The sequence below is a fragment of the Variovorax sp. GW458-11-26-14-LB1 genome (assembly GCF_059423965.1).
This window is the reverse complement of sequence record NZ_JBWKYW010000003.1, coordinates 1-112,110: the sequence shown is the minus strand read 5'-3', so window position 1 is coordinate 112,110 and position 112,110 is coordinate 1. Positions and strand designations below refer to the sequence as shown.

The window sequence follows — 112,110 nt, the reverse complement described above, 5'->3', positions numbered from 1 at the left end:
ACAACCTCGATGCGGACGACCCCGAGCAGGTCTTTTTCTGGCCGTGCAAGCGCTGAGCAGCGCCTGCCGCTACAGCCCCAGCCGCTGGATCGCGCCGCGCGCCGCAGCCGCCCCGCTGGCCATCGCCGCAGTGAGCAGGTAGCCGCCGGTCGGCGCTTCCCAGTCGAGCATCTCCCCGGCCGCGAACACGCCGGGCAGCGCCGTCGCCATCAGAGCCGGATCGAGCGCATCGAAGCGCACGCCGCCCGCCGTGCTGATCGCCTCGTTGACCGGCCGCGTCGCGACCAGCTTCAGCGGCACCGCCTTGATGGTGGCCGCCAGCTGCGCCGGGTCCTGCATCGCTTCCTTGCTCAGCGCCTCGTGCAGCACGCCCGCCTTGATGCCCTCGATGCCGAGACGGCTCTTGAGGTGGCTGCTCAGCGAACGCGCGCCGCGCGGATGCTTCACCGCGGCGAGCACCTGTTCGGCGCTGCGGTCGGGCAGCAGGTCGAGCAGCAGCGTCGCACTGCCGTTCGCGGCAATCTCGTCGCGCAGCAGCGCCGACGCCGCGTAGACCAGGCTGCCTTCGATGCCGGTGGCCGTAGCAACGAACTCGCCCTTGCGCCCGAAGTGCCGCCCCTGGCTGTCGGTGAAAGCGATCGCGACCGACTTGAAGGGCTGCCCTGCAAAGCGGCTTGAAAAATGCTCGCTCCAGCCTGCGCCATCGAAGCCGCAATTGGCCGGCAGCAACGGCGCCACCGCCACGCCTTGTGCCTGCAGCCACGGCGCCCATGCGCCGTCGGAGCCCAGGCGCGCCCAGCTCGCGCCGCCCAGGGCCAGCACCACGGCATCGGCCTTGGCGGTGACCTCGCCCGCCGGCGTTGCGAAGCGCAGCGCGTTCGCATCGAAGGCCCCATCACCCACCCAGCGATGACGCATGTGGAATTGCACGCCCGCGGCGCGCAGGCGATGCAGCCAGGCGCGCAGCAAGGGCGCGGCTTTCATGTCGGTCGGGAACACGCGACCCGAGGTGCCGACGAAGGTCTCGATGCCCAGTCCGGCCGCCCACTCGCGGGCCTGTTGCGGACCGAAGGCCGCGAGCAGCGGCTCGAGCTGCGCGCGGCGCTCGCCGAAGCGGGTCACGAACACATCGAAGGGCTCCGAGTGCGTGAGGTTGAGGCCGCCGCGGCCGGCCAGCAAGAACTTGCGGCCCACCGAGGGCATCGCGTCGTACACATGCACCTGCGCGCCGGACGCGCTCAGTACTTCGGCCGCCATCAGGCCGGCAGGTCCGCCGCCGATGACGGCGACGGTAGAAGAAACAGTCATTCGAGATTCACCAGTTCGCCCTGCCCGGTCAGGAACGCGGCGCGCACCGTGGCACCGGGGTAGGCATGTTGCACGGCAGCGCGGTAGCGCTGCATCTGTGCGATCAGGGCCGCGTCCCGTTCGGGGCGCGCGGCCGATTTGTAGTCGAGGATCCACCATGCGCCGGTGGAGCGCTCGCGCACCAGCCGGTCGATGCGCAAGGTATCGCCCTCGTGGACCAGCGTGACTTCGTTGCCATGCCAGTCGATGCTGCGATCGTCCCACACCCAGGCACCGGCGCCCGCGCGGATGCGCTGGGCCAGCGCCGCGGCGCCGCGCGCCTGCTGCGGATCGAGCATGAATTCGCGCGCAGCCGCCCGCACATGGGCCGGTGGCAAGGCTTCGCCGGGCACCGCCCATTCGAGCAGCCGGTGCATGGCCTGGCCGAACGCGGCGGCGCGCGCGTCGACCGTAGCGTCCTGCGCCTTTTTCCTTTCGGGCGGCGTACCAATTGCAGCCACTAGCGGCGCGGGCAGGCGCTTCATCGCGAAGGTGCCCACCCCGCTCTCGCCGGCAGCAGAGGCTTCGACCAGCGGCTCGTCGTCCTCGGTCGGCTCGCACAGCAGCTCCAGCCGCGCCCACCAGCTGCCCTCGTTGGCGCGCGACGGCTTCACCGACGACAGCACCAGCCGCTCGCGGGCCCGCGTGGTCGCCACGTAGAGCCCGTTAAGTTCTTCGCGGTGACGCGCGCACTGCTCCTCTTCGAGCAGCGCGGCGGCGCAGGCCGGCGGGGTCTTCTCGCTGGCCAGGAACACGAAGCGCGTCGGCGCGCTGTCACTGCCCTTCCACTCGACCAGCACGCCCATGGTCTGCGCGCGCGGCGGTGGCGCGTCGCAGTCGAGCATCAGCACCGTGTCGGCCTCCAAGCCCTTGGCGCCGTGCACGGTCAGCAACTGCACCGCCTCGGGCGCGGCCACGGTGGGCGCACGCACGCCGCCCGCGCGCAAGGCCCGCACCAGGGCATAAGGCGTCGCGAAGCGCGCACCATCAATATCGAGCGAGGCGGCGACCAGCCCGCGCAGGTTGGCCAATGCGCTCTGGCGCAAGGCCGCCGGAACCGCGGCGCCGAACTTCGCGAGCACGTCGCCGTCGTGAAAGATCGCGTCCAGCGCGTCGTGCGGCGGCATCGCCATCAGCCAGCGCTGCCAGCGGCGCAGCTGCACGCCCGCCTCGGTCAGCACGGGCGGCAGGCCTTCGCCCTTCTGGATCAGAGAGAACCAGCTGGCCACCGGCGTCTCGCGTTGGCAGCGCGCCAGCTGCACCAGCGTGTCGTCGTCGATGCCGAACAGCGGCGACTTGAGCGCACGCGCCAGCGACAGGTCGTGCGCGGGCGACACCAGCGCGTCGAGCAGCGCGACCACGTCCTGCACTTCGGGGGCGTCGTTCAGGTCGTTCTTCTCGGGCTGCTGCACGGGGATGTGGCGGCGGCGCAGCGCGTCCTGCATGGCCGACAGCCGGCTGCGTCGGCGCGCCAGCACCATGATCTGGCGCGGCGGCGTGCCGTCGGCGATGCGCTGCGCGACCCAGCGCGCGGCCTGTTCGCACTCCTTCTGCAGCAGCTGTTCTTCGGGCAGCACGCGCGGCGTGACGAGGCTGTCGCGCCAGTGCAGCATGCCGTCGTCGGCCGGCGCGGCGGCCACGGCGGTGTCGAGCGCGTCGCGGTCGATGGCGGGCAGCTTCAGCAGTTCGCCGTCGTCGCCACGCTCGGTGGTGTGGGCGCGGTAGCCGTCGAACTCGCCGGCCGCCTGCGCGGCCAGCATCGCGCTGTTGACGAGGCCGACCACGGCGCGCGCGTTGCGGTGCGTGTGGTCGCAGTTGAGCAGTTCGCCGCCGAGCCCTTCGCGCACGAATTTCTTGGCGGCGATGAACACCTGCGGCTCGGCGCGGCGGAAGCGGTAGATGCTCTGCTTGGGGTCGCCCACGATGAACACGCGCGGCGCGCTGCCGCCCGCGCCCGTGTAGGCGCTGAGCCAGCCGTAGAGCGCCTGCCACTGCAGCGGGTTGGTGTCCTGGAACTCGTCGATCAGCAGGTGCGCGACGCGCGCGTCGAGCCGCTCCTGCACCCAGCCCGACAACGCCGACTGGCCCAGGAGCAGCTGCGCGGCCTGCTCGACGTCGTTCATGTCGACCCAACCGTGGGCGCGCTTGACCTCGCCGAAGGCGGTGATCAGCAGGCGCGTGAGCCGCGTCATGCGCTGCTGGTACAGCCAGGCCGCGTGCTGCGCCTGTGCCGCGCACAGCAGCTGCAGTTCGGTCTCGGCCTCTTGCGCCGCGGGGAATTTCTGCAGGTTCTTGGTGAGCCGGTCTTCGCTGGCGACGAAGAAGGTCTTGCGCAGCACGGCGAGCGCGTCGGTCAGCGCCTCGGGCGCGGGCTCGCCGGTGCCGAACACGTCGATGATGGCTTCGGCCGCCTTCTGCGGTGTCTTGTTGGCTTCGCGGCCGAGGACGGCGGCACGGTCGAGCCAGCGGCGGCGCACGGCCTCGCCGCGCAGCGCGTCGGTCGGCACCTCCAGCCCCTGCAGGGCCGGGTACAGCACGTCGAACGGTGTCACCGCATCCTGGGGGTCGGACAGCGAGAACTCGACCCGCTTCGACAGCGCCTCGCCCAGCGCCTTCGCCGTCTGCGAGCGGCCGTGGGTGGCGACGACGGCGTAGTAGTCGGCCAGCGCGCGCGCATCGCCGGTCACGGCCTCGAAGAACGGACGCCACGTGTGGTTGCGCGCCTCGGCATCGTCTTCGAGCAGCTCGTAGTTCGCCGGCAGGCCCAGTTCACGCAGCACGGCGAGCGGCGCGTTGCGCAGCAGGCCCGCGAACCACGCGTGGAAGGTGCGGAACTGCACCGGGCGCCCGCCTTCGAGCAGGCGCCGGTAGAGCCCCTGCAGGCGCGGCACGGCCGCCTGCGCGGCCTCGGGCGTCATGCCGCGCATCACGAGTTCGCGCTGCGACGCGGCCGGATCGAGTTCGGCGAACAGCGCGAGCCACTGGTCGAGCCGCTCGCGCATTTCGCCGGCGGCCTTCTTGGTGAAGGTGATGGCCAGGATCTCGTGCGGCTCGCAGGCGGAATCGCCCTCTTCGAGCAGCGCGCGCACGATGCGCGAGACCAGCATCCAGGTCTTGCCGGCGCCCGCGCAGGCCTCGACCGCGACCGAGCGCCGCGGATCGCAGGCGACGGTGTAGAAGGCCTCGCGCGCGACGTGCCGGCCGTTGTGTTCGTAGGCAGCGCCGTTCATGGCGTGACCTCCCAGAAATCCTTGCGGCACAGGCCGCGTGCGGCGCAGAAATCGCAGACGCTGTCCTCGCCCAGTGGCGGCAGCGGCGCGCCCTGCGCGATGCGCGCGAAGTCGTCGATGATGCCGGCGACCAGCGCATCGCGCGCCTCGACCACGGCGGGCTGCTCGACGGTCTGCGTGCCGGACGATTTCTCGCCCACGTTGACGTAGGCCGCGCGCAGTGTGTCGTCGGCCACCAGCGCGGCGTAGAAGGCGAGCTGCGTGTCCTCGGTCGGATCCTTCACGCGCTCCTTGGTGACGGAGGCGGTTTCGGTCTTGTAGTCGATCACGAAGGGCTGTCCGTCGGCCGTGCGGTCGACGCGGTCGAGCCGGCCGACCAGCCGCAGGGTGCCCAGGGGCTGCTCCTTCCACGGCTCGGCCTCGACGAAGACCGCCCCGTCGGCTTCATGTTTCGCGAGCCAGTCGAGGTAGCCGTCGCGCACTGCCGGCCACGCGGCGGCGAAGGGCAGGAACTCGGCGTCGGAGTAGCCGAGCGTCTGCGTGACATCGCGTGCGGTGCCGGCCAGCAGCGCGGCGCGCGCCTGCGCATCGCTGATCGGCGCGTCGCGCAAGGTCTCGTGGAACTGGCCGAGCACCGCGTGCAGCCAGTTGCCGAAGTCGCGCTTATCGACCTCGGCATCGAGCTCGTCGGCGGTGCGCAGGCCCAGCTGGCGCAGCGCGAAGAAGCGATAGGGACAGCGCCGCAGGTCTTCGTAGACGCTGGTCGACACATTGGTGAGCGGCAGCAGCGCGCCCGAGGGCGTGGGCCGCAGGGTCGGCGTGACGGCGACGTCGCGCGGCGTGCGCGGATCGACGCCCGGCTGCAGTGCATGGGCGAGCTGCAGGGCCTGCACCAGCGGGCTCGGCCGCACGGGCTCGCCGCTGGCGTCGGAATGGCGCCAGACCAGGTCGCAGTTCGGGTTGCGCGTGGCCATGGCCCAGGCCGCGCGCTGCGCGGCCTCCAGTACCTCGCGCGAGGCCAGTCCCAGGTCGAGGCGCTGCGCCGCACTCCAGTTGCCCGGCGGCTCGGGCGACGCGGGCATGCGGCGGTCATCGCAGCCGGGAATGACGACGGCGCCGAAGACGCGACCCAGCAGCTGGTACATCGGCAGCACGGACACCTTGGGCGCCTCGTCGCCGGCGGGCGGCACGAAGCTGGCGTCTTCGAGCACGTCACGCGCCCAGGCCGTGAACTCGGCCAGGCTGTGGCGTCCGCCGGGGAACTCGTCTTCCTCGCCGTGCGCGTCGGCATCGAGCCAGAGGGCGGCGATCACCTTGGCGCCCGCGAAGTCGGCGGCAAGCGCGTCCCACTGCTCGCCGACCGTCAACAGCTCGCGCAGCGCGCGATGCCACTCCGCCAGGGAGCGCGCGCGCGCCATCGGGGCGCGGCAGGTTTCGATGGTGGCGGTGAACGTGCGCAGGCCTTCGTCCTGCGGCTTGTCGCTGCGCGCGATCAACGCGCACCAGGCCTGCCAGTCGCGCACGCCCTCGCGCCGCAGGCGCATTTCGAGCGACTGCACGGCGAACACATCGACCTCGGCGCCGCTCTTGAGCCATTCGAGCACCTGGTCGGTGGCCGCGTCGTGCGCGCAAGCGCGCAAGGCACTCATCAGCGTGGCGGCGGCGCGCGTGGTGGACAGCTTCCAGCCGGTTTCGTCGTGCGTGACGATGCCCTGCGTGCTCAGCTGGGCGCTGATGCGGCGGGTGAGCGCGCGATCGGTGGCGACGAGCGCGACGGGCGCGCGGCCCTCGGCCAAGTGCTGCAGCACGCAGGCGGCGGCCAGCTGGGCCTCGTCCTCGGGGTCGAGCGCCACGTGCGCGTGGGCCGCAGACGGCGGGGCATCGGCGGGCACGAGCGGAATGCGGATCGCGCGATCGCCCCACAGCGCGCACAGGGCCTGCGTGAGCGGATCGGTCTGGAAGCCTTCGAGCACGATCAGCGCGTCGACCTGCGTGCGCGCCGCGTCGCGCAGCAGCACGTCGGTCGCGTAGCCCGAGTTAGCGGCCCAGGCCACGGCGACGCGGATCAGCGCGCTCTCGATGCGGAACCACTCCGACTCGCTGCCGGCATCGGCCACCTTGGCTGCGCCCTGTGCCCAGTCGCTGCCGCGCACGTCAGGCGCCACGGCGGATGCCAGCGGCGCCAGCTGATAGGCCAGCTCGACCACGCGCCCCGCGAGCGCGAAGCGTTCGGCCTGGAAGCCCGACTGTGCGAGCAGGCCCTGCGCCGTGACCAGGTCGCGCGCCATGTCGAAGGCAATGTCGTAGCCGGACGGCAGGAAACCTCCCGCGCTGCGCGCCCAGTTGTGCGTGGTCTCGAAGCGCGGCACGAAGCCCGGGCTGCCGCAGCGCGCCCACATGCCGCGCGCGACCGCCATCAGCTGCGCATACGGCACCAGCACCACGGTGCGCGCCGCATGCAGCTGGCGCTCGCCGAGCGCGCGCACGATCCGCGCGACGACGCCGTCGGCGGGATCGCACCACAGGGCCTGGACGGGGTGGCCTTCGTTCATGTTCTATCGAGGGGGTTGAGGGGGTCGGCGGCAGGGCCGCAAAGGGCTTTGGCTATCGCCGCCATAGCCGGGCCGCATGGCACGTCGCCCCTTGGTTTCTGTCACAATGACCCGCACTTTAGCTGCACCGAAACTCTCTCTGCGCACAAGGACACATCACATGGCCAGCGAACTGATCAAACACATCTCCGATTCTTCCTTCGAGGCCGACGTGCTCAAGTCCAGCCAGCCGGTTCTGGTCGACTACTGGGCCGAATGGTGCGGTCCCTGCAAGATGATCGCCCCGATCCTGGACGAAGTCTCGGCCACCTACGAAGGCAAGCTGCAGATCGCCAAGCTCAACGTCGACGAGAACCGCGACATCCCCGCCAAGTTCGGCATTCGCGGCATCCCCACGCTGATGCTGTTCAAGGACGGCCAGCTGGCCGCCACCAAGGTCGGCGCCATGAGCAAGGCGCAACTCACGGCCTTCATCGACCAGCAACTCGCCTGATGCATTTCTTCCGGCCAGCGCGCAATGCGTTGGCCGGGGCGATTTTCCTGTCATAATCGCCCTCAGTTCACCGGGCCTTTCATCAGGCAACCGGTTCGAGTTCCCCGGTTCGTGAGGCAGTTCTTGCCCCACATCAAACCTCCCCCCGTTCCCGATTCGATTACCCCTCCAGGGGTCGTTCCATGCACTTAAACGAACTCAAGGCACTCCACGTGTCTGAAGTCTTCAAGCAGGCTGAGGCGCTTGAGATCGAAAACATCGGCCGCATGCGCAAGCAAGAGCTGATGTTCGCGATCATCAAGAAGCGCGCCAAGGCCGGCGAACAGGTCTTCGCCGACGGTGTGCTCGAAATCCTGCCCGACGGCTTCGGCTTCCTGCGCAGCCCCGACACCAGCTTCACGGCCAGCACCGACGACATCTACATCTCGCCCAGCCAGGTGCGGCGCTTCAACCTGCACACCGGCGACATGATCGAAGGTGAAGTGCGCACGCCCAAGGACGGCGAGCGCTACTTCGCACTGACCAAGCTGGACAAGGTCAACGACGGCGCACCCGAAGCCAACAAGCACAAGGTGATGTTCGAGAACCTGACGCCGCTGTTCCCCAAGGAACAGATGAAGCTGGAACGCGAAGGCGTCAAGGGCGAAGAGAACCTCACCGGCCGCATCATCGACATCATCGCCCCCATCGGCAAAGGCCAGCGCGCCCTGCTCGTGGCGCCGCCCAAGAGCGGCAAGACGGTGATGATGCAGCACATCGCCCACGCGATCAGCGCCAACTACCCCGACGTGCACATGATGGTGCTGCTCGTGGACGAGCGCCCTGAAGAAGTGACCGAAATGCAGCGCACGGTGAAGGGCGAAGTCATTGCTTCGACCTTCGACGAGCCCGCAGCGCGCCACGTGCACGTCGCCGAAATGGTGATCGAGCGCGCCAAGCGCCTGGTCGAACTCAAGAAGGACGTGGTGATCCTGCTGGACTCGATCACCCGCTTGGCCCGCGCCTATAACAACGTCGTACCCTCGTCGGGCAAGGTGCTGACCGGCGGTGTGGACTCCAACGCGCTGCAGCGTCCCAAGCGCTTCCTGGGCGCCGCGCGCAACGTGGAAGAAGGCGGCTCGCTGACCATCATCGGCACCGCGCTGATCGACACCGGCAGCCGCATGGACGAAGTGATCTTCGAAGAGTTCAAGGGCACCGGCAACTCCGAAATCCACCTGGACCGCCGCCTGTACGAAAAGCGCGTGTTCCCCTCGATCCAGCTCAACCGCAGCGGCACGCGCCGCGAAGAACTGCTGCTGGCCCCCGAGATCCTGCAGAAGACCCGCATCCTGCGTCAGCTCATGTACAACATGGACGAGATCGAGTCGATGGAGCTGATGCTCAAGAACATGAAGGCGACCAAGACCAATGTCGAGTTCTTCGACATGATGCGTCGCGGCGGCTGAGCTTCAGGCTCTTCCGCAAAAGCGGGTTGACCCCCGGGTTAAACGCGCTTTTTTCATGGGCGCTCGATGCGGATGGCGCGGCCTTCGGCTGCGCTCTGGCGGCCGATGTCGAGCAGCTCCATCAGCGCGACGGCCTGCGCGGGTGGCACGGGATTGGGCCCCTTGCCGAGGATCGCATCGCGGACCGCCGCGTAGTAGGCGACGTAGTTGCCGGCCTGCGTCGGCACCGCGCGAAAGTGCGGCGCGCCGTCGCTGCCGACCAGCGTGAGTTCGCCATCGAGCGGATCGGCGCCCCACCCTTCGGCTGGCGGTCGCTGGCCGGCGCGCAGCGCGTCTTCCTGCGGATCGACGCCATGCTTGACGTAGCTGCCGCGCGTGCCGTGCACGATGTAGCGCGGCGCGGCATGGGCCGCGAGCGTGGTGGCGTGCAGCACCACGCGCAGCGGTGCATGGGGACCGCTTTCGTAGCGCAGCACGGCGTGGAAGTAGTCCTCGACCCGAGCGCCATCGCGCAAGGCGGCCGTGTCGAGCTGCAGCGTGTCGGGCCGGCCGAAAAGCTGCACGGCCTGGTCGAGCAGGTGCGCGCCCAGGTCCACCCACAGGCCCGCGCCGGGTACGGGCTGCTCCCGCCAGCGCTCGCGGACCTCGGGACGGAACCGGTCGAAATGCGATTCCAGATACACCGGGCGCCCCAGATCGCCAGACCCCAGGACCTGCTGGAGCGTCAGGAAATCGGCGTCGAAACGCCGGTTCTGATAGGCCGAGAGCACGCGATTGTTGCGCGCAGACAACAATTCGAGATCCCGCGCTTCGGCCACATCGAGCGTGAACGGCTTGTCGACGACCACGTGCTTGCCCGCCTCCAGCGCCGCCTTGGCGACCGGATGATGCTGGGCATTGGGCGTCGCCACCACCACGAGGTCAATGTCCGCCCGGGCCACCAGCGCCGCCACGTCGGGCACCACGGCCACGCCGGGCCAGTCGGCGTGCACCTTGTGCGGCTGCGAGCTCGCCACGGCCGCCAGTTCGAGTCCCGGAACGGCCGAGAGCACCGGCGCGTGGAAGGTCTGGCCGGCGAAACCGTAGCCGACAAGGCCGGCGCGAAGGGGTGTAGAAGTCATGGGAGGGCCCGGTTTGCTCGCAATTGGGGCAGTATGCGATAATCATGGGCTCCGCGAAAAGTGCGGCTGGGCACGTCGCCCGGCTTCCTTGGCCCTCACACTTCACGTCAAAGGCCTCAGGGCGGCGCGCCAGATTGCTGGCACGCTGGTGGCTCTCGCATCGACCGCGCATTGATTCCAACAGCGCAAAAGGAAACACCATGGCAAAAGAAGGCATCCACCCGAATTACCGCGAAGTTCTGTTCGTCGACATGTCGAACGGCTTCAAGTTCGTGACCCGTTCGTGCGCAAACACCAAGGAAATGGGCAAGACCGACGACGGCCGCGAGCTGCCCCTGTTCAAGCTCGACACCACGAGCGAATCGCACCCCTTCTACACCGGCACGCAAAAGTCGGTGGACAACATGGGTGGTCGCGTCGAGAAGTTCCGCAACCGCTTCGGCAAGACCGCTGCCAAGTAATCAGGCACGCGCTCTGGCGTCGAGGGCAGCCCGGTTTACCGCGCTGCCCTTTTTCTTTCCAATCACCCCTTCGCCTCTTCCGCCTCGCCCTTGAACCAGCCGACCCCCGCGATCGTTGCCCAGAATGCCGTACGCCGGCTGCCGCGCGTCGCGTTGCTGCTGCTGTGCGCGGCCTACCTGCTGCCGGGCCTGCTCGGCCGGGGCCCCTGGAAGAGCGCCGACATCACGGCCTTCGGCTACATGGCCGAGCTGGCCCGCAGCACCGAAGGCATCGCCCGCTGGTTCGATCCGCTGCTGCTGGGCATGCGACCCGAGCCCCCCGCGCTGATCCCCTACTGGATCGGCGCCTGGGCGATCCAGCTCGCCCCGTCGTGGGTCAACCCCGACCTGGCCGTGCGCTTCGTGTTCGCGCTGATGCTGTGGGGCACCTTCACCGCGACCTGGTACGCCGTCTACTACCTGGCCCGCACCCCGCGCGCCCAGCCCGTGGCCTTTGCCTTCGGCGGCGAGGCACGCCCCACCGACTACGCCCGCGCCATTGCCGACGGCGGCCTGCTGGCGCTGATCGCTTCGCTGGGCCTGGCGCAGCTGGGGCATGAAACCACGCCCGCGCTGGCGCAGCTGTACTTCGCCTCGCATCTGTTCTACGGCGTGGCCGCACTGCCCTACCGCCGCGTCGGCCCGGTGATCGCGCTCGTGGTCGGCACCCTCGGCATGACGCTGAGCGGCGGTCCGACGGTCGGCCTCGCGCTGGCGATCGGCAGCGCCGTGTACATGGCCTACGAGCGCCATCAGCGCGCCGCCCGTGCAGCAGAAGGCTACAGCGACGACGAGAGCCCCGGTTTCACGCTGGGCGCGCTGCTGACGATGGTCGGCATCACCGTGCTGGCCGCCGCGCTGGTCTTCGGCCTGGGCCTGGCGCAATGGAAGATCACGCTGGGCCACTCGCTGCTGTCCGACGTGCGCAGCCAGGCCAAGCTGCTGCTGTGGTTCACCTGGCCGGTCTGGCCGCTCGCCATCTGGACGCTCTGGCGCTGGCGCCGCCAGTGGCTCGAGCGCCACGTCGCGCTGCCGCTGTGGTTCGCGCTGGTGCCGCTGGCCGCCACCTGGACCACCGACTTCTCCGACCGCTCCCTGCTGCTGGCCCTGCCCGCCTTCGCCACGCTGGCGGCCTTCGCGCTGCCGACCTTCCGGCGCAGCGCGGCAGCGCTGATCGACTGGTTCAACGTGCTGTTCTTCAGCGGCCTGGCCGTGCTCGGCTGGATGTACTGGATCGCCATGCTGACCGGCGCGCCGCGCAAGCCGGCCGCCAGCGTGGCGCGGCTGGTGCCGGGCTTCGTGGCCGAGTTCTCGCCGGTCGCCTTCGTGCTCGCCCTGGCCGCCACGCTGGCCTGGTGCTGGCTGGTGCGCTGGCGCACCGGGCGCCATCGCGCCGCGCTCTGGAAGACGCTGGTGCTGCCGGCCGGCGGCACCGCGCTGTGCTGGATGCTGCTGATGACGCTGTGGCTACCGTCCATCGACTACGCGCGCAGCTACGTCCCGCAGGTGCGCGCCGTGACCGAGCGCATCGGCCACCCGCGCTGCGTCGCCGAGCTGGCGCTGAGCCGGCCGCACGTCGCGGCGCTGCGCCACCACGGCAACCTCAACCTGCAGCCGCTGCTGCTGGGCAACGACTGCCCGTGGCTGCTCGTGAGCCCCGACACCATCGAGCGGCTGCACACCATCATCCCGCTGGAACAGTGGCGCTTCAGCGGCACTCTGCGCCGTCCCAGCAGCCCCGCGGACGACCTGCTGCTCTACGAAAAGATCGTGCGCTGACCCGTGAGCAGCAGCACGCACGGGAACGAACGCGGACTCATCGCACGGCACGCCGGCACGGTGCTGATCGGCCAGCTGGCCGTGATGGCCTTCGGCGTGGCCGACACCATCATCGCGGGCCGTTATTCCGAAGGCGCGCTGGCCGCGCTGTCGGTGGGCGCCGCCATCTTTGTCAGCGTGTATGTCTCGCTGATGGGCGTGCTGCAGGCGCTGCTGCCGGTGTGGGCCGAACTGCACGGCGCCAACCGGGGCAGCGAGATCGGCCGCTCGGTGCGCCAGTCGCTCTACCTCGCAGCCATCGCCGTCGTGGTCGGCATGACCGTGCTGCTGCTGCCCGGCGCCGCGCTGCGCTGGACGCAGGTGCCCGCCGACATGCGCGGCGAGGTCGAGGCCTACCTCGCGGTGCTGGCCTTTGCGCTGGCGCCCGCCCTGCTCTTTCGCCTCTTCAGCACGCTGAACCAGAGCCTGGGCAAGCCCAAGCTCGTGACCTGGCTGCAGCTGGCCTCGCTGCTCGTGAAGCTGCCGCTGTCGGTCTGGTTCACCTTCGGCGGCGCCGGCCTGCCGGCGATGGGACTGGTGGGCTGCGCCTGGGCCACGCTGTGCGTGAACTGGGCCATGCTCGGCTGCGCGGTCTGGCTGCTGCGCCACGGCGCGTTCTACCGCGGCTACCAGCTGTGGGAACGCATCGAGGCGCCCGACTGGCGCCAGATCCGCCTGTTCGCGCGGCTGGGCGTGCCCGGCGGCCTCGCGGTGCTGGTGGAAGTGACGTCGTTCACGCTGATGGCACTCTTCATCGCGCGCCTGGGCACCGCGGCAGCGGCCGCGCACCAGATCGCCTCGAACCTGCTGGCCGTGGCCTACATGACGCCGCTGTCGCTCGCCATCGCGACCAGCGCGCGCGTGAGCTTCTGGCTCGGTGCCGGCGACAGCGCCCGGGCGCGCCATGCCTGCCGGCTGGGCTTTGAGCTCACCGCCCTGTTTGCCCTGCTCTATGCCGGCGCGATGGCCGTGTTCCGCACGCAGCTCGCCAACGTGTACTCCGACAACCCGGCCGTGATCGCGATGGCAGCGGCGCTGCTGACCACGGTGGCGCTGTATCACATCGCCGATGCGTTCCAGACGCTGTGCGTCTTCGTGCTCCGCTGCTACCGCGTGACGCTGGCACCGCTGGTCATCTACTGCGCGATGCTCTGGGGCATGGGCCTGGGCGGCAGCTACCTGCTGGCCTACCGCGGCCTGGGGCCGTGGCCGGCCATGCAGTCGCCGCTGGCCTTCTGGCTGATGAGCGCCGCGGCGCTGGCGCTCACGGCGCTGTTGTTCGTCGCGCTGCTGCGCTGGACGATGAAGGCGCGGGCCCGCTGAGGGCCACGCGGCCTGCTTACTTGGTCATCACGCGCGCTTCGCGCACCCGCGTCGCCGGGAACAGCAGCGCAAAACGGCTGCCCTTGCCCACCGTGCTCTCGATGCGCAGTTCGGTGCCGTGGCGCTGCGCAATGTGCTTCACGATCGCCAGCCCGAGCCCGGTGCCACCGGTCTCGCGCGAGCGGCTGCGGTCGATGCGATAGAAGCGCTCGGTGAGCCGCGGAATGTGCTCGGCGGCAATGCCCGGGCCCGTGTCGCGCACGGCGTATTCACCGCGCCCGTCGGGCAGCACCCGCCAGGTCACCACCACCTCACCGCCGCCGGGCGTGTAGCGGATGGCGTTGCTCACGAGGTTCGACATCGCGCTCTGCAGTTCGGTCGGCGCGCCCGACAGCTCGGACTCGGCCTCGGACGTGAACGTGAGCCGGTGTCCCTGCGGCGTGAGCCGGCCCGACAGGCCGCGCCCTTCGTCTTCGCACTGCGCAAGCAGCGCGCGCATGCGCACCCACTGGTTGCCCGATGGCGCCGCGCTGCCTTCGAGGCGCGACAGCGTCAGCAGGTCGTTCACCAGCGTTTCCATGCGATGCGACTGCTGCCCCATCAGCGACAGATAGCGTGTGCGTTCATCCGCATCGAGCGGCAGGTTCTGCAGCGTCTCGACAAAGCCCGCCAGCACCGTGAGCGGCGTGCGGATCTCGTGCGACACGTTGGCCACGAAATCGCGCCGCATCGCCTCGGCCTGCTCCAGCGCCGTGATGTCGCGCGTGAGCAGCATGCGCCGGTTGCCGGCGTAGGGATGCACCTGTACCGACAGCCGCACCGGATGGCCGCGATGCTGTGCATGCACGAGACCGGGCGCGTCGATGACGACGTCGCGGCTGTAGTTCCACGAGGCCAGGTAGGCCACGAACGCCGGGTCGCGCACGAGGTTCGCCAGGTGCTGCAGCAGGTCGCGCTCGGCATCGATGCCGAACTGCCCCGCCGCCGTCTGGTTGCACCACTCGATGCGGCCCTGCTCGTCGAGCAGCACCACGCCGTTGGGCGACGCCTGGATGGCGGCCAGGAACTCCTGCAGCCGGTCTTCGGCCTGTCGGGTCTGCTGTTCACGCTCGCGCAGCAGCTTGCGGATGCGCTCCGAGAGCTCGCCCCACACGCCCGGTCCGCGCGACGGCAGCCCGGCCGCGTCGTTGCGCAGCACGCGCAGCAGGCGTTCGGCGCGCCAGGCATCGAAGCCCAGCCAGAGCACCGCGCCCAGCCAGGCGCCCAGCCAGCCGTACTTCCAGCCAAAAAGGCCGACAGCGCCCGCCGCAATTGCGAGGGACGCTATTAAAAAAGTAGCAATACGGAAAGGCATGGCGGGCGATTATCCGCGCCCGCCGCCGAGGCTCACGGCGCTGCTCACACCGTGACTTGGGCCGTCAGCCGGTAACCCGCTCCACGAACGGTTTCCACCATCGGCGCGGCCACGCCCAGCGACTCGCGCAGGCGCTTGACATGCACGTCGACCGTGCGTTCCTCGATATAGACGTGGTCGCCCCACACCTTGTCCAGCAGCTGCGCGCGGCTGTGCACGCGCTCGGCATGCTGCATCAGGTAGGCCAGCAGCTTGAACTCGGTCGGGCCGACCTTCAGTGCTCCGCCCTGCCACGTCACGCGGTGGGTGGAGGTGTCGAGGGCCAGTTCGCCGATCTCGACGCGCTCGGTCACCACCTCGGGCGCGCGGCGGCGCAGCACAGCGCGGATGCGCGCCAGCATTTCCTGCGTGGAGAACGGCTTGGTGATGTAGTCGTCGGCCCCGGCATCGAGGCCGGCGACCTTGTCGGGCTCGTCGCCGCGCGCCGTCAGCATCAGGATCGGGATGGCCTTGGTGCGCGGGTCTTTGCGCCACTGGCGCGCGAGCTGCAGGCCGCTCTGGCCCGGCAGCATCCAATCGAGCAGGATCAGGTCCGGCAGGAAGGCGTCGATTTCACGCTGGGCGGCGGCACCGTCTTCGGACCAGATCGGCTCGAAGCCGTTGTGGCGCAGGTTGACGGCGATCAGCTCGGCGATCGAGGATTCGTCTTCGACGATCAGGACTCTTGGTTTCTTCATGCGTTATGGGGAGTCTTTGCGGCGACGGTCGTCACTGCAATGCCGACTCGATTTCCTCCATCGAAGTGTGCCGCACATCGGCGCCCTTGACGATGTAGATGATGAACTCGGCGATGTTCTTGGCGTGGTCGCCGATGCGTTCGATGGCCTTGGCCAGGAACAGCAGGTCCAGGCTGGCGGAGATGGTGCGCGGGTCTTCCATCATGTAGGTGACCAGCTTGCGCACGAAGCCGTCGAACTCCTTGTCGATGAGGTCGTCGTCCTTGAGGATCGACAGCGCGGCGGCCGTGTCCAGGCGCGCGAAGGCGTCCAGCGCGGTGCGCAGCAGGTTCGAGGCCAGGTCGGCGGCAATGCGCAGCTCGGTGGTGGGCAGCTGGCGGGCCGATCCGCTCTCGATGATCGACTTGACCATGCGCGCGATCTTGTTGGCCTCGTCGCCCACGCGCTCCAGGTTGGCGGTGGTCTTGCTGATGGCGATCAAGAGGCGCAGGTCGCGTGCCGTGGGCTGGCGACGCGCAATGATCGACGACAGCTCGCGGTCGATCTCGATCTCCATCGCGTTGACGCGATGCTCGGTCTCCATCACGCGGTCGGCGGCTTCGGCGTCGAACTGCAGCAGGGCGTACACGGCCTGGTGGATCTGCGACTCGACCATGCCGCCGAGCTCCATCACGCGCGACGAGACGCCGTTGAGTTCGCTGTCGAACTGGCTGGAAAGGTGTTTCTCGGTCATGGTGTTTCCTTTGACTTCAACCGAAGCGGCCGGTGATGTAGTCCTCGGTCTCCTTGCGCTGCGGCTTGAAGAACATCTGTTCGGTGGCACCGAACTCGATCAGGTCGCCGAGGTACATGTAGGCGGTGTAGTCGCTGCAGCGGGCGGCCTGCTGCATGTTGTGGGTCACGATGACCACGGTGTACTCGTTTTTCAGCTCGGCGATCAACTCTTCGATCTTGGCGGTCGAGATCGGGTCGAGTGCGGAGCAGGGTTCATCGAGCAGCAGCACTTCGGGCTTGATCGCGATACCGCGCGCAATGCACAGGCGTTGCTGCTGGCCACCTGAGAGGCCCGAGCCGCTTTGCTGCAGCTTGTCGCGCACTTCGGTCCACAGCGCGGCCTTCTTCAGGGCCCACTCGACGCGGTCGTCCATTTCGCTGGCCGACAGATTTTCGAACAGCTTCACGCCGAAGGCGATGTTGTCGTAGATCGACATCGGGAACGGCGTGGGCTTCTGGAACACCATGCCGACCTTGGCGCGGATCAGCGCCACATCCTGCTTGGACGTGAGCAGGTTCTCGCCGTCCAGCGCAATGGTGCCTTCGGCACGCTGCTCGGGGTACAGCTCGAACATGCGGTTGAAGGTGCGCAGCAGGGTCGACTTGCCGCAGCCCGACGGGCCGATGAAGGCCGTGACCTTGTTCTCGGGGATCTCGAGGTTGATGCCCTTGAGCGCGTGGAACTTGCCGTAGTAGAAGTTCAGGTCCTTGACCGAGATCTTCGAGCGCGACGGTTGTTGTTGTGCGACGGTGTTTGGCATGTTGGCGCCTTCTTGATTTAGTGTTTGTTGCGCGTCAGCACGCGCGCCAGGATGTTGAGGGCAAGCACGGCGACGGTGATCAGGAACACGCCGGCCCAGGCCAGTTGTTGCCAGTTCTCGTACGGGCTCATGGCGAACTTGAAGATCGTGACCGGCAGGCTGGCCATCGGCTGGCTCACGTCGGCGGTCCAGAACTGGTTGTTCAGCGCGGTGAAGAGCAGCGGCGCGGTTTCGCCGGCGATGCGGGCCACGGCCAGCAGCACGCCCGTGACCACACCCGCGCGCGCGGCGCGCAGCGTGATGCTCAGGATGACCTTCCACTTCGGCGTGCCCAGTGCGTAGGCCGCTTCACGCAGGCCCGGCGGCACCAGCTGCAGCATGTTCTCGGTGGTGCGGATCACCACCGGAATCACGATGAGCGCCAGCGACAGCGCGCCGGCCAGGCCCGAGAAGGTCTTGAAGTAGGCCACCACCACGGCGTAGACGAACAGCCCGATCACGATCGAGGGCGCCGACAGCAGGATGTCGTTGACGAAGCGCGTGATCGAGGCCAGCAGGCCCTTGGGGTTGTACTCGGCCAGGTAGATGCCGGCCATGATGCCGATGGGCGTGCCCACGAAGGTCGCCAGCATCACCATCACGAACGAACCGAAGATGGCGTTGGCGATGCCGCCCGCCTCGTTCGGCGGCGGCGTCATCTCGGTGAAGGTGGCCAGCGCCAGGCCGCCCACGCCCTGGCGCAGCGTTTCCCAGAGGATCCACACGAGCCAGAACACGCCGAACGCCATCGCGGCGAGCGACAGCGTGAGGGCGATCTTGTTGACGCGGTTGCGCGCGGCGAACTTCGCCTGGCGCGTCTCTGCCAGGGTCTTGGCGTTGATCAGGTTTTGCGCGGTGCTCACGACTTGGTTCCTTCGCTCTTCTTCATCTGGGCCAGCAGCATCTTCGAGAGCGACAGCACGACGAAGGTGATGAAGAACAGCACGAGGCCGAGGTACATCAGCGCGGCCTGGTGCAGGCCCGCGCCAGCTTCGGCGAATTCATTGGCCAGTGCCGAGGTGATGCTGTTGGCAGCCTCGAACACCGACAGGGAGTTGAGCTGGTTCATGTTGCCGATCACGAAGGTGACGGCCATGGTCTCGCCCAGTGCGCGGCCGAGGCCGAGCATGATGCCGCCGATCACGCCGGCCTTGGTGTAGGGCAGCACGACCTTGGAGACGACTTCCCAGGTGGTGGAGCCCAGGCCGTAGGCCGACTCCTTGAGCAGCGCGGGCGTCACTTCGAACACGTCGCGCATCACCGAGGCGATGAACGGAATGATCATGATCGCCAGGATGATGCCGGCCGACAGGATGCCGATGCCCACGGGCGGGCCGGACACCAGGGCACCGAGGTACGGCACGCCAGCCAGCAGCTTTTGCAGCGGCTGCTGCACCCAGGTGGAAAGAATGGGGCCGAAGACCAGCAGGCCCCACATGCCGTACACGATGGACGGCACGGCAGCCAGCAGCTCGATGGCGGTGCCCAGCGGGCGCTTGAGCCAGTTGGGCGAGAGTTCGGTCAGGAACAGCGCGATGCCGAAGCTCACCGGCACGGCGATCACCAGCGCGATGAACGAGGTGGCCAGCGTGCCGTAGATCATCACCAGGCCGCCGTACTCGTCCTTCACCGGGTCCCACACGCTGCTCGTGAGGAAGCCGAGGCCGTACTTCGAAATGGCGGGCCAGGCGCCGGCAACCAGCGACAGCAGGATGCCGATCAGCATCGCGAGCGTCAGCAGCGCGGCGCCCTTGGCGGCCCAGCCGAAGAGGCGGTCGGCCATGGGGCCGGAACGGGCCGCCTTGACGGGCGGCGGAGGAGCGGCGGAGGTGCGCGCGCGCTCGGCCGCGAGGTCGAGGGAGGCGGCAGCAGCGGGGAAGGTGGATGACACGGGTCGCTCCGGCAAAGACGAAAGCGGCGCGTCCTGGAGCGAAGAGTTGCTCATGGGCGCGCCGTCCTGGAGGGTGGATGAAGGGTTGCTTCTTACTTGAACGCGACCGGCTTGCCCGATGCGTCCTTCACTTCACCCCATGCCTTGGCAATGGTGGCCTTCACGGCGTCGGGCATCGGCACGTAGTCCAGCTCGTCGGCCGTCTTGTCGCCGCCCTTGTAGGCCCAGTCGAAGAACTTCAGCACGGTGGTGGCGCTGGCGGGCTTGTCCTGCACCTTGTGCATCAGGATGAAGGTGGCGCCGGTGATGGGCCACGAATCCTTGCCGGCCTGGTTGGTCAGCACCTGGTAGAAGCTCTTGTTCCAGTCGGCACCGGCGGCAGCGGCCTTGAAGGCGCTGTCGTCGGGCGAGACGAACGTGCCCGCTGCGTTCTGCAGCTGCGCGTAGGTCATCTTGTTCTGCTTGACGTAGGCGTACTCGACGTAGCCGATCGAGTTGGGCAGGCGGTTCACGAAAGCGGCGACGCCTTCGTTGCCCTTGCCACCCGCGCCGGTGGGCCAGTTCACGGCCGTGCCTTCGCCGACCTTGCTCTTCCACTCGGCGTTGACCTTGCTCAGGTAGTTGGTGAACAGGAAGCTGGTGCCCGAACCGTCGGCGCGGCGAACCGGGGCGATGGCGGCGTCAGGCAGGGCCAGCGACGCGTTCAGAGCCTTGATGGCGGGGTCGTTCCACTTGGTGATCTTGCCCAGGTAGATGTCGCCCAGCACCTGGCCGTTGAGCTTCAGCTCGCCCGGCTTGATGCCGGGGATGTTCACCACGGGGATCACGCCGCCGATGACGGTGGGGAACTGCATCAGGCCCTTGGCTTGCAGTTCGTCGTCCTTCAGGGGAGCGTCCGAAGCGCCGAAATCGACGGTCTTGGCTTCGATCTGCTTCAGGCCGGCACCCGAGCCGACCGACTGGTAGTTGATCTTGACGCCGGTGGCCTTGTTGAAATCGGAAGCCCACTTGGCGTACAGCGGTGCGGGGAAGCTGGCGCCGGCGCCGGTCACGTCTTGTGCGAAGGCGGAAATGGAGAACAGCGCGGTCACGAGGCCGGCGGTTGCAAATTTGAACGTCGTTTTCATAAAGCTTCCTTGAGAAGTAAGAAGTAGTCCCTTTGGGGGCTCGAACGGACTCTAAAAAGCTTTTGTGACATCGATGTGACACCCCTTCTGTCGAGGGAAAATGCCGCTGCGCCACCCCTGCTGTGTGTGACGCTGTCACACAACCGTCATTCACCCCGCCTAACCTCCAGCCCTCGCCGTGACGTGACTTGGGAGGCGGCGCCTGCTGTCACGGCGCTACGATCAGAGAACCGCCCTCTTCACTACAACATGCAAAACGGCACCCGCCTCGCAGCGGTCGATCTCGGCTCGAACAGCTTCAGGCTGGAAATCGGCCAGGTCGACCACGGACAGATCCACCGCACCGAGTACCTCAAGGAAACCGTGCGCCAGGGCAATGGCCTGGACAGCGCCCGCAACCTCACGACCGAAGCCATGCAGCGCGGCTGGGACGCCCTCGCCCGCTTCGGCGAGCGGCTGGCCGGCTTCAAGCGCTCGCAGGTGCGCGCCGTGGCCACGCAGACCTTGCGCGAAGCGCGCAACCGCGAAGAGTTCCTGTTGCGCGCGCGCACCATCCTGGGCTTCGGCATCGACGTGATCCCCGGCCGGGAAGAAGCCCGCCTGATCTACCAGGGCGTGGCACACCACCTGCCGCACACCGACGCCTCCGACCAGGAACGCCGCCTCGTCATCGACATCGGCGGGCGCTCCACCGAAATGATCATCGGCCACGCCCTCGAGGCCGAGCGCATGGAGTCGTACCGCGTGGGCAGCGTCGCCTGGTCGATGAAGCATTTCGGCGAAGGCCAGTTCACCGCCCCCGCCTTCCGCGCCGCCGAAGTCGCGGCCAAGGCCGTGCTGGACGACGCGCTCTCCAGCTACACGCGCGACCAGTGGGACGTCGCCTACGGCGCCTCCGGCACCATCGGCGCGGTGGGCGACGTGCTCGCTGCCGCCGGCGGCGAGGCTGGCCTCGTCACGCGCGAGGGCCTCGACTGGCTGCTCGACCGCCTGCTCAAGGCCGGCAGCATCGACAAGCTGCGCATCGACGGCATGCGCGAAGACCGCAAGGCCGTGATCGGCGGCGGCCTGAGCGTGCTGCGCGCGGTGTTCGACCTGCTCGACATCCAGGAAATGAAGGTCGCCCAGGGCGCCCTGCGCCACGGCGTGCTCTACGAGTTGCTCGAACGCGACGAGAGCGTGGCCGACATGCGCAGCGCCACGGTGACCCGGCTCGCCACCCGCTTCGCGGTCGATCCGGCCCAGGCCAAGCGCGTGAGCGACACCGCCGCCGCGCTGTTCGTGCAGCTGGCTCCCGCCGCGCGCGGCGGCAGCACCTCGAGCCGCGCCGGCCGCGCATTGCGCAAGCTCGGCTGGGCCGCGCAGTTGCACGAGATCGGCGCGCTGGTCTCGCACAGCGACTACCACAAGCACGGCGCCTACATCCTCGACAACACCGACGCGCCGGGCTTCGCGGTGAACGAACTGCATGCCCTCGGCCAGCTGGTGCTGGGCCAGCGCGGCAAGCTGCGCAAGCTCGAAGCCTCGCTGGACGACGAGACCTTCGTGATGCAGCTTCTGGCGCTGCGCCTGGCGGTGATCCTGTGCCACGCGCGCCGCGACCCCGAGCCGCAGGCGCTGAACCTCGCGGCACTCGGTGCCAGGGCCTTCACGATCGCCTGCGCGCCCGACTGGGCCGAGATGTACCCGCAGTCGGCGCACCTCCTGCGCGAGGAAGTGCTGGCCTGGCAAAAGACCGGCAACTGGCGCGTGGAACTCAGCGGCGCCTGAGCCGTTTCACTTCGTGTCGATGCCGGCCGTCTGCGTGACTGCCGCAGCGCCGGCCTTGCGCGGCTCGTCTTCCCCGAACAGGCTGACATAGGCCGGCTGCACGATCTGGTCGAGCCCGCGCTTCAACCCTTCGCGAGCGCCTGCGGTGTCCTTGAGCAGGCCGTCGTACAGGAGATAGGTCGGCTCGCTCACGTCGGCGACCTGCAACGTCTGGCCCACGACGGACTGCTTCTCGTCCCTGAGCAACTGCTCCACCCAGACGTACGGCTTGAAGCTCGACGTCGCATCGGCCGCGCCATAGGACGTCGTGATCCGCAAGATCAGTGTGCTGTAGCCGGGCGTCGGCTGGAGTTCCTGCACCTGCATCTGCGCGTGCTCTCCGGTCGCGCGGAAGAAAGGCGTCAGCTTCACCTCGCGGCCACTGTCCCGCAGGCGCGCCGCCAGTCGCTCCGCGAACTGCCTGTTCAGCCCCATGGTCACTCCGCTGTTCTTCACTGCGGCCGTGAACTCCTTGCTGCGCTGGTCGGTCCGGGCGGCCATCGTCAGTCGGCTGTTGGTATCGACGGAGATGGCCACCAGTGCAGCGAGGGGTCCCAGAAACCCTGCGAAGCCCGTCAGCCCCGACCCGCCGCCATCCGTGACGATCAGTTGGTCTTCCTGGTTGTAGATGAGCTCGACCTTCTCGATCGACCGGGCGACATCGTGACGGGTCGGCGCCACAGGCGCGGCGGTGTTCGTCGCGCACCCCGACAGCAGGGCTGCGGCAACAAGCAGAAAAAACAGCGCCTTCAACCGCACGTCCGCGTCTGCACGCAGCATGTTCATGAAGCTTCCTGGCAGTGTGTTGAGCGGTTTCATGCGTCTTCCCCAGTGATGTGGTCGACCGGCACCGCTTCTTTCCCGCATCGGCGTCAAAAGCACGCTGCCGTGGAGTCACACTGTAGAAATTGCGCCGCGCGCGCGCATGAGTGCTTCGCCCCTTTTTCCGGGAGACAAGCGCCCTGCCAGCTCTGCCCGCAACCGTGACAAAGCGCCTGTCCGCAAGCGCCAGGCAGGGGTATTCGCAGCGGAGGACCGCTGTAGCAGCTAGAGAAGCTCGGGCGCCTGCACCGTCACCACGACGGTCTGCACGTCGCCGTCGCGCTCGCGGGTGCGGATCCACCACAGCGAGCCCTTGCGCACCGGGCAGCTGTCCTGCTTCAGGCCGAGCAGCATCGAGATGGCCTGGCCCAGCGAGGGCTGGTGACCGATCACCAGCACCACCGACTTGCCGTTGGGCCAGCCCGTGGCGGCCAGCAGTGCGTCGGGGGTGGTGTCGGGCGACAGCTCGGAGCGCAGCTTGTACTTGCGGCCCAGCGCGAGCGCGGTCTGCTCGCAGCGGCGCGCCGGGCTGCACACGATGCGCGTGCCGTCGGGCAGCTGCCGGTCGAGCCAGGTGGCCATGCGCTTGGCTTGCTTTTCGCCGCGCGGGGTGAGCGAGCGCTGCATGTCGTCACACCCTTCGGTCCAGTCCTCGGCTTCGGCGTGACGCCAGAAGATCAAGTCCATGCTCATCGTCTTTCGAACTTCTTCTTCAATTTCAATTGCCGGACGCATCACGGTGGTTTCCTCGTGATGCATAGCGGCCCATCAAGGCGGCCTGGGCGCCATGCGCTTCGATCGCGGGGGACGCACCCGCCTCGCCGGGGTGCGTGTCATGGTCGACACGCCGGTAGATGCCGTCGCCGCCCAGGTCCCAGGCGTCGCGCCCATCGTGCAGGTAAGCCACCAGGCACTCGTCGATGAGGCGCTGGCGCAGGTTGGGGTCGGTCACGGGCCAGGCCAGCTCGATGCGCCGCATCATGTTGCGGTTCATCCAGTCGGCGCTCGACAGGTACAGCGACTCGTCTTCGCCATGGCGGAAATAGAACACCCGCGAATGCTCGAGGAAACGCCCGATCACCGAGCGCACGCGCACGTTGTCGGTGAGCCCCGGCACCTGCGCCGGCAGCGTGCAGGCGCCGCGCACGATGAGGTCGATCTTCACGCCCTTCTGCCCCGCGCGGATGAGCGCGCCGATGATCTCCTCGTCGGTCAACGCGTTCATCTTGGCGACGATGCGCGTGGGCTCGCCGCTGGCGGCGGCCTGTCCGAGCGCATCGATGCGCGCGACCAGGTTCTTGTGCAGGTCGAAGGGCGCGAGCCACATGCGGTTGAGCTTGGGCAGGCGGCTCTGGCTGGCCATGTGCACGAACACGGCCTCCATGTCGGCCGTGAGCGCCGGGTCGGCCGTGAGGTGGCTGATGTCGGTGTACAGCCGCGCCGTGCGCGGGTTGTAGTTGCCGGTGGACAGGTGGCCGTAGCGGCGCAGCTGCTTGCCCTCGCGGCGCGTCACCAGCAGCATCTTGGCGTGGGTCTTCAGGCCCACCACGCCGTACACCACCTGCGCGCCGATCGACTCGAGCATCTCGGCCCAGTTGATGTTGGCCTCTTCGTCGAAGCGCGCCTTCAGCTCGACCACCACCGTCACTTCCTTGCCGCGGCGCACGGCTTCGCGCAGCAGGTCCATGAGCTCGGAGTCGGCGCCGGTGCGGTAGATGGTCTGCTTGATCGCCAGCACCTGCGGGTCGAGCACCGACTCGCGCAGGAACGCGAGCACGCCGTCGAAGCTCTCGAAGGGCTGGTGGATCAGCACGTCGCCGCGCTGCAGCCGCTCGAAGAACGACTGGGCGGGCGACAGCGTGACGGGGAACGACGGCGCGTACGGAGGAAAGCGCAGCTGCGGCTCGCCGATCAGGTCGATGAGCTGCGTGAGCCGCGCCAGGTTCACTGGGCCGTGCACGCGGTACAGCGCCTGCGGCGGCAGGTTGAACTGCGCCAGCAGGAAGCTCGCGAGCGATTCGGCGCAGCTGGCCGACACCTCCAGCCGCACGGCCTGGCCGTAGTGGCGGTGCTGCAGGCCCTGGCGCAGCGCGGTGCGCAGGTTCTTGACGTCTTCCTCGTCGACCGCGAGGTCGGAGTGGCGCGTGACGCGGAACTGCGAGAAGTCGCCCACCTCGCGGCCCGGGAACATGCTGGCCAGGTGCGCGCGCACCACGCTCGACAGCGCCACGAACAGCGTCTTGCCGTCCGACACCTTGGCCGGCATCTTGATCAGGCGCGGCAGCACGCGCGGCAGCTTGACGATCTGGATCGGGTTCTCGCGGCCGAAGGCGTCCTTGCCGCCCAGGCGCACGATGAAGTTCAGCGACTTGTTCGCCACCTGCGGGAACGGGTGCGCCGGGTCGAGCCCCACGGGGATCAGCAGCGGGCGCACTTCGCGCTCGAAATACTCGCTGACCCACTTGCGCTGGGCCGGGTTGCGTTCGCCGTGCGACACGATATGGATGCCGTGTGTGGCAAAGGTCGGCATCAGCTCGTCGTTGTACAGCGCGTACTGGCGCGCCACGAGCGCATGGGCCGCTTCGGACAGGCGTTCGAAAGACTCGACCGTGTAGGTGCCCTTGCGATCACCGGCGCTGCCCGCGCTCAGGTGCGGCGCGGCACGGACTTCGAAGAACTCGTCGAGGTTCGACGACACGATGCACAGGTAGCGCAGCCGTTCGATCAGCGGCACTTCGGGCCGGTGGGCCCAGTCGAGCACGCGCTCGTTGAACGAGAGGATGCTGTGGTCGCGGTCCAGCAACGCGAACGAAGGCGCTTCGCCGGCACGCGACGGGTCAGCGGAGAGGGAGGGCATGGGCACGGATTCTGGAGCAAGCGGCACGGGAGAACACGACGGCTGAAATATGACAGTGTCAACTTCGTCCGTGACAGTTCCATGACATTCGCGTGACGCACCCTGTCCCACAGAGAGCGAACCTGACACATTCGGCGACAGCGAAGCAGCGTGCGGCCCGGCGTCGGGCCGGATGGCCGCCGGCTTCATGCGCCGAGGAAGTGCTTGCGGTAGCGCGCCGGCAGGTCGTCGATGCGCATCAGCATCGGCAGGTCGGCGGTGTTGAAGTCGGGGTCCCAGGCCGGTGCGCCGAGCACCTTGGCGCCCAGGCGCAGGTAACCCTTGATGAGCGCAGGCGGTTCCACGTCGAGCGCGCTGTCGAGCCGTTCGACCGGCAGCGGCAGGCGCGGCTGCACCTGGTATTGAATGGGCGCGAGGTGGCTGGCCGAGAGCTGGCGCCAGATGCTGGCCGCCGCGTCGCCGCTGGTCACGCCGTTGTGCGACATCGGGATGCTCGCGCAACCGATCATGGTGTCGAGCTTGTTGCGGTGCATGAAGCCGGCCAGCGCGCCCCACAGCGCGAGGATCACGCCGCCCTGGCGGTGTTCGGCGTGCACGCAGCTCCGGCCCAGCTCGACCATGCGCTCGCGCAGGTCGCGCAGGCGGGTCAGGTCGAATTCGGTGTCGCTGTAGGTGCTGCCGACGCGGCGCGCCTGCGCGGGGGTCAGCACGCGGTAGGTGCCGATGACCTGGCCGGTGAGTTCGTCGCGCACCAGCAGGTGTTCGCAGAAGTCGTCGAACAGATCGATGTCGTGGCCGGCCAGCGGCGTGGTCAGGCGCGCGCCCATCTCGCCGACGAACACGTCGTGACGCAGGCGTTGCGCGGCGCGCACGTCATCCAGATGACGCGCCCAGCTCACCGTGATGCCCGGCTTGGCTTCGACGACCGGCGGCACGATGACGGCCAGCGGCGCCTCGGGCACCGCCGTGCGGGTGGCCAGTGCGGCGACGGTGGCGGCAGCGGCGGCAACGGCGGGGGTTCCGGCCGCGGGTGCGGGCCACAAGGCTGCGCGCAGTCCGAGCTGCGAGAGCGGAAACGTCGGGTTCGGCAGTTCTTTCATGGGAAATCCCTTTCTGCTGACCGAGTCTGGACACGCGCAATGAAACCGGCATGTCAGCGGCGTGGCAGACACATGACGTTGTTACATCGCGCGTCAGCGTCGCTTTGGCGCCGCTTCGGCGTCTAATGCGGGGCATTCGCGACACGGAGTTCGACCCCATGGCCACCGACGCACCAGGCGCCAACAGCCGCCTGCACCAGACTTTCCCCGTCCTCAGTGACGCCGAGATGGCACGCATCGCCAGCTTCGGCAGCGTGCAGCGCTTTGCGCGCGGCGAGCGCCTGTTCACCGCCGGCGAGACCGGCGCCGGCATGTTCGTGCTGCTCAAGGGCGTGGTCGCCGTCACGCAGCGCGACGGCCTCGGCCATGTGGTGCCGATCGCACGCCAGGGGCCGGGCGAATTCCTTGCCGAGGTCGGCCAGCTGAGCGGGCGCCCTGCCCTGGTCGACGGGCATGCCGACGAAGAAGTCGAGGCGCTGGTCGTGCCGCCGGACCGCCTGCGCGCGCTGCTGGTGGCCGAGGCCGACCTGGGCGAGCGCATCACCCGCGCGCTGATCCTGCGGCGCGTGGCGCTGATCGAATCGGGCGCGGCCGGGCCGGTGCTGATCGGGCGGCCCGACTCGCCCGAAATGGCGCGGCTGGAGAACTTCCTGCGCCGCAACGGCCATCCCTATCACTTGGTCGATGCAGCCGCCGACGCCGATGCCGCCGCCCTGCTCGCCCAATACGGTCCCGACAAATTACTGGCTGTCTGCCCCGACGGCTCGGTGCTGGTCAACCCGAGCGACGAAGGCCTTGCGCGCTGCCTCGGCATGGTCGACACCGCGGCGCGCGACGAGCTCTACGACGTGGCCGTGGTCGGCGCCGGGCCGGCTGGCCTCGCGACCGCCGTGTATGCGGCCTCCGAAGGGCTGCGCGTGATCGTGCTCGACTGCCGTGCCTTCGGCGGACAGGCCGGCGCCAGCGCGCGCATCGAGAACTACCTGGGTTTTCCGACCGGCATCTCGGGGCAGGCCCTGGCGGGCCGCGCGTTCGTGCAGGCGCAGAAGTTCGGCGTCGAGATGCTGATCCCGGCGCAGGTCGCGGCGCTCGACTGCTCGCGCGAGAACGCGCGGGACAGCCTCGCGCTGAAACTCACCGATGGCCGCACGATCAGCGCGCGCACGGTGGTCATCGCGAGCGGCGCGCGCTACCGCCGCCCCGGCGTGCCGCGCTTGGCCGAGTTCGAAGGCCGCGGCATCTGGTACTGGGCCTCGGCCATCGAAGCCAAGATCTGCGCGCAGCAGGAAGTGGCGCTGGTGGGCGGCGGCAACTCGGCCGGCCAGGCGGCGGTGTTCCTGTCGCGCCATGCGGCCAAGGTCAACGTGCTGGTGCGCGGGCCGTCGCTGGCGGCCAGCATGTCGCGCTACCTCATCGACCGCATCGAGGCCACGCCCAACATCTCGCTGCAACCGCACACCGAGCTCGTGCGGCTGCATGGCGCGCCCGAAGAAGGCCTGACCGGCGCCACGTGGCGCTGCCACACCTCGGGCCAGGAGCACGACTGCCCCGCACGCAACATCTTCCTGTTCGTCGGCGCGGAGCCCGAGACCTCATGGCTCGACGGCTGCGGCGTGTCGGTCGACAAGCACGGCTTCGTGCTGACCGGCGCGGCGGCGAGCAGCGGCTTTCCGGCGCGCCCCGCCACGGCCCTCGAATCGAGCGTGTCGGGCGTGTTCGCGGTGGGCGATGTGCGCTCGGGCTCGGTCAAGCGCGTGGGCGGCGCGATCGGCGAAGGCGCCGCGGTGGTGGCGCTCATTCACCAGCACCTGTCGTCGGCCTCGGCCGTGGCTTGAATCTTTCTTCTTGTCCTGAGACATCCATGCCCATCCAAGCCTGCGAACACGTTCCCGCCGACCTCGCGCAGCCGCACACGCCCCGCGGCTGCGAAGACTGCCTGAAGACCGGCGACAGCTGGGTGCACCTGCGCCTGTGCGTGCACTGCGGCCATGTGGGCTGCTGCGACTCGTCGAAGAACCGCCACGCCACGAAACATGCGCGGGCCGAAGGGCATCCGGTGATCCAGTCGATCGAGCCCGGCGAGCATTGGATGTGGTGCAACGCGCACGAGCGGCAGGTGGGGTGACCAGCGGCTGAACGGCCAATGCCCGCACCCGCACGCGTCCGGATGCGCGTGTATATGCTGCCGTTCTCCCGTCACAACCCTCTCACTCCGGAGCCCGCGACATGCCCGCATCGCCCATCGAGGTCTATTCCTGGCCCACGCCGAACGGCCACAAGATTCACATCATGCTCGAGGAGTGCGGCCTGCCGTACCACGCGCACCCGGTGAACATCGGCACCGGCGACCAGTTCGCCCCCGAGTTCCTGAAGATCAGCCCGAACAACAAGATCCCCGCCATCACCGATCCCGACGGACCGGACGGCCAGCCGATCTCGCTGTTCGAATCGGGCGCCATCCTCGTGTACCTCGCGGGCAAGACCGGCAAGTTCCTGCCCACGGGCGACCGCGAGCGCTACGACGTGCTGCAGTGGCTCATGTTCCAGATGGGCGGCGTCGGTCCGATGCTCGGCCAGGCGCACCACTTCCGCATCTACGCGCCCGAGAAGATCGCCTATGCCGTCGACCGCTACACCAACGAGGCCCGGCGCCTGTACGGCGTGATCGACCGGCAGCTGTCCAAGCACAAGTTCATCGCCGGCACGAGCTATTCGATTGCCGACATCGCCATCTTCCCGTGGCTGCGCAGCTGGGAAAACCAGGGCATCACCCTCACCGACTACCCGCACCTGAAGGCCTGGTTCGACGGCATCGCCGCGCGCCCCGCCGTGCAGCGCGGCGTGAAAGTGCTGGCCGACCTGCGCCGCCCGATCACCGATGACAAGGCGCGCGAGATCCTTTTTGGCAAGACACAGTACGAGAAGCGCTGAGCGGCCTCTTATTCGGGCTAGAATGGAAGGCTTGGCGGGGTGTAGCGCAGCCTGGTAGCGCATCTGGTTTGGGACCAGAGGGTCGAAGGTTCGAATCCTTTCGCCCCGACCAAAAGAAAAGTGAAAGCCTGCAACGATGAAAGTCGTTGCAGGCTTTTTTCTTTTCCGGGCCGGTCGCGATCGCCGCGAATCTCACGCCCCTTTAGACGTTTCGTAGCACGACCCACGGCTTTCCGTACATCAGGCAACGCCGCTGCCTTGTTGTTACACCGTCAAGACAACCTTTTTCTTAAGGAACTACCCGCGAGGCCCTCGGCGCTCACGCAGAATCAAGCCAATCGTGATCGTGTTTACAAAGTATGCGGAATCGCGTTTACAAAGCCGAAGAGCTGAGTCAGGGATGGACGTCGCAACAGAACCCTCACCCCTGGACCCTTTTCCGATGCTGAATTACTTTTCCCGCTGTTCTTGCGGCCTCAGGCATCTCGCACGCATCGAGCGCCGGCCATGGATGCGACTCTTTTCGAGCCTGCGCTTCTACCAATGCAGCGCCTGCGGAAAGAAGCAACTGGCGTCCGAACGCGCGGTGAACGACGCGGTCTGGAAGTACCGCTCGGAAAACGTCTGACGCCCCTTCGGCCCCAGCGATCCACAGAGGCATCGGACGGTCGAAACGCCGTCCTTAGCAATCTGTTGCGCGTGCAGCCCTTTCGCTGCATGCCCTGCGCCCCCACAGAATCGAACGCGGGTGCTTCACGGTTGCGCAAACCGCGAAGCAGCGTCGGGGAAAGAGTGTCGACACCTTCCCGGTTTGAACTCTTCTGTGATGCTGCTGAATCTGTTTCTCCGATGTTCCTGCGGCCTGGCCGGCCTTCGCCGCATCGAGCGGCGAACCTGGATGAGGATGCTGCCGGCCCTCAGGTTCTACCGGTGCAGCACCTGCGGCAAGAAGCAGCTCGTGTCGAAGCAGGCCGCCGAGACCGCCAGGGTGTCGTCCCGCGCCGACCCCGCCCTTTCGCCCTCTCAACGACCGCCGCCGAAGGCGTCGTGCATGGAGGGATGTAGGTAGAATCCGCGCTTCCCCGGTCAGAGGCAGAAGCGTCCAGACCGTTGATTTTTCGGGTCTGTTGCCGCCTCGCCGGCGGCCCGAGGACCGAAGGCTCCGGCCCTCGCTTCTCGACCGGAATCTGCCCGTAGCTCAGTTGGATAGAGCACCTGCCTTCTAAGCAGGTTGTCGGGGGTTCGATCCCCTCCGGGCAGGCCATTTGCGTCTCCAACCGCAACGGGTTTCTCCAACTTTTGCGCCGTTGCTCCGCCGGAAGGACGACGCACAGAGCACGCATGCGCGAGCTACCGCCAAGTCGACGCGCTTGCTGCCCACGGATGCGGCAGTAGGTTCAACCCGCCCGTCGCCTGCTCGCTCCCTCGCGGTACACCCCTCCTCCGATCTCTCCCAAGACTGCCCAGTCATCCTCCGAGACGTGATCGCTGCCGTGCTACCGGTATCCGTTGACTCCCACAAATGCGGTATTTGGTTTGCAAAATGGCATGGATAGATTCGGGTCTTCCACCACGAGGAGACGTCGATGAATTACAAGAGCCCGCTATTGGCATTCGGTCTTTTTCTGTACGCCGCCCTTGCGAGCGCCAATGAAGCGCAGCGCGCATGCGGGGACTTCGACAGCGCCGTCATGACAACGCGCGCGCAATGCCAGCGCGAGCGAACACAGGACGACAGAGATTACTGCGCAGCCACCAGGCTCAAGCGCGCCCAAGACGCGCACGCCACGTGCCTTGTTCGATTCAACACCCGGGGAGCGGGGTCCGTTCAAGAAGCCAGGGAGCGCTCAAATCGGATCCGGCGCGAACCCTGAGGTGAGCCATTTTTGCAATTCATGATTGATTCAACGGGGTTTTATAGGAGTTCATATGATTCGATTTTCTCTCGCTATCTTGCTGGCATTCGTCTCCTCTCATGCACTCGCCAGCAATTGGACGACATCCATGGACAACAAAAGAAAATGTGAAACTGCCGCTCATGAGGCTGAGAAGAATCGCCGACCGATGGCGGCCAACCATTACAAGCAATGCGCCAAGGACTTTCAGACTGCTGCCCAATATTTTCGGGAGAATGACCAGGCGTACAACGGGAAAACGGCTTTTCAGCGTGGGCTTGACCAATACAACCGGGGGAACATGCAATAGCCAATATGCCTCGGTGCGCTGATCGAGAAGATCGGCCACCAGGCTGAGTTCAGTGGCCCAATTTTTCTCTCCTCAGGACCACCCTTGCCCGCCGTCGTGCGGGCTTTTTCTTGGCCAGCGCAGTCCCAGCCCACTGGTTTCCGTGGACTCCCACAAAAGAGGTATTTCGCTTGCAAATCGAGCGACTAGATTCGACTGGTCTCACATCGAGGGGATGACGCCATGACGATAAAGACCACCGCGCAAGAACCTAACGCCACCTCCAACCGCCGAGGTCGGCATGGCCCCTTGCACGCGATCCAGATCCCCACCCACTTCCTGTCGGTGCTCGTCCTCTCGGCCTGTGTACTGGCTGTTCCTGCGGACGCTCGGGCTCAAGTCAATCCCGAGATCGCCAACTGCACCGAGCTCAAGGACGAGGCCACAGTCACCCAGGCCGATCTCTGCGCCGCGCATGTCGGCTGCCGCTTCGTGCTGAACGTGCAAAAGACCTGCGCACGCGCCAAGAGCTACCTGGAGCGGCTGCAGGCTGCCATTGGCGAAGGCACGCGCACGCTGCTGTTCGGCTATCGCAAGGAAGTCACACCCGATGCCATCTTCACGGCAGAGCTGAACAGCGAGGAGCGCAGCAACGAGCGTGCGCTGGGCGCCCGGCCCGACGTCCAGCCCCGTGCACAGGACATCGGCAACCGCGTGCGCGATGCGGGCACCGGCGATACCCTGAGCGGCAATGGCAAGAACGGCACCACCTGGGTCTACTACGGCCAGACCCGGGACGGCCAGGAAGAAGGCACCGGCACGACGATCTTCTCCAGCGGCGAGATCCAGCGCGGCCAGTACCGGCAAGGCGAGAGGCAGGGGGCATTCGACGTCCTGCACCCCACCGGCGACCGGTTCGTGGGCGAGTATGTGAACGGCAAGCGTGTCGGCGCGGGCGCGTACGGCTTCAAGAACGGCGCCACCCTGGTCGGCCGCTGGACCGACACAGGCGCCGTGCAGGGCACCTTCACGCGCGCCGACGGCTCCCGCTTCGAGGGCCTGCGCGTGGACGGCAAGTCCGCCCAGGGCCACGAGTACCGCGCCGACGGGTCGCTATCCGAGGAAGGCCGCTACGACAAGGGCGTGCTGTCGGTAGGCGCGCGCATCGACACCGAAGGCAACCGGATCGACGTCAACCTGCCGCGCGACCGCGAGGCCGCCGCACGCGCCGAAGCAGAAAAGAACCGGCTCGCGGCCGAAGCCGAACAGCAGCGCAAACGCGAGCAGGCGGCCCAGGCCGAACAGCAATTCCGAACCAGCCTGCAGACGATGAACCCAGGCCAGCTGTTCGCCCGCGCCGACGAGCTGAACGCCCAGGGCGACCGCGCCCGCGCGCGCGAAGTGCAGCGCACCTTGATGAGCCGCTTCCCCGACCATCCGCTGGCGGCCACGACGGCGCGGCAGATGACGGGTGAGTCGGGTGGCAGCACGGCCGCGGGTGGAGGCTCGTCGTCCGCGGGCACGGCCAACGCGGCCAGCCGCCCTGCCGGGACGCGCCTTTCCAGCCAGACCTGCGAAGCCATGAAGCAGTCGGTCATCGCGACGAAGGTCGCACCCAATGCCTCGATCACCGCCAGCCAGGAAACGGTGATGTTCATGACGAAGACCGTGCTGGACATGATCGCCGCCAACTGCCCCACCGAGCCCGGCGTGACACCCGCCCAGATCGCCGCGGAACGCCAGACGCGCCAGCAGCAATACGCTGCCGCCGAGAACGCCTGCAATGCCGTGCAATCCGGGGGGCGTCGGTGCGTTGCGCAGAATCATTTCGGCCCCGGCCGTTGACGCCTGCGAGCGCAGGCCTCACGGCCTCACGCGCAGCCGCTTTTCGCGGGCCTCAGCACCTTGCCCTGAACTGCTGATCCCGGGCCTCCTTGCGTTGCTCCGCAATCCAGGATTGCGTCGCGCCACTCTGCGGTTGCCGCGCCAAACGGTCGTAGTGGGCCACCCGCTCGTTGAAGTGCGCACAGCGCGACGTGTCGCCACTGGTGCCCGTCACGCCCGGTGACGTCGCACCGCGTTGTTGCGCGGCCTGTTGCTGGACCGCATAGCCCTGCCGGGTTTGCCGGTCGGCCATCTCCACCTGCTGCTCCCACGGCAATCCTGCCGGGACCGGCTCGATGCGCTCGACCAGCGCGCCCCGCTCGCGGCAGTGATTCGGCGACCAGAAACGCCCTCCGCTGTTGCTGACGCAGAGAAACACCTGGGACGCACCTGCGGCCTCGAGATTGCGCACCGGCGGCGACACGTCGACCACGCGGCCACCGCTGCCGCCACACGGCTCACCGCTGTACTGGTTGCCGCATCGATAGACCTGCTGGGCATGGGCCATGCCGCTGGCGATCAGGAGAAGGCTGGCGAGGAAGGTGAGGCGCATGGACGCGATGGTAGTAGCGATGCCTCGCAGTGCACAGGTCATCGACGCCGGCCGCGCCGATGCACCGCGCGCCCCCGTCACACGCCGGCCTTGGCGCCCGCTGGACGCAACGCCTCTCGCGCACGGGCGGAGAGCGGCACGCGCTCGGGCAGCAGCGCCAGCGCCTGCGCCCCGCGCGCCGCAGTGCCCAAATTGGCCACGAAGGTCCGCCGCGCGTCGTGGAACTCGAAGATCAGGTTGAAGGTGCCATAGGCCTCGCGCACGTCGACCTGGCGGATGTCCGCGAAAGGCCGCTCGCGCTGGCGCAGCACGCGGTACACGAGTTGCTCGCTTTCGATGCGCAAGACAGGGTTCAGGCTGTTGGTCGCCAGCGCCACCCACGGCAGTCCGCGCAGGCCAGTGAAGGTGGCCACGACGGGCACCGCGCCGCCCTTGATCGCGAGGGGCGCAGCGCCCGCCCGGGGCGCCTTGGGCGTGCGAAGCTTCTTCCAGAGCCAGTAGAGAAACCAGAACGACAGCCCTTGAAGGACGATCACTCCGACGGTCCCCAGGACGGTCATCCAATCCATCTGCACGTCGCCTTCCTCTGTGACACAGCCTGGGCCCTCCCCCGGCAAGGCGCCATTAAAGCAGAGGGATCCACGCGCCAGATGCGCGCCGTCTGTCATTTGAATTCTGGATTCAATACTGTACATTTAAACAGTATTCTCAAGGAATCCACATGCCGAAGAACGCATCCCAGTCCAACGCGTGGGTGAACCATGACCCAAGCTGAACTCTTCTTCCCCCGGCCGGCAGCGCCGCCCTCGCCCCTCTTCAACTTCCACGAGCCCGCCGCCGCTGCGGCCGCGCTCGAAGACACCGAGGACGAGCCGCGCGACGCCTTTTCCGCCAAGCTGATCGACTACCCCCATTCGTCGGCCGACGCGGTCAGGGTCGCGGAGCAACGCTTCCGGCGCGAACTCGAAAAGCAGCTGGGCGCCGACGTGCTGCCGGCGATGCGCGCCTTCCAGAACGCCAGCGAGTCGAGCGACACCGACCTCACCAAGCGCGAGATCGCGCTGGCCGCGCGCTGGGTCAAGGCCTACGACGCTGCGCGCACGGCGGGCTTTCGCGACCTGGGCGACACCGACGAAGCCTACTTCGAGGTCAAGGCGATCTAGCACCCCGGCGAGGGCTCGTACCAGTTTTCGGTGATGGCTCCCTCGAGGGCAAAAAGACACACTTCGACGCGTTTGTCTTGTTTGCTTTCACAGGGGAAGAGTCCATGCCGATCCACGTCCACATCCACGGTGTCCATGGACAACCGCCGCGCGTCCGCGCCCTTCGGCACTTGGCCGCCGTGGCCTTGCTGGTTGCCGGCAGTGTCCATGCGGCCGGCCTGGTCCACGGCAACGTGGGCAATGCGGGCGCGTGGGATTCGGGTGCATCCGGCGGTGTCGGCGGAAGTGCCGCCTCGGCCTCTGGCGACGGTGCCACAGCGCTGGGTGCGGGCGGCGATGGCGGTGTGGGAACGTCCGGCGGAGCCGGCGGCACGGGAGGGTCCGGCGCCAGCACCACCGCAAGCGGCACGACGGCCATCGGAGGCGGAGGCACCGGTGGAGAGGGCAGCGCAGGCGGCACAGGCGGCACCGGAGGACGTGGCGCCCAGGCATCGGCCAGCGGGGCGATCGCGCTCGGCGCGGGAGGCACCGGCGGTAACGGTTGCTGCGGCTTTGGCGGCCAACCGGGCGGCGGCGGCGCACGGGCATCGGGCGACGCCGCCGTCGCCATCGGCAGCGCCTTGGGCACCCAACAGGGCGCCCAGGCCTCCGGCAACGGCAGCACCGCCATCGGCGGCGCGAGCGACACCGCCTCGGGTGCGGCGGCGCAGGCCACGGGCAGCGTGGCGATCGGCTCCGGCAGCCGGGTCGCGAACGGTGCGAACGGCGGCGTGGCCATCGGCGCGAACTCGGTCGCCACATCGGCCAACACCGTGTCTTTCGGCAGCACGGGACAGACGCGTGCCTTGGTCAACGTCAGCGCCGGCGCGGTGAACGCCACCAGCACCGATGCCGTCAACGGCGGCCAGCTGTACACCGTGCGGCAGGCCGCGGACACCGCACAGGCCGCGGCCTCCGCGGCCAATGGCACGGCCGTCCTCGCGAGGGACGCCGCGAGCGCGGCGCAAGGTACCGCCAACACCGCTCTGGGCGCCGCGCAAACCGCGCAGGCCGCGGCGGTGGCCGCCCAGGGCACGGCCAACACCGCGACCACAGCCGCAGCCACGGCCCAGGGCACCGCCAACACGGCCCAGGGCACCGCCAACACGGCCCAGGGCACCGCCAACACGGCCCTCGGCGCGGCGCAAGGTGCGCAAGCCAGCGCCACGGATGCCAAGGCCACCGCCGTCGCTGCGCAAGGCACGGCCAACACCGCACTGGGCGTGGCGAACAACTCCGTGCAGTACGGCGCGGGCGGTGCCCAGGTCGCGCTGAACGCCAACGGCGGCGCCGGCACCACGCTGAGCAACGTGCGCGCGGGCGTCGCCGCCACCGACGCTGCCAACGTCGGCCAGCTGCAGCAGGTGCAGCAAGGCGCGCTGACCACGGCCAACACCTTCACGATGCAGCAGATCGCCGCCTTGCAGGGCGTCATGAACCAGGCGCTGTCCAACGGCCTGTGCAGCTTCAGCGGCGGCAACGTGACCTGCGGCACCGGCACGCAGGCCACGGGCACGGGCGCCACGGCGCTGGGCACCAACGCCACGGCCCAGGGCGACAACACCACGGCGATCGGCAACGGGGCGCAGGCGCGCTACGCAGGCTCGGTGGCGATCGGCGCGGGCGCGAAGGCGCTGGCCGATCCGACGACCGCCGTCGGCAACGACGCCATCGCCACGGGCAACAACGCGGTGGCACTGGGCGCCAACACGCTGGCCGCGGGATCGAACTCGGTCGCCCTCGGCCAGGGCTCGGTGGCCACGCGCGACAACTCGGTGTCGGTGGGCAATGCCGCCACCGGCCAGACGCGCAGCATCGCCAACGTGGCGCCCGGCGTGCTGCCCACCGACGCGGTCAATCTGCAGCAGGCGCAGCAGCTGACGGCGGCCGCGGTGTCCGAGGCGCGCAGCTTCGCGGCCAAGGGCGTGGCCGCGGCGATGGCGATGGGCGATGCGCCGATGCCGTCCGCACCGGGCAAGACCAGTTGGGCCGCGCAGCTGGCGAACTACAAGGGCCACTCCGCGATGGGTGCCAGCGTCGTGCACCGCCTCGCGACGGACATGCCGCTGGCGCTCTCCGCCGGGGTCAGCGGCTCGAGCGGATCGGTGGGCGTGCGCGTGGGGCTGAAGGGCGAGTTCTGACGCGAGGGCGCAGCTCACCCGCCGCGCATAAGAAAACACGAAAAGCGTATTTCCCAGCGACGGCCTGGCACGGGCACAGTCGCACGCCTGTATCGCTCTTTTCCGGCGCGCCCTCGGGGCCGCCCGGCTCTCCATGGCATCCATCCACGACACGCCGACGCGCCCCGCCGCGCCCACGGCTCCCGCCCGCTCTTCCACCCTCGCACCTTCGTCTCAGCAACTCGCCGAGCGCTTCCGCCCCGTCTTCGCACGCATCGCCGAACACGCGGCACAGCGCGAGAACGACCGCGAACTGGCCTACGCGCCGGTGGCCTGGCTCAAGGCCGCCCGCTTCGGCGCACTGCGCGTGCCGCTCGCGCACGGCGGCCTGGGCGCATCGGTCGAGCAGCTGTACGACCTGCTGATCGAACTCGGCGAGGCCGACTCCAACCTGCCGCAGATCCTTCGCGCGCACTTCGGCTTCATCGAGCGCCTGTTCGCCGAGATCGACCCCGTGCTGCACGGCCCGTGGATGCGCCTGGCGGCCGACGGCGTGATCTTCGGCAACGCCACCACCGAGCTCGGCGAAGGCGCGCTCGGCGCGCTGCAGACCACGCTCACGCGCGACGCGCAGAGCGCCGACACATGGCGCCTGGACGGCGACAAGTTCTACAGCACCGGCACGCTCTACGCCGACTGGATCTCGGTCGCGGCCCAGCGCCTGAACGACGACGGCAGCAGCGACCGCGTGATCGCGCTCGTGCCGGCGGAGGCCGCGGGTGTCGAGCGTGTCGACGACTGGCGCGGCTTCGGCCAGCGCCTGAGTGCCTCGGGCACGACGCGCTTTCGCCAGGTGCGCGTGAAGCCCGAGCACGTGCTGCTGTACGTGCGCGACCAGCCCACGCCGCTCACCGCGCATTTCCAGCTCACGCACCTGGCGACGCTGGCGGGCATCGCACGCGCCATCGTGCGCGATGCCGTGGCCTTCGTGCAGCCGCGCAAGCGCGTCTACAGCCACGGCAGCGGCGCCACGCCGCGCGAAGACCCGCTGGTGCAGCAGGTGATCGGCCAGCTCGCGAGCACGGCCTTCGTGGCGGCGTCGACGGTGCAGGCGGTAGCACGCGGCCTGGGCGAGGTCGACCGCCACCTGCAGCGCGGCGAGGCCGTGCCCGAGCAGCTGCTGTTCGAGGTGGAGCTGAACACCGCCAAGGCGCAGGCCGGCATCGTCGATGCGGTGCTGCAGGCGGGCACGCGGCTGTTCGACATCGGCGGCGCCTCTGCGCTGCAGGAAGACCGGCGGCTCGACCGACACTGGCGCAATGCGCGCACGCTGGCGTCGCACAACCCGACGATCTACAAGGGACGCGTGGTGGGCGACCACCTGCTCAACGGTGCGCGGCCGACCTTCTACTGGGCGGTCGGCGCCATCGCGAGCTGAGACGGAAAGAAAGAAGGAAGAAGCCGCGAGGCGGTGTTCAGACCCGCGGCAGCGCCGCGAGAAAGGTCGACACCACGATGGCAGCCGCGCGATCGAGCTGCAGGATGTCGGCGACGTCGAAGGCGTTCGGCGCCGTGTGGCCGCTGGTGCCGAGCGGCTTGCGGATTTCGACCAGCACTTCGGCGGCGAGTTCGCGATCGCTGCGCGGACGGCCGTCAGGGTGCATCACCCACTCGTCGACCTGCTCGATGGGGATGCTGCGAAACACCCCCACGATCGGGACGTACTTGTAGCGGTCCTCGCCCACGAGGATGGGCACGCTGAGATTGCAAAAAAACGTATTCGTCGACATGCGGAACGCCGTCGCTAGCCAAAGCAAAAGTTGATTAATTGTTTTCGAGTGTGACTCCGATAGTCATTTTCCCGACCGAGGGCATACGGCAAGACGTGACCTTCTGCACACAAAGTGCGGTCAATTCCGCCGAATTACTCGGGAAAACAACTACTTAATTCTTACACAAAGACACGGATGGCGCGCTTTGTGTACGATTTTTGGCATACGAAATGTTGCGACCGCCACCTCGGCCGGCCGAAACGGGCGCGCAAACAGCTGCGCCTCGCGGTGTCCGCACCGCGAGGAACGCAGGAAAAAACGAGAAGAAAAAAGCTCAGGCCGGCGCGCTGAACTGCGGCGCCCGCCGCTCGATGTTGGCCTTCACGGCCTCGAGCTGGTTGGGGCTGCCGATCAGCGCCTGCTGCTCGACCGACTCGGCGATCAGCAGCTCGGCGGCGCTGTGCGCGAGCGACGCGTTCAGCAGCCGCTTGCCGGCGCGGATCGCGTCGGGGCTCTTGGCGGCGATCTCGTGCGCCATCTGCAGCGCCTCGGCCAGCGGGTCGGCGGCCACGCGCGTGGCCAGGCCCAGGCGCACGGCCTCCTCGCCCGAGAAGATGCGGCCGGTGAAGGTGAGTTCGCGCACGACGTCGGTGCGCGCCAGTTCGCGCATCAGCACCATGCCCGCCATGTCGGGCACGAGGCCCCACTTGATCTCCATCACCGACAGCTTGGTGTCGGCCGCCACGAGCCGGATGTCGGCGCCCAGCGCCACCTGCAGCCCGCCGCCGAAGGCCACGCCGTGCACGGCCGCGATGACCGGCACCGGCACTTCGCGCCACACCATCGCCACCTGCTGCGCGGCATTCGAGAGGCCGTGCGTGCGCGCGACCAGGTCGGTGCCGCCGGCCGCGGCGCCCAGCACGTCGCTGGCGGCGCCCTGCCCCATGCGTTCGAACGACGCCATGTCCAGCCCCGCGCAGAAGGCCTTGCCGCGGCCCGCGATGACCACGGCGCGCACGCTCTTGTCGCCCCGCAGCGTCTCGCCCGCCTGGACCAGCGCGTCGAACATCGCGGGGTCGAGCGCGTTCATCTTGTCGGCGCGCGCCAGCTGCAGTTCCACCACGCCGTCGGCGTGGCGGGTCCATTCGATACGGTCGCTCATTGCATGTCTCCTGTCGGTGTCCGGGTATCGGCTCAGTATCGCGCGACCGGGCCGCTGGGCGATGATGCGCACTGTCGCCGACCCAACACCTCCGCCGCCTCGCCATGCCTCTGGACCGCCGTCACTTTCTCCTGCAATCGGGCGCCACCGCCGCCGTCGTCGCGCTGTTCGGCCAGGGCTGCGCGCGCTCGCAGTTGCCGCCTTCCACGGGGGTGACGAACCCGTCGGGCTTCTTCACCAGCGTGCCCATTTCGCAACGCGATGCGGTGGTGGTGCCGCCGGAATACGAGTGGCAGATGCTCTACCCCTGGGGCGCGCCCACGGGCGTTGCGGGCCGCATGCCGGCCTTCGCGCCCGACGCCGGCAACAGCGCCGACGAGCAGGCCCTGCAGGCGGGCATGCACCACGACGGCATGCACTTCTTCGCGCTCGATGCGCGCGGCGAACGCGGCCTGCTGGTGATGAACCACGAATACACCGACGAGCAGCTGCTGCACACCGACGGCGTGAAGGCCTGGAACGCCGACAAGGTCCGCAAGTCGCTGCATGCGATGGGCGTGTCGGTGATCGAAGTCCGCCGCACGCAAGAGGGCTGGCGCCAGGTGCTGCCCTCGACCTACGCGCGCCGCGTGCACGGCCGCACGCCGATGCGCATCGCCGGCCCCGCCGCGGGCACGCCATTGATGCGCACCGCCGCCGACCCGGCGGGCACCACCGTCTTCGGCACCTTCGCCAACTGCGCCATGGGCGTCACGCCCTGGGGCACCTACCTGACCTGCGAGGAGAACTTTCATGGCTACTTCGGCGGCCCGAAGGAGGCAGCCAAGAATGCGACACCCGCGCAGCGCCGCTACGGCACGGTGCCGGGCGCGCAGTGGGTGGAGTACTGGCGCTTCGACGAACGCTTCGACCTGAGCCGCCACCCGAACGAGCCGCACCGCTTCGGCTGGGTGGTCGAGATCGATCCCTTCGACCCCGAGTCGGTGCCCGTCAAGCGCACCGCGCTCGGCCGCAAGCGCCAGGAAAGCGCGACCTGCACCGTCACCAAGGACGGCCGCGTGGTGGTCTACATGGGCGACGACGCGCGCTTCGAATACATCTACAAGTTCGTGAGCCGCGACCCCGTGCGCCCCGGCACCGATGCCGCCGCGCGCGCCGCCAACCGGCACCTGCTCGACGAGGGCACGCTGCATGTCGCGCGCTTCGACGCCGATGGGCGCGGGCGCTGGCTTGAACTCGTGCACGGGCGCCACGGCATCGACGCCGCCAGCGGCTTCGCCAACCAAGCCGAAGTGCTGATCCACGCGCGGCTGGCGGGTGACATCGTCGGCGGCACGAAGATGGACCGCCCTGAATGGATCGCCGTGCATCCGCACAGCGGCGAGGTGTACGTCACGCTCACCAACAACTCGCAGCGCGGCGACCTCGGCAAGCCCGGCGCCGATGCCGCCAACCCGCGCGCGCCCAACTTCTTCGGCGGCATCCTGCGCTGGCGCGAGGACGGCGGCGACGCGGCCAGCACCACCTTCGCCTGGGACCACTACGCACTCGCAGGCGACCCCGCGCAGCCCGGCGCCGGCACCCGCTACCCCGGCGACCACGCCGACGCGTTCGGCTGCCCCGACGGGCTGCACTTCGACAGCGGCGGGCTGCTGTGGATCCAGACCGACATGAGCGGACAGTCCATGGGCAAGCCGCCCTATGCCGCGCTCGGCAACAACCAGATGCTGTGCGCCGACCCGGCCACGGGCCGCATCCAGCGCTTCCTCACGGGGCCCAACGGCTGCGAGATCACGGGCTGCGTGGTCACGCCCGACCGGCGCACGCTGTTCGTCAACATCCAGCACCCGGGCGAGTCGCGCGACGACGGCGACGCGAAGCACAACAGCGCCTGGCCCGACGCCGCGGTGCCCGGCAGCGCGCGCCCGCGCTCGGCCACGCTGGCGATCCGCCGGCGCGACGGCGGTATCGTCGGCACCTGACAGTCGAACACATCACAACAACAGCCCCAGGAGATCCCCGTCATGAGCATCCGCATCGTCCGCCTCGGCACCCCGCGCGCACCCGGCGAGGGCCTGCGCATCGGCACCGTGCGCCGCCCGCCGCGTGGCGTGCCGAAGACCGAGTTCGCCTCGCAGAACTGGTACGACGTGTGGTACCCCAACCTCGCGCCGTCGGCCGAGACGATGAAGCTGGGGCAGGAAGCCGAGACCCCGGCGCAATGGAACGCCTTCATGCGCAAGTACAAGGCCGAGATGGCCGAGACCGACGCCAGCCGCAGCCTCGACCTGCTCGCGGCGCTCTCGCACACCGCTGCGCTGGCGGTCGGCTGCTACTGCGAGGACGAGTCGCGCTGCCACCGCTCGCTGCTGCGCGGCCTGCTCGCCGAGCGCGGGGCGGACATCGCGGCCTGAGCGCGGTCGCTCAGACCAGCGGCGCGCCGACGAACACGGGCAGTTGCTCTGCCTGCGCCGTGTAGGCGGCGAGCAGCGGAAAGTCCGACGGGCGCACCGCGTCGGGCAGGATGAACTGCGTGAAGGTCCAGGCCACCGCCGCCGAAATGCCGCCCTGCGTGATCGTTTTTTCTGCGGGTGCCGCCAGCGGCGCAGCCGCCAGTTCGCGCTCCACCTCGGCATAGGCCGTATTCAGCTGGCCCTGCACGCGATCGACCCACGGCTGGTGCTGCTTCTCGCTGGGCCGCAGGTTGCGCTCGTAGACGATCTGCACCGTCTTCTCGCAGGCCGCGAGCGCGAGCCCCGTGAGGCGCAGGTCGCGCAACCGATCGGCCGGACCGGCAGGAAACAGACTGCGGCCGGCGGCCGCTTGCGCATGGTCGATGATGAGCGTCGAATCCATCAGCACCGTGCCGTCGTCGCACACCAGCGTCGGGGCCTTCACCACCGGGTTGATCGCGCGGAACTGCTCGAAGGTGCTGAAGACCGAGATCGAGCGGTGCTCGAAACCGAGGCCGAGCAGGCGCAGCGAGATCGCGGCGCGGCGAACGAAGGGCGAGTCGAGCATGCCGACGAGTTGCATGGGGTCTCCTGGAAAAAGATGACCGCCACCATAGTGCCGGCGCCGCGCGCGCAGAAGGGCAACCCATCGAAAATCGGCGCACCTTACCGATCGATCATCGGTCCCCTCTTCTTTCGCCGCACGCCATGACCCTCGACAAGAAAGACCGCCTCATCCTCGAAGCCCTGCAGACCGACGCGCGCCAGAGCCTGGCCGCGATCGGCAAGCGCATCGGCCTGTCGCAGCCGGCGATGAGCGAGCGCGTGCGCAAGCTCGAGCATGCGGGCGTGATCGAGGGCTACGGCGCGCGCGTGAACCTGCGCGCGCTGGGCGTGGGACTGGAGGCCATCATCCGCATCGACACCACGCACGCGGCCATTGCGCGCTACCTCGCGCTCTTCGAGGCCATGCCCGAAGTGCTCGCGGTGGACCGCGTGACCGGCGCCGACTGCTTCTTCGTGCGCTGCGCCATCGCCGAGCCGACCGACCTGGAGCGCGTGGTGGATGCGCTCGCGGTCGACGGTTCGGTGACCACCTCGCTCGTGCTGTCGAGCCCCGTGCGCAAGCTGGTCACCGTGGGTGCGGCAAAGGCGCCGCGCAAGTAACTTTCAGCGCTGCGCCTTGTCCTTCTGGTTCTGCGCCTCGATGCGTTCGCGCGCGGCCAGCCAGTCGGCGTCGCTCCACTCGCGCAGCTCGTAGAAGTTGCCGCCGGTGGCCAGCGCATTGCCACCGTCCATCATGATGCTCTGGCCCGTGAGCCAGTCGCACTGGCCCGGCGCCATCAGGAAGGACGCGAGGTTCTGCAGCTCACTCATGCGGCCCACGCGCGCCATCGGGTTGGTCTTGATGCTGCGCGCGCCGGGTTCCTCGCCGGGGTTCAGGCGCTTGCTCATGCCTTCGGTCGGGATCTCGCCCGGGCCCACGGCGTTCAGGCGGATGCCGTGGCGCGCCCACTCCACCGCGAGCGACTTGGTCATGACCTCGATGCCCGCCTTGCTCATGGCCGAAGGCACGACGTACGGGCTGCCGTTGTCGACCCAGGTGACGATGATGCTCATCACGCTGCGAAAGGCATCGCCCGGCTTCCACGCGCCCGACTTGGCCTGCGCCACCCAGCGCTTGCCCACCGCCTGCGTCACGTAGAAGCTGCCGTGGAACACGATGTTGGCCACGGCGTCGAAGGCGCGCGGCGAGAGGTTCTCGGTCGGCGAGACGAAGTTGCCCGCCGCGTTGTTGACGAGGCCGGTGAGCCCGCCGCTCTGGAACAGGCTCTCGACCATCTCGTCGACCTGTTGCGCGATGCGGATGTCGACGCCGAAGGCATCGATGCGCCGATCGGGAAACTGCTGGCGCCAGGCGGCGGCGGTTTCTTCGCAGACCGCCTGGCGCCGGCCGCAGATGGCGACGTCAGCGCCCAGGCTCAGGAATCGCTCGGCCATGGCACGGCCGAGGCCGGTGCCGCCGCCGGTGACGAGGATGCGCTGGCCGCGCATCAGGGATGCTTCGAACATGAGGGGTCTCCTTGGCGTTGCGGCAGCGGCAGGAGCGCGTGCTGCCATCGGCCGCATGCTACGACTGCCAGGGCGCCATGGCTTGCGGAATCTGGCTCTGCCGGCGGGTGAAAATGGCCGCGCCCCCCTTCCCTTTCACCCCTGGACCTTCCGGACACACGACCCATGCCCCGTTCCTCCGATGCCTCCTTCCTGCCGCTCGACGGCGTGCGCGTGCTGAGCCTGGCGCTCAACCTGCCGGGCCCCGCCGCGCTGCTGCGCTGCCGCACGATGGGCGCGGCCTGCCTCAAGCTGGAGCCGCCCGGCGGCGATCCGATGGGGCTGTACAACCGGCCCGCGTACACGGCGCTGCACGAGGGCGTGGAGGTCCGCACGGTCGACCTGAAGACAGAGGCCGGCCAGGCGCAGCTGCACGCCGAGCTGGCCCGCACCGACGTGCTGCTGACCTCGTTCCGCCCGTCGGCGCTGCAGAAGCTGAAGCTCGACTGGGCCTCGCTGCAGGCGCGGCATCCGGCGCTGTCGCAGGTCGCCATCGTCGGCGCCCCGGGCGAACGCGCCGAGGAGCCGGGCCACGACCTGACCTACCTCGCCGAGAGCGGCCTCGTCACCGGCACGGCGCTGCCGCCCACGCTGTATGCCGACATGGGCGGCGCGCTGCTGGCGAGCGAGGCGGTGCTGAAGGCCGTGCTGCAGCAGACGCGCCAGCGCGGCGGCGTGTACCTCGAGGTGGCGCTGAACGCCTCGGCCGACTGGCTCGCCCTGCCCCGCACCTGGGGCCTGACGAAGCCCGAAGGTGCGGTGGGCGGCGCGCACGCGGGCTACCGCGTCTATCCCTGTGCCGACGGCCGCGTGGCCGTGGCGGCGCTGGAACCGCACTTCGCCGCGCGCCTGTGCGACGTGGCCGGCGTGGCGCCGCCGGACATGATGGCGCCGGCCACGCACGCGGCACTGGCCACCTGGCTCGCGACGCGCACGCGCGCCGAGCTGGAGGCCATGGGCCGTGAGCGCGACGTCCCGCTGCTCACGCTGGCCGACTGACGGCGCTCAGGACGCCGGCAGGCGCAGTTCGCTCAGCTTGCGGTCGAGCTTGATGAGCCAGATGCGCGTCGGCCGCTCCAGGTCGGAGCCGCGCGTGATGCGCGCCCGGGTTGCGCCCGCGGGGCAGCCGCGGAGCTGGCCGTCGACGGCGGCCGTGCACTCTTCCACGCTGCCGGCCAGGCGGGTGCCATCGGCGGCGAGCAGCACGGTGCCCAGGCCGAAGTCGTTGTCGTTCACCAGCGCCAGGGTCTGGTCGTCGACGATGGTCAGGCCCTCGGCCTTCTCGGCCAGCCAGCCCAGCACGTTGAGGTCGAGCAGCTCGGTCTTGCGCATCGTCACCACGGTCGAATAGTCGGCACCGTTCGACACGGCCTGCGTGATGCTGCTGATCTCCAGGCTGTGGTCGAGGGCCTTGATGTCGGTTGCATTGGCCGGCAGCTCCACCAGCATCAGCTTGTTGAACACCTTGCCGTCGCCCTTGCGCGCCCCCTGCTCGATGACGATGAAGCGGCCGTTGCCCAGGCTCACCATGTCGCCGAGCTTGGCGTTGCCGGTGCGGTCCTTGTCGTACTGGCTGCCGTCGATCGGGTAGGCGTAGAGCTTCGAGGTCTCGGTGGCCGGATCGAACGCGAGCCAGCGCGTGAACTTGGCGATGTGGCGCACGTCGGTGTTGCTGCCGCCCGGCGGCTTGGCCTTGATCGACTTGCCGTTGGCGTCGCGCGGGTCGATCGGGCTCTGCAGGAAGCCGTGCAGCACGCCGCTGGCCGCGTCGAGCGTCAGGCCTTCCATGCCGCGGTTGGGGCGGCGCTGGGCCAGCACGGCCGGCAGGTCGGTGGCGCCGGGGCCGGGTGCGTACTTCTTCTCGATCACGCCGCTGGCGATGTTCAGGCGCGCGATGAACGGGCCGTACTCGTCGCTGGTCCACAGCACGTTGCGCGCCTTGTCGAGCACCAGCGTCTCGGGGTCGAGGCCGTTGGCGTCGTAGCCGGCCTTGGCTTCGTCGAACTTGTACTGGTCGGTCAACGGGGTCTCGCCGGTCGAGCCCACGCCCGAGCGCGGCGGCAGGCCGGTGATCTTCGTGTTCGCTTCGCGCTTGAGCGGCACGCTGGTGCTGAGCACCGCGCCGGTCTTGCCCACGCGCACGATGCCGAAGCTCGGCGCGAACGATGGCGCCGGGAACACCTTGCTGATGCTGGTGACACCGTCGCCGCCGCCGGGCACGGGCGCGGTCGGACCGTCGCCGTTCGGGCCGCGGTCGGTGATGGCGTAGAACTCGAGCGCGCCGTCGTCGGCCTTGCCCTTGAACGCCAGGCCCGAGCCGTAGGCCGGCAGGAAGCCCTGCGGAAAGTCGGCCTTGATGTCCGCGCTGTCGCCCTCGTAGGGCACGTGGAAGCGGGTGTCGGCCTGCAGCTGGTAACGCGTGACGGCGATGCCGATGGCGCCGAGCTGGTTCGTCTGCTTCGATGCTTCGGTGACCGGTGCACCCAGGCGCGAGGCCAGCGTGTCCTCGAAGTGTTCGCGGGCCAGCATGCGGCGGTTCGAGTCGACCATGCGGGCATTGTAGGGAGCGGGCAACGCGGCCAGCACTGCGTTGAGCGCAGTGTGGAAGACGTCGGGCGCGGCGTTGAAATCGAGCGCGCCGGCCGTCAGCGCAGCCTTGAGCGCGGGCGTCAGGCGGATGCCGTTGGCGGGATCGCGGTCCTCGTCGAAGCTCTGCAGCGCGAGCAGGCGGTTGACCACAGCATCGGCCTTCACGTCGCTGCCGCCGGCCAGGGTGAGCGGCGTGATCGCGTCGCCGCATGCGGCGCTGCCCAGGGCCAGCGCGCCGGCGCTGAAGGTGACGGTCTCGCCATCCTTGCAGATGAATTCGCCCTTGGCGTTGGTGGCGGCCTTGGGGGCGCTGCCGGCCACGTAGTCGAGGCCTTCGACTGCGGCATCCAGGAAGGTGCCCGTCTTCGACTGTGCAGCGGGCGGATTGGTCGTGCCGCCGCCCACCGGGAACGACCAGCCGCCCCCGCCGCCGTTGCCGCCGCCGCAGGCGGTCAGCACCGCGCCAGCGCCCACGAGCGCCAGCCATCCCATCCTCGATCCTCTTGTTGTCTTGCGCATTGCTTGTTGTCCTTGTGATGCGCCCGCGCAAAGGCGCAAGCCCCGGCGATTAATGCCGAGGCAGATGACAAGCCCGTGAAATTGCAACCGAAAGGTTGCGGTGGTCGGCGCCTTCTCAGCGACCGCTGCCGTCGCGCTGCCGGTCTTCGCGCTTGACCGCGAGGTAGGTGTCGAGGTCGACCTCGTGCAGCTGGCGCGGGTAGCGCTCGGCCGCCGCGAACCAGTAGCGCTGCCGGCGCTCGGCCGGGTCGTTGGCGCCGGTGGCCAGGTAGGCGTCGAGCGTGAGGAAGTAGCGCATCGCATTGCGCTCCACCAGCCCGCGCAGGCCGCGGATGTACTCGGGCTGCCCGTCGGCGCCCTTGCCCACCACGGTGAAGCCCACCTTGGAACTGCCGAAGGTGGCGAGGTAGGCCTGCGTGGCAAGCCGCACCATCGTGTTGTGGTTGTAGCCGTAGCTGAAGTGCAGGAAGGTCTTGCGCTCGTCGAGCGCCACCGCTTCGAGCCGCACGCGGTAGTTGCTGGTGCCGAACGGGCCGGTGTCGGCCGACATCTCAACCTGCAGGTGCTCGGGCGTGGCGCTGGCCACGCGGTAGGCAAAAGGCAGCTCGAAGGCCTGGTCGACCGGCTTGTCGTAGCGGCGCACCACGAACAGCGTGAGCGTCTCCTTGCCTTGCGGCGAGGTGCTGATGCGGCAGCGCCGGTTGTTGATGTGCAGCGTGAGCAGTTCGCACCAGTGGTCCGAGCCCTTGAGTGCCGCGCTGACCTTCGACAGCGGGTGCTCGACCACAGCGTAGATGTCGCCCTCGAGGCCGCCGGGCGTCTCGGTGGAGTCGAGCTGCACGGGGCGCCCGAAGCGGCTCTGGTCGAGCTTGTCGCTGAGCTTCTGGTGCTCGGCGCGCAGGGCCTGGGCACCCGCGGGCGCGGAGGCCTCGGGGGCCGCCGCCTGCGCCAGCAGCGACACGCCGCAGCAGGCGGCCATCGCCAGGATGCGTTTCCACGAAACCGGCAAGGGGGGCGAACGGCTCATCATGGGGCTACACGATACCCCGGTTCCGCCGCACCAGCAGCAGCATCGCCCCTGCCAGCAGCGCCGCCCCCAGCCATTGGCGCGGCGCCATCGGCTGGGCCAGCCACAGCGCCGCCAGCCATGCCGCCACCAGCGGCTCGACCAGCGTGCCGACCACCGCCGCCGTCGGCGACAGCCGACGCGCGCCCCAGGCGAAGGCCAGGTAGGCGACCGAGGTGGTGGCCACGCCGGTGTAGGCCGCGCCCGTCCATTGCGCCGTGCCCTCGGGCCAGGTGATGCCGTTCGCCACGGCGACGCCGAGCATGCACAGCGCCGCGGCGCTCATGCCCCAGGCGGACGCGGTGACGGCCGGCACCCGCGCCGGCATGCGCGCGTTGCCCAGCACCACCAGCGCATAGCAGACGGCCGAGCCGAAGGACCACGCGAGCCCGACACCGTAGCCCGCCGGCAAGGCGCCCCAGCCAGCGGCCGGCATCACCAGCAGCAGCACGCCCGCCAGCGCCAGCACGAGGCCGCCGAGCAGGCGCGCGCCGAAGGGCTCGTAGCCGCGCAGCACCGACACGCAGGCCACGATCAGCGGCGCGCAGCAGATCGAGATCACCGTCGGCAACGCGGCGCCCAGGTGCGCGATGCCGGCGAACCAGCAGCTCACGTTCAGCGCCATCGCGGCGCCGGTGCCGACGACGTGGCCCTGCTCGCGCCGCGTCAGATGGCGCCAGCCGGCATCGGCGACCGATGAACGCCGCGTCGCCTGCCAGTGCAGCCACCACAGCAGCGGCATGCCCAGCGCGAAGCGCGCCAGCGACAGGCTGTGTGGCGCGATGCCGCCGTCGATCAGGAATTGCGCCACCAGGGCGCCGCCGCCCCAGAGCACGCCGGCCAGCAGCACGCCGCCCCAGGCCAGGGCGGCCGTTGTTCTTGCATTCATGTTGAAACTCTCCGTGAGGCCCGTCGCCTCGGCGTCGCGTCGACGCATTGCCGGGGGCGGGCATGACCATCCGGCCGCCGCCCAGCTCTTCTTCATTCAGCGGAAGAAGGCGGACGGCAGCGACCACTTGCGGGCCTGACGGGCGCGGCGCGAGGCGCGCGCGAACGTCAGCGGCAGGTCGACGAAGGGGGAGAGTGATGCAGGTGCATGAGCGGCCGATGATAGGAGCGGCGCCCCGCGCCCACAAGAGAGAATCGCCCGCATGTGCCCTGCCCTTTTCCCTCGCATGCCATGAAGCGCCAAGGTCGACTCGTTCGTTGGGAGGCCGAGCGCGGCTTCGGTTTCATCCGCAGCCCGGAGGTGTCGGCCGACGTGTTCGTGCACCTGCGCGACTTTCGCGACCGCCAGCTGAAGCCTCAGGTCGGCATGGCGGTGCACTTCGAAGAGATCCATGTCGGCGGCAAGGGGCCGCGGGCGATGGCCGTGGAGGCTGCGGCCTCGGCGGGTGCCGTGCCCCGCGCAGCCTCACGCGCGCAGCCGCGCCGGCCTTCGGGCCGCAGCACGGCCGGCACGCCATGGGGCGCGTGGCTGATCGGGGTCTATGTGCTGGGCCTGGGCGCCGCTGTCTGGCTCGGTCGCCTGCCACTGCTCACACTGGCGGTCGTCGCGGGACTGAGCCTGCTCACCTTCGGGGTCTATGCCTTCGACAAGAGCGCGGCGCAGGCCGGGCGCTGGCGCACACAGGAAAGCACGCTGCACCTGCTCGCCCTCACGGGCGGCTGGCCGGGCGCGTGGTGCGCGCAGCAACTGCTGCGGCACAAGTCGAGCAAGGCGAGTTTCCTGTGGAGGTTCTACGCCACGGTCGCGCTGCATTGCGCGGCGGTGCTGGCGTGGGTGTTCTGGCTATCGAAGCACGCGACCTTCGGCTGACCGCGCCTTCGACCAGGCCTCAACGCACCTTGCGTGAAGGCTTGTTGAGCGGCTTGCCGCCGCTGCCGTTGTCGCGCGGCGGCAGGCCCGTGTGCTGCGTGAGGATGCGGCCCTTGGAGGGCTTCACCGGCGCCAGCCTGACCGGTGCCGCGGCCTTCGCAGCCACCGGCGCGGAGGTCGAGTTCTTGCGGCGCGCGCTGGTGTAGCCGCCATCGGTCAGCGGCTGCCACGTCGGGATGAGGTGGTGCTTGCCGTTGCCGATGAGGTCGGCGCGGCCCATGCTCTTGAGGGCCTCGCGCAGCAGCGGCCAGTTGTTGGCATCGTGGTAGCGCAGGAAGGCCTTGTGCAGGCGGCGGCGCTTGTCGCCGCGCACGATGTCCACCGTCTCGCTCTCGCGCGTGATCTTGCGCAGCGGGTTCTTGTTGGTGTGGTACATCGTCGTCGCCGTGGCCATCGGGCTCGGGTAGAACGTTTGCACCTGGTCGGCGCGGAAGCCGTTCTTCTTGAGCCAGATTGCGAGGTTCATCATGTCCTCGTCGCTGGTGCCCGGGTGCGCGGCAATGAAGTACGGAATGAGGTACTGCTTCTTGCCCGCCTCGGCCGAGTACTTCTCGAACATCTGCTTGAACTTGTCGTAGCTGCCGATGCCGGGCTTCATCATCTTGGTGAGCGGGCCCTGCTCGGTGTGCTCGGGCGCGATCTTCAGGTAGCCGCCGACGTGGTGCTGCACCAGCTCCTTCACGTACTCGGGCGACTGCACGGCCAGGTCGTAGCGCAGGCCGGAACCAATCAGGATCTTCTTGATGCCCTTGAGCGCCCGCGCGCGGCGGTAGATCTTGATGAGCGGGTCGTGGTTGGTGCCCAGGTTCGGGCAGATGCCCGGGTACACGCAGCTGGGCTTGCGGCACGCCGCCTCGATCGCGGGGCTCTTGCAGCCCAGGCGGTACATGTTGGCCGTGGGGCCGCCCAGGTCGGAGATGGTGCCGGTGAAGCCGCTGACCGAGTCGCGGATGGCCTCGACCTCCTTGATGATCGAGTCTTCCGAGCGGCTCTGGATGATGCGGCCCTCGTGCTCGGTGATCGAGCAGAAGGTGCAGCCGCCGAAGCAGCCGCGCATGATGTTCACGCTGAAGCGGATCATTTCCCACGCGGGGATCTTGGTCGCGCCGTCGTGGCTGCCGTTCTCGTCGGCGTAGCGCGGGTGCGGGCTGCGTGCGTACGGCAGGTCGAACACGTGGTCCATCTCGGCCGTGGTGAGCGGAATGGGCGGCGGGTTGATCCACACGTCGCGCGCCGTGGCGCCCTCGCCGTGCGCCTGCACCAGTGCACGAGCGTTGCCGGGGTTGGTCTCGAGGTGCAGCACGCGGTTGGCGTGCGCGTAGAGCACCGGGTCGCTGCGCACCTGTTCGTACGAAGGCAGGCGGATCACCGAGCGGTCGCGCGGCGGCACGGCGATCTTGCCGCGGCCTTGCAGCGCCGGGTTGGGCACGAAGTTCAGCGGCTTGATGGCGGGGTTGACGACCGAGCCCGCAGCGGAGCCCGCGGCTTCGGCGGCCTTGGCGACGGCTTGCGCCTCGTCTTCCTTCGCGCAGGTGGCGCCGTTGGCCTTGGCCTGGTCAGACACCATCAGGTACGGGTTGACGTGCGCCTCGACGCGACCGGGTTCGTCGACGCTGGTGGAGTTGATCTCGAACCAGGCCTCGGGCGTTTCGCGCCGCACATAGGCGGTGCCGCGCACGTCGGTGATCTGCTGCACCGGCTCCTTGGCGGCCAGGCGGTGCGCGATCTCGACGATGGCGCGCTCGGCGTTGCCGTACAGCAGCAGGTCGCACTTGGCATCGACGACGATGGAGCGGCGCACCTTGTCCGACCAGTAGTCGTAGTGCGCGATGCGGCGCAGCGAGCCTTCGATGCCGCCGAGGATGATCGGCACGTCGTTCCAGGCTTCCTTGCAGCGCTGCGAATACACGATGGCCGCGCGGTCGGGGCGCGAGCCGCCGACGTCGCCGGGGGTGTAGGCGTCGTCGCTGCGGATCTTCCGGTCGGCCGTGTAGCGGTTGATCATCGAATCCATGTTGCCGGCCGTGACGCCGAAGAACAGGTTCGGCTTGCCCAGCACCTTGAAGGGCTCGGCGCTTTGCCAGTCGGGCTGCGCGATGATGCCCACGCGAAAGCCCTGCGCCTCGAGCATGCGGCCGATGACCGACATGCCGAAGCTGGGGTGGTCGACGTAGGCGTCGCCCGTGACCACGATGATGTCGCAGCTGTCCCAGCCGAGCGCGTCCATCTCCTTGCGCGAGGTCGGCAGGAACTTGGCCGTGCCGAAACGGGCCGCCCAGTACTTGCGGTAGCTGGTCAGCGGCTTGGCGGCACGCGCAAAAAAGGAGACGTCGACGGGGGCGTTCATCGGTGGGAGCGGACAGCGCCGGGGCGCCGCCTGTGTGGGCAACCCTCGATTTTAGGGTTTTCCAGCATTTCTGTCGCCCTGAAGATCCCTTGCCCCGGGATGCGAGGGCTCTTATTTGATTGCCAAAGTCAATCAATTTGAATGACAATGGCAACCATGCCCACGCCAACGCCCCCCGTCGACCCGTCCGCCGTCAAGGCCATCCGCCGGTTCAACCGCTTCTACACCCGCCGCATCGGCGCCCTCGACCCCTACCTGGGCAGTGACCTGTCGCTGACCGACGTGCGCGTGCTCTACGAGCTGGCGCACCGCGAAACCCCCGTCGCCAGCGAGATCGGGCGCGACCTGGGCTTCGACGCTGGCTACCTCAGCCGCATCCTGCGCCGCTTCGAAACCCACGGCTGGCTCACGCGCGAGCCGCACCCGCGCGACGCCCGCCAGAGCCTGCTGCGCCTGACCGAGGCCGGCCATGCCGCGTTTGCGCCGCTGCAACAGAAATCGCGCGACGAAGCCGCCGCCCTGCTCGCCGCGCTGCCGCCGGCGCAACAAAACCAGCTGGTGCAGGCCATGGACACGGTGCAGTCGCTGCTCGAACCGGCCGCGCCGCCGGCCCGTCCCCAGGCCGCCGTGCTGCGCGACCCGGCACCCGGCGACATCGGCTGGGTGGTGCAGCAGCACGGCGAGCTGTACGCGCGCGAATACGGCTGGGACCACCGCTTCGAAGCGCTCGTGGCGGGCATCGCAGGCGAGTTCCTGCTCAAGTTCCAGCCCGAATGGGAGCGTTGCTGGATCGCCGAGCTCAACGGCGAGCGCGTCGGCGCGATCTTCGTGGTGCGCAAGTCGGCCACCGTGGCGCAGCTGCGCATGCTGATCCTCACGCCGGCCGCGCGCGGGCTGGGCCTGGGCGGACGCCTCGTGGACGAGTGCATCGCCTTCGCGCGCCGCAAGGGCTACAAGAAGATGACGCTGTGGACCAACAGCTGCCTCACGGCCGCGCGCAGCATCTACGCCAAGCGCGGCTTCCAGCTCACGCACTCGGAGCCGCACGAGGGCTACGGGCAGCCGCAGGTGGGCGAGACGTGGGAACTGAAGCTGTAGCGCCTACTGCATGTACCAGCCGTGGCTCACCACCAGCGACTGGCCGGTGAGTGCATTGGTCGGGAACGCCGCGAACAGCAGCGCCACGCGCGCCACGTCATCGGTGGTGGTGAACTCGCCATCCACCGTCTCCTTGAGCATCACGTTCTTGACGACCTGCTCCTCGGTGATGCCCAGCGTCTTCGCCTGCTCGGGAATCTGCTTCTCGACCAGCGGCGTGCGCACGAAGCCCGGGCAGATCACGTTGGCGCGCACGCCGTGCTTGGCGCCTTCCTTGGCGACCGTCTTGGCCAGCCCGATGAGGCCGTGCTTGGCCGTCACGTACGGCGCCTTCAGCAGCGACGCTTCCTTCGAGTGCACCGAGCCCATGTAGATCACGCTGCCGCCGCGGCCCTGTGCGTACATGTGCTTCAGGCAGGCCTTGGTGGTGAGGAACGCACCGTCCAGGTGAATGGCGAGCATCTTCTTCCAGTCGGCGAAGCTGAACTCGTCGACTGGATGCACGATCTGGATGCCGGCGTTGCTGATGAGGATGTCGATGCCGCCGAAGGCCTTCGCGCCCTCCTCCACCGAGGCATTGACCTGGTCTTCGTTCGTCACGTCGACGCCCACGCCGATGGCCTGCGCGCCCGTGGCCTTCAGTTCGGCGGCGGTGACGTCGGCCGCTTCCTTGTTGAGGTCGGCAATGATGATCTTCGCGCCTTCCTGCGCGAACAGGATGGCGATTTCCTTGCCGATGCCGCTGGCCGAGCCGGTGATGTAGGCGACCTTGTCCTTGAGTTGCATGGTGAAGCGTCCTTGGAAGTGGTGGATAGGAAAAAAACGAGCAAGAACCGGGCACGCGCCCGGCTGACGTCCCTCAGCGCGACAGTCCCGGCCGCTTGATGCGCCCGGTGCCCGGCTCGCCGAGGTCGAAGGTGGTCACGCCGTTCACCGTGGCGTCGGCGCGCAGCGTCTCGGGATGCGCGAGCGTCTTGCCCATGTCGCGCACGCCCGATTCCCAGTGCTCCTCGACCGCGGCGCGCGAGAACTCGTAGTCCTTCGACTCGAGCTCGTACGTCTTGTCGCGGTAGATCAGGTGAAAGATGTCGATCGGCTCGTGCGTGAGCTGCGCCTGCACCTCGACCACGCTCGGGTCGTTGCGCAGACCGGGCGGCAGCTTGGCGATCAGGTCGGCAATCGCCTGCTGCAGGTTCATGTTGGCCGCCAGCGCGTCGGTGTTCAGGCGCGTGCGGCTCGAATAGGTGATGTCCTTCTGGCGCTCCATCACGCCCGACAGCGTGTGCGGCATCTCGCCGCGCGCGTTGAACAGGTCGACCTGCAGCACCACCAGTGCCTCGGAACGCGGATGCGTGTCGAGCACGTACTGCAGCGGCGTGTTCGAGACGATGCCGCCGTCCCAGTAGTCGTCGCCGTCGATGTGCACCGGCGCAAAGCCCGGCGGCAGCGCGCCGCTGGCCATGATGTGCTCGGGGCCGATGCGCTGGCGTGTGTTGTCGAAGTACACCGAGTTGCCGGTGCGCACATTGACGGCACCGACGCTGAAGCGCGCCTCGCAGGCGTTGATGCGGTCGAAGTCGATGAGCCGCTCCAGCGTGGCCTTCAGCGGCGAGGTGTCGTAATAGCTCAGGAGCGGCGCGGCACCGCCCAGCAGCAGGGCCGGCGAATAGCGCGGCTCGAAGAAACCCGGAATGCCGACCAGCGACGCCATGGTGGCGCTCCACTGGTTCTGCGTGGCGCGGTCGCCCAGCCACGACGGCAGGCGCTGCGCCGGCCCCGAAGACACCAGGTGCCAGAACTCGCGCAGCCGGTCGACCCGCTGCGCGGGCGCATTGCCGGCGATGAGCGCGGCGTTGATGGCGCCGATCGACACGCCCGCGATCCAGTGCGGTTGCAGGTCGGTCTCGCTGAGCGCGGCGTACACGCCCGCCTGGTAGGCGCCGAGCGCACCGCCGCCCTGCAGCACGAGCGCCTTGCGGGCGGCGCGCATGCCTTCGCGGCGGGCGATGAAGGGATGGGGTGGTGCGTGCGAAGAAGAGGAAGCAGCGGTGGCGGCGCGAGGCTTTTTCTTGGGTGTCGTCGTCATGCGGTCATTGGACACCAGCCCCGCGACAGCCACCTGACCAGGGGCCTTTTCGCGGCTTCGGCCCGGACGAATCTCACATCTTCGGCAGCATCTGCCCGCGGATCTCGCCGCCCGGGTTGGCGGCCGTGTGGATGTTGGCGTACCACTTGCCGGCCACGAGATCGGCCGCCTGCGCCGGCGTGAGCGTGGCCTGGCCCTCGATCGGGCTTGCCGGACTCGCGAAGGGCAGCACCACGCCGGCATTCGCGCCCGCGGCGGCGGGCCCGTGGAAGTGGGCCGCCGTGGCCGGGCCGCTCAGGCCTTCGTAGGTGATCTTGTACTTGAGCACGTTGGTGTCGCGGTTGAGCCAGGCCTCAGCCATGCCGCTGCCGCGCGTCATGTTGGGCGGCACCTGGCTGGCCGCGTTCATCGCGCCGCTGAAGCTCGCGACGTTCGACTTCGACATCATTCCGCAGCCGGCCAGAGCGACGGCGGCCAGGCCCGCGACGAGGGTGCTGCGCCAGAGTGTGCGAGTGTTGTTCATGGTCGGGGTCTCCTGTGGATGAAAGCATTCAGCATAGGCAGACGCCGCCTGCGGCCTTGTCGGCCAGCGCCCCTTCTTCGCACGCCTGTGCAAGAGAATGCAACGATGATTTCCGACGACACCCTTCCTTCTGCACACGACGTGGTCGCCTTCTGGCGCGATGCCGGACCCGAGCGCTGGTTCGCGAAAAGCGATGCCTTCGATGCCGCATGCATCGACCAGTTGGCCGCCGCCCACCAGGCCGCGGCCAGTGGCCGGCTCGACCACTGGGCCGACACCGCCGAAGGCGCGCTGGCGCTGCTGGTGCTGCTCGACCAGTTCCCGCGCAATGCCTGGCGCCAGAACCCGCACATGCTCGCCACCGACGGCCTCGCGCTGGCCGTGGCGCGCCGCGCCGTCGAGGCCGGCTTCGACCGGCAGGCCGAGGCGCTGATGCAGCGCTTTTTCTACCTGCCCTTCATGCACTCGGAGGTGCTGGCCGAGCAGGAGCGTTCGGTCGAACTCAACGCCACGCAGGACGCCAACACGCAGCACTTCGCCGTGCTGCACCGCGACATCGTGGCGCGCTTCGGGCGCTTTCCGCACCGCAACCGGATGCTCGGGCGCAACACCACGCCGGAAGAGCAGGCGTTTCTCGACGAAGGCGGCTTCGCCGGTTAGGCCGTGTCGACGTGCGCGGGCAGCGGCACGTCGCGCGTCGGCGACGCCTGCCCCGCCGGCTCGCCGATGGCGTCCTTCATCGAGCCGTAGGTGCGCGCATAGACCCAGGTGAACTCGGCGCCCAGCAGGAAGATCTGCGCCGAGTAGTACACCCACACCAGCACCACCACCAGCGAGCCGGCCGCGCCGTAGCCCGAGGCCACGCTGCTCTTGCCGATGTACAGGCCGATGAGGTGCTTGCCCACGGTGAACAGCAGCGCCGTCACCGCCGCGCCCACCCACACGTCGCGCCACTGCACCTTGGCGCGCGGCATGATCTTGTAGATCATCGCGAAGATCACCGTGACCATCGCGAAGCTGAAGACGAAGTTCACCACCTGCGCCAGCGTGGCCCAGGCACCGAACATCGGCGACCACCACTTGCCCAGCGCGGCCAGTGCCGCGCTCGCCACCAGCGACACCATGAGCAGGAAGCCGATGCCCATGATCATGCTGAACGACAGCAGGCGCACGCGCAGCATGTTGAAGACGCCCTTGTTGCGGGTGCGCGCGGGGGCACGCCAGATGCGGTCGAGCGCGTCCTGCAGCTCGCCGAAGACGGTGGTCGCACCCACGATCAGCAGCGCGATACCGACCACCGTGGCCACGATGCCCTCGGTCGGCTTGTTGACCGCCTGCAGCATGCCCTGCACCGCCGCCGCGCCCTGCTCGCCCATGAGGCCCGAGAGCTGCGCGAAGATCTCGCCGCGCGCGGCCTCCTGCCCGAAGACCAGGCCGGCCACCGCGATCACGATCAGCAGCAGCGGCGCAATGGAGAACACCGTGTAGTAGGCCAGCGCCGCGCCCATGCTCGGGGCGTAGTCGTTGGACCAGGAAGCGAAGGCGCGCCGGCAGAGATCGAAGAGTGCGCGAAGTCGAATGAGCATGGCGTCGGGTCCCGGTGAAGCAGTCCGCCTACGATAATCGTTCCACATGCATCCGTCCGCCCCCGCCGCGGCATCGCCGCCCGACCACCCGCAGCCCGCGTCGCCACGCGACCTTTTTGTTTCATTCACCTGGCTCGCGCTGCAGGGCTTCGGCGGCGTCCTCGCCATCGTCCAGCGCGAGATGGTCGAGAAGAAGAAGTGGCTCACGCCCGACCAGTTCCTCGAGGACTGGGCCGTGGCCCAGGTGATGCCGGGGCCGAACGTGATCAACCTCGCGCTGATGATCGGCGACCGCTACTTCGGCCTGCGCGGCGCCGTAGCCGCGGTGGCGGGCATGCTCACCGTGCCGCTGTTCGTGATCCTCGCGCTGGCCGTGCTCTACGCGCACTACGCCGCCAACCCGCAGGTGGCGGCAGCGCTGCGCGGCATGGGCGCGGTGTCGGGCGGGCTCATCGCGGCCACGGGCATCAAGCTGATCCCGCAGCTGCGCAAGCACCCGCTGGGCTTTGCGACCTGCCTCGCGTTCGTGGCGCTGGTGTTCGCGGCCATCGCCCTCCTGAAGATTCCGCTGGGGTGGGTGCTGCTGGCGGTGGGCGGCGTGGCCTGCGTGTGGACCTGGAAGAAGATTTCCCCATGACCATCGCGATGCAGTGGCACGACTGGCTGGCCCTCTTCGGCCAGTACCTGCTGCTGTCGCTGCTGTCGATCAGCGGCGCGATCACCACGGTGCCCGACATGCACCGCTACCTCGTGGCGCAGCACGGCTGGCTCACCGAGGCCCAGTTCACCTCCTCGGTCGCCATCGCCCAGGCCGCGCCCGGGCCCAACGTGCTGTTCGTGGCGCTGATGGGCTGGAACGTCGGGCTGAACGCGGGCGGCGGCATCGGCGCCGGGCCCATGGCCTGGCTGCTGGGCTTCTTCGGCCTGATGGTCACGATGGTCGGCATCATGCTGCCGAGCACCACCCTCACCTACGTCGCCACGCGCTGGGGCCACCGCAACCGCACGCGCCGCGAGGTGCGCGCCTTCAAGCAGGGCATGGCGCCGGTGGTGGTCGGGCTGCTCATCGCCACCGGCTGGGTGCTGGCCGGCGGCAACCAGTCGAGCGGCGTGCCGGCCTGGCACCTGTGGCTGCTCAGCGGCGTGGCCGCGCTGGTGGTCTGGCGCACGCGCATCCACCTGCTGTGGCTGCTGGGCTGCGGCGCGGCGCTGGGCGCGGTAGGCTTCGTTTGAGCCCTTTTTCTTTCTGCATACTTTTTCTTTCAGGAGCCCTCTGCCATGTCGCAACTTCGTCCGCTCGGCCGTTCCAGCCTTCGGGTGTCTCCCCTCGCCTTCGGTGGCAACGTGTTCGGCTGGACCGTCGACGAGGCGGCCTCGTTCAAGCTGCTCGACGCCTGGCTCGACGCCGGCTTCAACTTCGTCGACACCGCCGACGTCTACTCGGCCTGGGTGCCGGGCCATGTGGGCGGCGAGTCGGAGACGATCATCGGCAAGTGGCTCAAGCACAGCGGCAAGCGCAACCGCGTGGTGCTCGCCACCAAGGTCGGCAAGCCGATGGGCGAAGGCAAGGTGGGCCTGTCGCCCACCTACATCCGCGAGGCCGTCGAGGCGTCGCTCAAGCGCCTGCAGACCGACTACATCGACCTGTACCAGTCGCACGACGACGATGCGAACACGCCGCTCGAAGACACGCTGGGCACCTTCGACGCGCTCATCAAGGAGGGCAAGGTGCGCGCCATCGGCGCCTCGAACTACACGGCGCCGCGGCTGGCCGAGGCGCTCGACGTGTCGGAGCGCCTGGGCATCGCGCGCTACGAGAGCCTGCAGCCGCTGTACAACCTGTACGACCGCGCAGTGTTCGAAGATGCCCTGGAGCCGCTGTGCCTCAAGCGCGAAGTGGGCGTGATCAACTTCTACGCGCTGGCGGCGGGCTTTCTCACCGGCAAGTACCGCACCGAGGCCGATGCGGCCAAGAGCGCACGCGGTGCCAACACCACCAAGAAGTACCTGAACCCGCGCGGCCTGCGCATCCTCGATGCGCTGGACAAGGTGGCCCAGCAGTACAACGCCAAGCCCGGACAGGTCGCCATCGCCTGGCAGATCGCACGGCCCGGCGTGACGGCGCCGATCGCCAGCGCCACCTCGCTGGCGCAGCTCGAAGAACTGGTGGTGGCCACGCAGCTCAAGCTGGACGCGGGCACCATCGACATGCTCGACCGGGCCAGCGCCGAGACGCCGGCCTGAGCCTCGGCTAGCCGTCGACCGGGTTCAACGGCGTCGCCAGGATGCGCTGGTAGAACGCCACGTCCAGCCAGCGGCCGAACTTGAAGCCGGCCTGCCGCACGGTGCCTGAGTGCGTGAAGCCCAGGCGCTCGTGCAGCGCGATGCTGCCGGCATTCGAGGCGTCGATGGCGCCGACCATCACATGCACCTCGCGCGCGATCGCCTCGGCCACGATCGCCTCCATCAGCGTGCGGCCCAGGCCCTCGCCGCGGTGCGCGGCATCGACGTACACCGAGTGCTCCACCGTGTACTTGTAGGCCGGGAAGGCGCGGAACGTGCCGTAGCTGGCAAAGCCGAGCAGCTTACCGTTGTCGTCCACCGCACCGATCACGGGAAAGCCGCCGGCGCGCTTGGCGGCGAACCACGTCACCATGTTCTCGGGCGTGCGCGGCTTGTAGTCGTACAGCGCGGTGGAGTTGACGATGGCCTCGTTCAGGATCGCCAGGATGGCGCCTGAATGGGCTTCTTCGGTGCAGGCGATGAGACGCATGGTGTTTCTCTGTCGTTCAATATAAGAGAATAATAATCTCATATGGGAAACATTTCACCTTCCACCTCCTCGCCGGCGCCGGCCGATGGCCACATCGACGCGCTCATCGCCACGCGGCTGCTGGCGCTGCGGCAAGCGCAGGGGCTCAGCCTCGCGGACCTGGCCGGGTTGTCGGGCGTGAGCAAGGCGATGATCTCCAAGGTCGAGCGCGCGCAAAGCAGCCCCACCGCCGTGCTGCTGGGCAAGCTGGCCGCCGGCCTCGGGGTCTCGCTGGCGCAGCTTCTCACCGAGGACAAGGCGCAGCCGCAACGGCTGCGCAAGCGGGCCGCGCAGGAGGTCTGGCGCGACCCCGAGGCAGGCTACCTGCGCCGCCAGGTCGCCGAGCGCGGCGCGGGCAGCGGCGTGGAGCTGGTCGAGGTCGAACTGCCGCGCGCCGCGCAGGTCGGCTATCCGCGATGGAGCGGCACGCCGTACCGGCAGAGCCTGTGGATGCTCGAAGGCGCACTGCAGGTCGACTACGGCGACGAGCGCTTCGAGCTCGCCCCGGGCGACTGCCTCGACTTCGGCGTCGACCGGCCGCTGGTCTTCAAGGCCCTGGGGCCCACCGCCTGCCGCTACCTGCTGGTCGCCGTTCCCGATTGATTGATTGAACGATTGCCTGACCGATGCGGTAGGCAAGCTCCCACACGCGGAGACGACTCAGGCCGGTCCGGGCCACGGGGTGCGTCGGGATACTGCAAGGCATCTCAGCTACCGGAGCCGCACGATGTCCTTTGCGCTTTACATGATCGGCTTTCTGATCTTCCTGGCCGGGGTCGCCTGGGGCGCCTCGGTGGCCGGCGTGCCCACGCTCTACATCGGCATCGGCGCGCTGATCCTGCTGGGCATCGGCGTCTTCAGCGCCGTGGCCCGCACGCGCAGCAAAGACCCGTCCTGAACGGGCCTGATCGCTTCACAGATCAGTTCACACAGGCTTCACGCCCGGCGCACATGGCGTCGCTAACTTCGCAGGCGCACCACACCCCGTGGTGCGCTTTGCAAGTCAGCCTCCCATGCACGCCTCTTCTTCCTGTCTCTTTTCTCCCCACGCACCTTCCTCGTCGGTCGCGCCCTGCCCCGCGCCGGCCTTCGTGAGCGACCCGGGTACGGCCTGCATCCAGGTCGACCTGCTCGTCATCGGCGCGAGCTTTGCCGGGCTGGCCTGCGCCCGCGCCGCCGCCAAGGCCGGCCTGCGCGTGATGGTGCTCGAGAAGAAGGCCGCCGCCGGCGCCAAGCTGCACACCACCGGGATCATCGTCAAGGACGCGGTCGACAGCGTGCCCTGGCTGGCTGAAGTGCCGCCCGCGCTGGTGCGCCGCATCGAAGGCGTGCGGCTGTACGCGCCCGACATGCACCACGTCGACCTGCACGCACCCGGCTACTGGTTCTGGGCCACCGACGCGCCCGCGCTGCTCGACTGGATGGTGGAGTCCACCCGGGCCTGCGGCGTCGAGGTGCGCCTGGGCACGCTGTTCGAGCAGGCGCTGTGGGCGAACGGCCGCTGGGAGGTGCCGGTGGCGCAGGGCCCGTGCATCCGCGCGACCTACCTCGTGGGCGCCGACGGCCCGCACTCGCGCGTCGCCAAGGCGCTGGGGCTGTCGCGCAACACGCGCTTTCTCTACGGTGTGGAGCACGAGTACCAGGGCGCGCGCATGGCGCCCGACCTGCTGCATTGCTTCATCGACCGCCGACTCGCGCCGGGCTACATCGGCTGGGCGCTCGACGGTGTCGGCGTGAGCCAGATCGGCCTGGCGCGCCGCATGAGGCGCCACGACACGGGCGCACTGCGCCTGGACCCGCTGCTGCGCAAGATCGCCTCCGTGGTGTCGCCCGGCGAGGCGCCGCCGGTCGCTGTGCGCGCCGGGATGATCCCCTGCGGCGGCGTGCTGCCGGTGGTGGCCCGCGAACGGGCGCTGCTGGTGGGCGATGCGGCGGGCATGGTGTCGCCCGTGACGGCCGGCGGCATCCACACGGCGCTGCAGCACGGCGAGCGCGCCGGTGAGGCCGTGGCGCGCTTCGTGCGCGGCGAGGCGGACGACCCCGCAACGTGGTTCGTGCGCGGCTACCCGCGCTTTCTGATGAAGCGCACGCTGCGCTGGGCCTTCGACCACTTCCAGAGCGACTGGATGTTCAACCGCCTGCTCGGCACGGCGCCGATGCGGCGTGCGGCGGAGTTGGTGTACTTCCACCGCAAGGGCAGCGGGCCCGTGGCCCGCTAGCCTGAGGTCAACCGCCGCGCTGGCGCATCGCCTCGTAGAGGCACACGCCGCTGGCCACCGACACGTTCAGGCTCTCGACCGCGCCGGCCATCGGGATGCTCACCAGCTCGTCGCAGGTCTTGCGCGTGAGCTGGCGCATGCCCTCGCCCTCGGCGCCCAGCACCAGCGCCAGCGGGCGCTTGAAGTCGCTCTGGTAGATGGTGCCCGGCGCGTCGTCGCTGGTGCCCACGCACCAGATGCTGCGCTCCTTGAGCTCGTTGAGCGTGCGTGCGAGGTTGGTCACCATGAAGTACGGCACGGTCTCGGCCGCCCCGCTCGCCACCTTGGCGACGGTGGCGTTGATGCCGGCCGCATGGTCCTTGGGCGCGATCACCGCATGGGCGCCGGCGCCGTCGGCCACGCGCAGGCAGGCGCCGAGGTTGTGCGGGTCGGTCACGCCGTCGAGCACCAGCAGCAGGGGCACGGTGCCGGCCTCCTCGAGGCCTTCGAGCAGCTCGTCGAGCGAGCGGACCTGGGCCACGGGCTCGACCCGCGCGACCACGCCCTGGTGGCCGTGGCTGCCGCTGAGCTTGGACAGCCGCAGGCCGTCGGCCTCGACCAGCCGCACGCCGGCTTCTTGCGCACGCGCAATGAACTGTTTCATGCGCGCATCGCGCCGGCTGGCGTCGAACATCACTTCGAGCACCGATTTCGGCGCGGTCTTGATGCGCACGCCCACGGCATGGAAGCCGAAGATCACTTTGGGGGAAGACATGTGCCGATTATCGAGGGCGCGGCGCCCTCGCCCTCAGGCCAGCGGCAAACCGCTGTTCGCGCGGGTGCGTTCGTCGTGCAGTTCCTGCACCACCAGGGCGTTCATGTGCACCTTCAGCGTATTGCCCACGCTGCCCAGGTACTGGCAGGCGGCATACCCCTCGGCCGCCTTTTCGTAGCGCGCCACCCAGGCGTCGCGCGCGGGCAGCCGGTCGGGCGACACCGGCCAGACGCCCGGGCGCGGGCGCAGGTGTTCGCCGATGCCCACGCGCCAGGGCTTGGCGCTCAGGCGGGCGCGAAAGCAGTTCTGGTTGCGGCACATGCGCGCGTAGACCTTGTCGGCGCCCAGGGTCTGGAACGCGTCGGTCACGGCGGCGTCGGACGGCGCGAAGACATCGTGCATGGCCAGCACGCGCAGCCCGGCCGGCGTGCGGTACAGGCGCAGGTGCCAGTCGGGATGCTGGTGGATGAAGCGCTCGACACGCGCCCGTGCGCCCTCCAGCGGATCGCTCTTGTCCTCGGTGAGGCGCAGCCCCTCGTAGCGGGCGCGCCAGAAGCCGAAGGCTGCCACCAGCATGAAGGCAGCCACGCCCGCCATCGCCGAACGCGTGCCGTAACCCGCAACCAGCGCCCCAATGAACGCCATGCCGATCACCGTCAATCCGCGCGTGCTGTCGCGCAAATCCTGGACCTCGAAGTCGACGTCGACGAACAGCACGTCGGGCGTGTTGAGGCAGCGCGCGCCGTAGCCGTTGCGGGTGACGATGCTGTCGCCCTGGCGTTCGACGATCTCCTCGCGGATCGGCACGCCATTGGCGCCGTTGTAGGCCAGCTTGCGTTCGCGGCGCTCCAGCTTTTCGCCGTCGACCACGATGCGGTCATAGGCCTCGCGCGTGCGCTGGTCGGCATGGGCCTGCGCGGCCAGCGGGCTGTCGTCGGACCAGCCGAAGCGGCGCACCGTGACCTGCCGGCCGGCCACCCGCTCCTGGATACGGCCTTCGGCCCAGAACTGGGGAACGATCACGGCCTCAGGCGCCCTTGAAATACGACCACGCCGCGGCCGCGATCAGCAGCACGACGATCACCGGCAGCCACTTGAAGCCGCCGCCCGACACCCGGCCCGGTTCGGCCATCGGGTTCACCGCAGCGCTCGACGGCAGGTGCCCGAAGTCGCCGGCGGCGGGGTTCTGGTGCGCCTCGACCAATTGCTTGGCCTCGGCCAGGCCCAGGCCCGTGGCCTCGCGCGTGAGGCGCACGGCCTCGACCTTCTGGCCCCGCGCCAGGGCCGCGAGCGCGGCGGCCGGCACCGCGGCGGGGCCGTTGCCCTGCATGCCGCTGCCGGTCTCGGCCGCAGCCTCGCCCCGGCCCCAGTCGCCTTCCTGCCAGTCGGCCGGCGCGCCCGAAGCGACCGCGCCGCTGTTGGCATAGCGCTCGACGGCCTCCTTGGACGACTTGAGGTCCATGCCAGTGCGCTCGCGCACGATCTTGATGGCCTCGATCAGGTTGCCGCGCTCGAGGGCGGCGATGGCCTCGGGGGGAAGCTGGGTCATGAACTCTCCTCGTTGTTCGGGGAGCGCCGCGGAAGCCGGGCGCTGTCTGTCTTCTTGCGGGCTCAGGCCGCCTGCGCGACCGTCGATACGGGTGTTGTCTCGTTGAGCGCCACGCGCCCGGCCTCGATGGTGATGCGCCGCTCGCATTGCGAGGCGATGCTGCGGTCGTGCGTGACCAGCACCAGCGTGGTTCCCAACTCGCGGTTCAGGTCGAACATCAGTTTCATGACCTGCTCGCCGGTGGCGAAGTCGAGGCTGCCGGTGGGCTCGTCGGCCAGCAGCAGGGCCGGCTGAACCACGAAGGCCCGCGCCAGCGCCACGCGCTGCTGCTCGCCGCCCGACAGCACCTTGGGGTAGTGGCCCAGGCGCTGGCCCAGCCCGACGCGGCCCAGCATCTCGGTGGCGGCCTTGCGCGCGTCCTTGCGGTTGGCCAGCTCCAGCGGCAGCATGACGTTCTCGAGCGCGCTCAGGTTGCCCAGCAACTGGAAGCTCTGGAACACGAAGCCCACGCGCTGCGCGCGCAGCGCGGCGCGCTCGTCCTCGTCGATCGCGAAGATGTCGTCGCCCGCGAGCTTCACGGTGCCGCGCGTGGGCGTGTCCAGCCCGGCAATGATCGACAGCAAGGTGCTCTTGCCGGAGCCCGAGGCGCCGACGATGGCGGCGGTTTCCCGCGCGCCCAGGGTGAAATGGATGTCCTGCAGAATGTCCAGCGTGCCGGCCGAGTCGGTGACGGACTTGAAGACATGCTCGACGGCGACAATGGCATCAGACGGGGGTTGGGACATGAAAGGCTTTTCGTTTTGAATCGACGTGACTTTATCTTGACCACCGCCGCGCTCGGCAGCGCGGGGGCATGGACGGGTGCTGCGGCCCAGGCACAGACGGCATCGGCCGGCAAGCCGGTGATCCTGGTGCTCGGTGATTCGCTGAGCGCAGAGTACGGCCTCAAGCGCGGCGAAGGCTGGGTACCCTTGCTGGAAAAAAGGCTTGCGCAGCAGAAGATCTCGGCCTCGGTGGTCAACGCCAGCATCAGCGGCGACACCAGCTCCGGCGGTCGCGCCCGCTTCCCGGCCCTGCTGGCACAGCACAAGCCCAGCCACGTGGTGCTGGAGTTGGGCGCCAACGACGCCCTGCGCGGGCTGCCGCTGTCCAACACCGAAGACAACCTGCTGCAGATCACCAAGGCCGCGCAGGCCGCGGGCGCGCGGGTGCTGATCGTCGGCATCCAGGTGCCCCCGAACTACGGCGGCGACTACACGCGGCGCTTCGAGGCCGTGTTCGCGAAGGTGGCAGGCGCGACCAAGTCGGCGCTGGTGCCGTTCCTGCTCAAGGGCGTGGCCGATGCGCCCGACGCCATGACGCTGTTCCAGTCCGACCGCATCCACCCGACCGCCGCGGCACAGCCGCAGATCCTGGACAACGTCTGGCCGGAGTTGCGCAAGCTGCTGCCCAAATAACTTCTTCTCCTTGCGCGCCCCAAAGAAAAAGCCGCCGCAGGCCTGCGCCTGCAGCGGCTTTTCTGTTTTCAGGGGTGCCAGGAACGAGGGGTCATCCGTTCTTGGTCGGCAACTCGGGCGCCGTGGGGGGATCGCGTTCGAGCGATGCCACGTCGGTCTCCGGGTCTCCGGGGGCCAGCCCGTCGCTGCTCGGATTGAGCTTGCGGTTCGCCTTCTCCCGGAGCTTTTCTTCCTTCTTTTTCTTCTTGGCCAGCTCTTTCTGGCGCTTCTCGTAGCCGTAATTGGGTGTTGCCACTGCTTCTCCTTCAGGCGAGGCAGTCAGGGTGACTGCGCTTCAGCCTACTGTAAGCGATAACGGTGCAGTCTCAAGACGCGGCGCCAGCGGCCGTTTCGAACTCGAACACACCTTGCAAACCCGGATAACGCTGGTGCATGAACCAGCCCATGGCCCCTGCGCCGGCCACCAGGGCCAGGACCGTCGCGGCCACCATCCATCCGATGTGTTCGCCCGTCGGCCAGAGAACGATCACGGCCAGCACCGGCAACAGCCCGGCGAGCGATGACAGCCACATCCAGCGCCTCGGGGCGGGCATGGGCGCCCAGGTTTGCGGGTCGATGCCGGCATCGATGAACACCTCGGCGTCGAAGCGCAGGCGCGGCCTCGGCTGGGTGGCCAGGTGCAGCAATAACGCGCGCAGCAGCACGGTCCGGTTGCGAAAGCGAAGGACACGGCCGGTGTCGACGGTCAGCGCCAGGGGCAGCCGAATTTCCCTGGGTTCGCCACCCCGCGTCACCTGCTGGAAGACCAGCCGCTTGACGATGGCTTGGCTCGATACGAACTCGGTCTTCACGTCATGGAAACCCACGCGCGCACGGCACACCTCGCGCCAGCGCACCGCCTGCGGCGATGCCGGATCGCCCCAGCACATGCCGTCCGCGTCGATCCGCAGCATCCCCTCGCCCACGCGCGGAAACTGGCGCAGCAAATACCAGATGCCGCCGCCCAGCACCCCGAAGAGCAACAGTCCGAGCAGCAGGAGGATCGCTTCGTTGCCGCGCGCGTTGGACCAGTCCTCCTCCAACATGACGGCGGCGACGAGCCCTGCCGCGATCAACGCGAAAAACGCCACGAAGCCACCGATGAAGAGCCGCGTACCGCGCAGGTCGGGCACGCCTTCCAGCGGGCCGGACCGTGCAAGTGCCTCCAGCACCTGCGCGGGCACGTCCAGCACCCGCGACGCGACGGCGCGTGACGCGGGCGCCGCCGCATCGCGCGCAGCCGGCGGCCCGACACGCTGGCTCTTGCGGTGTTTCCTGCCCACGGCGCGCAACAGCGCCTACATCTGCAGCAGCGCCTGCTGCAGGTCGGCACGCAGGTCGTCCACATCCTCCAGGCCGACCGAGAAACGCACCAGCGTGCCCTTGTAGGGCCAGCGGGCCACGCTGGCGTCGCGCATCAGGCCGATGTCGTAGGGCACGACGAGGCTGATCGGGCCGCCCCACGAATAGCCGAGGCGGAAGAGCTTCAGGCTGTCGCAGAAGCGATCGACCTGCTCGGTGCTGAAGCGCTCGTCGAACACCACCGAGAACAGGCCCGCGGCCAGGTCGGTGGCGCCGCACAGCGCGCGCCAGTTGGCGTGGCCCGGCGAGTCCTCGAGCGCGGGGTGCAGCACCTGCGCGATCTCTTCGCAGCCGTTGAGCCAGCCGGCCAGCTCGCGCGCCGCGCGGTCGTGCGCGGCGTAGCGCAGCGCCATGCTCGGCAGCGAGCGCAGCAGGGTTTCGACGTCGCCCACGCCGATGCCGAAGCCGGTGCGCATGTGGGTGAGCTTGAGCGCGCGGTGCAGGCGCTCGTCGCGCGTGACGACGCTGCCCATCAGCACGTCGCCACCGCCGCTGGGGTACTTGGTGAGCGCGTGCACCGACACGTCGACGCCCTGCCCCGTGCCGTTGAAATCGAAGGGCGCGAAGGCCAGGCCCGCGCCCCAGGTGTTGTCCAGCGCGGTCATCACGCCGCGCTCGCGGCAGATTTCAGCCAGCGCCGGCAGGTTGGGGAACTCCATCGTCACCGAGCCGGCCGCTTCGAGCCACACCAGCCGCGTGCGGTGCGAGAGCTTGGCTTCCAGGTCGGACGGGTTCATCGCGTCGTACAGGCGGTGCGTGATGCCGAAGTTGGCGAGCTCGCCGGTGGCCAGCGCCTTGGTCGGGCCGTAGGCGTTGTCGGGAATCAGCACCTCGTCGCCGGTCTTCAGGAACGCGAACGAGACCAGCGAGATCGCGGCCAGCCCGCTGGGCACCAGCAGGCATTCGGTGCCGCCTTCGAGCGTGGCCAGGCGCTCCTCGAGCGTGAAGGTGGTGGGCGTGCCGTGCAGGCCGTAGGTGTAGCCGGCCTTGGTCTTCCAGTCGCGCGCACGCATCGCGGCGACGTCGGCGAAGAACACGGTCGAGGCCTTGAACACGCCGGGCTGCGGCGCAGCGAAGGTGGCCGGCGGCGTGTAGGGATGGTGGATCAGGGTCGTGGAAGGCTTGCTCATGTGCCGATGCTAGCGCCCCGCGAGGAACCCTCGACGGCCGTGACATTCTCCGTTCGATGTCGACGGCCTTGGCCGGATCGCACGCGCATTGCGGATAGAGTTGCCCCTCCGAAAATAAAGGGAGGATTTTCTCGATGCGTCATCTGCTCATCACCATCACGGCCGCTGCGGCCCTGTCCGCCTGCGGCGGCATGAAGAACCTGGATTCGAACGCGCTCGCGGGCGCCGGCGGCAGCGCCTTCAAGGCCATGTCGCTCACCGACGGCGACGTGCAGGCCCTGGCCAACCAGTCTTGCGCCGAGCTCGACAAGAGCTCCAAGGTCGCGGGCCCCGCCGATGCCTACAGCAAGCGCCTGGAGCGCGTGCGCCAGGGCCTGCCCACCACCATCGGTGGCCAGCCTGCCAGCTACAAGGTCTACCTCACGAAGGACGTGAACGCCTGGGCCATGGGCAACGGCTGCATCCGCGTCTACAGCGGCCTCATGGACCTCATGAACGACGACGAGCTGCGCGGCATCATCGGCCACGAGATCGGCCACGTCGCCCTGGGCCACAGCAAGAAGGCCATGCAGACCGCCTACGCCGTGTCGGCCGCGCGCGGCCTGGCCGGCGCCACCGGCAATGCGGCGATCACGCAGCTGTCGTCCTCGCAGATCGGCGACTTCGCCGAGAAGCTGGTCAACGCGCAGTTCTCGCAGTCGCAGGAAACCGACTCCGACAACTACGCCTTCGACCTGCTGACCACGCAGAAGCTCAAGCGCGAAGGCCTCGTCACCGCGTTCCAGAAGCTAGCCAAGCTCGACGGCGGCAAGAGCTCGATGCTCAGCTCGCACCCCGCTTCCGGCGACCGCGCGGCCAACATCCAGAAGCGCCTCGCAACGAGCAAGTAAGCAGCCTGGGCCGGCGCGGCTCCTCGGCGCACAATGCGCCGATGCTCACCCGCCCGCCCTTGTCGGGGCCCGTCGCGCCATGCAGCTGACGCGGCCCCCGTCCCCTCCTCTGCGGCCCTTCCTGCGGCTGCTGTGGGCCTCGGCGCCCGAGGGCACACCCGACACACGCACCAGCGCCCGCGAGCACGTGCTGCCCACGGGCGGCATGCACCTGGTGTTCCGGCTTTCGGGGCCGCCGCTGCGACTCTTCGACGACACACGCGACCTGCGCGGCCACACGGTCGGCCATGCCATCGTCGGCGGTGCGCGCGCCGCGTTCTACCTGCGCGATGTGTCGGTGGCCACACGCTCGGTCGGTGCGCAATTGCACCCCGGTGCCGCCCGGCTGCTGCTCGGCGCACCTGAAGACGCCCTGGGCGGGCGCCACACGCCGCTCGACGCGCTGTGGGGCGAGCGGCAGACCGCCGACGCGCTCGAACAGCTGCATGCATCGTCCGACGACCCGGCGCGACAACTGGACGTTTTCGAGGCCTTGCTGACCCAGCGCCTGGCCGCTGCCGCCCTGCCCCGCACCAGCCCGCGCGGCCTGCACCCGGCCGTGGCCGCCTCGCTGGGGCAGATGACGCGCGACACGCCCGCGCCGATCGCCACGCTGGTGGCGCACAGCGGCTACAGCCACCGGCGCTTCATCGCGCTGTTCCGCGCGGCGGTCGGGCTCGCGCCCAAGGAGTACGCCCGCGTGATGCGCTTCGACCGCGTGCTGGCGCTGGCCGCCGACGATCCCGCGCGCGCCTGGGCCGACATCGCGCTCGCCGCGGGCTACAGCGACCAGGCGCACCTGAGCCGCGAGTTCTCGGCGCTGGCCGGCCTGTCGCCACAAGCCTGGCGGCAGACGGGTGCGACGTCGCCGCGTCATGTGCCGGCTGTCAGTGCGGCAGGTCAAATTCCTTCAAGACGCTAGCGCCGGGGCTGCGCAGAATCGGCGCCACGGTCCCCGTTTCAACATCCGATTTAAGAAAGAAAGGCAGGTCCCGCCATGGCCATCCACGAGCTGTTTCCGTACCTCTGCGTCGACAACGCCGCCGCCGCCGTCGACTTCTATTGCCACGTGTTCGAGGTGAAGGAAATCTTTCGACTGACCGAGCCCAGCGGCCGCATCGGGCACGTCGAGCTGGACTTTCACAACGGCGCGATCCTGATGATCTCGGACGAGTTCGCCGAGTTCAACATCCGCTCGCCCAAGGCGCTCGGCGGCAGCGCGGTCTCGCTGCACTTGCACGTGGACGACGCCGATGCGCTGGTCGCGCGCGCGGTCGCCGCGGGCGCCACGCTGGACATGGCACCGCAGGATCAGTTCTATGGGGAGCGTTCCGGCGTCTTCCGCGACCCCTTCGGTCACCGGTGGAACGTGGGTCACAGCATCGAGAAGGTGACGCCGGAGGAAATGCAGCGGCGCTACACCGCGATGTTCGACACCCCCGGCGGCGGCAGCTGAGCGCGCCGGCCGGCGGTGCCAGGGCCGGTCGTCAGACCGACCACTTCTCGATCAGCTTCTCGGCGCCGAGCGAGTCGTAGCCCTCGAAGGGCTGGTGGATCCACGGGTTGGTGGCCAGGAACTCGACCGAGTAGTCGGGCGTGAAGGTCGACAGCGCCTTGGTCCAGATGACCGCGCTGCGCAGCTCGGTGATCGGCTGGTAGTTGTTGCGCAGCATGTCCATCACGGCGTGCAGCGTGTGGCCCGAATCGGCCAGGTCGTCCACCAGCAGCACCTTGCCGGCGATCTCGCCCTTCGGGGTCGTGATGTAGCGGGCGATGTCGAGATGACCCTGGATCGTGCCGGCATCGGCGCGGTAGGAGCTGGTCGACATGATCGCCAGCGGCTTGTCGAAGATGCGCGAGAGCACATCGCCCGGGCGCATGCCGCCGCGCGCCAGGCACAGGATGGTGTCGAACTCCCAGCCCGACTGGTGCACCTTGATCGCGAGCTTCTCGATCAGGTTGTGGTACTCGTCGTAGCTGACGTAGAGATGTTTGCCGTCTTCGGTCAACATGGTCTGGTTCGTTCCTGTTCAGTCTGCGAGGTAGGGGTGGCGCATCATGATCGTGTGGTCGCGATCAGGGCTCGTGGACACCATGTGGATCGGCACGCCGGTGACCTGCTCGATGCGCTGCAGGTACAGCCGCGCATTGACCGGCAGCTTGTCGTACTGCGTGACGCCCACGGTGCTTTCGGTCCAGCCTTCGAGGGTTTCGTAGATCGGCGTGCAGCGCTCGATCTCGTCCGCGCCCATCGGCAGGATGTCGGTGGTTTCGCCGTCGAGTTCGTAGCCGGTGCACAGCTCGAGCTTCTCGAGGCCGTCGAGCACGTCGAGCTTGGTGATGCACAGGCCCGACAGGCCGTTGACCTGCGCCGAGCGCTTGAGCAGCGCGGCGTCGAACCAGCCGCAACGGCGGCTGCGGCCGGTGGTCACGCCCTTTTCGGCGCCCACGGTGCTCATGTGGTAACCGGGGGTGCCCGGCGTGGCCCAGTCGAGCTCGGTGGGGAACGGACCGCCGCCCACGCGGGTGCAGTAGGCCTTGGTGATGCCCAGCACGTAGTGCAGCATGCCCGGGCCCACGCCCGAACCGGCGGCGGCGTTGCCGGCCACGCAGTTGCTCGAGGTGACGTACGGGTAGGTGCCGTGGTCGACGTCGAGCAGCGTGCCCTGTGCACCTTCGAACAGCAGGTTGGCGCCGGCCTTGTGGGCATCGTTCAACTCGCGCGACACGTCGGCCATCATGGGCTTGAGCAGCGCGGCGTGGCGCATGGCCTCGTCGAACACGGTGTCGTAGTCGATGGCGGGCGCGCCCAGCACCTGGGTCAGCACGTGGTTGTGCAGCTCGAGCAGCACGCGCAGCTTGGCCGCGAAGCGCTCGGGGTGCTTCAGGTCCTGCACGCGCAGCGCGCGGCGGGCGATCTTGTCTTCGTAGGCCGGGCCGATGCCGCGGCCGGTGGTGCCGATCTTCTCGATGCCGCCCTTTTCACGGTAGGCCTCGCGCGCGATGTCCAGCGCGGCGTGGAACGGCAGGATCAGCGGGCAGGCCTCGCTGATGCGCAGGCGCGAACGCACTTCGACGCCGGCTTTCTCCAGGCCTTCGATTTCCTCGAACAGCTTGGCCGCCGACAGCACCACGCCGTTGCCGATGTAGCACTTGACGCCGGGCCGCATGATGCCGCTCGGGATCAGGTGCAGCGCGGTCTTCACGCCGTTGATGACCAGCGTGTGGCCCGCGTTGTGGCCGCCCTGGAAACGGACCACGCCCTGGGCGCTTTCCGTCAGCCAGTCAACCAGCTTGCCCTTGCCTTCGTCGCCCCACTGGGTCCCGACGACGACCACGTTTCTTCCGGTGGTTACGCTCATGCTCGTTCCATTGCTTAAAAATTCAGATCGCTCGGACACTCCATTGGCCGGCCTGCTCGACGAGCTCGCGGTCGCAATGGAATTCATCGATTTCGCTGCCATGTCCGGGCAGCACGCAGACAACCGTTTCGCCGGCCTTGCGCAGTTGGGCGATGGCCTCGCGCAGGCCGGCCGCGTCGCTCCAGGGCGCACGGATGGCGGCGCGCAGCGGACGCGCCGGCAGCACACCGACGAGTTCGCGCACATCGAGGCTGAAGCCGACGGCCGGACGGTTGCGGCCGAACACGGCGCCCACCTCGTCGTAGCGGCCACCGCGCACCAGCGAGTCGGCCGCGCCCGGCACGTAGATGCCGAAACGCATGCCGCTGTAGTAGGCGTAGCCGCGCAGGTCGGCCAGGTCGAAGCTGATCTGGCGCCCTGCCGTGCCGTTCAGGCCGGCGGCGAGTTGCTTCAGGTCGGCCAGCGCCGCGGCCACGGTGGGCGTGCCCTTCAGGGCCTTGGCGGCCTCGTCGAGCACGGCCACATCGCCGTACAGACCCACGAGGGCGCGCAGGCCGTCGCGTGACGCGGCGGGGAAATCCTTGGTGAGCGCCTGCAGCTCGCTCGCGTCCTTGGCGGCCAGCGCGGCGTGCACGCGGGCGATCGCGGCGGCATCGACCGGCACGCCGGCGAACAGCGCGCGCACGATGCGGGCGTCGGCCAGGTCGACGATCACGCCGTCGCGCAGGCCGGCGGCGTCGAGGCAGTCGAGCGCCAGCAGCAGGGTTTCGGTGTCGGCTTCCAGGCCGGCGTGGCCGTAGATTTCGGCGCCGAACTGCAGCGGCTCGCGGGTGGCGTGCGGACGGTCGGGCCGGGTGTGGACCACCGGGCCGCAGTAGCACAGGCGGGCCACGCCGTCGCGGTTCAGCAGGTGGGCATCAATGCGCGCCACCTGGGGGGTGGTGTCGGCACGCAGGCCCATGCTGCGACCGGAGAGCTGGTCGACAAGCTTGAAGGTTTGGAGGTCGAGCGCCTCGCCGGTGCCCGAAAGCAGCGACTCCAGGTGCTCGAGCAGCGGCGGCATCACCAGCTCGTAGCCATAGCCACGGGCGGTATCGAGCAGCTGGCGTCGAAGTTCTTCGATGTGGCGCGCCTCGGAGGGCAGCACATCGGCAATGTGATCCGGGAGGACCCAGGCGGACATGGGGATCGGGGGCGTGGTTAAACCGGGATTCTACCGGGCCCGAGCTACCCCAGAACCCAGAGCAGTACCAAACCCAGCAGGATGCTGCAAAGACCGAAGAAACGCAGCTGGCCGTCGCGCAGCTGCAGCAGTTGGCTGAAGCCGCGCCGCCACCCGCCAGGCGAGACGAAAGGCAGGATGCCTTCGATCACCAGGACCAGCGCCAACGCGCTCCAGAAGGTGTCGGCGCTCACGGCTCCAGGCAGGACAGCGGAAACGGACGGCCTGTTGTTACTTGCGCGCCGAGCCGGAGCTCTGCATGGCGCGGAAGAAGTCCGAGGACGGGTCGAGCACCATCACGTCGCTCTTCTTGTTGAAGCTCTGCTTGTAGGCCTCGAGGCTGCGATAGAACTGGGCGAACTGCGGATCGCGGCCGAAGGCCTCGCTGTAGGTCGCTGCAGCCTGGGCATCGCCCTCGCCCTTGATCTTCTGGGCGTCGCGGTAGGCGTTGGCCACGATCACTTCGCGCTGGCGGTCGGCGTCGGCGCGGATCTTCTCGCCTTCGGCCGTGCCGGTGGAACGCAGCTCGTTGGCCACGCGCTTGCGCTCGGCTTCCATGCGGCGGTAGACCGATTCGGTGATGGCTTCCACGTAGTCCACGCGGGTGATGCGCACGTCGACCACGTCGACGCCCCAGGGCTTGGCGCCCTTCACCACGGCCAGCACTTCTCGCTGCACGTCGGCCATCAGGGCTTCGCGGCGCACCGAGATCAGGTCGCGCACGGTGCGCTTGTTGATGTTTTCCTGGAAGGCGTTGCGCACCACGCGGTTCAGCTGCATGGCGCCCGCGTTCTCGTCGAGGCCGACGTTGCGGATGTAGGCCTGTGGGTCGGAGATGCGCCAGCGCACGTACCAGTCGATCACCACGCGCTGCTTTTCAGCGGTGAGCATGGGCTCGGTGTCGAGGCTCGAGAGCGTCAGCAGGCGCTTGTCGATGTACGACACGTTCTGGAACGGCGGCGGCAGCTTGAAGTTGAGGCCGGGCTCGGTGATGACCTGCTTGATCTGGCCGAGGGCATAGACCACGCCGAACTGGCGCTGGTCGACCACGAAAAGGGTCGAGCTCAGCAGCACGAGCAGGACGAGGACCGAGGTGGCGATGAAACCGATTCTGTTCATGTTGTTCCGGGCCTTTCTCAGCGCACGTCGCGGTCACGCGAGCGGCCGTCACGGGCGCGCACGTCGGTGGTGGCGGGCGCCACCGGGATCACCGACGACTGGGTCGGTGCGGTGCCGGCCACGCTGGGGCTGGCGGCATCCACGGGCGTGGCTGTGTTGCCACCGCCTTGCTGCATCAGCTTGTCGAGCGGCAGGTACAGCAGGTTGGAGCCCTGCTTGCTGTCGACCAGCACCTTGGTCGTGCTGGCGTAGATCTGCTGCATGGCGTCGGTGTACATGCGGTCGCGCGTCACCTGCGGCGCCTTCTGGTATTCGGTCAGCACCGAGCTGAAGCGACCGGCGTCACCCTGTGCCTGCGCCACGATGCGGGCCTTGTAGGCCTCGGACTCTTCCTTCAGGCGCGACGAGGTACCGGTGGCCAGCGGCACGACGTTGTTGGCGTAGGCCTCGGCGTCGTTCTTGGCGCGCTCGCGTTCCTGGCCGGCCTTGAGCACGTCGTCGAAGGCAGCCTGTACCTGCTCGGGCGGACGCACACCGCCCTGCTGCAGGTTGATGCCGACGACTTCGACACCGACCTTGTAGCGGTCGAGGATGGTCTGCATCAGTGCGCGCACGCGGGGCGCGATCTGGTCGCGCTCTTCGGCGAGCGCCGCGTCCATCTTCATCTTGCCGACCACTTCGCGCACGGAGCTTTCAGCCACCTGCACGATGGTTTCCGCGGGCGACTTGCTCTCGTAGAGCCAGGCGCGCGCATCGCTCAGGCGGTACTGCACGGCGAACTTGATTTCGACGATGTTCTCGTCTTCGGTCAGCATGGCCGATTCGCGCAGGCCGGTGGAGCGCACGATGGCGTCGCGGCCCACGTCGGTGGAACGGATCTGCGTGGTCACGACCACTTCGTGGCGTTGAATGGGGTACGGCAGGCGCCAGTTGAAGCCGGCGTTCACCGTCGACTTGTAGCGACCGAACTGCGTGACCACGGCCTGCTGGCCTTCGTTCACGATGAAGAAGCCGGTGCCGAGCCAGATCAGGACCGCCACTGCGGCCACGAGGCCGATGCCGAAGCCGGCGTTCTTCATGTCGGGCTTGTAGCCGTTGCCACCACCGCCGCCGGTGCCATTGGGGCGATTGCCACCGCCCTTGCCGCCGCCGAAGAAACCACCGAGCTTGCGATTGAGGTCGCGCCAGAGTTCGTCGAGGTCGGGCGGACCCTGGTTCGGGCCCTGGCCGCGCGGGCGATTGCCGTTGCCGTTGTTGTTCTGGTTGCCGCTCGAAGGCGGCGGGATCGGGGCGCCGGGGGGATCGGCATCGGGCGGCCGGTTGCCGGCCGGGCGGTCGCCGTTGGAGGACGGCTCGTCGCCGCGACCCCATCGGCCATCGTTCAGGTTGAACATGCCCAGAAACCCTCTCCGCGCTGGCTTTGCATTCATTCGCTTCGTTCTCGTGTCAGTGGCGGGATTGTGCCCAATCAAGGGGCCGCATCGTGCAATTCAGCGTCCGCCTCAGGGGTCATCGTATCGGCGACGGAACCCGACTGCCGGGCCAGCTCGGCCCGCAGCAGCGGCAGGCCTTCGCCGGTCTTGGCGCTGAGGAAGATGCGGGGAACCTGCACGCCGTCGATTTCCATCTCGTCCTGCAGATGCAGCGGATGTTGCGCGCTTTCAAGGGCGTCGAGCTTGTTGAACACCAGCAGTTGCGGCACGTCGCCTGCGCCGATGTCCTGCAGCACCGACTGGACCTCGGCCATCTGCTCGGGATAGTGCGGGTTGGAGGCGTCGATCACGTGCAGCAGCAGGTCGGCATCGACCGCCTCCTGCAAGGTGGCCTTGAACGCGTCGACCAAGCCGTGCGGCAGGTCGCGGATGAAGCCCACCGTGTCGGAGATCGACACCTGCCGGCGCGCATCGCCCAGGTAGAGGTTGCGCGTGGTGGTGTCGAGCGTGGCGAACAACTGGTCGGCCGCATAGGCGCGTGCCTTGACCATCGCATTGAAGATCGACGACTTACCCGCGTTGGTGTAGCCGACGAGCGAGATGTTGAAGGTCTCGCGGCGCTCGCGCTGGCGGCGCTGCGTGCTGCGCTGCTTCTGCACCTTGGCCAGGCGTTCGCGCGTGCGCTTGATCGACTCGTTGATCATGCGGCGGTCGAGCTCGATCTGCTTTTCGCCGGGGCCGCCGCGCACACCTGCGCCGCCGGTCTGGCGCTCCAGGTGGGACCAGCGACGGACCAACCGCGTGCTCAGGTACTGCAGGCGAGCCAGCTCGACCTGCAGCTTGCCTTCGTGCGAACGGGCGCGCTGGGCGAAGATCTCGAGGATGAGGAAGGTGCGGTCGTAGACCGCGACATCGAGCTGGCGTTCGAGGTTGCGCTGCTGCGCAGGGCTCAAGGACTGGTCGAAGATGACCTCGCTCGCCCGGTGCATGGCGGCGAGCTCCTTGATCTCTTCGGCCTTGCCGCTGCCGACGAACAGCGCCGCATCGGGCGCCCTGCGCTTGCAGGCCAGGCGGGCAACGGGCGTCAGGCCCGCGGTTTGTGCGAGCAGGCCGAGTTCTTCGAGCTCGCTGTCGAAATGGGGCAGCCCGAAATCGACACCGACGAGAACGGCGGCGCCTTCCTGGCGGGGGATCGAATCAGACAAGCGGAATCAGATATGGAAAAAGCGCGGCGGGGTTGCCGCCGCGCTCCGCGCGATCAGGCGGCGGCGTCGTCGTTCTCGTTGGCCGAGAAGTTGACGGCACGACCCGGCACGATGGTGGAAATGGCGTGCTTGTAGACCATTTGCGTCACTGTATTGCGAAGCAACACGACGTATTGATCGAAAGACTCGATCTGGCCTTGCAGCTTGATGCCGTTCACCAAATAAATGGAAACCGGCACATGCTCGCGACGCAAGGTGTTCAGAAACGGGTCTTGCAGAAGTTGCCCTTTATTGCTCACGATATTCTCCGTGTTCAAGAGTAGTTGTTGGAGAGATGACCTTAACACAGGGTTTCTGCGCCGCAGCAATCGGGGTCAAAAGCCTTGAGAAAATAACGGTTCTCAAAAGACGGAACTTCCGCTCCTGCAGCGGCTCAACGGCTGCCATCGGCAGCCAAGCGCCCTCAGTTGTCCTTGTCCACGAACGGATTCTGTGAGCTTTTGAACTGGATCCGCAAGGGCGTGCCCACGAGGTCGAATTCCTTGCGGAAACGCCCTTCCAGGAAACGCTTGTAGGCGTCGGTCACATGCTCCAGCGAATTGCCGTGAATGATGATCACGGGCGGATTCATGCCGCCCTGGTGCGCATAGCGCAGCTTGGGCCGGAACATGCCACCGCGCTGGGGCGCCTGGAATTGCACCGCCTCCAGCAGCAGGCGCGTCAGCACCGGCGTCGACATCTTGCGCGTGGCCGACTTGTGGGCCTGCGCAATGGCCTGCCACACCGGGCCCAGGCCCTGGCGCTTGATGGCCGAGATGAAATGCAATGACGCGAACTTCAGGAACGGCAGGCGGGTTTCGATCTGCCGCTGGATCTGCTCGCGCTGGTAGCTGTCGACCGCGTCCCACTTGTTGATGGCGATCACCACGGCACGTCCGCTTTCGAGGATGTAGCCGGCGATGTGCGCGTCCTGGTCGGTCACGCCCTGTGTGGCGTCGAGCAGCAGCAGCACGACGTTGGCCGACTCGATGGCCTGAAGCGTCTTGACCACCGAGAACTTCTCGATCGCCTCGAACACCCGGCCCTTGCGGCGCAGGCCGGCGGTGTCGATCAGCTCGAAGCGCTGGCCGTTGCGCTCGAAGGGCACCGAGATGGCGTCGCGCGTCGTGCCGGGCATGTCGAAGGCCACCAGACGCTCTTCGCCGAGCCAGGTGTTGATCAGCGTGGACTTGCCGACGTTGGGCCGGCCGGCCACGGCCAGCTTGATCGGCTTGTTGACGTCGTCTTCGTCTTCCTCGTCGTCCGGATCGGCCAGGTTCAGCGGCGCGAGCGCCAGCTCGACCAGGTCGCGCATGCCCTGCCCGTGCGCCGCGGACACGCCGTGCACGTCGCCGAAGCCCAGCTCGTAGAAGTCGACCAGCTTGGTGCCGTCGTGCATGCCTTCGGCCTTGTTGGCCGCCAGCACGCAGGGCTTGCCCAGCCGGCGCAGCTCGTTGGCGATGTCGTGGTCTTGCGCCGAGAGGCCTTCGCGGGCATCGACCACGAAGATCACGACGTCGGCCTCGGCCACGGCCTGCCGCGTCTGCTTGGCCATTTCCTTGTAGATGCCGCTGCCGGCATCGGGCTCGAAGCCGCCGGTGTCGATCACGATGAACTCGTGCTTGCCCAGGCGGCCGTTGCCGTAGTGGCGGTCGCGCGTGAGGCCGGCGAAGTCGGCGACGATGGCGTCGCGCGTCTGGGTCAGGCGGTTGAAGAGCGTCGACTTGCCGACGTTGGGACGGCCGACCAGGGCCACGACCGGCTTCATGGCCGGCCTTTCGATGGCGCGGTTTTCATGGTCGGGCCTTGGAAGTAAGAGAAAGACAAAAAATGATTATTCAGGACGGTAGCCGAAGACACCGCCCTTGGCGGTCACGACGACCACCGTGTTGCCGGCCAGGACCGGCGTCACGGTGATGGCCGAGCCATCGGGCGTCACGCGGTTCAGCAGCGCACCATCTTCGCGCGACACGAAGTGCAGCGTGCCGGTGCTCTCGCCGATGATCAGCGAGCGGCCCACGGCCAGCGGTGCGGTCAGTTCGCGGTTCTTCAGGCGGCTCATCTGCCAGGCGCGTTCGCCGTCGGCGCGACGCCAGGCGGTAACGCTGCCATCCGACTCGGTGCCATAGAGAAAGCGCTCGTCGCCGCTCACGCCATCAGCGCCCGAGGCCGGCTTGCTCCAGAGCAGCTGGCCGCGCAGCGTGTCGACGCAGCCGACGCTGGCGTAGTAGGCGCGTGCGCAGACCGTGTCGCCGTAGCGGCTCACGCTGCCGGTCAGGTCGACCAAGCGTTCCACGTCGTTGGTGCCGCGCGGCGCGGCGATCGGAGCTTCCCAGCGCGAGCTGCCGTTGCCGGGGTTCATGCCGACGAGTCGGCCGCCCAGACCGGCAACCAGCGTGTCGCCGACCGCGATCAGGACGCCCGACTTGCGCAGCACGAGGTTTTCGCCCGGGCGCTGCTGCTGCCACAGGCGGCGGCCGCTCTGGCCGTCCCAGGCGCTGACGCTGCGGTCGGCGGTCTGCACGAAGACGCGGCGGCCGGCCACCAGCGGTGCGGTGAAGGCCTGGGCCGACAGGCGCTGCTTCCACAGCACCTTGCCGTTCTCGATGGCGACCACTTCGTTGTTGGTGGTGACCACGGCCGTCAGCGAACCGTCGCTGCCGACACCGGCCGCGAGCGGCGCGCCGGCGCTGGCGCGCCAGGTCTCGCGACCGGCGCGGGCATCGATGGCGACGACCGTGCCGTCGCTGCCGGCCACGGTCACGATGTCACCGCTGACATCGGCGGTGAGCGGGAATTCGACGCCCGGAATCCGCACGTTCCAGGCCTGGCGCACACCCATCAGGGACGGGTTGGCCGGCAGCTCGGCGGGCTTGGGCTTGCCGGAGCCCGAGCAGGCGGCCAGGAGCGCTACCAGAACAAGAGCAGAACCCGCGCGCAGGGCGGTCGATTCAGGCATGAAACGCTTGAAATTCATGAGGGTGTGCGATCAGGAGTTCTTGGGGACGGCGGGCGTCACGGTGACGGTCGGCGCCAGGGTCTTCGGGTCGACACCGACCGCGTTGAGCTTGATCTCGACTAGGCGGCGGTAGTCCGAGCCGGCGCCCAGGCCGGTCCAGGCCTTGCGGTACTCGGCCTGCGCCTCGTCGCGCTTGCCTTGCGCCATGTAGATGTCGCCCTTGCGGTCGGCCACCAGCGGTTCGAATTCGGTCGGCACCTTGCCGTCGAGTTGCTTGAGCGCGTCGTCATAGGACTTGGCGTCGAGCAGCTCGGCCGCGAGCCGCAGCTTGGCGATGGCCTGGTAACCCGGGTCGACGGCGTTCTGCGCAACCCAGCCCAGCGCGGCGCGCGAGCCATCGGCATTGTCCTTGTCGAACAGCGTCTTGGCGACCAGCAGGCCGGCCTGCTGCGCGTAGGCGGTGCCAGCGAAGCGGTCCTTCATGTCGGTCATCACGCGCTGAATACGCTCGACGTCGCCCGACTGCGTGCTGCGCTCGACCTCGTCATAGAGGGCCGCGGCCTGGGCAGCCTTGGTGCGCTGGTAGTACTGCCAGCCATTCCAGGCCACGAAGGCCCCGGCGACGAGCAGCACGGTCCAGGTGATCAGGGTGCCGTAGGTGTTCCAGAAATGCTTGAGCTGGTCGAGCTGTTCCTGTTCTTCGAGGTCGAGATGGGTGGCCATGCGCTGTCAGAGGTTGGGAGCCGGCGATTGTAGGGTGGCGGCCCAGGTGGTCACTTCAGCAAGTGAACGGGCGGACTGCGCAACGCTGGCGTCGCGCAAGGCCTTGAGAGTCACTTCACCGCGCGCAAGTTCATCGGCGCCGAAGATCAGGGCGTAGGCGGCGCCGCTGGCGTCCGCCTTGCGCATCTGCGCCTTGAAGCTCGCCAGGCCCTCGGCGGTGCTGGCGTGCATCTGCACGCGCACGCCGGTTTCGCGCAACTGCTGCAAGGCGCGCAGCACGACGGGCATCGAAGCGGCATCAGGCACGATGGCATAGACATCGGGCACCGGTGCCGGCACTTCGGCGCCCTGCTCTTTCAGCAGGTCGAGCACGCGCTCGACGCCGATGGCCCAACCCACGGCGGGCGCCGGCTTGCCGCCGATCTGCGCGATGAGGTCGTCGTAGCGGCCGCCGGCGCACACCGTGCCCTGCGCACCGAGGCGGTCGGTCACGAACTCGAACACCGTGAGGTTGTAGTAGTCGAGCCCGCGCACGAGGCGCGGATTGATCGTGAAAGCGATGTCGTTGGCCTTGAGGATGGCCTGCAACCCTTCGAAGTGCGCTAGCGATTCGGCACCGAGAAAGTCGATCAGCTTCGGCGCCGACTCGACCACCTCTTTCATCGCCGGGTTCTTCGTGTCGAGGATGCGCAGCGGGTTGCTGTGCAGGCGGCGCTTGCCGTCCTCGTCGAGCTTGTCGGCGTGCTGCTCGAAGTGGGCGATGAGCTGGGCGCGGTGCAGCGCACGCTCGGCCGGCTGGCCCAGGCTGTTGAGTTCCAGGCGCACGTCGGTCAGGCCGATGGCCTTCCACAACGCGGTGGCCAGCAGGATCAGTTCGGCGTCGACATCGGGGCCGGCAAAGCCGAGCGCCTCGGCGCCGATCTGGTGGAACTGGCGGAAGCGCCCACGCTGCGGCTTTTCGCGGCGGAACATCGGGCCCGTGTACCAGAGGCGCTTGGGACCTTCGTAGAGCATGTTGTGCTCGATCACGGCACGCACGAGGCCGGCCGTGTTCTCGGGGCGCATCGCCAGGTGCTCCGACTGCCCATGCTTGTCCGAACGGTCTTCGAAGGCGTACATCTCCTTCTCGACGATGTCCGTCACCTCGCCGATGCCGCGCACGAACAGCGCCGTGTGCTCCAGGATCGGGGTGCGGACATTGCGGTACGCATAGCGCCCCATCAGCTCGCGCACGGTGGCCTCGAGCCACTCCCAGCGCGCCGATTCGGGCGGCAATATGTCGTTCATGCCTTTGACGGCATTCAATTTTTCAGCCATGAGTCTGCGGAGGTGTCAGGCCAGGACAGCGTGTTCGCTGCCGAAGCGCTTTTCGATGTAGGTTTCGACGAGTTGGTGGAACTCGTTGGCGATATTGTCGCCGCGCAGCGTGAGGGCCTTTTCGCCGTCGATGAAGACCGGCGCGGCCGGCGCTTCGCCGGTGCCGGGCAGGCTGATGCCGATGTCGGCGTGCTTGCTCTCGCCGGGGCCGTTGACGATGCAACCCATGACGGCCACCTTCAGCGTCTCGACACCGGGGTATTTCTTGCGCCAGACCGGCATCTGCAGGCGCAGGTAGTCGTCGATCTGCTTGGCCAGTTCCTGGAACGTGGTGCTCGTGGTGCGGCCGCAGCCCGGGCAGGCCGTGACGCTCGGCACGAACACGCGCAGGCCCAGGGCCTGGAGGATTTCGTTGGCGATCAGCACTTCCTGCGTGCGCGACTCGCCCGGCTGCGGCGTGAGCGACACGCGGATCGTGTCGCCGATGCCCTCTTGCAGCAGGATCGACAGCGCCGTGGCCGAGGCCACCGTGCCCTTGGTGCCCATGCCGGCTTCGGTCAGGCCCAGGTGCAGCGGGTTGTCGCAGCGCTTTGCAAGCTCGCGGTAGACCGAGATCAGGTCCTGCACGCCGCTCACCTTGCACGACAGGATGACCTGGTTGCCGGCCATGCCCATCGATTCGGCCAGCTTGGCGGACTCGATGGCCGAGGTGATCAGCGCCTCGTACATCACCTGCTTGGCATCCCAGGGCTCGGCGCGCTGGCTGTTGGTGTCCATCAGGCTGGCGAGCAGTTCCTGGTCGAGGCTGCCCCAGTTCACGCCGATGCGCACCGGCTTGTTCCAGCGCATCGCCGCGTCGATCATCTGGCCGAACTGCTTGTCCTTCTTGTCGCCCTTGCCCACGTTGCCGGGGTTGATGCGGTACTTGCTCAGCGCCTCGGCGCAGGCCGGATAGTCGGTGAGCAGGCGGTGGCCGTTGTAGTGGAAGTCGCCGATCAGCGGCACATCGATGCCCATGCGATCGAGCTGCTCGCGGATGTAGGGCACCTGGGCGGCGGCTTCGGGCGTGTTGACAGTGATGCGGACCATCTCGGAGCCCGCGATGGCGAGCTCCTTGACCTGGATCGCGGTGCCGATGGCATCGACCGTGTCGGTGTTGGTCATCGACTGCACGCGCGTGGGCGCGTCGCCCCCCACCGTGACGATGCGCGGGCCCCAGACCACGCTGGCCTGGCGCGAGCGGCGCGCCTTGGGCGCCGCCGATTCGATGGGTTGGGGAGTGCAGTCGGTTGTCACGATTTCACCTCGAAACGCGCCACGCCGCCGCCGCGGGTGACAGGCTTCAGATCGTAGGGCTTTCCGTTCACCTGCACATCGACGGCCGATGCACGCCCCACCACCACGGACAACGGCAGCGTGCCCGACAGCCCGACGGTCTCGCCGACCTGCAGGCTGCGACGCAGCAACTGCTTGCCGCCGGCTTCGGTGACGGTGATCCAGCATTCCTCGCGCGCCACGAAGACGAGCTGCTGGCTGCTGGCGGTGCTGGCGGTGTTGGCGCTGGTGTTGGCGACGGCCGCGAGGGGCGCGGAGGCCGGGGCGGCTGGCGCGGCGGCGACCGGTGCAGCGCCCACGGGGCCGGTCGGCGCCACGGCCTGCGTCGGCACGGGCTCCGAGACATCGGCCGGATCGGCGGGCGGCGGCATGGTTTCGCCCTCGTTCTTTGCGGTCAGCCGCGCGACGGAGGCGCCGATCTGGTCGAACGCCGACTGCGGCATCCAGAACAGCACGCCGGCGCCGATCAAGAGCAGCACCACGACCGTCAGCAGCGCGCGCGACGGCAGGCCGCCGGAGCGTCCACCGTTCCAGCGCGGCGTGTCGGAGACCACGCGGGCATTCAGCGTGCGGTTGGTTTCGGCCAGCGGTGCGCGTTGCGCGCCCGGCAGCTTGGCGAGCACAGGCGCCGGATCGATGCGCAGTGCGCGGCACACGCTGCTGGCCAGGGCCCGGGCGAACACCGGGTCGGGCAGCGAGGCGATGTCGTCGGCCTCGAGCGCGATCAGCTTTTGCGGCGGCACCTTGAGCGCCGCGGCCACCATCTCGATGTGCAGGCCATGCGCTTCGCGCGCCTCGCGCAGCATGTCGCCGGCCGTCTTGTGCGCGACGTCGCCTTCTGCCAGCGGCAGTGCCGCGGACGTCCCGAACTCCGAAACCCGTTCAGTCATTGAAATTCCCGCGCTCGTACGCCATTGCCTCCCGCGATTGAGGGAAACGTCGTTGCAGTTGACCGCCCAGCTGCGCGACAGCCTCGCGGTTGTTGAGCTTCCGTTCGATCTTGATGCCGAGCCAGAGCGTCTCGGCATTGGCCGAGGGGCTGTTGTTGACACGGCGGACGTAGAACTGCGCGCGCGACCATTCTTCGCGCTGCGCCAGCACCGAGGCCAGGTTGAAGCCGACCACCGGATTGCCGGCGTCGAGCTCGTAGGCCTGCAGGAGGCTGCGCTCGGCCTGCGGCCGCTGGCCGGCCTTGAGCTCGCAGACCCCCTGAGTCATGAGCGTCTTGGCACGGTCGGCATAGCTGGGCACGGCCAGTGCCGCGGCGAACTGCTGCGCGGCGTCGCCGTAGCGGTTCTGCTGGCACAGCAGCCAGCCATAGTTGTGGCGCGTGTTGGCGTCGCGCGGATTGATTGCGACCGCGCGGCGGAAGCTGTCTTCGGCCTGGCCGGCGTCGTCCAGCCGCATGTAGACCAGGCCGCGCAGGTTGTAGGCGTCGGCGTAGTTCGGGTCGATGGCCAGCACCTGCTTGAGCTCTTCGAGGGCGACCGAGGGCTGGCCGTGTTCGAAATAGCCGGCCGCCAGCTCCATCCGCAGGCGGGCACGGCGACGGTTGTTTTCGTCGACGTCGGTCACGGCAGTGGTACCGCTGTCGGCCCCACTGCCGACAAGCCCGGTGGTGGTGGTTCGCGTGTTGACGCAGCCCGCGAGAAGAAGCGCCACGGCGACGCTCGCGATTCCTGCGCTCAGCACTCGCTGCACGCTCGCGGTCGTCGTCGGAAAGGCCATGCTCATTGCGTCAATGCTCCTGGGGAACGGTGGTCTTGGGGGTGTTGGCGCGGGGCGGGTGCAGAACGACGGGACGCTCGGCCACCGCCGCACGGCGCTGGGCCATGCGCTCGGCCGCACGGGTGCGGTCTTTCACGTCGCCGGCGAGTTGTCCGCAGGCGGCGTCGATGTCGTCACCGCGCGTCTTGCGCACGGTGGTCACGAGGCCCGCTTCGCTCAGCGTGCGGGCAAAGGCCAGCACGCGCGGTTGCGGCGAGCGCAGCAGGCCCGACGCCGGAAAGGGGTTGAACGGAATCAGGTTGAACTTGCACGAGACGTCGTGCTTGCGCACGAGCTCGATCAGCTGGCGCGCATGCTCGGGCTGGTCGTTCACGCCGTCCAGCATGCAGTATTCGAAGGTGATGAAGTCGCGCGGCGCATGCACGAGGTAGCGCTTGCAGGCCTCGAGCAGTTCGGCGATCGGGTACTTGCGATTGAGCGGCACGAGGTCGTCGCGCAGCGCATCGTTGGGCGCATGCAGCGAGACGGCCATGGCCACGGCGCAATCGGTGCCCAGGCGGTCGATCATCGGCACCACGCCGGAGGTCGACACGGTGACACGGCGGCGCGACAGCCCGTAGGCGTTGTCGTCGAGCATGGTGCGCAAGGCGGGCACCAGCGCAGAGTAGTTCTGCAGCGGCTCGCCCATGCCCATCATCACCACGTTGGAGATGACGCGCTCGCTGCGATTCAGGTGCTTGCGCAGGAAGTGCTCGGCGAACCAGAGCTGGGCGACGATTTCGCCCGTGGTGAGATTGCGGCTGAAGCCCTGATGCCCGGTCGAGCAAAAGCGGCAGCCCACGGCGCAACCGGCCTGCGACGACACGCACAGCGTGCCGCGGTCGTCTTCGGGAATGAACACGGCCTCGACCGCATCGCCGCCGCCGACGTCGAACAGCCACTTGATCGTGCCGTCCTTGGATTCATGCTGCGTGAGGACCGACAGGGCCTCCACGCGCGCGGTGGTCGCGAGTTTCTCGCGCAGCGACTTCGCCAGATCGGTCATCTGGGTGAAGTCGCTGGCGCCACGCTGGTGGATCCAGCGGAACAGCTGCGTGGCGCGGAATTTTTTCTCGCCGAGTTTTTCGCAGAACGCAGCCAGCCCGTCGAGATCGAATTCGAGCAGATTGGCTGTGGTCATGAATTCAGGCGAGCAACGGCTTCAGCGTGCGTAGACGTTGAGGCCGGCGAAGAAGAACGACACTTCGTTGGCAGCCGTTTCGGGCGCGTCCGAGCCGTGAACGGCGTTGGCATCGATGCTGTCGGCAAAGTCGGCGCGGATGGTGCCGGCGGCTGCCTTCTTGGGGTCCGTGGCGCCCATCAGGTCACGGTTCTTGGCGATGGCGTTCTCGCCTTCGAGCACTTGCACGAACACGGGGCCCGAGATCATGAACTCGACGAGGTCCTTGAAGAAGGGACGCTCCTTGTGCACCGAGTAGAACTGCTCGGCTTCGTTGCGCGACAGGTGAACCAGCTTGGCGGCGACGATCTTGAGGCCAGCAGCCTCGAAGCGGGAAACGATCTTGCCGATGACGTTCTTGGCGACGGCGTCGGGCTTGATGATGGAAAGGGTACGTTCGATAGCCATTGAAATGCTTCCTGAGCTTTGATTTTGAAGTGTTTTGTCACAACTGCAACGAGTTTGTTTCGTGGCACGTCGACAAAGCCTCTGATTTTAACCGGCGCGACCTGCGGGATTGGTGAAAACCCCGCGAAAGGCCGCGCTCCGACGGCTGGCTTTCAGCGTCCGCGGCGGCGTCCGCCGCCACCACCGCCAAAGCCACCACCGCCGCCTTGCGAGCCGCCACCACCGCCGCGACGCCCCGGACCGCCGCGCTGCTCCTTGCGCTGGCGCGAGAAGCTGTCGGCACCGATGTAGCCGAGCGAGGTCTTCATCGGATCGGGCTGGTTCGCACCGCCGCCACCGCCAGCACCCGCCGACCGGTTGCCACCGCCGCCCTGCCCTTGCCCCTGGCCACCCTGGCGGTTGCCCGGGCCGGCGTTGCCGCGACGTCCCTGCTGCGGCGGACCACCATTGCCACCGCCCCGGTTGGGACCACCGCGCCCTCCGCGCTCGCCACGCGGCGGACGACCGTCGCCCAGCGGGCTCGGAATCGGCGCCTCGCGGCCTTCGCCGCGCGCTTCACGCGGCTGGCCGCCCCCCATGCCGCCGTTGCGGTTGTTGTTGTTGCCGCGGCGCTTCTTGTTCCGGCCGTTGCGACCGCCACCCTCCGGCCCGCCGGGACCGCGTTGCGACGGACCCGCCGGTCGCGCCTGCGCACCGCCCGAGGCCTGGAACAGCGCCTGGATGTCGCGCTCGTCGAGCTCCATCCAGGCACCGCGCTTGAGACCGCGCGGCAACACCATCGCTCCGTAGCGGATGCGGATGAGCCGGCTGACCGCATGGCCCACCGACTCGAACAGGCGGCGCACCTCGCGATTGCGGCCTTCGGAAATGGTCACGCGGTACCAGCAGTTGGAGCCTTCGCCACCACCGTCTTCGATGGTGCCGAACTGCGCCATGCCGTCGTCCAGGCGCACGCCCTCGAGCAGCTTCTTCCTTTCTTCGCTGGTGAGCGCACCCAGCACGCGCACCGCGTACTCGCGCTCCAGGCCGAAGCGCGGGTGCATGAGCTGGTTGGCCAGGTCGCCGGAGCTGCTGAACAGCAGCAGGCCTTCGGTGTTCAGATCGAGCCGGCCGACCGACTGCCACTTGCCCTGCTGCAGACGCGGCAGCTTGCGAAACACCGTCGGGCGGTTCTGCGGGTCGTCGTGCGTGACGACCTCGCCCACGGGCTTGTGGTACGCGATCACGCGCGGCGGCGGCGGTGCAATGCGGTAGCGGATCGGCTTGCCGTTGATCTTGACCTGGTCGCCGTACTGGATGCGCTGGCCGATGTGGGCCGGCTCGTTGTTGACCGAGATGCGACCCTGCAGGATGAGTTGCTCCATCTCGAGGCGCGAGCCGAGGCCGGCCTGTGCCAGCACCTTGTGCAGCTTGGGCGAATCGGCCTCGGGCAGCAGCACGCGCTTGAGCGGCGGCACCTCGGGGCTTTCCTCGTCGGCGTCGAACTGGCCGGAGATGACGTCGGCAAAACGGATCGGCTCGGTCGGCGGCGCATTGCGCTGCTCGCGCTCGGCGGCACGGCGGGCGCGGTCGAGGTCGTCTTCCTCTTCGTCGGGCTCGTCTTCCTCGTCTTCCTCGTCGTCTTCGTCGTCCCCGCGGTCGTCGTCCTGGTCCTCGTCGGACGCCTGGGCACGCTGTGCTTCGACCGGTGCCGGCTCGTTTGCCTCGGCTGCCGCCACTTCCGCAGCCACGGGCGCCACATCGGGCTGGACCGTCGCGGGAGCTTCCGCAGCAGGAGCGACTTCCGCCGCGCTCACCAATTGCTCATCGGCAGCCGGCGCCTCGACCACCTTCTTCTTGCGGGGTGCACGCGGCTTCTTCGGCGCTTCCCCGGCCTCGGCCCCTGCTGGCTCTGCGGGCGCAGCGACGGATTCAACAGCAACTTCCGTCACCTTCTTGGGCGTGGCGGCCCGCTTCCGCTTCTTGACTTCGGGTTCGACCGGCAGCATCGCTGCGTCGTCGGTGTCGGATGAGCTCATGGGGTTTTTCCGGGAGAAACAGCGTGGGGGTCGTGGGGGTCGGTCTCGTCCGCTGCGGGGGACGGGACGTCGGATTCGGGTTCTTCGGGCGCGGCGGCCGCTTCGGGTTCGGCGGGCGGCTCGCCGGTTTCTGGCTCGGGCACAGGCAGCGCCTCATCGACGGGCTCGGCGGCCTCAGCGATCGCCACCACCTCTTCGGCAAACTCCGCCGCATCGGTCGAGACGACTTCCGCCAGCTCAGCCGACTCAGGCGGCGCATCGACCATGGCGAGTTCGGGCTGCACACCTTCTTCTCCATCCACCAGCGCTGCGGGCTCTGCAGATTCCGCAACGGCCTCTTCCGCCGCATCGCCGTCGATCGGCAGCCCCGGCTGGTCGCCCGCGGCCTGCTGCAGTGCGTCAACCAGCGCCGCCTGCTGCGCGGGCGTTTCCACCAGCGGCAGCTGGTCCAGCGAGGCCAACCCCAGGTCGTCGAGGAACTGGCGGGTGGTCGCGTAGAGCGCGGGCCGGCCGACCGTTTCGCGGTGGCCGATCACCTCGACCCAGCCGCGGTCTTCGAGCTGCTTCAGGATCAGGGAGTTGATCGTGACGCCGCGGATGTCTTCCATGTCGCCGCGCGTGGCCGGCTGCCGGTAGGCAATGATGGCCAGCGTCTCGAGCGCGGCGCGCGTGTAGCGCGGCGGCTTCTCGGGATGCAGGCGATCGAGGGCATCGCGCATCTCGGGCCGGCTCTGGAAACGCCAGCCGCTGCCGACGCTCACCAGCTCCAGGCCGCGTTGCGCCCAGTCTTCCTGCAGTTCGAGCAACAGCACCTTGATCGTGTCCACGCCCAGCTCGTCGTCGAACAGCACGCGCATGTCGCGCACCGGCAGCGGCTGGCTCGAACAGATCAAGGCGGTTTCGAGAATGCGCTTGGCATCCGCCGTATTCATGGTTCGCGTTATCCGGAAAAAGGCGCCTGGCGACGCTTGTTCAGATGGATGGAAGGGGTAGGCGTTGCCGGCACGCGGCGAGTGCAACGCAAGGCCGGCATCGGGTGGCCGGCGCGGCCCTCGGGCCGTCAGGCGCGATTGTAATCCAGCCCCCAGGTCTGCAAAGCCTGCGCCAGATCGGGCGGCGGCGGCGAGCGGAACTCCATCGCCTGCTGCGTGACGGGATGCACGAACGCCAGCCGGAACGCATGCAGCGCCTGCCGCGACAGGCCCGCCGCGGGCGCGCCGCCATACAGCGCGTCGCCGACCAGCGGATGGCCGATCGCCGCCATGTGCACGCGGATCTGGTGGGTGCGGCCGGTTTCGAGCGTGCAGCGCACCGCGCAGCCTTCGGTGTGGCTGTCGAGCCGCTCGATCAGGGTGCGCGCGGTCTTGCCCGCGTGGCGCTCCAGGTCGACCACGGCCATGCGCAGCCGGTTGCGCGGATCGCGACCGATCGGCGCATCGACCTGCCGCGCCGCCGCACCTTCCCAGGCCTTGTGCCCCATCGCCAGGTACTGGCGCTTCACCTCGCGCGCGGCGATCAGCGCCACCATGGCGTCCATCGCGGCCCGCGTGCGCGCTACCACCATCAGGCCGCTGGTGTCGCGGTCGAGGCGGTGCACGATGCCCGCGCGCGGCAGCAGCACGGCCTTCGGGTCGAGCGCCAGCAGCCCGTTCAGCAGCGTGCCGCTCCAGTGGCCCGGCGCCGGATGCACCACCAGGCCGGCCGGCTTGTCGATGATCCGCAGGTGCTCGTCCTCGTGGACCGTGACCAGCGCCATCGCCTCGGGCCGGAAGGCCTGGCTCTGGGGCGTGGGCCGCAGCTCGATGCGCCCCGACTGGCCCGCGCGCACCGTGGCAGAGACCTTGGTGAGCGTGCGCCCTTGCAGCTCGACGGCGCCAGCCTCAATGAGTTGCTGAAGGTAACTGCGCGAAAACTCGGGCACCAGCGCGGCCAGGGCGCGGTCGAGCCGCTGCCCGTGCTGCGCGGCGTCGATGGCGAAAGGCCGCAGCTCGCTGGGCTCCGCGAGATCGGCACCCTCTTCAGGTTCAGGCCCTTCCGGGGGATCGGTCAGGGGGTCGGTCGATATAATTGAGGGCAACTGTTTCACGAAAGCCGTATGTGATGTTTCGCGCCAAATTATCGGTCCCTGCCTGGATCGCGCTCAGCGCGGCGGCCCTTCTCGTCGCCGGTTGCGGTTCCACCACCAAGGAAGACAAGACCGCGAACTGGAGCCCCAACCGCATCTACTCGGAAGCCAAAGACGAAGTCGGCTCCGGCGCCTACGACAAGGCGGTGCCGCTGTACGAGAAGCTCGAAGGCCGTGCCGCCGGCACGCCGCTGGCCCAGCAGGCCCAGCTCGAAAAGGCCTACGCCCAGCACAAGGCCGGCGAAAAAGCCAACGCCATCGCCACGCTCGATCGCTTCATGAAGCTGCACCCGGCCAGCCCGGCGTTCGACTACGCGCTCTACCTGAAGGGCGTGATCAACTTCAACGACGACCTGGGCATGTTCGCGTTCCTGACGCGCCAGGACCTGTCCGAGCGCGACCAGAAGGCCGCCAAGGAATCGTTCGAATCCTTCCGTGACCTCGTGACGCGCTTCCCCGAGTCGCGCTACGCGCCCGACGCGCGCCAGCGCATGAACTACATCGTGAACTCGCTCGCGCAGTACGAAGTTCACGTGGCCCGCTATTACTACTCGCGTGGCGCCTACCTGGCGGCCATCAACCGGGCGCAGATCGCGCTGTCCGACTACCGCGAAGTGCCGGCGCTCGAAGAAGCCCTGTACATCATGGTGAAGTCGTACGACGCACTCGGCATGAAGGACCTGCGCGACGACGCACAACGCGTGCTGACCACCAACTACCCGCAGAGCACCTACCTGGCGAACGGCTTCAAGGGCAGCACCGACCCCTGGTGGAAGCTCTGGTAATCCAGCGCCTCCCGATAGATATCAGTAAGGTTTCCTGAGCGCGTCGATCGCGCTCTCGAAATCCGCTTCGGTTTCCAGCCGGCGCATCGGCGGCAACGCCGCAAGCAGCCGCCGGCCATAGCCCATCGCCACGAGGCGCGTGTCGCAGATCGCGAGCACGCCGCTGTCGGTTTCACGGCGAATGAGGCGCCCTGCCCCTTGTTTCAATGCCACGGCCGCCTCGGGCAGCGAGTAATCGCTGAACGAGCTGCGCCCCTGCGCTTCGAGCCGCTGCGAGCGAGCCTCCACCAGCGGATCGTTGGGCGGCGGAAAAGGCAGCTTGTCGATCACCACGAACTGCAGCGCGTCGCCCGGCGCATCGAAGCCTTCCCAGAACGAGGCCGACGCCACCAGCACGCAGCCCGCGCGCCCGTTGCTCGCGCCTTCGCGAAAGCGGTCCATGAGCACGCGCTTGGGCAGCTCGCCCTGCACCAGCACCTCGGGCCGTGCTTCTGTCTGGAGCAGCTCGAACTGCTGGCGCATCGCATCGCCGATGGTGCGCAGCGCACGCAGCGTGGTGGTGAGCACCAGCGTGCGCCCGCCGAGTTCGGCGGCGCCGTGTGCGGCCAGCTTGGCCACCTGCTGGCTGTGCGTGGGATCGTTGGGCTTCGGAAAGGCCCGCGGCACGTAGATCGCCGCCTGCGAGGCGTAGTCGAAGGGGCTTTGCACGCGCAGCACTTCGGCGTCGCGCAGGCCGCAGGGCTCAGTGAACCAGCGCAGCGTCGGGTCGTCGCCCAGCGTGGCGGAGGTGAAGACCCAGGCGCGGCGGCTGTCTTCCTGCGGAGGCGGCGGGACGGCGCCGTGCGCGGGGTCTTCCTCGTCGTCGCCATAGGGCAGGTCGGGCTCCACAGGCTCGTCGGCCAGCTTGAGCACCCGCTTGCGCATCGCATCGGCGATGTCGAGCGGCGACTCGATCAGCCGCAGCTGCGTGCCCACGTCGACCCAGCGCACGGAGTCGAGTTCGCACGGCTGCGCGAAACGCGCCGTGCGCTTGGCGAGCTGGCGCGCGCGCTCGTGCAGGCGCACGAAGTCGGGCGAGATCTCGCTCACCGTGTCCAGCCCGTCGGCGGCCAGCACGAAGGCGTCCTGCAGGTCGTCGAGCGCGCCCTGCCAGGATTCGGCATTCACACCCTCGGGGGCCGGGCCGATCCAGCGCAGCTTGGCGCCCGGCCATTGCTTGCCGACCACCAGCCGCAGCTCGCGCGCCGCGCGTTCGACCCCTGCCACCAGCTGCTGCCAGTCGACCAGCCCGCGCGCATGCTGCAGGCCCGCGCCGAGCATGTCGCGCGCGAAGTCGAGCGCCTGCCCGCTGCCGAGTTGCGCGCCCAGGAACTGCACGCCGGTCTCGTTGAGCTGGTGTGCTTCGTCGAACACGACGACGCTCACGGTCGGCAGCAGTTCGGCCATGCCGGTCTCGCGCACCGCGAGGTCGGCGAAGAACAGGTGGTGGTTGATGACCACGATGTCGGCCGCCAGCGCCTCGCGCCGCGCCAGGTTGACGTGGCAGGCCTTGAACTGCGGACATTGCGCGCCCAGGCAGTTCTCGCGCGTGGAGGTGATCAGCGGGATCAGCGGCGAACGTTCGTCGAGCCCCGGCAGTTCGGCGAGGTCGCCGGTGCGCGTGGCTTTCGACCACTGCTCGATCTTTGCCAGCGTGCGCAGGCTGCCGCGCTCGGGCAGCGAGGCGTCGTGGCGCGCCATGTCGAGGCGGTGCAGGCACAGGTAGCTGCCCCGCCCTTTCAGCAGCGCCGTGCGTATCGGCAGCGCGAAGGCCTCGACGAGGCGCGGCAGGTCGCGGCCGAACAGCTGGTCTTGCAGGGTCTTCGTGGCGGTCGAGAGCAGCACGCGCTCGCCGCTCAGCAGCGCCGGCACGAGGTACGAGAAGGTCTTGCCCACGCCGGTACCGGCCTCGACCACGAGGATGCCACCGTCGGAGATGGTGCGGGCCACGGCCATCGCCATCTCGGTCTGGCCGCCGCGTTCGCGGAACTGCTCGGCGGCCTGCGACAGCACCCCGTCCTGCGCGAACGCATCGCGCACCTGGTTTTCGAGCGGCGACGTCACGCCGGTTCTTTCGGGTCGAGCGCGTTCTCGAGCTGGGCGATCTGGTCGCGCAGGGCGAGGCGGCGCTTTTTCAGGCGGCGCATCAGCAGTTCGTCCTGCGGCGTGCCATCTTCCGAGAGCCGGTCGATGGTGGCGTCGAGGTCGGCATGCGCGATGCGCAGCTCGATCAGCTGACGGGAAAGGGAATGAAGATTGGAGTCCAACGGTGGGGGTGCGCGTGCCGCATGGGGCCGCGCGTGTTCATTCGATAATACGTCCTGACACGAACCCCAGAGAAGACAGAAAGCGCGCCTCTGGCGCCCCAGCGCTCATGACCCAAGGCTTTCGACTCGCCGCCGCCACCGGCCTCCACAAGGGGGATCGCCCCTACCAGCAGGACCAGGTGCTGTTGATGAGCCACCCCCGCACGCCGGGCTGCGTGCTCGGTGTCATCGCCGACGGCATGGGCGGACGCAGCGGCGGGCGCAAGGCGTCCGACCAGGTGCTGATGACCGCGCGCCAGCTCTTCACCCGCTACAGCCCCGAGCGCGACGACCCCGCCGTCGTGCTGCGCCAGCTGCTCGAAGACGCCCACACCGTGATCAAGCTCACGGCGCTGTCGAGCGAGCAGGAACCGCACAGCACGCTGGCCGCCTTCCTGATGAACCCCAAGGGCGACTGCGCCTGGATTCATGCGGGCGACTCGCGCATCTATCACTTCAACGACGGCGCGCTGGTCAAGCGCACGCGCGACCATTCGTACGTGCAGGCGCTGGTCGATCGCGGCCAGATCAGCGAGGCCGAGGCCAACATCCATCCGCAGGGCAACATCCTGCTGGGTTGCCTGGGCATGACGACCACGCCGCCGCCCGTCGATCCGCACCACATCGCCAAGCTGCAGCCGGGCGACCTGCTGATGGCCTGCAGCGACGGCCTGTGGCACTACTTCTCGCCCGAGGAACTGGCCAGCGTGCTGTACGCGCAGCCGCCGCGCGACGCAGTGGAAATCCTGGTGGGAGAAGCGCGGCGCCGTGCGCGCGGCACGGGCGACAACATCTCGATCGCGGTGCTCAAGCTCGACCGGCTGCCCGCGGCGGCCTGAGCGCCCGCCCTCTTTCAAGGATCAGGGCGAGGAAGCCGCCGGTGCCGGTGGCAACGGTGCGCCGCGCGGCTTGGTGCGCTCGGCGTTCTGGCGTTCGCGGTTGGCGCGGTGTTCCGCCGCCCGCTTCTGCTTGTCCTCGAAGCGCGTGGTCGCGGCCGGCGCTTCGGCGCGGCGCTGGGCCGCCTTGGCCTGCTCGTCGGCGTGGGCCTTCTGCTTGTTCTCGAACTGGCGCTGGCGCTCGGCCGCGTCGGCCGCGGTCGCGGCCCGGCTCGCGGCGTGGTCGGCGGCGCGCTGCTCGCGCGCCTTCTGGTCTTCCTGCGACTTCTCGCGCTGTTCGCGCGAATCCTGCGGGCGCTGGGTGGCGGCCTTCTGGTCGAGCTTCTGCAGCTCGGCCGCGCCGCTGCGCTGGCGCTGAATGTCGTTGATCGCGGTTTCCTGTCGCTTGATGTGGTCGGTTTCCTTGCGACGGCGGCTGCGGCTTTCGCGCAGGCAGTCTTCGACCGCGAACTTCTTGTAGCAGGCCGCGCGCTCCTTCGCGTAGCGCGACTCGATGACCTCGCGCTCGGCCGCCAGGCGGCTGCGTTCGGCTTCGAGGTCGGCGTTGCCCGCCGCCGCATTGGACTGGGCCCACAGCGGCAGGCTGGCCAAGGCCAGGAACAGGGCAAGAGCGGTTTTTTTCATGTGAGTCGGGTGTCGACGATGCGGCGTTCCAGGGCGAGGAATTCGCTCGACTGCATTTCGGTGAGCCGGGACACCGTGCGCGGAAACTCGTGCGCCAGCGGCCCCTCGGTGTACAACGCCTCGGGCGGAACCTCGGCCGACATGATGAGCTTGCAGCGCCGGTCGTACAAGACGTCGACCAGCCAGGTGAAACGGCGTGCTTCCGAGGCCATGCGCACCGGCATGTGCGGCACGTCGGACAGCAGCACGGTGTGGAACTGGCTTGCGATCTCGAGGTAGTCGTTCTGCGAACGCGGGCCGCCGCACAGCGTCTTGAAGTCGAACCACACCACGCCGCCGGCCTTGCGCAGCGCGCGGATCTCGCGCTGCTCGATGTGCAGGATCGGGTTCTCGTCGGCCGTCTCGGCCAGCTTGTCGAAGGCGTGGCGCATTTCCTTCTCGGCCGCCGCGTCGTTCGGCGTGAGGTACATGCGCAGCTGCTCCAGCGTGCGGCGCCGGTAGTCGGTGCCGTTGTCCACGCTCAGAACCTCAAGCTTCTGGTTGAGCAGTGCAATGGCGGGCAGGATGCGGTCGCGGTGCAGGCCGCCGGGGTACAGGTCGTCGGGCTTGAAGTTCGAGGTGGTGACAAAGCCCACGCCGTTGTCGAACAGCGCCACGAGCAGCCGATGCAGGATCATCGCGTCAGTGATGTCCGCGACGTGGAACTCGTCGAAGCAGATCAGCTTGTAGCGCTTGGAGATGCGCAGTCCCAGCTCGTCGAGCGGGTTCACGGTGCCCTGCAGGTCGCGCAACTCGCGGTGCACTTCGCGCATGAACTCGTGGAAGTGCAGGCGCGTCTTGCGCCGCAGCGGCACGGCGTTGAAGAACAGGTCCATCAGGAAGCTCTTGCCGCGCCCCACGCCGCCGTACATGTAGACGCCGCGCGGCAGCTCCGGCCGGTTGATGAGCTTCTTCAGCGCATTGGAGCGCCGGGCCTTGTACTCGCCCCACTCGGTGGCGCAGCGGTCGAGCGCCTCGACAGCCGCGAGTTGTGCGGGATCGCTCTTGAACCCGCGTGCCGCGAGTTCCGCTTCGTAAGCCTGTTTGACGCTCAAGGGATCGGATCGCTTCAAAAATGGAGAGCCCCGACCGCCCCGCGAGGGTCGATCGGGGCCGGGTTCGCTCAAGAACCGGAGATCAGAAGTTGAGCGTGCGCTTGTCCACGGCCAGGGCCGCTTCCTTGGTGGCTTCCGACAGCGATGGGTGCGCATGGCAGATGCGCGCGATGTCTTCGGCGCTGGCCTTGAACTCCATCGCCACGACGGCTTCGGAGATCAGCTCGCTGGCCTGTGGGCCCACGATGTGCACGCCCAGGATCTCGTCCGTGGCGGCGTCGGCCAGGAACTTGACCATGCCGGTCGTGTCGCCCAGCGCGCGTGCGCGGCCGTTCGCCAGGAACGGGAAGGTGCCGGCCTTGTAGGCGCGGCCTGCGGCCTTGAGCTGCTGCTCGGTCTGGCCGACCCATGCGATCTCGGGGCTGGTGTAGATCACCCACGGCACGGTGTTGAAGTTCACGTGGCCGTGCTGGCCCGCGATACGCTCCGCCACCGCCACGCCTTCTTCCTCGGCCTTGTGCGCCAGCATCGGGCCGCGCACCACGTCGCCGATGGCCCACACGTTGGGCAGGCTGGTCTTGCAGTCGTCGTCCACGGCGATGGCGCCGCGCTCATCGAGCTTCAGGCCCACGGCTTCGGCATTCAGGCCGATGGTGTTGGGCACGCGACCGATCGAGACGATCAGCTTGTCGACTTCCAGCGTCTGGGCTTCGCCCTTGGCGTTGGTCCAGGCGACGCTCACGCCCTTCTTCGACGACTTGATCTCGCCGACCTTCACGCCGAGTTCGATCTTGAGCTTCTGCTTGTCGAAGGCCTTCTTGGCTTCCTTGGCGATCTGCTCGTCCACGGCGCCCAGGAAGGTCGGCAGGGCTTCGAGCACCGTGACCTCGGCACCGAGGCGGCGCCACACCGAACCCATTTCGAGGCCGATGACGCCCGAGCCGATCAGGCCCAGCTTCTTGGGCACAGCGCCGATGCGCAGCGCGCCGTCGTTCGAGAGGATGTTTTCCTCGTCGAACGGCGTGCCCGGCAGCGCGCGGGCGTTGGAGCCCGTGGCGATGATGATGTGCTTGCCGCTGATCGATTCTTCAGCGGCGCCCGCCACCTTGATCTCGTAGCCGGTTTCGTCGGTCTTCACGAACGAACCGCGGCCATGGAAGAAGCTGATCTTGTTCTTCTTGAACAGGTACAGGATGCCGTCGTTGTTCTGCTTCACGACCTGGTCCTTGCGGGCCAGCATCTTGTCGATGTCCAGGCCGAGGCCTTCGACCTTGATGCCGTGGTCCGCAAAGTGGTGGCCGGCCTGCTCGAAGTGCTCCGACGATTGCAGCAGCGCCTTCGAGGGAATGCAGCCGACGTTGGTGCAGGTGCCGCCCGGTGCGGGGCCGCCCTTGCCGTTCTTCCACTCGTCGATGCAGGCCACGTTGAAGCCGAGCTGCGCAGCGCGGATCGCCGCGATGTAGCCGCCAGGACCGCCGCCGATGACGACGACGTCGAATTGCTTGTTTGCCATCTGGTTCTTGCTCCCCGGATCAGATGTCGAACAGCAGGCGCGACGGATCTTCCAGCGCTTCCTTCATGGCGACCAGGCCCAGCACGGCTTCGCGGCCGTCGATGATGCGGTGGTCGTAGCTCATGGCGAGGTAGTTCATCGGGCGAACGACGATCTGGCCGTTTTCGACCACGGCGCGGTCCTTGGTGGCGTGCACGCCCAGGATGGCCGACTGGGGCGGGTTGATGATCGGGGTCGAGAGCATCGAGCCGAAGGTGCCGCCGTTGGAGATGGAGAACGTGCCGCCGGTCATTTCTTCAATGCCCAGCTTGCCGTCTTGCGCCTTCTTGCCGTACTCGGCGATCTTCTTCTCGATGTCGGCGAAGCTCATCTGGTCGGCATTGCGCAGGATGGGCACCACCAGGCCGCGCGGCGAACCGACGGCGATGCCGATGTCGAAGTAGCCGTGGTACAGGATGTCGTTGCCGTCGACCGAGGCGTTGAGCACCGGGTACTTCTTCAGTGCGTGCACCGCGGCCTTCACGAAGAAGCTCATGAAGCCGAGCTTCACGCCGTGTTCCTTGGTGAACGCGTCCTGGAACTTCTTGCGCAGGTCCATGACCGGGGCCATGTTCACTTCGTTGAAGGTGGTCAGGATGGCGTTGGTCGATTGCGACTGGATCAGGCGCTCGGCGATGCGCGCGCGCAGGCGGCTCATCGGCACGCGCTGTTCCGGACGCTCGCCCAGGTCAGGCGCGGCGGGCGCGGCGACCTGCTGCAGCGCGGGCTTGGCAGCCGGTGCGGCGATGGTGGCGGCAGGCTTGGCGCCGGCAGCCACGGCGCCGAGCACGTCGCCCTTGGTCACGCGGCCGTCCTTGCCCGTACCGGCCACGTCGCTGGTCTTCAGGTTGTTGTCCGCCAGCAGCTTGGCGGCGGCGGGCATGGCGACGTCGGCCTTCGAACCACCGGTAGCGGCGGCTGCCGCTGCGGGAGCAGCAGCGGCCGGTACGGCGGCGGGGGCTGCTGCAGCAGCGGGTGCCGCGGCGGCGGCCTTGCCGTCGGTGTCGATCTTGGCGATCAGCTGCTCGGCCACCACGGTGGCGCCGTCGGGCTGAACGATCTCGACCAGCACGCCGGCCGAGGGCGCGGGCACTTCGAGCACGACCTTGTCGGTTTCGATCTCGATCAGGATTTCATCGACGGCGACGGCTTCGCCGGCTTTCTTCTTCCACGTGAGCATGGTGGCCTCGGCCACGGATTCGGAAAGCTGGGGGACTTTGACTTCTACGATAGACATTTGGAGTGAGCTCCGTTTTGTTCTTGAGGGTGTTCGTGTGAAAAGGGACGGTTCTTACTTGGTCAGCACGAAGCCCTTGAGCTTGCCAAATGCGCCATCGACCAGCGCCTTCTGCTGTTCCTGGTGCAGGTGCGAGTAGCCGACTGCAGGCGATGCCGAGGCGGCACGGCCGGAGTAGCCGAGCTTCTGGCCTTCCTGCATGTTTTCGTGGATGTAGTGCTGCACGAAGAACCAGGCGCCCTGGTTCTGCGGCTCGTCCTGGCACCACACGATGTCCACGAGGTTGGGGTACTTCTTGACCTCGGCGGCGAACGCCTTGTGCGGGAACGGATAGAGCTGCTCGACGCGGATGATCGCCACGTCGTCGCTGCCCTGCTCTTCGCGCTTCTTGGCCAGGTCGTAGTAGACCTTGCCCGAGCAGGCGATCAGGCGCTTGACCTTCTCGGCCTTCAGACCCTTGCTGTCGGGAATGACGGTCTGGAAGCTGCCCTTGGTGAACTCGGACAGCGGCGAGGTCGCGTCCTTGTTGCGCAGCAGCGACTTGGGCGTGAGGATGATCAGCGGCTTGCGCAGGTTGCGCACCATCTGGCGGCGCAGGATGTGGAAGATCTGGCTGGCCGTGGTCGGCTGCACCACCTGCATGTTGGTGTCGGCGCTCAGCTGCATGAAGCGCTCCAGGCGGGCCGAGCTGTGCTCGGGGCCCTGGCCTTCGTAGCCGTGCGGCAGCATCATCGTGATGCCGTTGACGCGGCCCCACTTGACTTCGCCCGAGGCGATGAACTGGTCGATCACCACTTGCGCGCCGTTCACGAAGTCGCCGAACTGGGCTTCCCAGATGACGAGCGTGTTGGGGTCGTTCGAGGCGTAGCCGTATTCGAAGGCCAGCACGGCTTCTTCGGACAGGATCGAGTCGATGACGACGAACGGGGCCTGGTTCTCGGCCACGTTCTGCAGCGGCGTGTAGGTGCCGGTGTCGAACTTCTCGCGGTTCTGGTCGTGCAGCACGGCGTGACGGTGCGTGAACGTGCCGCGGCCCGAGTCTTCACCCGACAGGCGCACCGGGTAGCCGCTGGCCACCAGCGAGGCGAACGCCATGTGCTCGCCCATGCCCCAGTCGACGTTGACGTCGCCACGGCCCATGGCGGCGCGGTCGTCCAGCACCTTCTTCACGAGCGGGTGCACGGTGAAGTTCTCGGGCGCCTTGGTGATGCGCTCGGCCAGACGCTTCCACTCGGCGGAGGGAATCGCGGTGTCGCCGGCGTCGGTCCACTTCTTGTTGAGGTACGGGCTCCAGTCGACGGCGTACTTGCTCTTGAAGTTGGTGAGCACGGGGTCGACGGTGTTCTTGCCTTCGTCGAAGGCGGCGCGCTGCGCCTTGACCATGTCGTCGCCGAGCGTGTCGCCCAGGCCTTGCGCGGCCAGCTTGTCGGCGTACAGCTTGCGCGTGCCGGGGTGGGCCGCGATCTTCTTGTACATCAGCGGCTGGGTGAGCGAAGGCGTGTCCTGCTCGTTGTGGCCCAGCTTGCGGAAGCAGATGATGTCGACGACCACGTCCTTCTGGAATTCCATGCGGAAATCAAGAGCGAACTGGGTGGCGAGCACCACGGCTTCGGGGTCGTCGCCGTTCACGTGCAGCACCGGCGCTTCGATCATCTTGACGATGTCCGAGCAGTACAGCGTCGAGCGGCTGTCGCGCGGGTCGCTGGTGGTGAAGCCGATCTGGTTGTTGATGACGATGTGCACCGTGCCGCCGGTGGAGTAGCCACGGGTTTCGGCCAGCGCCAGCGTTTCCATCACGACGCCCTGGCCTGCGAAGGCGGCGTCGCCGTGCACGATCACGGGCAGCACCTGCTTGCCCAGCGGGTCGCCACGGCGGTCCATGCGGGCGCGCACCGAGCCTTCGACCACGGGGTTCACGATTTCCAGGTGCGAGGGGTTGAACGCCAGGCTCAGGTGGACCGGGCCGCCGGGGGTGGTCACGTCCGAGCTGAAGCCCTGGTGGTACTTGACGTCGCCGCTGGGCAGGTCTTCGGGGGCGGTGTGGTCGAACTCGGCGAACAGGTCGGCGGGCATCTTGCCCAGCGAGTTCACCAGCACGTTCAGGCGGCCGCGGTGGGCCATGCCGATCACGATTTCCTGCACGCCCTTGACGCCGGCCTGGTTGATCAGTTCGTCCATCGCGACGATGAAGCTTTCGCCGCCTTCGAGCGAGAAGCGCTTCTGGCCGACGTACTTGGTGTGCAGGAAGCGCTCGAGGCCTTCGGCGGCCGTCAGGCGGTTCAGCACGTGCTTCTTCTGCTCGGCGCTGAGCTTGGGATTGGTGCGGGCGCTTTCGAGCTTCTGCTGCCACCAGCGCTTGTGGTTCTGGTCGGTGGTGTACATGTACTCGGCACCCATCGTGCCGCAGTACGTTTCACGCAGGGCATTGAGCAGGTCGCGCAGCGACATGGTCTCTTTGCCGAAGAAGGTGTTGCTGGTGTTGAACACCGTCTCGAGGTCAGCGTCGGCAAAACCGTAGAACGAGGGCTCGAGTTCCGGAATGGCGGGACGCTCGGCGCGCTTGAGCGGGTCGAGGTCGGCCCAGCGGGCGCCGACGTTGCGGTAGGCGGCAATCAGCTGCTGGACTGCCGTGCGCTTGCGGCCGAGCTCGGAGTCGGCGCCGCTGGCCTGCACGACACGGGTCGTACCCTGCTTGGCCAGTTCGGCAAAGGCGTTGATGACCGGCAGGTGGGGGACGTCGCGGGCGCTGGTGCCGTCGGCGGCGGGAACGTTCTGCAGGGCGTCGAAATACGTGCGCCAGTTGTCGGGAACGCTGCCGGGGTTGGCGAGGTAGTTTTCGTACATCTCCTCGACATAGGGCGCATTGCCGCCGAAGAGGTAGGTGTTGCCTTGATAGGCGGTGTACGCCGTGGGCGTAGAGGAATCGCTCATGATCCGCTGACCTTCGCTTCCCTGGAGGAAGCACGAGTTGGTTAAGAAACCTTCCGCGACACGGCTGGACCGATTGGCGGATGCGACTGTGGCTGGGGAAGGGCCTGAGTACCTTGGCATTGTGCCACGTCAACCATATGACGACAGAACGCGGCTGCGCAAGGCCCGCAACCCTACCCCGATTCGCGCCCGCGGTCAGGTGGCGGACAGTAACTGTTTGATCTGCTGGAGGGTGGCCGGATCGTCGATGGTGGTCAGGTCGCCCGGGTCGCGCTGCTCGCAGACGGCCTGGATCGCCCGGCGCAGCAGCTTGCCGCTGCGGGTCTTGGGCAGGCCGCTCACGAAGCGCACGCGCGCAGGCCGCGCCAGGGCGCCGAGCTGGTCGGCCACGACCTTCATGATCTCGCCCTCGAGTTTGAGGGCCGCGTCGGCATCGGTCACAGCCAGGCCGTCTTTCGGCACGACGAAGGCCATCGCCACCTGCCCCTTGAGCGTGTCGGCCACGCCGACCACGGCCACCTCGGCCACGTTGGCGTGGCCCGAGATGCTCTCCTCGATCTCGCGCGTGCCCAGCCGGTGGCCGGCGACGTTGATCACGTCGTCGGTGCGGCCCAGGATGTAGAAGTAACCGTCGGCGTCGCGGATGCCCCAGTCGAAGGTCGAATAGACCATCTTGCCCGGCACGCTCTTCCAGTACGTATTGACAAAGCGCGCATCGTCCTTCCACACGGTCTGCATGAAGCCGGGCGGCGTTGGGCCCTCGACCACGACCACGCCCTTCTCGTTCGCGCCGGTGAGTTCCTCGCCGGTCGACTCGTGCAGGATCTTGATGCGGAAGCCGTACATCGGCACGCCGGGGCTGCCGAACTTGCTGGGCTTGGCTTCCACGCCGTTGGCGATGGTGATCATCGGCCAGCCCGATTCGGTCTGCCAGTAGTTGTCGATGATCGGCACGCCCAGGCCCTCGCTGATCCAGCGCGCAGTCGGTTCGTCCAGCGGCTCGCCGGCCAGGAACAGCGCGCGCAGGGTCGACAGGTCGTACTTCTTGAGCAGCGCCGGGTCTTGCTTCTTGAGCACGCGCACGGCGGTGGGCGCGCTGAACATCACGGTCACCTTGTACTTCTCGACCAGGCGCCACCAGATGCCGCCGTCGGGCTGCTGGTCGATGCCCTGCGTGGGCAGGCCCTCGTACATGATGGTGGCCATGCCCGCGATCAGCGGGCCGTAGACGATGTAGCTGTGGCCCACGACCCAGCCGATGTCGCTGGTCGAGAAGTAGGTTTCGCCGGGGCGTCCGTCGAAGATGTGCTTCATGCTCGCGGCCAGCGCCACGGCGTAGCCGCCCACGTCGCGCTGCACGCCCTTGGGCTTGCCGGTGGTGCCGCTCGTGTAGATCGTGTAGCTGATGTCGGTCGAGGCCAGCCAGGTGCAGGGCACCTGCGCGTCCAGGTGCTTTTGTCTCAGTTCGCCCGCCAGGTGGTCGCGGCCGGCCACCAGCGTCATCGGCGCCAGGCCGCGGTCGGTCAGCAGCACGGCCTCGGGCTTGTGCTTCGACAGGCGGATGGCTTCGTCGAGCAGCGGCTTGTACGCGATGACCTTGCCGCCGCGCGAACCCGCGTCGGCGCTCACGACCACCTTGGGTTCCGCGTCCTCGATGCGGGTGGCCAGCGAGCCACTCGCGAAGCCGCCGAACACCACGCAGTGGATGGCGCCGATGCGCGCACAGGCCAGCATCGCGAACGCGGCCTCGGGAATCATCGGCATGTAGATGAGCACGCGGTCGCCCTTGCCCACGCCCAGCTCGACGAGGCTGGCGGCGGTGCGCTGCACCTCGGCATGCAGCTCGGCGAAGCTGTAGCTTTTCTCGGTGCCGGTCTCGGTCGACACGAAGATCAGCGCCGGCTGGTCGCCCCGATCGGCCAGGTGCCGGTCGACGGCGTTGTGGCACAGGTTGGTGGTGCCGCCGACGAACCAGCGCGCGAACGGCGGCTGGCTGGCGTCGAGGATCTGCTGCGCGGGCGTGTGCCAGTCGATCAGCTTCGCCTGCTCGGCCCAGAAGGCCTCGGGCGCGTCGACGGACTGGCGGTAGAACTCTTCATAGCGGCTCATCGGGATCTGTCTCCTGTTTTATGGATGTCGTTCCGGACTCGCGCCGAAACTGAATTCATAATTATGGGAGTCGATCTTGCGGGAAGCTGACAGCCGCGGCAATCCGGGCGGCCCCTTGCCGGGTCGCCCTCAACAGCAGTTCAGCGAATCAGCGGATCAGCGCCTGCAGGTCGCGGAACGCCGGGTGTTCAGCGGTGCGCAGCCACTCGAAGCCGACCATCTCGGTGGTCACGAGCTCGGCGCCGGCGCCGGCCAGGCGGTCGAAGGCCGCGTCGCGGTTGCGCTCGGTGCGCGAACTGCAGGCGTCGGTGACGACCCACACGTCGAACTCGTCCTCGAGCAGGTCGAGCGCGGTCTGCAGCAGGCAGACATGGGCTTCGCAACCGGCGATGACGATGGTGTTGCGCTCTTCGGCCGCGGCCGGGGGCTTCTGCAGGTGCTTGGGCAGGCTGCGGGCGTTGCCCTGCGGCGCCGCCTTCGTGGGCGGGCGCAGCCATTCGCCGAGCCCCTCTTCCACGCCGCTGAAATGCATCTTGGCCAGCGTCTTGCGGCAGAAGGCCCGGATCTCGGGCAGGTTCTCGCCCAGCTTGGACGGGTTCTGCTCGGTGCCCCAGACCGGCACGTCGACCCATTGCGCCATCTGGCCCAGGCGCGCCGCGTTGCGCGCTGCCGCCTCGCCTTCGAAGATCGCCGGCATCAGCCGCGCCTGGTAATCGACCAGGACAAGTTGGGATTGCGTGGCGTCGAGCAGCATGGACTTCTTCTTTCAGGTATCGGTTGAACTGGGCTGAACCGTACCACCGAAAAGCGCGGGTTTCGCGGGATCGTCCGCCGTTGCCACTGGGGAAGATCGCTGCACCAACTGCGCGAGGTAGGTCTTGAACAGCGCATCGGCCGACTGCCTGAACATGCGGATGCGCCCCGTGTGCTGCATCAGCAGCAGCCCGACGCCGTGCGCGAACAGCGCCGTGTTCTCCTGCTGCGCGAGGTCGGCATCGAGGCCCAGGGCGAGCAGTGCTTCTTCGCAGGGGCGCAGGGCGTCGTAGAGGCGGTCGTTCAGTTCGTGGTCGAGCGCATGCGTGAGCCCCCGGGGCCGCATGCCGTGCACCAGATAGAAGCCGAGGTCGAGGTCGCGCGGGTTCGCCGCATAGAAGTCGAACCAGGCCTGGGCCTTGGCGGCCAGGGTCTGGTCGGGCCGGCGCTCGGACACCGCCACCTCGGCCACCGCGGCCTGCAGGCGCAGCAGCGACTCGTCGAGCAAGGCCGCGTAGATCGCCTCCTTGCTCTCGAAGTACGAATAGATGGCGCCCGGCGTGTAGCCGGCTTTCTTCGCGATTTCACGGATGCTCGCGCCTTCGATGCCCGCCTCGGCGAACACCGTTCGGGCGGCGTCGAGCACCAGGGCGCGGCGGGCGTCGGTGAGAGTCTGGCGGCGTTGGAGCTTGGCGTGCATGGGCGGGACTATAGCCCTCGATCTGGTCGCCGATCATTTTTTCGAACGTTGATCTAAAAATTGAACAGTGTTTAAATCTCCGCGCCAAACGGTCCAAAAACCCCCACGAGCCCCTGGAGACAACACGCATGAATGCCCCGCCTTCCGACGCCCTCCTCATGTCCGGCGCCGACTACCGTGAATCGCTGCGCCGCTACACGCCCACCGTGTTCGTCGACGGCCGCCGCGTCGCCAGCGTGGCCGACGAGCCCGCCTTCCAGCCCGGCATCAACGCCATCGCCCTCACCTACGACCACGCGCTCAAGTCCGAGTACGCGCCGCTCATGACCGCCGTGCAGCACACCAGCGGCAAGCGCGTGAACCGCCTTTCGCACATCAACACCAGTTCGGGCGACCTACTCAACAAGCTCGAGGCCGTGCGGCTGGTCTGCCAGGAAACCGGCTGCGCCCAGCGCTACCTGACGCACGACGCGCTCAACGCCATCGCCCAGGTGTCCGCGCGCATCGACGACGCGCGCGGCAGCACCGAGCACACCGCGCGCTTCCACGACTACCTGCACCGCATCCAGGACCAGGACCTGACCCTGGGCGTCGCCATGACCGACGCCAAGGGCGACCGCAGCCGCCGGCCGCACGAGCAGGCGAATGTCGACAGCTACCTGCACGTGGTCGAGCGCAACGCGCGCGGCATCGTCATCTCGGGCACCAAGGCCATCGTGACCGGCGCGCCGTATGTGCACGAGCTGCTGGTCATGCCCTGCCGCAACATGGGCAAGGAAGACGCCGACTTCGCCGTCTGCTGCGCCGTTCCGCTCGATGCGCCCGGCCTCACCATCGTCGCGCGGCCCGCCGGGCGACCCGGCGAGAAGCTGGAGCACGGCGACGCCCTCTTCAGCCGCAAGTACGGCCAGAGCACCGGCGTGTGCATGTTCGACCGCGTGTTCGTGCCCTGGGAGCGCGTGTTCTACGCCGGCGAATGGGAGCACTCGGGCCACCTGACCTACAGCTACGCCACGCACCACCGCCACAGCTGCATCGCGGCCCGCGCCGGCTTCGGCGACCTGCTGATCGGCGCCGGTGCGCTGATGTGCGAGGCCAATGGCTTCGACCCCGGCAAGGAGAGCCACCTGCGCGAGCAGATGGTCGAGCTCATCACCATCACCGAGAGCTTCTTTGCCTGCGGCGTGGCGGCCAGCGTCTATGGCAAGGCCGACGACCACTGCGAGGTCTTCATGCCCGACCCGGTGTTCAGCAGCATCGGCAAGCTGCTGCTGGCCACGAAGATCTACGACATGCACCGCATCGCCCACTACGTGAGCGGCGGCCTCATCGTCACCCTGCCCGGCCCCGACGAGGACCACAACCCCGAGACCGCGGCGCGGCTGTCCGACGTGCTGCGCGCCAACCCCGCCATTCCCTACGAACAGCGCATCGAGACGGCACGCTTCATCGAAGACCTCACGGCCGGCTACCAGGGCGGCTGGTACAGCGTGATCAGCCTGCACGGCGGCGGCTCGCCGGCGGCGATGAAGCAGGAGATCTGGCGCAACTACCCGGTCGGCTCGAAGGTCGAACTGGTCGAGCGGCTGCTCGAGCGCGGCATCGCGGCCGACGGCACGCCGGCCGCCGCGCCGCACGACCCGCGCCGCGCCATCACGAAGAACCGCCAGCCCGGCAAGTGCTGCGACACCGGCTGCACCGTGCCGGGACAACCCGTGATGGTCGACCTGCCGATTCCGGTGTCGCGCACCTAGACTCCGGCGGATGCAGACCCTGTCGCTCCTGCGCCGCCATCTCGCGCTGCTCCTCGGCGCCGCCTCGCTGCTGCTGCTCGCCGGCTGCGGCGGGTTGCGCGCCGCCGAGGCGCCACTGGCCACCACGCTGGAAAAGAGCAGTTGCACCCGCAGCGCCGACACGCTGATCGTGCTGCTGCCCGGCGCCTACTCGGCACCCGAGGAGTTCGTGCGCGAAGGCTTCATCGACGCACTGAACGAGAGCCGGCTCGCGGTCGACACCCTGCGTGTCGACGCCCACATGGGCTACTACCGCAACAAGACCATCCTCGACCGGCTGGCGCAGGACGTGATCGCACCGGCGCGCCGCCAGGGCTACAAGGCGATCTGGATCGCGGGCATCTCGGTCGGCGGTTTCGGCGGGCTGCTGTATGCCCAGACGCACCCCGGCGACCTCGCCGGCCTGGTCGTGCTGGCGCCCTACCTGGGCGAACGCGTGCTGAGCCAGGACATCGCCAATGCCGGCGGCCTGTCGCGCTGGCGCGGCCCACTCGAAGCACCGCCGGGCAGCGACCCGCGCACGCCCAGCGACACGCAGCTTTGGCAATGGCTGCGCGGCTACGTCGGCCACACCCGCACGTTCGGCGACCGGCCTCCGCTGTACCTGGGCTACGCGCTCGACGACCGCTTCGCCTTCAGCCACCGGCTGCTGGCTGGCGCACTGCCGGCGGAACGCGTCGTCACGACCGACGGCGGGCACGACTGGCCCGAGTGGCGGCGGCTCTGGCGCCGCCTGCTGCCGACGCTGCCGCTGCCGGGCTGCCCCGGCTGAGCCGCCCTTCAGTTCGGCCGCAAGCGCAGCAACTTGCCGTCGGACTCGTCGGTGAGCACGTAGAGCAGGCCGTCCGGCCCCTGCTTCACGTCGCGGATGCGGGCCCGGCCGTCGGCCAGCAGCTTGTGCTCGGCGACCACCTTGTCGTCCTTCAGTTCGATGCGGTCGAGATAGCCGAACTTCAGCGAGCCCACGAACAGGTTGCCCTTCCAGCCAGCGCCGTAGCGGTCGCTGGTGAGGAAGGCCATGCCCGAGGGCGCGATCGACGGCACCCAGTAGTGCAGCGGCTGTTCCATGCCGTCCTTGCGGGTGATGCCCTCGCCGATCTTGCCGCCGCCGTAGTTCTCGCCATAGGTGATCACCGGCCAGCCGTGGTTGACGCCGGCGCGCGGGATGTTGATCTCGTCGCCGCCCTGCGGGCCGTGCTCCGTCATCCAGAAGCGGCCATCGGGCGCGAGCGTCGCGCCCTGGCTGTTGCGATGGCCGTAGCTCCAGATCTCGGGCAGCGCACCCGGCTTGCCGACGAAGGGGTTGTCTTTCGGCACGCTGCCGTCCTTGGCGATGCGCACCACCTTGCCGTGGTGGTTGTCGAGCGTTTGCGCATCGTCCTTGCGGCTGAAGCGGTCGCCGAGCGTGAGAAAGAGGTTGCCGTCGCGGGCCTCGACGATGCGGCAGCCGAAGTGCGCGCGGCTCGCGACCTTGGGCTTCTGGCTGAAGATGACCTTCAGCGCCTCCAACGCCGTGCCATCGGCCGACAGGCGCGCGCGTGCAAGCGCGGTGCTGTTGGCCGATCCGCCCGACGCCTCGGGCTCCGAATAGCAGAAGTACAGGGTGCGGTTCTGCGCGAAGCCGCTGTCAGCCAGCACGTCGAGCAGCCCGCCCTGCCC

106 protein-coding genes and 2 tRNA genes (1 of these 108 only partly in view) are annotated in these 112,110 nt (G+C 68.4%); 39 read left to right on the top strand and 69 right to left on the bottom strand.

Annotated elements, in window-relative coordinates; genetic code table 11:
• Positions 1-56 carry the 3' end of a GNAT family N-acetyltransferase gene (locus AC07YS_RS03330; protein WP_495267478.1) on the top strand. Its footprint begins 367 nt before the window's first position, so only the last 56 of its 423 coding nucleotides appear in the window; its start codon lies off the left edge, out of view; its stop codon occupies positions 54-56.
• A gap of 13 nt (positions 57-69) precedes the next feature.
• On the opposite strand, the gene AC07YS_RS03325 is transcribed toward AC07YS_RS03330, so the two are convergent.
• Genes AC07YS_RS03325 through AC07YS_RS03315 form a run of 3 tightly spaced genes read right to left on the bottom strand, consistent with a single transcriptional unit; the run spans position 70 to position 7,129 of the window.
• A complete protein-coding gene (locus AC07YS_RS03325) occupies positions 70-1,308 on the bottom strand; it encodes a TIGR03862 family flavoprotein (protein ID WP_495267477.1) in 1,239 nt (412 codons plus the stop codon).
• On the bottom strand, positions 1,305-4,577 hold the full coding sequence (locus tag AC07YS_RS03320; RefSeq protein WP_159271581.1) for a UvrD-helicase domain-containing protein: 3,273 nt from the start codon (positions 4,575-4,577) through the stop codon (positions 1,305-1,307). The genes AC07YS_RS03325 and AC07YS_RS03320 overlap by 4 nt, the downstream gene beginning before the upstream one ends.
• Complete coding sequence (locus AC07YS_RS03315) at positions 4,574-7,129, bottom strand: PD-(D/E)XK nuclease family protein (RefSeq protein ID WP_495267476.1); 2,556 nt, start codon at positions 7,127-7,129, stop codon at positions 4,574-4,576. The genes AC07YS_RS03320 and AC07YS_RS03315 overlap by 4 nt, the downstream gene beginning before the upstream one ends.
• A 160-nt stretch (positions 7,130-7,289) precedes the next feature.
• Here AC07YS_RS03315 and trxA point away from each other — a divergent pair, with 160 nt between their 5' ends.
• Both trxA and rho read left to right on the top strand, forming a co-directional pair.
• Positions 7,290-7,622: a thioredoxin TrxA gene (trxA, locus tag AC07YS_RS03310; RefSeq protein WP_042578306.1), complete on the top strand. Its 333-nt coding sequence runs from the start codon at positions 7,290-7,292 to the stop codon at positions 7,620-7,622.
• A 182-nt stretch (positions 7,623-7,804) separates the two neighbouring features.
• The gene (gene rho, locus AC07YS_RS03305) at positions 7,805-9,070 is read left to right on the top strand and encodes a transcription termination factor Rho (RefSeq protein ID WP_062473130.1); all 1,266 of its coding nucleotides are present in this window, start codon (positions 7,805-7,807) and stop codon (positions 9,068-9,070) included.
• Positions 9,071-9,123: 53 nt separating this feature from the next.
• Here rho and AC07YS_RS03300 read toward each other — a convergent pair whose 3' ends face one another.
• On the bottom strand, positions 9,124-10,191 hold the full coding sequence (locus AC07YS_RS03300) for an oxidoreductase (protein WP_495267475.1): 1,068 nt from the start codon (positions 10,189-10,191) through the stop codon (positions 9,124-9,126).
• A 200-nt stretch (positions 10,192-10,391) separates the two neighbouring features.
• On the opposite strand from AC07YS_RS03300, the gene AC07YS_RS03295 reads away from it, so the two are divergent.
• The 3 genes from AC07YS_RS03295 (at position 10,392) to AC07YS_RS03285 (ending at position 13,832) form a co-directional block, all read left to right on the top strand.
• Complete coding sequence (locus tag AC07YS_RS03295) at positions 10,392-10,652, top strand: type B 50S ribosomal protein L31 (RefSeq protein ID WP_056580149.1); 261 nt, start codon at positions 10,392-10,394, stop codon at positions 10,650-10,652.
• Between the two features lie 90 nt (positions 10,653-10,742).
• Complete coding sequence (locus AC07YS_RS03290) at positions 10,743-12,470, top strand: hypothetical protein (protein ID WP_495267474.1); 1,728 nt, start codon at positions 10,743-10,745, stop codon at positions 12,468-12,470.
• 3 nt (positions 12,471-12,473) lie between these two features.
• Positions 12,474-13,832: an MATE family efflux transporter gene (locus tag AC07YS_RS03285; protein ID WP_369646810.1), complete on the top strand. Its 1,359-nt coding sequence runs from the start codon at positions 12,474-12,476 to the stop codon at positions 13,830-13,832.
• A gap of 16 nt (positions 13,833-13,848) precedes the next feature.
• Here the strand turns inward: AC07YS_RS03285 and phoR are convergent, their stop codons facing one another.
• The 7 genes from phoR to pstS are packed head-to-tail and all read right to left on the bottom strand — an operon-like array spanning position 13,849 to position 20,515.
• Positions 13,849-15,186, bottom strand: coding sequence for a phosphate regulon sensor histidine kinase PhoR (gene phoR, locus AC07YS_RS03280; RefSeq protein ID WP_495267473.1), 1,338 nt, complete (start codon positions 15,184-15,186; stop codon positions 13,849-13,851).
• Between the two features lie 44 nt (positions 15,187-15,230).
• A complete protein-coding gene (gene phoB, locus AC07YS_RS03275) occupies positions 15,231-15,923 on the bottom strand; it encodes a phosphate regulon transcriptional regulator PhoB (protein WP_062473140.1) in 693 nt (230 codons plus the stop codon).
• A gap of 31 nt (positions 15,924-15,954) precedes the next feature.
• Positions 15,955-16,656, bottom strand: coding sequence for a phosphate signaling complex protein PhoU (gene phoU / locus AC07YS_RS03270; protein ID WP_062473142.1), 702 nt, complete (start codon positions 16,654-16,656; stop codon positions 15,955-15,957).
• A 16-nt stretch (positions 16,657-16,672) separates the two neighbouring features.
• On the bottom strand, positions 16,673-17,458 hold the full coding sequence (gene pstB, locus AC07YS_RS03265; protein WP_056580144.1) for a phosphate ABC transporter ATP-binding protein PstB: 786 nt from the start codon (positions 17,456-17,458) through the stop codon (positions 16,673-16,675).
• Positions 17,459-17,475: 17 nt separating this feature from the next.
• Positions 17,476-18,360 (bottom strand): phosphate ABC transporter permease PstA, encoded by an 885-nt coding sequence (gene pstA, locus AC07YS_RS03260; protein ID WP_095950235.1) that lies wholly within the window; start codon positions 18,358-18,360, stop codon positions 17,476-17,478.
• Entirely contained in the window at positions 18,357-19,442 is a 1,086-nt protein-coding gene (gene pstC / locus AC07YS_RS03255) for a phosphate ABC transporter permease subunit PstC (RefSeq protein ID WP_095745556.1), read from the bottom strand. The genes pstA and pstC overlap by 4 nt, the downstream gene beginning before the upstream one ends.
• 38 nt (positions 19,443-19,480) lie before the next feature.
• Positions 19,481-20,515, bottom strand: a complete 1,035-nt coding sequence (gene pstS, locus AC07YS_RS03250) for a phosphate ABC transporter substrate-binding protein PstS (protein WP_062473144.1) — start codon at positions 20,513-20,515, stop codon at positions 19,481-19,483.
• 249 nt (positions 20,516-20,764) lie between these two features.
• On the opposite strand from pstS, the gene AC07YS_RS03245 reads away from it, so the two are divergent.
• Positions 20,765-22,285 carry a Ppx/GppA phosphatase family protein gene (locus AC07YS_RS03245; RefSeq protein WP_307635620.1) on the top strand — a complete coding sequence of 507 codons (1,521 nt, stop codon included), beginning with the start codon at positions 20,765-20,767 and terminating at the stop codon, positions 22,283-22,285.
• 6 nt (positions 22,286-22,291) lie between these two features.
• Here the strand turns inward: AC07YS_RS03245 and AC07YS_RS03240 are convergent, their stop codons facing one another.
• From AC07YS_RS03240 to AC07YS_RS03225, 4 genes are all read right to left on the bottom strand, one after another.
• Positions 22,292-23,143 (bottom strand): hypothetical protein, encoded by an 852-nt coding sequence (locus tag AC07YS_RS03240; RefSeq protein WP_495267472.1) that lies wholly within the window; start codon positions 23,141-23,143, stop codon positions 22,292-22,294.
• Between the two features lie 228 nt (positions 23,144-23,371).
• Entirely contained in the window at positions 23,372-23,833 is a 462-nt protein-coding gene (locus tag AC07YS_RS03235; RefSeq protein ID WP_062473174.1) for a SixA phosphatase family protein, read from the bottom strand.
• Positions 23,834-23,864: 31 nt separating this feature from the next.
• Positions 23,865-26,192, bottom strand: coding sequence for a polyphosphate kinase 1 (gene ppk1 / locus AC07YS_RS03230; protein WP_493192110.1), 2,328 nt, complete (start codon positions 26,190-26,192; stop codon positions 23,865-23,867).
• On the bottom strand, positions 26,189-27,103 hold the full coding sequence (locus AC07YS_RS03225) for a GNAT family N-acetyltransferase (protein WP_062473152.1): 915 nt from the start codon (positions 27,101-27,103) through the stop codon (positions 26,189-26,191). Before AC07YS_RS03225 ends, ppk1 begins: the two co-directional genes overlap by 4 nt.
• 158 nt (positions 27,104-27,261) lie before the next feature.
• Between AC07YS_RS03225 and AC07YS_RS03220 the strand changes: the two genes are divergently transcribed.
• The 7 genes from AC07YS_RS03220 (at position 27,262) to AC07YS_RS03190 (ending at position 31,908) form a co-directional block, all read left to right on the top strand.
• Positions 27,262-28,938 carry an FAD-dependent oxidoreductase gene (locus AC07YS_RS03220; RefSeq protein WP_495267471.1) on the top strand — a complete coding sequence of 559 codons (1,677 nt, stop codon included), beginning with the start codon at positions 27,262-27,264 and terminating at the stop codon, positions 28,936-28,938.
• Between the two features lie 26 nt (positions 28,939-28,964).
• A complete protein-coding gene (locus AC07YS_RS03215; RefSeq protein WP_495267470.1) occupies positions 28,965-29,228 on the top strand; it encodes a UBP-type zinc finger domain-containing protein in 264 nt (87 codons plus the stop codon).
• A gap of 101 nt (positions 29,229-29,329) precedes the next feature.
• Positions 29,330-30,034: a glutathione binding-like protein gene (locus AC07YS_RS03210; RefSeq protein ID WP_095745562.1), complete on the top strand. Its 705-nt coding sequence runs from the start codon at positions 29,330-29,332 to the stop codon at positions 30,032-30,034.
• A gap of 35 nt (positions 30,035-30,069) precedes the next feature.
• Positions 30,070-30,146 (top strand) — tRNA-Pro (locus AC07YS_RS03205).
• 330 nt (positions 30,147-30,476) lie between these two features.
• Positions 30,477-30,662, top strand: coding sequence for a hypothetical protein (locus AC07YS_RS03200; RefSeq protein ID WP_139140528.1), 186 nt, complete (start codon positions 30,477-30,479; stop codon positions 30,660-30,662).
• 559 nt (positions 30,663-31,221) lie between these two features.
• Positions 31,222-31,298, top strand: a tRNA-Arg gene (locus AC07YS_RS03195).
• Positions 31,299-31,620: 322 nt separating this feature from the next.
• A complete protein-coding gene (locus tag AC07YS_RS03190) occupies positions 31,621-31,908 on the top strand; it encodes a hypothetical protein (RefSeq protein WP_492734800.1) in 288 nt (95 codons plus the stop codon).
• Between the two features lie 19 nt (positions 31,909-31,927).
• Here AC07YS_RS03190 and AC07YS_RS03185 read toward each other — a convergent pair whose 3' ends face one another.
• The gene (locus tag AC07YS_RS03185; protein WP_495267469.1) at positions 31,928-32,278 is read right to left on the bottom strand and encodes a hypothetical protein; all 351 of its coding nucleotides are present in this window, start codon (positions 32,276-32,278) and stop codon (positions 31,928-31,930) included.
• Between the two features lie 183 nt (positions 32,279-32,461).
• Here AC07YS_RS03185 and AC07YS_RS03180 point away from each other — a divergent pair, with 183 nt between their 5' ends.
• Positions 32,462-34,063, top strand: coding sequence for an MORN repeat-containing protein (locus tag AC07YS_RS03180; protein WP_495267468.1), 1,602 nt, complete (start codon positions 32,462-32,464; stop codon positions 34,061-34,063).
• Positions 34,064-34,115: 52 nt separating this feature from the next.
• On the opposite strand, the gene AC07YS_RS03175 is transcribed toward AC07YS_RS03180, so the two are convergent.
• Both AC07YS_RS03175 and AC07YS_RS03170 read right to left on the bottom strand, forming a co-directional pair.
• On the bottom strand, positions 34,116-34,655 hold the full coding sequence (locus tag AC07YS_RS03175; protein WP_492734803.1) for a hypothetical protein: 540 nt from the start codon (positions 34,653-34,655) through the stop codon (positions 34,116-34,118).
• A gap of 77 nt (positions 34,656-34,732) precedes the next feature.
• A complete protein-coding gene (locus AC07YS_RS03170; RefSeq protein WP_492741468.1) occupies positions 34,733-35,191 on the bottom strand; it encodes a hypothetical protein in 459 nt (152 codons plus the stop codon).
• A gap of 225 nt (positions 35,192-35,416) precedes the next feature.
• Here AC07YS_RS03170 and AC07YS_RS03165 point away from each other — a divergent pair, with 225 nt between their 5' ends.
• The 3 genes from AC07YS_RS03165 (at position 35,417) to AC07YS_RS03155 (ending at position 39,415) form a co-directional block, all read left to right on the top strand.
• Positions 35,417-35,818 carry a hypothetical protein gene (locus tag AC07YS_RS03165; RefSeq protein ID WP_495267467.1) on the top strand — a complete coding sequence of 134 codons (402 nt, stop codon included), beginning with the start codon at positions 35,417-35,419 and terminating at the stop codon, positions 35,816-35,818.
• A gap of 104 nt (positions 35,819-35,922) precedes the next feature.
• A complete protein-coding gene (locus AC07YS_RS03160) occupies positions 35,923-37,998 on the top strand; it encodes a YadA family autotransporter adhesin (protein WP_495267466.1) in 2,076 nt (691 codons plus the stop codon).
• Between the two features lie 133 nt (positions 37,999-38,131).
• Positions 38,132-39,415, top strand: a complete 1,284-nt coding sequence (locus tag AC07YS_RS03155) for an acyl-CoA dehydrogenase family protein (RefSeq protein WP_495267465.1) — start codon at positions 38,132-38,134, stop codon at positions 39,413-39,415.
• Between the two features lie 37 nt (positions 39,416-39,452).
• On the opposite strand, the gene AC07YS_RS03150 is transcribed toward AC07YS_RS03155, so the two are convergent.
• Both AC07YS_RS03150 and AC07YS_RS03145 read right to left on the bottom strand, forming a co-directional pair.
• Positions 39,453-39,767 carry a hypothetical protein gene (locus AC07YS_RS03150; protein ID WP_070060970.1) on the bottom strand — a complete coding sequence of 105 codons (315 nt, stop codon included), beginning with the start codon at positions 39,765-39,767 and terminating at the stop codon, positions 39,453-39,455.
• 316 nt (positions 39,768-40,083) lie between these two features.
• Positions 40,084-40,911: a crotonase/enoyl-CoA hydratase family protein gene (locus AC07YS_RS03145; RefSeq protein WP_495267464.1), complete on the bottom strand. Its 828-nt coding sequence runs from the start codon at positions 40,909-40,911 to the stop codon at positions 40,084-40,086.
• A gap of 104 nt (positions 40,912-41,015) precedes the next feature.
• Here AC07YS_RS03145 and AC07YS_RS03140 point away from each other — a divergent pair, with 104 nt between their 5' ends.
• Both AC07YS_RS03140 and AC07YS_RS03135 read left to right on the top strand, forming a co-directional pair.
• The gene (locus AC07YS_RS03140; RefSeq protein WP_495267463.1) at positions 41,016-42,893 is read left to right on the top strand and encodes a PhoX family protein; all 1,878 of its coding nucleotides are present in this window, start codon (positions 41,016-41,018) and stop codon (positions 42,891-42,893) included.
• Positions 42,894-42,935: 42 nt separating this feature from the next.
• Positions 42,936-43,325, top strand: coding sequence for a DUF488 domain-containing protein (locus AC07YS_RS03135; protein ID WP_495267462.1), 390 nt, complete (start codon positions 42,936-42,938; stop codon positions 43,323-43,325).
• A 10-nt stretch (positions 43,326-43,335) separates the two neighbouring features.
• Here AC07YS_RS03135 and AC07YS_RS03130 read toward each other — a convergent pair whose 3' ends face one another.
• A complete protein-coding gene (locus AC07YS_RS03130; protein ID WP_495267461.1) occupies positions 43,336-43,947 on the bottom strand; it encodes a glutathione S-transferase in 612 nt (203 codons plus the stop codon).
• A 125-nt stretch (positions 43,948-44,072) separates the two neighbouring features.
• Here AC07YS_RS03130 and AC07YS_RS03125 point away from each other — a divergent pair, with 125 nt between their 5' ends.
• Positions 44,073-44,531: an Lrp/AsnC family transcriptional regulator gene (locus AC07YS_RS03125; protein ID WP_095745626.1), complete on the top strand. Its 459-nt coding sequence runs from the start codon at positions 44,073-44,075 to the stop codon at positions 44,529-44,531.
• Positions 44,532-44,534: 3 nt separating this feature from the next.
• Here AC07YS_RS03125 and AC07YS_RS03120 read toward each other — a convergent pair whose 3' ends face one another.
• Positions 44,535-45,437, bottom strand: coding sequence for an SDR family oxidoreductase (locus AC07YS_RS03120; protein WP_062481608.1), 903 nt, complete (start codon positions 45,435-45,437; stop codon positions 44,535-44,537).
• 165 nt (positions 45,438-45,602) lie between these two features.
• On the opposite strand from AC07YS_RS03120, the gene AC07YS_RS03115 reads away from it, so the two are divergent.
• Positions 45,603-46,475, top strand: coding sequence for a CoA transferase (locus AC07YS_RS03115; protein WP_495267460.1), 873 nt, complete (start codon positions 45,603-45,605; stop codon positions 46,473-46,475).
• A gap of 6 nt (positions 46,476-46,481) precedes the next feature.
• Here AC07YS_RS03115 and AC07YS_RS03110 read toward each other — a convergent pair whose 3' ends face one another.
• The 3 genes from AC07YS_RS03110 to AC07YS_RS03100 form a co-directional block, all read right to left on the bottom strand.
• Positions 46,482-48,557 carry an esterase-like activity of phytase family protein gene (locus tag AC07YS_RS03110; protein ID WP_495267459.1) on the bottom strand — a complete coding sequence of 692 codons (2,076 nt, stop codon included), beginning with the start codon at positions 48,555-48,557 and terminating at the stop codon, positions 46,482-46,484.
• A 142-nt stretch (positions 48,558-48,699) separates the two neighbouring features.
• Positions 48,700-49,611: a hypothetical protein gene (locus AC07YS_RS03105; RefSeq protein WP_495267458.1), complete on the bottom strand. Its 912-nt coding sequence runs from the start codon at positions 49,609-49,611 to the stop codon at positions 48,700-48,702.
• 7 nt (positions 49,612-49,618) lie between these two features.
• Positions 49,619-50,539 carry a DMT family transporter gene (locus AC07YS_RS03100; protein ID WP_495273689.1) on the bottom strand — a complete coding sequence of 307 codons (921 nt, stop codon included), beginning with the start codon at positions 50,537-50,539 and terminating at the stop codon, positions 49,619-49,621.
• A gap of 291 nt (positions 50,540-50,830) precedes the next feature.
• Here AC07YS_RS03100 and AC07YS_RS03095 point away from each other — a divergent pair, with 291 nt between their 5' ends.
• On the top strand, positions 50,831-51,469 hold the full coding sequence (locus AC07YS_RS03095; protein WP_495267456.1) for a DUF1294 domain-containing protein: 639 nt from the start codon (positions 50,831-50,833) through the stop codon (positions 51,467-51,469).
• A 19-nt stretch (positions 51,470-51,488) separates the two neighbouring features.
• Here the strand turns inward: AC07YS_RS03095 and AC07YS_RS03090 are convergent, their stop codons facing one another.
• On the bottom strand, positions 51,489-53,876 hold the full coding sequence (locus AC07YS_RS03090) for a YgiQ family radical SAM protein (protein ID WP_062481079.1): 2,388 nt from the start codon (positions 53,874-53,876) through the stop codon (positions 51,489-51,491).
• 156 nt (positions 53,877-54,032) lie between these two features.
• Between AC07YS_RS03090 and AC07YS_RS03085 the strand changes: the two genes are divergently transcribed.
• Positions 54,033-54,974, top strand: coding sequence for a bifunctional helix-turn-helix transcriptional regulator/GNAT family N-acetyltransferase (locus AC07YS_RS03085; RefSeq protein ID WP_495267455.1), 942 nt, complete (start codon positions 54,033-54,035; stop codon positions 54,972-54,974).
• A 3-nt stretch (positions 54,975-54,977) separates the two neighbouring features.
• Here AC07YS_RS03085 and AC07YS_RS03080 read toward each other — a convergent pair whose 3' ends face one another.
• The 3 genes from AC07YS_RS03080 to AC07YS_RS03070 all read right to left on the bottom strand — a co-directional run bounded on the left by AC07YS_RS03080 (position 54,978) and on the right by AC07YS_RS03070 (position 57,583).
• A complete protein-coding gene (locus AC07YS_RS03080; RefSeq protein ID WP_495267454.1) occupies positions 54,978-55,760 on the bottom strand; it encodes a 3-hydroxybutyrate dehydrogenase in 783 nt (260 codons plus the stop codon).
• A 73-nt stretch (positions 55,761-55,833) separates the two neighbouring features.
• Positions 55,834-57,060 carry a patatin-like phospholipase family protein gene (locus AC07YS_RS03075; RefSeq protein WP_083259153.1) on the bottom strand — a complete coding sequence of 409 codons (1,227 nt, stop codon included), beginning with the start codon at positions 57,058-57,060 and terminating at the stop codon, positions 55,834-55,836.
• 73 nt (positions 57,061-57,133) lie between these two features.
• On the bottom strand, positions 57,134-57,583 hold the full coding sequence (locus AC07YS_RS03070; RefSeq protein WP_070060984.1) for a CHRD domain-containing protein: 450 nt from the start codon (positions 57,581-57,583) through the stop codon (positions 57,134-57,136).
• A 105-nt stretch (positions 57,584-57,688) separates the two neighbouring features.
• Between AC07YS_RS03070 and AC07YS_RS03065 the strand changes: the two genes are divergently transcribed.
• Positions 57,689-58,243 (top strand): DUF924 family protein, encoded by a 555-nt coding sequence (locus AC07YS_RS03065; protein ID WP_495267453.1) that lies wholly within the window; start codon positions 57,689-57,691, stop codon positions 58,241-58,243.
• On the opposite strand, the gene AC07YS_RS03060 is transcribed toward AC07YS_RS03065, so the two are convergent.
• Entirely contained in the window at positions 58,240-59,169 is a 930-nt protein-coding gene (locus tag AC07YS_RS03060; RefSeq protein ID WP_487849479.1) for a YihY/virulence factor BrkB family protein, read from the bottom strand. The genes AC07YS_RS03065 and AC07YS_RS03060 overlap by 4 nt on opposite strands.
• A 46-nt stretch (positions 59,170-59,215) precedes the next feature.
• Between AC07YS_RS03060 and AC07YS_RS03055 the strand changes: the two genes are divergently transcribed.
• Genes AC07YS_RS03055 through AC07YS_RS03045 form a run of 3 tightly spaced genes read left to right on the top strand, consistent with a single transcriptional unit; the run spans position 59,216 to position 61,413 of the window.
• Positions 59,216-59,806, top strand: coding sequence for a chromate transporter (locus AC07YS_RS03055; RefSeq protein ID WP_070060987.1), 591 nt, complete (start codon positions 59,216-59,218; stop codon positions 59,804-59,806).
• A complete protein-coding gene (locus tag AC07YS_RS03050) occupies positions 59,803-60,402 on the top strand; it encodes a chromate transporter (RefSeq protein ID WP_070060988.1) in 600 nt (199 codons plus the stop codon). Before AC07YS_RS03055 ends, AC07YS_RS03050 begins: the two co-directional genes overlap by 4 nt.
• A gap of 45 nt (positions 60,403-60,447) precedes the next feature.
• Positions 60,448-61,413, top strand: coding sequence for an aldo/keto reductase (locus AC07YS_RS03045; RefSeq protein ID WP_307693105.1), 966 nt, complete (start codon positions 60,448-60,450; stop codon positions 61,411-61,413).
• A 7-nt stretch (positions 61,414-61,420) separates the two neighbouring features.
• On the opposite strand, the gene AC07YS_RS03040 is transcribed toward AC07YS_RS03045, so the two are convergent.
• Positions 61,421-61,942, bottom strand: a complete 522-nt coding sequence (locus tag AC07YS_RS03040) for a GNAT family N-acetyltransferase (protein WP_062481065.1) — start codon at positions 61,940-61,942, stop codon at positions 61,421-61,423.
• Between the two features lie 42 nt (positions 61,943-61,984).
• Here AC07YS_RS03040 and AC07YS_RS03035 point away from each other — a divergent pair, with 42 nt between their 5' ends.
• The 3 genes from AC07YS_RS03035 to AC07YS_RS03025 all read left to right on the top strand — a co-directional run bounded on the left by AC07YS_RS03035 (position 61,985) and on the right by AC07YS_RS03025 (position 64,200).
• Positions 61,985-62,584 (top strand): helix-turn-helix domain-containing protein, encoded by a 600-nt coding sequence (locus AC07YS_RS03035; protein ID WP_495267452.1) that lies wholly within the window; start codon positions 61,985-61,987, stop codon positions 62,582-62,584.
• A gap of 124 nt (positions 62,585-62,708) precedes the next feature.
• On the top strand, positions 62,709-62,879 hold the full coding sequence (locus AC07YS_RS03030) for a hypothetical protein (RefSeq protein ID WP_167395039.1): 171 nt from the start codon (positions 62,709-62,711) through the stop codon (positions 62,877-62,879).
• Positions 62,880-62,994: 115 nt separating this feature from the next.
• Positions 62,995-64,200, top strand: coding sequence for an NAD(P)/FAD-dependent oxidoreductase (locus tag AC07YS_RS03025; protein ID WP_495267451.1), 1,206 nt, complete (start codon positions 62,995-62,997; stop codon positions 64,198-64,200).
• A 7-nt stretch (positions 64,201-64,207) separates the two neighbouring features.
• Here AC07YS_RS03025 and rlmB read toward each other — a convergent pair whose 3' ends face one another.
• The 4 genes from rlmB to AC07YS_RS03005 form a co-directional block, all read right to left on the bottom strand.
• On the bottom strand, positions 64,208-64,954 hold the full coding sequence (rlmB, locus tag AC07YS_RS03020; protein WP_070060993.1) for a 23S rRNA (guanosine(2251)-2'-O)-methyltransferase RlmB: 747 nt from the start codon (positions 64,952-64,954) through the stop codon (positions 64,208-64,210).
• A 33-nt stretch (positions 64,955-64,987) separates the two neighbouring features.
• The gene (locus tag AC07YS_RS03015) at positions 64,988-65,977 is read right to left on the bottom strand and encodes a hypothetical protein (protein ID WP_495267450.1); all 990 of its coding nucleotides are present in this window, start codon (positions 65,975-65,977) and stop codon (positions 64,988-64,990) included.
• Between the two features lie 4 nt (positions 65,978-65,981).
• Positions 65,982-66,503 carry a ribosomal protein L7/L12 gene (locus tag AC07YS_RS03010; protein WP_495267449.1) on the bottom strand — a complete coding sequence of 174 codons (522 nt, stop codon included), beginning with the start codon at positions 66,501-66,503 and terminating at the stop codon, positions 65,982-65,984.
• A 62-nt stretch (positions 66,504-66,565) separates the two neighbouring features.
• On the bottom strand, positions 66,566-67,288 hold the full coding sequence (locus AC07YS_RS03005; RefSeq protein ID WP_390343429.1) for an ABC transporter ATP-binding protein: 723 nt from the start codon (positions 67,286-67,288) through the stop codon (positions 66,566-66,568).
• A 36-nt stretch (positions 67,289-67,324) separates the two neighbouring features.
• Between AC07YS_RS03005 and AC07YS_RS03000 the strand changes: the two genes are divergently transcribed.
• Positions 67,325-67,960 (top strand): arylesterase, encoded by a 636-nt coding sequence (locus AC07YS_RS03000; RefSeq protein ID WP_495267448.1) that lies wholly within the window; start codon positions 67,325-67,327, stop codon positions 67,958-67,960.
• Positions 67,961-68,051: 91 nt separating this feature from the next.
• On the opposite strand, the gene AC07YS_RS02995 is transcribed toward AC07YS_RS03000, so the two are convergent.
• From AC07YS_RS02995 to AC07YS_RS02985, 3 genes are all read right to left on the bottom strand, one after another.
• Positions 68,052-68,255: a hypothetical protein gene (locus AC07YS_RS02995; RefSeq protein ID WP_062480739.1), complete on the bottom strand. Its 204-nt coding sequence runs from the start codon at positions 68,253-68,255 to the stop codon at positions 68,052-68,054.
• 70 nt (positions 68,256-68,325) lie between these two features.
• The gene (locus tag AC07YS_RS02990) at positions 68,326-69,291 is read right to left on the bottom strand and encodes a hypothetical protein (protein ID WP_495267447.1); all 966 of its coding nucleotides are present in this window, start codon (positions 69,289-69,291) and stop codon (positions 68,326-68,328) included.
• Between the two features lie 6 nt (positions 69,292-69,297).
• Complete coding sequence (locus AC07YS_RS02985; RefSeq protein WP_062480743.1) at positions 69,298-70,491, bottom strand: PLP-dependent transferase; 1,194 nt, start codon at positions 70,489-70,491, stop codon at positions 69,298-69,300.
• A 134-nt stretch (positions 70,492-70,625) separates the two neighbouring features.
• On the opposite strand from AC07YS_RS02985, the gene AC07YS_RS02980 reads away from it, so the two are divergent.
• The 3 genes from AC07YS_RS02980 (at position 70,626) to AC07YS_RS02970 (ending at position 72,876) form a co-directional block, all read left to right on the top strand.
• Positions 70,626-71,381 (top strand): M48 family metallopeptidase, encoded by a 756-nt coding sequence (locus tag AC07YS_RS02980; protein ID WP_062480745.1) that lies wholly within the window; start codon positions 70,626-70,628, stop codon positions 71,379-71,381.
• A 79-nt stretch (positions 71,382-71,460) separates the two neighbouring features.
• Positions 71,461-72,342 carry an AraC family transcriptional regulator gene (locus AC07YS_RS02975; RefSeq protein ID WP_495267446.1) on the top strand — a complete coding sequence of 294 codons (882 nt, stop codon included), beginning with the start codon at positions 71,461-71,463 and terminating at the stop codon, positions 72,340-72,342.
• A gap of 75 nt (positions 72,343-72,417) precedes the next feature.
• Entirely contained in the window at positions 72,418-72,876 is a 459-nt protein-coding gene (locus AC07YS_RS02970) for a VOC family protein (RefSeq protein WP_495267445.1), read from the top strand.
• A 31-nt stretch (positions 72,877-72,907) separates the two neighbouring features.
• On the opposite strand, the gene AC07YS_RS02965 is transcribed toward AC07YS_RS02970, so the two are convergent.
• From AC07YS_RS02965 to AC07YS_RS02870, 20 genes are all read right to left on the bottom strand, one after another.
• Entirely contained in the window at positions 72,908-73,432 is a 525-nt protein-coding gene (locus AC07YS_RS02965; RefSeq protein ID WP_062480750.1) for a phosphoribosyltransferase, read from the bottom strand.
• An 18-nt stretch (positions 73,433-73,450) separates the two neighbouring features.
• Positions 73,451-74,782 carry an adenylosuccinate synthase gene (locus AC07YS_RS02960; RefSeq protein ID WP_062480752.1) on the bottom strand — a complete coding sequence of 444 codons (1,332 nt, stop codon included), beginning with the start codon at positions 74,780-74,782 and terminating at the stop codon, positions 73,451-73,453.
• Between the two features lie 22 nt (positions 74,783-74,804).
• The gene (locus tag AC07YS_RS02955; protein WP_070061002.1) at positions 74,805-75,965 is read right to left on the bottom strand and encodes an ATP phosphoribosyltransferase regulatory subunit; all 1,161 of its coding nucleotides are present in this window, start codon (positions 75,963-75,965) and stop codon (positions 74,805-74,807) included.
• Positions 75,966-76,009: 44 nt separating this feature from the next.
• The gene (locus AC07YS_RS02950; protein WP_062480756.1) at positions 76,010-76,198 is read right to left on the bottom strand and encodes a DUF2065 domain-containing protein; all 189 of its coding nucleotides are present in this window, start codon (positions 76,196-76,198) and stop codon (positions 76,010-76,012) included.
• A gap of 37 nt (positions 76,199-76,235) precedes the next feature.
• Positions 76,236-77,123 carry a protease modulator HflC gene (hflC, locus tag AC07YS_RS02945; RefSeq protein WP_062480758.1) on the bottom strand — a complete coding sequence of 296 codons (888 nt, stop codon included), beginning with the start codon at positions 77,121-77,123 and terminating at the stop codon, positions 76,236-76,238.
• Between the two features lie 17 nt (positions 77,124-77,140).
• Positions 77,141-78,517, bottom strand: a complete 1,377-nt coding sequence (hflK, locus tag AC07YS_RS02940; protein ID WP_070061003.1) for an FtsH protease activity modulator HflK — start codon at positions 78,515-78,517, stop codon at positions 77,141-77,143.
• Positions 78,518-78,591: 74 nt separating this feature from the next.
• The gene (hflX, locus tag AC07YS_RS02935; protein ID WP_495264812.1) at positions 78,592-79,761 is read right to left on the bottom strand and encodes a GTPase HflX; all 1,170 of its coding nucleotides are present in this window, start codon (positions 79,759-79,761) and stop codon (positions 78,592-78,594) included.
• A 53-nt stretch (positions 79,762-79,814) separates the two neighbouring features.
• Positions 79,815-80,060: an RNA chaperone Hfq gene (gene hfq / locus AC07YS_RS02930; protein ID WP_056582504.1), complete on the bottom strand. Its 246-nt coding sequence runs from the start codon at positions 80,058-80,060 to the stop codon at positions 79,815-79,817.
• Positions 80,061-80,224: 164 nt separating this feature from the next.
• On the bottom strand, positions 80,225-81,568 hold the full coding sequence (gene der, locus AC07YS_RS02925; protein WP_062480763.1) for a ribosome biogenesis GTPase Der: 1,344 nt from the start codon (positions 81,566-81,568) through the stop codon (positions 80,225-80,227).
• Between the two features lie 66 nt (positions 81,569-81,634).
• Positions 81,635-82,777: an outer membrane protein assembly factor BamB gene (bamB, locus tag AC07YS_RS02920; RefSeq protein WP_062480765.1), complete on the bottom strand. Its 1,143-nt coding sequence runs from the start codon at positions 82,775-82,777 to the stop codon at positions 81,635-81,637.
• Between the two features lie 12 nt (positions 82,778-82,789).
• Positions 82,790-83,482 (bottom strand): YfgM family protein, encoded by a 693-nt coding sequence (locus AC07YS_RS02915; RefSeq protein WP_495267444.1) that lies wholly within the window; start codon positions 83,480-83,482, stop codon positions 82,790-82,792.
• Positions 83,483-83,488: 6 nt separating this feature from the next.
• Positions 83,489-84,799 carry a histidine--tRNA ligase gene (gene hisS, locus AC07YS_RS02910; protein WP_487849467.1) on the bottom strand — a complete coding sequence of 437 codons (1,311 nt, stop codon included), beginning with the start codon at positions 84,797-84,799 and terminating at the stop codon, positions 83,489-83,491.
• A 15-nt stretch (positions 84,800-84,814) separates the two neighbouring features.
• Positions 84,815-86,095 (bottom strand): flavodoxin-dependent (E)-4-hydroxy-3-methylbut-2-enyl-diphosphate synthase, encoded by a 1,281-nt coding sequence (gene ispG, locus AC07YS_RS02905; protein ID WP_070061008.1) that lies wholly within the window; start codon positions 86,093-86,095, stop codon positions 84,815-84,817.
• Positions 86,092-87,024, bottom strand: a complete 933-nt coding sequence (locus tag AC07YS_RS02900; protein ID WP_495267443.1) for a helix-turn-helix domain-containing protein — start codon at positions 87,022-87,024, stop codon at positions 86,092-86,094. The genes ispG and AC07YS_RS02900 overlap by 4 nt, the downstream gene beginning before the upstream one ends.
• A complete protein-coding gene (gene pilW, locus AC07YS_RS02895; RefSeq protein ID WP_095745652.1) occupies positions 87,017-87,868 on the bottom strand; it encodes a type IV pilus biogenesis/stability protein PilW in 852 nt (283 codons plus the stop codon). Before pilW ends, AC07YS_RS02900 begins: the two co-directional genes overlap by 8 nt.
• 4 nt (positions 87,869-87,872) lie before the next feature.
• Positions 87,873-89,042: a dual-specificity RNA methyltransferase RlmN gene (rlmN, locus tag AC07YS_RS02890; RefSeq protein ID WP_495267442.1), complete on the bottom strand. Its 1,170-nt coding sequence runs from the start codon at positions 89,040-89,042 to the stop codon at positions 87,873-87,875.
• Between the two features lie 21 nt (positions 89,043-89,063).
• Entirely contained in the window at positions 89,064-89,489 is a 426-nt protein-coding gene (ndk, locus tag AC07YS_RS02885) for a nucleoside-diphosphate kinase (protein ID WP_013542117.1), read from the bottom strand.
• 152 nt (positions 89,490-89,641) lie between these two features.
• Complete coding sequence (locus AC07YS_RS02880) at positions 89,642-91,507, bottom strand: pseudouridine synthase (RefSeq protein WP_495267441.1); 1,866 nt, start codon at positions 91,505-91,507, stop codon at positions 89,642-89,644.
• Positions 91,504-92,439, bottom strand: a complete 936-nt coding sequence (gene scpB, locus AC07YS_RS02875; protein ID WP_495267440.1) for an SMC-Scp complex subunit ScpB — start codon at positions 92,437-92,439, stop codon at positions 91,504-91,506. The genes AC07YS_RS02880 and scpB overlap by 4 nt, the downstream gene beginning before the upstream one ends.
• A 128-nt stretch (positions 92,440-92,567) precedes the next feature.
• A complete protein-coding gene (locus AC07YS_RS02870; protein WP_495267439.1) occupies positions 92,568-93,593 on the bottom strand; it encodes an RluA family pseudouridine synthase in 1,026 nt (341 codons plus the stop codon).
• A 14-nt stretch (positions 93,594-93,607) separates the two neighbouring features.
• Between AC07YS_RS02870 and AC07YS_RS02865 the strand changes: the two genes are divergently transcribed.
• The gene (locus tag AC07YS_RS02865; RefSeq protein ID WP_070061014.1) at positions 93,608-94,417 is read left to right on the top strand and encodes an outer membrane protein assembly factor BamD; all 810 of its coding nucleotides are present in this window, start codon (positions 93,608-93,610) and stop codon (positions 94,415-94,417) included.
• Between the two features lie 21 nt (positions 94,418-94,438).
• Here the strand turns inward: AC07YS_RS02865 and yoaA are convergent, their stop codons facing one another.
• Both yoaA and AC07YS_RS02855 read right to left on the bottom strand, forming a co-directional pair.
• Positions 94,439-96,520: a DNA repair helicase YoaA gene (gene yoaA / locus AC07YS_RS02860; RefSeq protein WP_495267438.1), complete on the bottom strand. Its 2,082-nt coding sequence runs from the start codon at positions 96,518-96,520 to the stop codon at positions 94,439-94,441.
• Complete coding sequence (locus AC07YS_RS02855; protein ID WP_062481953.1) at positions 96,517-96,723, bottom strand: HP1242/YdcH family protein; 207 nt, start codon at positions 96,721-96,723, stop codon at positions 96,517-96,519. Before AC07YS_RS02855 ends, yoaA begins: the two co-directional genes overlap by 4 nt.
• A gap of 107 nt (positions 96,724-96,830) precedes the next feature.
• Between AC07YS_RS02855 and AC07YS_RS02850 the strand changes: the two genes are divergently transcribed.
• The gene (locus AC07YS_RS02850; protein WP_095745659.1) at positions 96,831-97,601 is read left to right on the top strand and encodes a PP2C family protein-serine/threonine phosphatase; all 771 of its coding nucleotides are present in this window, start codon (positions 96,831-96,833) and stop codon (positions 97,599-97,601) included.
• Positions 97,602-97,622: 21 nt separating this feature from the next.
• On the opposite strand, the gene AC07YS_RS02845 is transcribed toward AC07YS_RS02850, so the two are convergent.
• The 8 genes from AC07YS_RS02845 to AC07YS_RS02810 form a co-directional block, all read right to left on the bottom strand.
• Positions 97,623-98,282, bottom strand: coding sequence for a hypothetical protein (locus tag AC07YS_RS02845; protein ID WP_139706286.1), 660 nt, complete (start codon positions 98,280-98,282; stop codon positions 97,623-97,625).
• Positions 98,279-99,376 (bottom strand): cell division protein ZapE, encoded by a 1,098-nt coding sequence (gene zapE / locus AC07YS_RS02840; protein ID WP_062480826.1) that lies wholly within the window; start codon positions 99,374-99,376, stop codon positions 98,279-98,281. The genes AC07YS_RS02845 and zapE overlap by 4 nt, the downstream gene beginning before the upstream one ends.
• 82 nt (positions 99,377-99,458) lie before the next feature.
• Complete coding sequence (gene lpdA, locus AC07YS_RS02835; RefSeq protein ID WP_095947210.1) at positions 99,459-100,889, bottom strand: dihydrolipoyl dehydrogenase; 1,431 nt, start codon at positions 100,887-100,889, stop codon at positions 99,459-99,461.
• A 19-nt stretch (positions 100,890-100,908) separates the two neighbouring features.
• Positions 100,909-102,165, bottom strand: a complete 1,257-nt coding sequence (gene odhB / locus AC07YS_RS02830) for a 2-oxoglutarate dehydrogenase complex dihydrolipoyllysine-residue succinyltransferase (RefSeq protein ID WP_495267437.1) — start codon at positions 102,163-102,165, stop codon at positions 100,909-100,911.
• 54 nt (positions 102,166-102,219) lie between these two features.
• A complete protein-coding gene (locus AC07YS_RS02825; RefSeq protein ID WP_062480820.1) occupies positions 102,220-105,096 on the bottom strand; it encodes a 2-oxoglutarate dehydrogenase E1 component in 2,877 nt (958 codons plus the stop codon).
• A 195-nt stretch (positions 105,097-105,291) separates the two neighbouring features.
• Positions 105,292-107,205, bottom strand: coding sequence for a propionate--CoA ligase (locus AC07YS_RS02820; RefSeq protein WP_495267436.1), 1,914 nt, complete (start codon positions 107,203-107,205; stop codon positions 105,292-105,294).
• Positions 107,206-107,353: 148 nt separating this feature from the next.
• Positions 107,354-107,959 carry an isochorismatase family protein gene (locus AC07YS_RS02815; protein WP_495267435.1) on the bottom strand — a complete coding sequence of 202 codons (606 nt, stop codon included), beginning with the start codon at positions 107,957-107,959 and terminating at the stop codon, positions 107,354-107,356.
• Between the two features lie 12 nt (positions 107,960-107,971).
• Complete coding sequence (locus AC07YS_RS02810) at positions 107,972-108,658, bottom strand: TetR/AcrR family transcriptional regulator (protein ID WP_095745663.1); 687 nt, start codon at positions 108,656-108,658, stop codon at positions 107,972-107,974.
• A gap of 128 nt (positions 108,659-108,786) precedes the next feature.
• Between AC07YS_RS02810 and AC07YS_RS02805 the strand changes: the two genes are divergently transcribed.
• Entirely contained in the window at positions 108,787-110,412 is a 1,626-nt protein-coding gene (locus tag AC07YS_RS02805) for a 4-hydroxyphenylacetate 3-hydroxylase family protein (protein ID WP_495267434.1), read from the top strand.
• Between the two features lie 10 nt (positions 110,413-110,422).
• Positions 110,423-111,223, top strand: coding sequence for an alpha/beta hydrolase (locus tag AC07YS_RS02800; protein ID WP_495267433.1), 801 nt, complete (start codon positions 110,423-110,425; stop codon positions 111,221-111,223).
• An 8-nt stretch (positions 111,224-111,231) separates the two neighbouring features.
• Here AC07YS_RS02800 and AC07YS_RS02795 read toward each other — a convergent pair.
• Positions 111,232-112,110, bottom strand: an 879-nt coding sequence (locus AC07YS_RS02795) for a PQQ-dependent sugar dehydrogenase (protein WP_495275703.1), incomplete at its 5' end; no start/stop codon positions are given.

Coding starts and splice junctions, on each gene's coding strand:
- AC07YS_RS03180 (WP_495267468.1), top strand. CDS start 32,462: ATGACGATAAAGACCACCGCGCAAGAACCTAACGCCACCTCCAACCGC.
- AC07YS_RS03010 (WP_495267449.1), bottom strand. CDS start 66,503: ATGACCCAGCTTCCCCCCGAGGCCATCGCCGCCCTCGAGCGCGGCAAC.
- AC07YS_RS03300 (WP_495267475.1), bottom strand. CDS start 10,191: ATGACTTCTACACCCCTTCGCGCCGGCCTTGTCGGCTACGGTTTCGCC.
- odhB (WP_495267437.1), bottom strand. CDS start 102,165: ATGTCTATCGTAGAAGTCAAAGTCCCCCAGCTTTCCGAATCCGTGGCC.
- AC07YS_RS03030 (WP_167395039.1), top strand. CDS start 62,709: ATGTCCTTTGCGCTTTACATGATCGGCTTTCTGATCTTCCTGGCCGGG.
- AC07YS_RS02970 (WP_495267445.1), top strand. CDS start 72,418: ATGGCCATCCACGAGCTGTTTCCGTACCTCTGCGTCGACAACGCCGCC.
- hisS (WP_487849467.1), bottom strand. CDS start 84,799: ATGGCTGAAAAATTGAATGCCGTCAAAGGCATGAACGACATATTGCCG.
- AC07YS_RS02975 (WP_495267446.1), top strand. CDS start 71,461: ATGCAGCTGACGCGGCCCCCGTCCCCTCCTCTGCGGCCCTTCCTGCGG.
- AC07YS_RS03240 (WP_495267472.1), bottom strand. CDS start 23,143: ATGAAACCGCTCAACACACTGCCAGGAAGCTTCATGAACATGCTGCGT.
- AC07YS_RS02985 (WP_062480743.1), bottom strand. CDS start 70,491: ATGAGCAAGCCTTCCACGACCCTGATCCACCATCCCTACACGCCGCCG.
- trxA (WP_042578306.1), top strand. CDS start 7,290: ATGGCCAGCGAACTGATCAAACACATCTCCGATTCTTCCTTCGAGGCC.
- AC07YS_RS03105 (WP_495267458.1), bottom strand. CDS start 49,611: ATGAGCCGTTCGCCCCCCTTGCCGGTTTCGTGGAAACGCATCCTGGCG.
- ppk1 (WP_493192110.1), bottom strand. CDS start 26,192: ATGAAGCCGGCGGCCATCCGGCCCGACGCCGGGCCGCACGCTGCTTCG.
- AC07YS_RS03005 (WP_390343429.1), bottom strand. CDS start 67,288: ATGTCCCAACCCCCGTCTGATGCCATTGTCGCCGTCGAGCATGTCTTC.
- hflK (WP_070061003.1), bottom strand. CDS start 78,517: ATGTTCAACCTGAACGATGGCCGATGGGGTCGCGGCGACGAGCCGTCC.
- AC07YS_RS02865 (WP_070061014.1), top strand. CDS start 93,608: ATGTTTCGCGCCAAATTATCGGTCCCTGCCTGGATCGCGCTCAGCGCG.
- AC07YS_RS02825 (WP_062480820.1), bottom strand. CDS start 105,096: ATGAGCGATTCCTCTACGCCCACGGCGTACACCGCCTATCAAGGCAAC.
- AC07YS_RS02965 (WP_062480750.1), bottom strand. CDS start 73,432: ATGTTGACCGAAGACGGCAAACATCTCTACGTCAGCTACGACGAGTAC.
- AC07YS_RS03125 (WP_095745626.1), top strand. CDS start 44,073: ATGACCCTCGACAAGAAAGACCGCCTCATCCTCGAAGCCCTGCAGACC.
- AC07YS_RS03085 (WP_495267455.1), top strand. CDS start 54,033: ATGCCCACGCCAACGCCCCCCGTCGACCCGTCCGCCGTCAAGGCCATC.
- AC07YS_RS03140 (WP_495267463.1), top strand. CDS start 41,016: ATGCCTCTGGACCGCCGTCACTTTCTCCTGCAATCGGGCGCCACCGCC.
- AC07YS_RS02845 (WP_139706286.1), bottom strand. CDS start 98,282: ATGAAAAAAACCGCTCTTGCCCTGTTCCTGGCCTTGGCCAGCCTGCCG.
- AC07YS_RS03050 (WP_070060988.1), top strand. CDS start 59,803: ATGACCATCGCGATGCAGTGGCACGACTGGCTGGCCCTCTTCGGCCAG.
- AC07YS_RS03295 (WP_056580149.1), top strand. CDS start 10,392: ATGGCAAAAGAAGGCATCCACCCGAATTACCGCGAAGTTCTGTTCGTC.
- bamB (WP_062480765.1), bottom strand. CDS start 82,777: ATGAATTTCAAGCGTTTCATGCCTGAATCGACCGCCCTGCGCGCGGGT.
- AC07YS_RS02880 (WP_495267441.1), bottom strand. CDS start 91,507: ATGAGCTCATCCGACACCGACGACGCAGCGATGCTGCCGGTCGAACCC.
- AC07YS_RS03325 (WP_495267477.1), bottom strand. CDS start 1,308: ATGACTGTTTCTTCTACCGTCGCCGTCATCGGCGGCGGACCTGCCGGC.
- AC07YS_RS03235 (WP_062473174.1), bottom strand. CDS start 23,833: ATGGACTTGATCTTCTGGCGTCACGCCGAAGCCGAGGACTGGACCGAA.
- AC07YS_RS03145 (WP_495267464.1), bottom strand. CDS start 40,911: ATGAGCGACCGTATCGAATGGACCCGCCACGCCGACGGCGTGGTGGAA.
- hflC (WP_062480758.1), bottom strand. CDS start 77,123: ATGAACAGAATCGGTTTCATCGCCACCTCGGTCCTCGTCCTGCTCGTG.
- AC07YS_RS02800 (WP_495267433.1), top strand. CDS start 110,423: ATGCAGACCCTGTCGCTCCTGCGCCGCCATCTCGCGCTGCTCCTCGGC.
- AC07YS_RS03095 (WP_495267456.1), top strand. CDS start 50,831: ATGAAGCGCCAAGGTCGACTCGTTCGTTGGGAGGCCGAGCGCGGCTTC.
- AC07YS_RS03155 (WP_495267465.1), top strand. CDS start 38,132: ATGGCATCCATCCACGACACGCCGACGCGCCCCGCCGCGCCCACGGCT.
- ndk (WP_013542117.1), bottom strand. CDS start 89,489: ATGGCTATCGAACGTACCCTTTCCATCATCAAGCCCGACGCCGTCGCC.
- AC07YS_RS03220 (WP_495267471.1), top strand. CDS start 27,262: ATGGCCACCGACGCACCAGGCGCCAACAGCCGCCTGCACCAGACTTTC.
- lpdA (WP_095947210.1), bottom strand. CDS start 100,889: ATGGCAAACAAGCAATTCGACGTCGTCGTCATCGGCGGCGGTCCTGGC.
- rho (WP_062473130.1), top strand. CDS start 7,805: ATGCACTTAAACGAACTCAAGGCACTCCACGTGTCTGAAGTCTTCAAG.
- AC07YS_RS02810 (WP_095745663.1), bottom strand. CDS start 108,658: ATGCACGCCAAGCTCCAACGCCGCCAGACTCTCACCGACGCCCGCCGC.
- AC07YS_RS03215 (WP_495267470.1), top strand. CDS start 28,965: ATGCCCATCCAAGCCTGCGAACACGTTCCCGCCGACCTCGCGCAGCCG.
- AC07YS_RS02980 (WP_062480745.1), top strand. CDS start 70,626: ATGCGTCATCTGCTCATCACCATCACGGCCGCTGCGGCCCTGTCCGCC.
- rlmB (WP_070060993.1), bottom strand. CDS start 64,954: ATGTCTTCCCCCAAAGTGATCTTCGGCTTCCATGCCGTGGGCGTGCGC.
- phoR (WP_495267473.1), bottom strand. CDS start 15,186: ATGCCTTTCCGTATTGCTACTTTTTTAATAGCGTCCCTCGCAATTGCG.
- AC07YS_RS03075 (WP_083259153.1), bottom strand. CDS start 57,060: ATGACGACGACACCCAAGAAAAAGCCTCGCGCCGCCACCGCTGCTTCC.
- AC07YS_RS03175 (WP_492734803.1), bottom strand. CDS start 34,655: ATGCGCCTCACCTTCCTCGCCAGCCTTCTCCTGATCGCCAGCGGCATG.
- AC07YS_RS03320 (WP_159271581.1), bottom strand. CDS start 4,577: ATGAACGGCGCTGCCTACGAACACAACGGCCGGCACGTCGCGCGCGAG.
- phoB (WP_062473140.1), bottom strand. CDS start 15,923: ATGAAGAAACCAAGAGTCCTGATCGTCGAAGACGAATCCTCGATCGCC.
- AC07YS_RS03190 (WP_492734800.1), top strand. CDS start 31,621: ATGAATTACAAGAGCCCGCTATTGGCATTCGGTCTTTTTCTGTACGCC.
- AC07YS_RS02900 (WP_495267443.1), bottom strand. CDS start 87,024: ATGACTGAACGGGTTTCGGAGTTCGGGACGTCCGCGGCACTGCCGCTG.
- AC07YS_RS03135 (WP_495267462.1), top strand. CDS start 42,936: ATGAGCATCCGCATCGTCCGCCTCGGCACCCCGCGCGCACCCGGCGAG.
- pstB (WP_056580144.1), bottom strand. CDS start 17,458: ATGCCAAACACCGTCGCACAACAACAACCGTCGCGCTCGAAGATCTCG.
- AC07YS_RS03065 (WP_495267453.1), top strand. CDS start 57,689: ATGATTTCCGACGACACCCTTCCTTCTGCACACGACGTGGTCGCCTTC.
- AC07YS_RS02815 (WP_495267435.1), bottom strand. CDS start 107,959: ATGCTGCTCGACGCCACGCAATCCCAACTTGTCCTGGTCGATTACCAG.
- AC07YS_RS03120 (WP_062481608.1), bottom strand. CDS start 45,437: ATGTTCGAAGCATCCCTGATGCGCGGCCAGCGCATCCTCGTCACCGGC.
- AC07YS_RS03100 (WP_495273689.1), bottom strand. CDS start 50,539: ATGAATGCAAGAACAACGGCCGCCCTGGCCTGGGGCGGCGTGCTGCTG.
- AC07YS_RS02955 (WP_070061002.1), bottom strand. CDS start 75,965: ATGTCCGCCTGGGTCCTCCCGGATCACATTGCCGATGTGCTGCCCTCC.
- AC07YS_RS03040 (WP_062481065.1), bottom strand. CDS start 61,942: ATGCGTCTCATCGCCTGCACCGAAGAAGCCCATTCAGGCGCCATCCTG.
- AC07YS_RS03210 (WP_095745562.1), top strand. CDS start 29,330: ATGCCCGCATCGCCCATCGAGGTCTATTCCTGGCCCACGCCGAACGGC.
- AC07YS_RS03200 (WP_139140528.1), top strand. CDS start 30,477: ATGCTGAATTACTTTTCCCGCTGTTCTTGCGGCCTCAGGCATCTCGCA.
- AC07YS_RS03130 (WP_495267461.1), bottom strand. CDS start 43,947: ATGCAACTCGTCGGCATGCTCGACTCGCCCTTCGTTCGCCGCGCCGCG.
- AC07YS_RS03165 (WP_495267467.1), top strand. CDS start 35,417: ATGACCCAAGCTGAACTCTTCTTCCCCCGGCCGGCAGCGCCGCCCTCG.
- AC07YS_RS03025 (WP_495267451.1), top strand. CDS start 62,995: ATGCACGCCTCTTCTTCCTGTCTCTTTTCTCCCCACGCACCTTCCTCG.
- AC07YS_RS03045 (WP_307693105.1), top strand. CDS start 60,448: ATGTCGCAACTTCGTCCGCTCGGCCGTTCCAGCCTTCGGGTGTCTCCC.
- AC07YS_RS03070 (WP_070060984.1), bottom strand. CDS start 57,583: ATGAACAACACTCGCACACTCTGGCGCAGCACCCTCGTCGCGGGCCTG.
- AC07YS_RS03110 (WP_495267459.1), bottom strand. CDS start 48,557: ATGGGATGGCTGGCGCTCGTGGGCGCTGGCGCGGTGCTGACCGCCTGC.
- AC07YS_RS03315 (WP_495267476.1), bottom strand. CDS start 7,129: ATGAACGAAGGCCACCCCGTCCAGGCCCTGTGGTGCGATCCCGCCGAC.
- rlmN (WP_495267442.1), bottom strand. CDS start 89,042: ATGACCACAGCCAATCTGCTCGAATTCGATCTCGACGGGCTGGCTGCG.
- AC07YS_RS03035 (WP_495267452.1), top strand. CDS start 61,985: ATGGGAAACATTTCACCTTCCACCTCCTCGCCGGCGCCGGCCGATGGC.
- phoU (WP_062473142.1), bottom strand. CDS start 16,656: ATGACCGAGAAACACCTTTCCAGCCAGTTCGACAGCGAACTCAACGGC.
- pstS (WP_062473144.1), bottom strand. CDS start 20,515: ATGAAAACGACGTTCAAATTTGCAACCGCCGGCCTCGTGACCGCGCTG.
- AC07YS_RS03060 (WP_487849479.1), bottom strand. CDS start 59,169: ATGCTCATTCGACTTCGCGCACTCTTCGATCTCTGCCGGCGCGCCTTC.
- AC07YS_RS02960 (WP_062480752.1), bottom strand. CDS start 74,782: ATGAGCGTAACCACCGGAAGAAACGTGGTCGTCGTCGGGACCCAGTGG.
- AC07YS_RS02850 (WP_095745659.1), top strand. CDS start 96,831: ATGACCCAAGGCTTTCGACTCGCCGCCGCCACCGGCCTCCACAAGGGG.
- AC07YS_RS03160 (WP_495267466.1), top strand. CDS start 35,923: ATGCCGATCCACGTCCACATCCACGGTGTCCATGGACAACCGCCGCGC.
- der (WP_062480763.1), bottom strand. CDS start 81,568: ATGAAGCCGGTCGTGGCCCTGGTCGGCCGTCCCAACGTCGGCAAGTCG.
- AC07YS_RS03080 (WP_495267454.1), bottom strand. CDS start 55,760: ATGCAACTCAAGGACAAGGTCGCCTACATCACCGGCTCGGCCAGCGGC.
- scpB (WP_495267440.1), bottom strand. CDS start 92,439: ATGAATACGGCGGATGCCAAGCGCATTCTCGAAACCGCCTTGATCTGT.
- AC07YS_RS02820 (WP_495267436.1), bottom strand. CDS start 107,205: ATGAGCCGCTATGAAGAGTTCTACCGCCAGTCCGTCGACGCGCCCGAG.
- AC07YS_RS03225 (WP_062473152.1), bottom strand. CDS start 27,103: ATGAAAGAACTGCCGAACCCGACGTTTCCGCTCTCGCAGCTCGGACTG.
- AC07YS_RS03150 (WP_070060970.1), bottom strand. CDS start 39,767: ATGTCGACGAATACGTTTTTTTGCAATCTCAGCGTGCCCATCCTCGTG.
- AC07YS_RS03245 (WP_307635620.1), top strand. CDS start 20,765: ATGCAAAACGGCACCCGCCTCGCAGCGGTCGATCTCGGCTCGAACAGC.
- AC07YS_RS02805 (WP_495267434.1), top strand. CDS start 108,787: ATGAATGCCCCGCCTTCCGACGCCCTCCTCATGTCCGGCGCCGACTAC.
- AC07YS_RS03055 (WP_070060987.1), top strand. CDS start 59,216: ATGCATCCGTCCGCCCCCGCCGCGGCATCGCCGCCCGACCACCCGCAG.
- pilW (WP_095745652.1), bottom strand. CDS start 87,868: ATGAGCATGGCCTTTCCGACGACGACCGCGAGCGTGCAGCGAGTGCTG.
- AC07YS_RS03115 (WP_495267460.1), top strand. CDS start 45,603: ATGCCCCGTTCCTCCGATGCCTCCTTCCTGCCGCTCGACGGCGTGCGC.
- pstC (WP_095745556.1), bottom strand. CDS start 19,442: ATGAGCAACTCTTCGCTCCAGGACGCGCCGCTTTCGTCTTTGCCGGAG.
- AC07YS_RS02915 (WP_495267444.1), bottom strand. CDS start 83,482: ATGGCCACCCATCTCGACCTCGAAGAACAGGAACAGCTCGACCAGCTC.
- AC07YS_RS03090 (WP_062481079.1), bottom strand. CDS start 53,876: ATGAACGCCCCCGTCGACGTCTCCTTTTTTGCGCGTGCCGCCAAGCCG.